This is a genomic window from Shewanella sp. 10N.286.48.B5 (genome assembly GCF_002874355.2).
Taxonomy (GTDB): domain Bacteria; phylum Pseudomonadota; class Gammaproteobacteria; order Enterobacterales; family Shewanellaceae; genus Shewanella.
On the sequence record NZ_MCVG02000001.1, the window covers coordinates 1095760 to 1211102 of the forward strand.

106 protein-coding genes, 1 pseudogene and 1 riboswitch (2 of these 108 only partly in view) are annotated in these 115343 nt (G+C 40.9%); of the genes and pseudogenes, 74 read left to right on the plus strand and 33 right to left on the minus strand.

Annotation, left to right across the window (positions count from 1 at the left end; genetic code table 11):
- The 27 genes and pseudogenes from BCU57_RS04705 to BCU57_RS04835 all read left to right on the plus strand — a co-directional run.
- On the plus strand, positions 1 to 356 hold the 3' end of the coding sequence (locus BCU57_RS04705; RefSeq protein WP_102438003.1) for a nitrate reductase. The gene continues 2449 nt to the left of window position 1, outside the view; the window shows 356 of its 2805 coding nt (coding positions 2450-2805); its start codon lies beyond the left edge, outside the window; it ends in the stop codon at positions 354 to 356.
- Positions 356 to 1213 carry a uroporphyrinogen-III C-methyltransferase gene (cobA, locus tag BCU57_RS04710; protein ID WP_102438001.1) on the plus strand — a complete coding sequence of 286 codons (858 nt, stop codon included), beginning with the start codon at positions 356 to 358 and terminating at the stop codon, positions 1211 to 1213. Before BCU57_RS04705 ends, cobA begins: the two co-directional genes overlap by 1 nt.
- Positions 1206 to 2381, plus strand: coding sequence for a glycosyl transferase (locus BCU57_RS04715; protein WP_102437999.1), 1176 nt, complete (start codon positions 1206 to 1208; stop codon positions 2379 to 2381). The genes cobA and BCU57_RS04715 overlap by 8 nt, the downstream gene beginning before the upstream one ends.
- A gap of 4 nt (positions 2382 to 2385) precedes the next feature.
- Positions 2386 to 3030 carry an ANTAR domain-containing response regulator gene (locus tag BCU57_RS04720; protein WP_102437997.1) on the plus strand — a complete coding sequence of 215 codons (645 nt, stop codon included), beginning with the start codon at positions 2386 to 2388 and terminating at the stop codon, positions 3028 to 3030.
- A gap of 398 nt (positions 3031 to 3428) precedes the next feature.
- The gene (gene nirB, locus BCU57_RS04725) at positions 3429 to 6050 is read left to right on the plus strand and encodes a nitrite reductase large subunit NirB (RefSeq protein WP_102437995.1); all 2622 of its coding nucleotides are present in this window, start codon (positions 3429 to 3431) and stop codon (positions 6048 to 6050) included.
- Positions 6047 to 6370 carry a nitrite reductase small subunit NirD gene (nirD, locus tag BCU57_RS04730; protein ID WP_102437993.1) on the plus strand — a complete coding sequence of 108 codons (324 nt, stop codon included), beginning with the start codon at positions 6047 to 6049 and terminating at the stop codon, positions 6368 to 6370. Before nirB ends, nirD begins: the two co-directional genes overlap by 4 nt.
- Before the next feature lie 13 nt (positions 6371 to 6383).
- Positions 6384 to 7850: pseudogene (locus tag BCU57_RS04735) on the plus strand (NarK family nitrate/nitrite MFS transporter).
- A 45-nt stretch (positions 7851 to 7895) separates the two neighbouring features.
- Positions 7896 to 9797: a protein kinase domain-containing protein gene (locus BCU57_RS04740; protein ID WP_413211400.1), complete on the plus strand. Its 1902-nt coding sequence runs from the start codon at positions 7896 to 7898 to the stop codon at positions 9795 to 9797.
- Positions 9798 to 9968: 171 nt separating this feature from the next.
- Positions 9969 to 10523, plus strand: a complete 555-nt coding sequence (locus BCU57_RS04745) for a curlin (protein WP_102437989.1) — start codon at positions 9969 to 9971, stop codon at positions 10521 to 10523.
- A gap of 28 nt (positions 10524 to 10551) precedes the next feature.
- Positions 10552 to 12129 (plus strand): hypothetical protein, encoded by a 1578-nt coding sequence (locus tag BCU57_RS04750; RefSeq protein ID WP_102437987.1) that lies wholly within the window; start codon positions 10552 to 10554, stop codon positions 12127 to 12129.
- A gap of 89 nt (positions 12130 to 12218) precedes the next feature.
- A complete protein-coding gene (locus tag BCU57_RS04755; RefSeq protein ID WP_102437985.1) occupies positions 12219 to 13058 on the plus strand; it encodes a hypothetical protein in 840 nt (279 codons plus the stop codon).
- Positions 13059 to 13627: 569 nt separating this feature from the next.
- A complete protein-coding gene (locus BCU57_RS04760; protein WP_157936445.1) occupies positions 13628 to 14170 on the plus strand; it encodes a curlin in 543 nt (180 codons plus the stop codon).
- Between the two features lie 20 nt (positions 14171 to 14190).
- Positions 14191 to 15786: a curlin gene (locus BCU57_RS04765; RefSeq protein ID WP_102439586.1), complete on the plus strand. Its 1596-nt coding sequence runs from the start codon at positions 14191 to 14193 to the stop codon at positions 15784 to 15786.
- Positions 15787 to 15912: 126 nt separating this feature from the next.
- A complete protein-coding gene (locus BCU57_RS04770) occupies positions 15913 to 16545 on the plus strand; it encodes a LuxR C-terminal-related transcriptional regulator (protein ID WP_102439587.1) in 633 nt (210 codons plus the stop codon).
- Positions 16542 to 17195 (plus strand): curli production assembly/transport protein CsgE, encoded by a 654-nt coding sequence (locus BCU57_RS04775; RefSeq protein WP_241901032.1) that lies wholly within the window; start codon positions 16542 to 16544, stop codon positions 17193 to 17195. The genes BCU57_RS04770 and BCU57_RS04775 overlap by 4 nt, the downstream gene beginning before the upstream one ends.
- Positions 17196 to 17210: 15 nt before the next feature.
- Complete coding sequence (locus BCU57_RS04780; RefSeq protein ID WP_102439588.1) at positions 17211 to 17618, plus strand: curli assembly protein CsgF; 408 nt, start codon at positions 17211 to 17213, stop codon at positions 17616 to 17618.
- A 2-nt stretch (positions 17619 to 17620) separates the two neighbouring features.
- Positions 17621 to 18472: a CsgG/HfaB family protein gene (locus BCU57_RS04785; protein WP_076536135.1), complete on the plus strand. Its 852-nt coding sequence runs from the start codon at positions 17621 to 17623 to the stop codon at positions 18470 to 18472.
- 581 nt (positions 18473 to 19053) lie between these two features.
- The gene (hinT, locus tag BCU57_RS04790) at positions 19054 to 19410 is read left to right on the plus strand and encodes a purine nucleoside phosphoramidase (RefSeq protein WP_102439590.1); all 357 of its coding nucleotides are present in this window, start codon (positions 19054 to 19056) and stop codon (positions 19408 to 19410) included.
- Between the two features lie 10 nt (positions 19411 to 19420).
- A complete protein-coding gene (locus BCU57_RS04795; RefSeq protein WP_102439591.1) occupies positions 19421 to 20446 on the plus strand; it encodes a PaaI family thioesterase in 1026 nt (341 codons plus the stop codon).
- An 85-nt stretch (positions 20447 to 20531) separates the two neighbouring features.
- A complete protein-coding gene (locus tag BCU57_RS04800) occupies positions 20532 to 20924 on the plus strand; it encodes a YcfL family protein (RefSeq protein WP_372001998.1) in 393 nt (130 codons plus the stop codon).
- A 158-nt stretch (positions 20925 to 21082) separates the two neighbouring features.
- A riboswitch (TPP riboswitch) is annotated at positions 21083 to 21191 on the plus strand.
- A 148-nt stretch (positions 21192 to 21339) separates the two neighbouring features.
- The gene (locus tag BCU57_RS04805; protein WP_102439593.1) at positions 21340 to 23526 is read left to right on the plus strand and encodes a TonB-dependent receptor; all 2187 of its coding nucleotides are present in this window, start codon (positions 21340 to 21342) and stop codon (positions 23524 to 23526) included.
- A 170-nt stretch (positions 23527 to 23696) separates the two neighbouring features.
- Positions 23697 to 23957, plus strand: coding sequence for a hypothetical protein (locus BCU57_RS04810; RefSeq protein WP_076536145.1), 261 nt, complete (start codon positions 23697 to 23699; stop codon positions 23955 to 23957).
- Between the two features lie 40 nt (positions 23958 to 23997).
- The gene (pnuC, locus tag BCU57_RS04815; protein WP_102439594.1) at positions 23998 to 24648 is read left to right on the plus strand and encodes a nicotinamide riboside transporter PnuC; all 651 of its coding nucleotides are present in this window, start codon (positions 23998 to 24000) and stop codon (positions 24646 to 24648) included.
- Between the two features lie 14 nt (positions 24649 to 24662).
- Complete coding sequence (locus BCU57_RS04820) at positions 24663 to 25673, plus strand: phosphotransferase (protein ID WP_102439595.1); 1011 nt, start codon at positions 24663 to 24665, stop codon at positions 25671 to 25673.
- Between the two features lie 44 nt (positions 25674 to 25717).
- A complete protein-coding gene (locus BCU57_RS04825; protein WP_102439596.1) occupies positions 25718 to 26566 on the plus strand; it encodes a DUF6279 family lipoprotein in 849 nt (282 codons plus the stop codon).
- Between the two features lie 86 nt (positions 26567 to 26652).
- Positions 26653 to 27234 (plus strand): DoxX family protein, encoded by a 582-nt coding sequence (locus BCU57_RS04830; RefSeq protein WP_413211401.1) that lies wholly within the window; start codon positions 26653 to 26655, stop codon positions 27232 to 27234.
- Positions 27235 to 27372: 138 nt separating this feature from the next.
- A complete protein-coding gene (locus BCU57_RS04835) occupies positions 27373 to 27921 on the plus strand; it encodes an NAD(P)H nitroreductase (RefSeq protein WP_102439615.1) in 549 nt (182 codons plus the stop codon).
- Positions 27922 to 28108: 187 nt separating this feature from the next.
- On the opposite strand, the gene BCU57_RS04840 is transcribed toward BCU57_RS04835, so the two are convergent.
- Entirely contained in the window at positions 28109 to 28315 is a 207-nt protein-coding gene (locus BCU57_RS04840; RefSeq protein ID WP_076536156.1) for a hypothetical protein, read from the minus strand.
- Positions 28316 to 28517: 202 nt separating this feature from the next.
- Positions 28518 to 29207: a glutathione S-transferase gene (locus BCU57_RS04845; protein ID WP_102439598.1), complete on the minus strand. Its 690-nt coding sequence runs from the start codon at positions 29205 to 29207 to the stop codon at positions 28518 to 28520.
- 290 nt (positions 29208 to 29497) lie between these two features.
- Here BCU57_RS04845 and BCU57_RS04850 point away from each other — a divergent pair, with 290 nt between their 5' ends.
- The 4 genes from BCU57_RS04850 (at position 29498) to BCU57_RS04865 (ending at position 33217) form a co-directional block, all read left to right on the plus strand.
- Entirely contained in the window at positions 29498 to 30478 is a 981-nt protein-coding gene (locus tag BCU57_RS04850; RefSeq protein ID WP_102439599.1) for a rhodanese-related sulfurtransferase, read from the plus strand.
- A gap of 249 nt (positions 30479 to 30727) precedes the next feature.
- Positions 30728 to 32092, plus strand: a complete 1365-nt coding sequence (yegD, locus tag BCU57_RS04855) for a molecular chaperone (RefSeq protein ID WP_102439600.1) — start codon at positions 30728 to 30730, stop codon at positions 32090 to 32092.
- Between the two features lie 144 nt (positions 32093 to 32236).
- Entirely contained in the window at positions 32237 to 32692 is a 456-nt protein-coding gene (locus BCU57_RS04860) for a CreA family protein (protein ID WP_102439616.1), read from the plus strand.
- 42 nt (positions 32693 to 32734) lie between these two features.
- Complete coding sequence (locus BCU57_RS04865; RefSeq protein WP_102439601.1) at positions 32735 to 33217, plus strand: zinc ribbon domain-containing protein; 483 nt, start codon at positions 32735 to 32737, stop codon at positions 33215 to 33217.
- Between the two features lie 122 nt (positions 33218 to 33339).
- Here the strand turns inward: BCU57_RS04865 and BCU57_RS04870 are convergent, their stop codons facing one another.
- Together BCU57_RS04870 and BCU57_RS04875 are read right to left on the minus strand one after the other, a co-directional pair.
- The gene (locus tag BCU57_RS04870) at positions 33340 to 34821 is read right to left on the minus strand and encodes an MFS transporter (RefSeq protein WP_102439602.1); all 1482 of its coding nucleotides are present in this window, start codon (positions 34819 to 34821) and stop codon (positions 33340 to 33342) included.
- Positions 34822 to 35219: 398 nt separating this feature from the next.
- On the minus strand, positions 35220 to 35936 hold the full coding sequence (locus BCU57_RS04875) for a YrhK family protein (protein ID WP_102439603.1): 717 nt from the start codon (positions 35934 to 35936) through the stop codon (positions 35220 to 35222).
- A gap of 328 nt (positions 35937 to 36264) precedes the next feature.
- Between BCU57_RS04875 and BCU57_RS04880 the strand changes: the two genes are divergently transcribed.
- On the plus strand, positions 36265 to 36609 hold the full coding sequence (locus BCU57_RS04880) for an alpha/beta fold hydrolase (protein ID WP_198589958.1): 345 nt from the start codon (positions 36265 to 36267) through the stop codon (positions 36607 to 36609).
- Positions 36610 to 36737: 128 nt separating this feature from the next.
- Here the strand turns inward: BCU57_RS04880 and BCU57_RS04885 are convergent, their stop codons facing one another.
- From BCU57_RS04885 to pdsR, 3 genes are all read right to left on the minus strand, one after another.
- Complete coding sequence (locus tag BCU57_RS04885) at positions 36738 to 37934, minus strand: cystathionine beta-lyase (RefSeq protein ID WP_102439604.1); 1197 nt, start codon at positions 37932 to 37934, stop codon at positions 36738 to 36740.
- 80 nt (positions 37935 to 38014) lie between these two features.
- On the minus strand, positions 38015 to 40180 hold the full coding sequence (gene pdsS / locus BCU57_RS04890; protein WP_102439605.1) for a proteobacterial dedicated sortase system histidine kinase: 2166 nt from the start codon (positions 40178 to 40180) through the stop codon (positions 38015 to 38017).
- Positions 40180 to 40872: a proteobacterial dedicated sortase system response regulator gene (gene pdsR, locus BCU57_RS04895; protein WP_102439606.1), complete on the minus strand. Its 693-nt coding sequence runs from the start codon at positions 40870 to 40872 to the stop codon at positions 40180 to 40182. Before pdsR ends, pdsS begins: the two co-directional genes overlap by 1 nt.
- Before the next feature lie 218 nt (positions 40873 to 41090).
- On the opposite strand from pdsR, the gene pdsO reads away from it, so the two are divergent.
- The 3 genes from pdsO (at position 41091) to BCU57_RS04910 (ending at position 44905) form a co-directional block, all read left to right on the plus strand.
- The gene (pdsO, locus tag BCU57_RS04900) at positions 41091 to 41900 is read left to right on the plus strand and encodes a sortase-associated OmpA-like protein PdsO (protein WP_102439607.1); all 810 of its coding nucleotides are present in this window, start codon (positions 41091 to 41093) and stop codon (positions 41898 to 41900) included.
- 81 nt (positions 41901 to 41981) lie between these two features.
- A complete protein-coding gene (locus tag BCU57_RS04905; protein ID WP_102439608.1) occupies positions 41982 to 44294 on the plus strand; it encodes a marine proteobacterial sortase target protein in 2313 nt (770 codons plus the stop codon).
- A gap of 26 nt (positions 44295 to 44320) precedes the next feature.
- On the plus strand, positions 44321 to 44905 hold the full coding sequence (locus BCU57_RS04910) for a class GN sortase (RefSeq protein WP_102439609.1): 585 nt from the start codon (positions 44321 to 44323) through the stop codon (positions 44903 to 44905).
- A gap of 48 nt (positions 44906 to 44953) precedes the next feature.
- On the opposite strand, the gene BCU57_RS04915 is transcribed toward BCU57_RS04910, so the two are convergent.
- The 3 genes from BCU57_RS04915 to BCU57_RS04925 form a co-directional block, all read right to left on the minus strand.
- Positions 44954 to 45973: a GGDEF domain-containing protein gene (locus tag BCU57_RS04915; RefSeq protein WP_102439610.1), complete on the minus strand. Its 1020-nt coding sequence runs from the start codon at positions 45971 to 45973 to the stop codon at positions 44954 to 44956.
- A 189-nt stretch (positions 45974 to 46162) separates the two neighbouring features.
- Positions 46163 to 47050: a hypothetical protein gene (locus tag BCU57_RS04920; RefSeq protein ID WP_241903554.1), complete on the minus strand. Its 888-nt coding sequence runs from the start codon at positions 47048 to 47050 to the stop codon at positions 46163 to 46165.
- Between the two features lie 317 nt (positions 47051 to 47367).
- A complete protein-coding gene (locus tag BCU57_RS04925) occupies positions 47368 to 47745 on the minus strand; it encodes a diacylglycerol kinase (protein ID WP_102439618.1) in 378 nt (125 codons plus the stop codon).
- Between the two features lie 186 nt (positions 47746 to 47931).
- Between BCU57_RS04925 and BCU57_RS04930 the strand changes: the two genes are divergently transcribed.
- Complete coding sequence (locus BCU57_RS04930; protein ID WP_102439611.1) at positions 47932 to 48846, plus strand: DNA ligase; 915 nt, start codon at positions 47932 to 47934, stop codon at positions 48844 to 48846.
- 43 nt (positions 48847 to 48889) lie between these two features.
- Positions 48890 to 49417, plus strand: a complete 528-nt coding sequence (locus BCU57_RS04935; protein WP_102439612.1) for a low molecular weight protein-tyrosine-phosphatase — start codon at positions 48890 to 48892, stop codon at positions 49415 to 49417.
- A 129-nt stretch (positions 49418 to 49546) separates the two neighbouring features.
- On the opposite strand, the gene ylqF is transcribed toward BCU57_RS04935, so the two are convergent.
- Positions 49547 to 50491: a ribosome biogenesis GTPase YlqF gene (ylqF, locus tag BCU57_RS04940; protein ID WP_076536189.1), complete on the minus strand. Its 945-nt coding sequence runs from the start codon at positions 50489 to 50491 to the stop codon at positions 49547 to 49549.
- Positions 50492 to 50621: 130 nt separating this feature from the next.
- On the minus strand, positions 50622 to 51461 hold the full coding sequence (locus BCU57_RS04945) for an isopenicillin N synthase family dioxygenase (protein WP_102439613.1): 840 nt from the start codon (positions 51459 to 51461) through the stop codon (positions 50622 to 50624).
- 183 nt (positions 51462 to 51644) lie between these two features.
- Here BCU57_RS04945 and BCU57_RS04950 point away from each other — a divergent pair, with 183 nt between their 5' ends.
- Entirely contained in the window at positions 51645 to 52559 is a 915-nt protein-coding gene (locus BCU57_RS04950; protein ID WP_102439619.1) for a bifunctional methionine sulfoxide reductase B/A protein, read from the plus strand.
- Positions 52560 to 52637: 78 nt separating this feature from the next.
- Here the strand turns inward: BCU57_RS04950 and BCU57_RS04955 are convergent, their stop codons facing one another.
- On the minus strand, positions 52638 to 54197 hold the full coding sequence (locus BCU57_RS04955; protein WP_076536194.1) for a SulP family inorganic anion transporter: 1560 nt from the start codon (positions 54195 to 54197) through the stop codon (positions 52638 to 52640).
- A 334-nt stretch (positions 54198 to 54531) separates the two neighbouring features.
- Positions 54532 to 57807, minus strand: coding sequence for a ribonuclease E (rne, locus tag BCU57_RS04960; RefSeq protein ID WP_413211402.1), 3276 nt, complete (start codon positions 57805 to 57807; stop codon positions 54532 to 54534).
- Between the two features lie 601 nt (positions 57808 to 58408).
- Between rne and rluC the strand changes: the two genes are divergently transcribed.
- Both rluC and BCU57_RS04970 read left to right on the plus strand, forming a co-directional pair.
- Positions 58409 to 59365 (plus strand): 23S rRNA pseudouridine(955/2504/2580) synthase RluC, encoded by a 957-nt coding sequence (rluC, locus tag BCU57_RS04965; RefSeq protein WP_102440288.1) that lies wholly within the window; start codon positions 58409 to 58411, stop codon positions 59363 to 59365.
- Positions 59362 to 60018 (plus strand): HAD family hydrolase, encoded by a 657-nt coding sequence (locus BCU57_RS04970; RefSeq protein ID WP_102440289.1) that lies wholly within the window; start codon positions 59362 to 59364, stop codon positions 60016 to 60018. The genes rluC and BCU57_RS04970 overlap by 4 nt, the downstream gene beginning before the upstream one ends.
- 180 nt (positions 60019 to 60198) lie before the next feature.
- On the opposite strand, the gene BCU57_RS04975 is transcribed toward BCU57_RS04970, so the two are convergent.
- Positions 60199 to 60807, minus strand: coding sequence for a Maf family protein (locus tag BCU57_RS04975; RefSeq protein ID WP_102440290.1), 609 nt, complete (start codon positions 60805 to 60807; stop codon positions 60199 to 60201).
- Between the two features lie 240 nt (positions 60808 to 61047).
- Here BCU57_RS04975 and yceD point away from each other — a divergent pair, with 240 nt between their 5' ends.
- The 7 genes from yceD to fabF all read left to right on the plus strand — a co-directional run bounded on the left by yceD (position 61048) and on the right by fabF (position 67389).
- Positions 61048 to 61572: a 23S rRNA accumulation protein YceD gene (yceD, locus tag BCU57_RS04980; protein ID WP_076536204.1), complete on the plus strand. Its 525-nt coding sequence runs from the start codon at positions 61048 to 61050 to the stop codon at positions 61570 to 61572.
- 17 nt (positions 61573 to 61589) lie between these two features.
- Complete coding sequence (gene plsX, locus BCU57_RS04985) at positions 61590 to 62804, plus strand: phosphate acyltransferase PlsX (protein WP_413211403.1); 1215 nt, start codon at positions 61590 to 61592, stop codon at positions 62802 to 62804.
- Between the two features lie 9 nt (positions 62805 to 62813).
- Complete coding sequence (locus tag BCU57_RS04990) at positions 62814 to 63773, plus strand: beta-ketoacyl-ACP synthase III (protein WP_102440291.1); 960 nt, start codon at positions 62814 to 62816, stop codon at positions 63771 to 63773.
- 106 nt (positions 63774 to 63879) lie between these two features.
- Complete coding sequence (gene fabD, locus BCU57_RS04995; RefSeq protein ID WP_102440292.1) at positions 63880 to 64806, plus strand: ACP S-malonyltransferase; 927 nt, start codon at positions 63880 to 63882, stop codon at positions 64804 to 64806.
- Between the two features lie 9 nt (positions 64807 to 64815).
- Positions 64816 to 65562, plus strand: coding sequence for a 3-oxoacyl-ACP reductase FabG (fabG, locus tag BCU57_RS05000; RefSeq protein WP_102440293.1), 747 nt, complete (start codon positions 64816 to 64818; stop codon positions 65560 to 65562).
- Positions 65563 to 65722: 160 nt separating this feature from the next.
- Entirely contained in the window at positions 65723 to 65956 is a 234-nt protein-coding gene (gene acpP, locus BCU57_RS05005) for an acyl carrier protein (protein WP_011496723.1), read from the plus strand.
- Between the two features lie 197 nt (positions 65957 to 66153).
- The gene (gene fabF, locus BCU57_RS05010) at positions 66154 to 67389 is read left to right on the plus strand and encodes a beta-ketoacyl-ACP synthase II (RefSeq protein WP_102440294.1); all 1236 of its coding nucleotides are present in this window, start codon (positions 66154 to 66156) and stop codon (positions 67387 to 67389) included.
- Positions 67390 to 67459: 70 nt separating this feature from the next.
- On the opposite strand, the gene BCU57_RS05015 is transcribed toward fabF, so the two are convergent.
- The gene (locus BCU57_RS05015) at positions 67460 to 68155 is read right to left on the minus strand and encodes a TrkA C-terminal domain-containing protein (protein ID WP_157936432.1); all 696 of its coding nucleotides are present in this window, start codon (positions 68153 to 68155) and stop codon (positions 67460 to 67462) included.
- A gap of 354 nt (positions 68156 to 68509) precedes the next feature.
- Positions 68510 to 69454, minus strand: coding sequence for a LysR family transcriptional regulator (locus tag BCU57_RS05020; protein ID WP_303409936.1), 945 nt, complete (start codon positions 69452 to 69454; stop codon positions 68510 to 68512).
- Positions 69455 to 69646: 192 nt separating this feature from the next.
- Between BCU57_RS05020 and BCU57_RS05025 the strand changes: the two genes are divergently transcribed.
- The 10 genes from BCU57_RS05025 (at position 69647) to lpxM (ending at position 81240) form a co-directional block, all read left to right on the plus strand.
- Positions 69647 to 69859 carry a DUF1656 domain-containing protein gene (locus tag BCU57_RS05025; protein WP_102437895.1) on the plus strand — a complete coding sequence of 71 codons (213 nt, stop codon included), beginning with the start codon at positions 69647 to 69649 and terminating at the stop codon, positions 69857 to 69859.
- Positions 69860 to 69872: 13 nt separating this feature from the next.
- Entirely contained in the window at positions 69873 to 70736 is an 864-nt protein-coding gene (locus BCU57_RS05030; protein WP_102437893.1) for an HlyD family secretion protein, read from the plus strand.
- Between the two features lie 22 nt (positions 70737 to 70758).
- The gene (locus BCU57_RS05035) at positions 70759 to 72150 is read left to right on the plus strand and encodes an FUSC family protein (RefSeq protein ID WP_157936431.1); all 1392 of its coding nucleotides are present in this window, start codon (positions 70759 to 70761) and stop codon (positions 72148 to 72150) included.
- Between the two features lie 379 nt (positions 72151 to 72529).
- Positions 72530 to 74224: a hypothetical protein gene (locus BCU57_RS05040; RefSeq protein WP_198589922.1), complete on the plus strand. Its 1695-nt coding sequence runs from the start codon at positions 72530 to 72532 to the stop codon at positions 74222 to 74224.
- Positions 74225 to 74463: 239 nt separating this feature from the next.
- Complete coding sequence (locus BCU57_RS05045) at positions 74464 to 74949, plus strand: acyl-CoA thioesterase (RefSeq protein ID WP_102437889.1); 486 nt, start codon at positions 74464 to 74466, stop codon at positions 74947 to 74949.
- Positions 74950 to 75066: 117 nt separating this feature from the next.
- Complete coding sequence (locus BCU57_RS05050) at positions 75067 to 75939, plus strand: NAD(P)-dependent oxidoreductase (protein WP_102437887.1); 873 nt, start codon at positions 75067 to 75069, stop codon at positions 75937 to 75939.
- Between the two features lie 497 nt (positions 75940 to 76436).
- Entirely contained in the window at positions 76437 to 77420 is a 984-nt protein-coding gene (gene pheS / locus BCU57_RS05055; protein ID WP_076536230.1) for a phenylalanine--tRNA ligase subunit alpha, read from the plus strand.
- Between the two features lie 15 nt (positions 77421 to 77435).
- Positions 77436 to 79823 carry a phenylalanine--tRNA ligase subunit beta gene (gene pheT, locus BCU57_RS05060; protein ID WP_102437885.1) on the plus strand — a complete coding sequence of 796 codons (2388 nt, stop codon included), beginning with the start codon at positions 77436 to 77438 and terminating at the stop codon, positions 79821 to 79823.
- Positions 79824 to 79827: 4 nt separating this feature from the next.
- Positions 79828 to 80127 (plus strand): integration host factor subunit alpha, encoded by a 300-nt coding sequence (gene ihfA, locus BCU57_RS05065; RefSeq protein ID WP_102437883.1) that lies wholly within the window; start codon positions 79828 to 79830, stop codon positions 80125 to 80127.
- Between the two features lie 177 nt (positions 80128 to 80304).
- Positions 80305 to 81240: a lauroyl-Kdo(2)-lipid IV(A) myristoyltransferase gene (gene lpxM, locus BCU57_RS05070; protein ID WP_102437882.1), complete on the plus strand. Its 936-nt coding sequence runs from the start codon at positions 80305 to 80307 to the stop codon at positions 81238 to 81240.
- A 96-nt stretch (positions 81241 to 81336) separates the two neighbouring features.
- Here lpxM and BCU57_RS05075 read toward each other — a convergent pair whose 3' ends face one another.
- From BCU57_RS05075 to BCU57_RS05100, 6 genes are all read right to left on the minus strand, one after another.
- Entirely contained in the window at positions 81337 to 82467 is a 1131-nt protein-coding gene (locus tag BCU57_RS05075) for a cupin domain-containing protein (protein ID WP_102437880.1), read from the minus strand.
- An 80-nt stretch (positions 82468 to 82547) separates the two neighbouring features.
- Positions 82548 to 83918 (minus strand): adenylosuccinate lyase, encoded by a 1371-nt coding sequence (purB, locus tag BCU57_RS05080; protein ID WP_102437878.1) that lies wholly within the window; start codon positions 83916 to 83918, stop codon positions 82548 to 82550.
- 55 nt (positions 83919 to 83973) lie between these two features.
- Positions 83974 to 84594, minus strand: a complete 621-nt coding sequence (hflD, locus tag BCU57_RS05085; protein ID WP_076536241.1) for a high frequency lysogenization protein HflD — start codon at positions 84592 to 84594, stop codon at positions 83974 to 83976.
- Between the two features lie 3 nt (positions 84595 to 84597).
- Positions 84598 to 85716, minus strand: a complete 1119-nt coding sequence (mnmA, locus tag BCU57_RS05090) for a tRNA 2-thiouridine(34) synthase MnmA (protein WP_102437876.1) — start codon at positions 85714 to 85716, stop codon at positions 84598 to 84600.
- A gap of 120 nt (positions 85717 to 85836) precedes the next feature.
- Entirely contained in the window at positions 85837 to 86316 is a 480-nt protein-coding gene (locus BCU57_RS05095) for an NUDIX hydrolase (RefSeq protein ID WP_413201644.1), read from the minus strand.
- Positions 86317 to 86352: 36 nt separating this feature from the next.
- The gene (locus tag BCU57_RS05100) at positions 86353 to 87006 is read right to left on the minus strand and encodes an rRNA large subunit pseudouridine synthase E (RefSeq protein WP_102437874.1); all 654 of its coding nucleotides are present in this window, start codon (positions 87004 to 87006) and stop codon (positions 86353 to 86355) included.
- Between the two features lie 282 nt (positions 87007 to 87288).
- On the opposite strand from BCU57_RS05100, the gene BCU57_RS05105 reads away from it, so the two are divergent.
- Positions 87289 to 89514 carry an NADP-dependent isocitrate dehydrogenase gene (locus tag BCU57_RS05105; protein WP_102437872.1) on the plus strand — a complete coding sequence of 742 codons (2226 nt, stop codon included), beginning with the start codon at positions 87289 to 87291 and terminating at the stop codon, positions 89512 to 89514.
- Positions 89515 to 89873: 359 nt separating this feature from the next.
- Here BCU57_RS05105 and cspD read toward each other — a convergent pair whose 3' ends face one another.
- Complete coding sequence (gene cspD, locus BCU57_RS05110) at positions 89874 to 90080, minus strand: cold shock domain-containing protein CspD (protein ID WP_055024439.1); 207 nt, start codon at positions 90078 to 90080, stop codon at positions 89874 to 89876.
- Between the two features lie 193 nt (positions 90081 to 90273).
- On the opposite strand from cspD, the gene clpS reads away from it, so the two are divergent.
- On the plus strand, positions 90274 to 90582 hold the full coding sequence (gene clpS, locus BCU57_RS05115) for an ATP-dependent Clp protease adapter ClpS (RefSeq protein WP_102437870.1): 309 nt from the start codon (positions 90274 to 90276) through the stop codon (positions 90580 to 90582).
- Positions 90583 to 90640: 58 nt separating this feature from the next.
- Entirely contained in the window at positions 90641 to 92899 is a 2259-nt protein-coding gene (gene clpA / locus BCU57_RS05120; RefSeq protein ID WP_102437868.1) for an ATP-dependent Clp protease ATP-binding subunit ClpA, read from the plus strand.
- A gap of 181 nt (positions 92900 to 93080) precedes the next feature.
- Here the strand turns inward: clpA and infA are convergent, their stop codons facing one another.
- The 3 genes from infA to aat form a co-directional block, all read right to left on the minus strand.
- Positions 93081 to 93299, minus strand: a complete 219-nt coding sequence (infA, locus tag BCU57_RS05125) for a translation initiation factor IF-1 (protein ID WP_011496276.1) — start codon at positions 93297 to 93299, stop codon at positions 93081 to 93083.
- Between the two features lie 83 nt (positions 93300 to 93382).
- Positions 93383 to 94126: an arginyltransferase gene (locus tag BCU57_RS05130; RefSeq protein ID WP_102437866.1), complete on the minus strand. Its 744-nt coding sequence runs from the start codon at positions 94124 to 94126 to the stop codon at positions 93383 to 93385.
- Positions 94086 to 94793, minus strand: a complete 708-nt coding sequence (aat, locus tag BCU57_RS05135; protein WP_102437907.1) for a leucyl/phenylalanyl-tRNA--protein transferase — start codon at positions 94791 to 94793, stop codon at positions 94086 to 94088. Before aat ends, BCU57_RS05130 begins: the two co-directional genes overlap by 41 nt.
- 53 nt (positions 94794 to 94846) lie before the next feature.
- On the opposite strand from aat, the gene BCU57_RS05140 reads away from it, so the two are divergent.
- The gene (locus BCU57_RS05140; protein WP_102437864.1) at positions 94847 to 95329 is read left to right on the plus strand and encodes a glycine zipper 2TM domain-containing protein; all 483 of its coding nucleotides are present in this window, start codon (positions 94847 to 94849) and stop codon (positions 95327 to 95329) included.
- 84 nt (positions 95330 to 95413) lie between these two features.
- On the opposite strand, the gene BCU57_RS05145 is transcribed toward BCU57_RS05140, so the two are convergent.
- Positions 95414 to 95776 carry a hypothetical protein gene (locus BCU57_RS05145; RefSeq protein ID WP_102437862.1) on the minus strand — a complete coding sequence of 121 codons (363 nt, stop codon included), beginning with the start codon at positions 95774 to 95776 and terminating at the stop codon, positions 95414 to 95416.
- Between the two features lie 196 nt (positions 95777 to 95972).
- Here BCU57_RS05145 and BCU57_RS05150 point away from each other — a divergent pair, with 196 nt between their 5' ends.
- Entirely contained in the window at positions 95973 to 96740 is a 768-nt protein-coding gene (locus tag BCU57_RS05150; RefSeq protein ID WP_102437905.1) for a Nif3-like dinuclear metal center hexameric protein, read from the plus strand.
- Between the two features lie 46 nt (positions 96741 to 96786).
- On the plus strand, positions 96787 to 98727 hold the full coding sequence (locus BCU57_RS05155; RefSeq protein ID WP_102437860.1) for a monovalent cation:proton antiporter-2 (CPA2) family protein: 1941 nt from the start codon (positions 96787 to 96789) through the stop codon (positions 98725 to 98727).
- Positions 98728 to 98807: 80 nt separating this feature from the next.
- Here BCU57_RS05155 and metG read toward each other — a convergent pair whose 3' ends face one another.
- Entirely contained in the window at positions 98808 to 100856 is a 2049-nt protein-coding gene (gene metG / locus BCU57_RS05160; RefSeq protein WP_102437858.1) for a methionine--tRNA ligase, read from the minus strand.
- A gap of 155 nt (positions 100857 to 101011) precedes the next feature.
- Between metG and apbC the strand changes: the two genes are divergently transcribed.
- The 8 genes from apbC to BCU57_RS05200 all read left to right on the plus strand — a co-directional run bounded on the left by apbC (position 101012) and on the right by BCU57_RS05200 (position 107723).
- Positions 101012 to 102127, plus strand: a complete 1116-nt coding sequence (apbC, locus tag BCU57_RS05165) for an iron-sulfur cluster carrier protein ApbC (protein ID WP_102437856.1) — start codon at positions 101012 to 101014, stop codon at positions 102125 to 102127.
- Between the two features lie 11 nt (positions 102128 to 102138).
- Positions 102139 to 102777, plus strand: a complete 639-nt coding sequence (gene udk / locus BCU57_RS05170; RefSeq protein WP_102437854.1) for a uridine kinase — start codon at positions 102139 to 102141, stop codon at positions 102775 to 102777.
- A gap of 164 nt (positions 102778 to 102941) precedes the next feature.
- Complete coding sequence (pabC, locus tag BCU57_RS05175; protein WP_102437851.1) at positions 102942 to 103757, plus strand: aminodeoxychorismate lyase; 816 nt, start codon at positions 102942 to 102944, stop codon at positions 103755 to 103757.
- Position 103758: 1 nt separating this feature from the next.
- Positions 103759 to 104769 carry an endolytic transglycosylase MltG gene (gene mltG / locus BCU57_RS05180; RefSeq protein WP_102437848.1) on the plus strand — a complete coding sequence of 337 codons (1011 nt, stop codon included), beginning with the start codon at positions 103759 to 103761 and terminating at the stop codon, positions 104767 to 104769.
- Entirely contained in the window at positions 104766 to 105395 is a 630-nt protein-coding gene (gene tmk, locus BCU57_RS05185) for a dTMP kinase (RefSeq protein ID WP_102437847.1), read from the plus strand. The genes mltG and tmk overlap by 4 nt, the downstream gene beginning before the upstream one ends.
- A 41-nt stretch (positions 105396 to 105436) precedes the next feature.
- A complete protein-coding gene (gene holB / locus BCU57_RS05190) occupies positions 105437 to 106399 on the plus strand; it encodes a DNA polymerase III subunit delta' (RefSeq protein WP_102437845.1) in 963 nt (320 codons plus the stop codon).
- Between the two features lie 9 nt (positions 106400 to 106408).
- Positions 106409 to 106735, plus strand: coding sequence for a PilZ domain-containing protein (locus BCU57_RS05195; protein WP_076536275.1), 327 nt, complete (start codon positions 106409 to 106411; stop codon positions 106733 to 106735).
- A 199-nt stretch (positions 106736 to 106934) separates the two neighbouring features.
- Positions 106935 to 107723, plus strand: coding sequence for a TatD family hydrolase (locus tag BCU57_RS05200; protein WP_102437843.1), 789 nt, complete (start codon positions 106935 to 106937; stop codon positions 107721 to 107723).
- A 299-nt stretch (positions 107724 to 108022) separates the two neighbouring features.
- Here BCU57_RS05200 and rsmF read toward each other — a convergent pair whose 3' ends face one another.
- Positions 108023 to 109453, minus strand: coding sequence for a 16S rRNA (cytosine(1407)-C(5))-methyltransferase RsmF (rsmF, locus tag BCU57_RS05205; protein WP_102437841.1), 1431 nt, complete (start codon positions 109451 to 109453; stop codon positions 108023 to 108025).
- A gap of 154 nt (positions 109454 to 109607) precedes the next feature.
- Between rsmF and BCU57_RS05210 the strand changes: the two genes are divergently transcribed.
- Positions 109608 to 110834 (plus strand): nucleoside recognition domain-containing protein, encoded by a 1227-nt coding sequence (locus BCU57_RS05210; RefSeq protein WP_102437839.1) that lies wholly within the window; start codon positions 109608 to 109610, stop codon positions 110832 to 110834.
- Positions 110835 to 110913: 79 nt separating this feature from the next.
- Here BCU57_RS05210 and BCU57_RS05215 read toward each other — a convergent pair whose 3' ends face one another.
- Genes BCU57_RS05215 through BCU57_RS05225 form a run of 3 tightly spaced genes read right to left on the minus strand, consistent with a single transcriptional unit; the run spans position 110914 to position 114791 of the window.
- Entirely contained in the window at positions 110914 to 113553 is a 2640-nt protein-coding gene (locus tag BCU57_RS05215) for an MlaD family protein (protein ID WP_102437837.1), read from the minus strand.
- Positions 113540 to 114172 (minus strand): paraquat-inducible protein A, encoded by a 633-nt coding sequence (locus BCU57_RS05220; RefSeq protein WP_102437835.1) that lies wholly within the window; start codon positions 114170 to 114172, stop codon positions 113540 to 113542. The genes BCU57_RS05215 and BCU57_RS05220 overlap by 14 nt, the downstream gene beginning before the upstream one ends.
- On the minus strand, positions 114162 to 114791 hold the full coding sequence (locus tag BCU57_RS05225; RefSeq protein ID WP_102437903.1) for a paraquat-inducible protein A: 630 nt from the start codon (positions 114789 to 114791) through the stop codon (positions 114162 to 114164). The genes BCU57_RS05220 and BCU57_RS05225 overlap by 11 nt, the downstream gene beginning before the upstream one ends.
- Positions 114792 to 114997: 206 nt before the next feature.
- On the opposite strand from BCU57_RS05225, the gene BCU57_RS05230 reads away from it, so the two are divergent.
- Entirely contained in the window at positions 114998 to 115291 is a 294-nt protein-coding gene (locus BCU57_RS05230) for a YebG family protein (protein WP_102437833.1), read from the plus strand.
- Positions 115292 to 115315: 24 nt separating this feature from the next.
- Positions 115316 to 115343, plus strand: partial view of a GAF domain-containing protein gene (locus BCU57_RS05235; RefSeq protein ID WP_102437831.1) — the 5' portion only. The gene runs 431 nt beyond the window's last position; the window shows 28 of its 459 coding nt (coding positions 1-28); it begins with the start codon at positions 115316 to 115318; the stop codon falls past the right edge of the window.

A 115343-nucleotide genomic window follows, 5' to 3' on the forward strand; every position in this document is an offset into this window, starting at 1 on the left:
AATTACATCAGCTGATTAAAGCTGGTAACAGCCCACTAATTTGCGCCTGTACCGGTGTCACACAAGCCAATATTGAATATGCCATGCTGCAAAAACTTGATAATGCAGTATTCAGTAAACGTGCTTTAGCATCTGATTTTACTAGCGCCACAGCGATTAACACTGATATCACACAAGCAGATTTTGATAAGGCGTTAGATGAAACCCAAACAGAGCTAGGCTGCGGCAGACAATGTGGTAGCTGCCACAGTGAAGTGGGTCAATGTGCCAATGATATTTGGCATATTGCTTTAGCTGAGATAACGACTGAGTTGTCAGAGCAAGAACGTAAATCAGCCCAAGAGGAGGTGGCGTAATGAGTCATACATTGAATAAGCTAATTAACTTTAATAGCGCAGCCGCTAATAATGATTTGATTTCGGGTGATGTCGAAATTGTCGGTGCAGGTTGCGGGCAATTAGATTTAATGACCATTAAAGCCGCCAGAATAGTGTCTCAAGCTGAGGCGCTGGTTTATGACAGCTTGGTCAGCAGCGATATTCTTTCATTAGTCTCTGCAGATTGTCAGCGCCACTTTGTGGGTAAACGTTGTGGTCAGCCAAGTTATAAGCAAGATGATATAAACGCTTTACTAGCAAAGCTTGCCACACAAGGACTCAAAGTTGTACGTTTAAAAGGTGGCGATCCGCATATTTTTGGGCGCGGGGCAGAAGAGTCTCTGTATCTTGCTAAATTAGGGATCGCTAGCCGATTTACCCCTGGTATTACAGCAGCTTTAGGCTGCGCCTCAACCACAGGTATTCCGCTAACGTACCGCGGCATGGCTCGTTCAGTCACGTTAGTCACTGGTACCCGCATTACAAATGATGGGCTAGATCAGGCTCCAACTCATTGGAAAGGCTTATTAGAAGCACAATCTACCTTAGTTTTTTACATGGGCAAGGAGCAAGCAGCAGCAATTTCAGCAGGACTTATGTCTGTTAAAGCTGAGGCAAACTTACCCGTGGCACTTGTCACCAATGGCGGCAGACCTAATCAGTTAATCACTTATGCCAATGTTAGCAATATGGCCAAGCAAGCGACATTAATTAAAGACAGTGGCCCAACCTTAATCATCATTGGTGAAGTGGTTGCAGTGGGTCAAGAATTAGCTGGCTTATTGTCTGATATAAAAGCCAAGCCAACAGATTTTGTGGAGGTGGCTTATGGTTGAGCAACAAACGCAAGATATGCTTAATGCCGCTGATTTTGATAGCCGTAAGCTCATCAAAGCAATGGGCAAAGGGGTTAAAGGTAGCCGCAGTTTGAATTTTGCTGAAGCCGCTTACTTGATTAAAGGTTTTGCAAGTGGTGACATTTCTACTGCGCAAATGGCGGCAGCGATGATGCTTATGCGAGTGCGAGGTGAGTCAGTTGAAGAACTTGCTGGTGTAGCGTCTGGGCTAAAGCAGTTGGTTTCTTCTCAGTGGAAAACTATTAAAGCAGATATTGATTGGCCGGTATATGCCGGTAAGCGCGAGCAGTTACCTTGGTTATTATTAGCGGCAAAAATGCTGGCTAAACAAGGTAAAACCATTGTATTACATGGAGATAGTCAATCATTACCTCATCGTCGTCATGTTGAATCATATATTGCGGCTTTAGATATTCCTAAATGTGACAACGCCGAAACCGCCGCAGAAATGTTAGCGAAAACAGGGCTGATTTACCTTAACAGCGCAGATGTTATTCCAGTATTAAATGATTGCCGCGCTTTACATCAAGAGTTGGGTTTACGAAGTTTTATTCAAATGTCTGTTCGCTGCGTTAACCCGTGTAATGCAGCATTTAGCCTACGCAGTTATTTTCATCCTGGATTAGATAAATTGCATCATCAAGTGGCAGCGCTTTTGGCAAAGGATAGCTGCCAAAGAGAAGCGGCAGATATTGCTATTTTTAAAGGTCTGCAGGGGGAGACGGAAATCAACCCTCGTGTCAGTACTCGGGTAGGTTTACTGCGTTTTAATGGCCAACATGAAGCTAACTTTGCAGAGATTGATCTGCCTACCCAACTTGAGGCATTTGTGGGGGCAAAGCTTGGTCAAGCTGATTTGTCTGCTGCTGTACTGGCGCAACTTTGGCGGGCTGAAGACATTGCTGAGGCCGATTTATCAACGGCACAATTACAGCAAGCGATAGCCAGTGTCACCGCCACGATAGCGCTGGTAAATGTGCTATGTAATAAAGGATTAGCTATTAATGATGCCTTAGAACATGCCAAAAAAGTCTGGTTTGAGCGAAATAAATATGTCATTCAAGACTCAAATGTCATGGGGTCGTCCCTTTGGCAACATATTGAAAATAACGTTATTCCGTCAACTCGTCATGCAGTAAGGAGTTAAGCATATGGTTAATTATATCTATTGTGACCCATCATTTAATAACAATGCATTGCTGACAGATTATAAAATCCAACTAAATCAGTTTCAGGCATGTGTAGAAGTAACAAGCCTCAGCCAACTAGAACAAAATGTGCTTAAAGGGAACGGATCATGTTTAATATTTCTAACCAATGAGTTACAACCCTTGCAGCAAGCATTTATTGAGCGTTTGTTATCGAATACGGCTTTACCCATTATTGTGAATGCTCAGCATTGGGATGAAAATCATCTAGCCAGTTTGTTACTTTGTGGCAGGGTGACTTTCGTACCCGAGCAGCTGTCAGCAAAACGCTTAAGCTCTTTAGTTAACCTAGCAAAAATTCGCTTTGATAATGCTTCTAATATGCTCGAAAAAGTGAAGCAATTAGATGAGAAATGTGTCGCGATGAAGCTGGTGTCAAAAGCCAAGTCGTTACTGCAATTGCAGGGTATTAGCGAAAAAGTAGCGCATGAATTGATCCAAAAACAGGCTATGAGCAAGGGGGTAACCGTAGCTGAAATGGCAAAAAGTATCATTGCAGCGGCAAAACAAATTGAAGCAAATCAAAGAGGGACGAACCGAATGCAACAATTTGGTGCGAGTGCGCCTGTGGTGACCAGTATAGCCTAGTATCTTTTTAGGCTAATATATTATTTTGTATATTTACAATGACTTACGATTTTATGTTTGTTGGCATAGTCAATGCTTAGTATTTGCTAGATCGTGTGAGCAATTAAGTTGTGTGAAGCATTAGCTGGCATTAATAAATCGCTGTGTAAATAAATAACCGTGGAAATAAAGAGTTTAGGTCAAGCGTTATCATCATGACAAACTGTAGCTTGAATCTCTAACTTCTAAATGCAATGGCGCGTGCACGTAATCGTCGTTAATCGAGACGCTATAACAGTGTAGTTTAAACAGTTTATAGTTAAAATTTGAAGGCTTTTGGCAATGGCGTCAGCTCTGTTAACCCAGAGGCTGGCGCTTTTTTGTTTTTAGGGCTTTAACAAAAATTCAAGGAGCCTTCTATGGCAAATGCAAAATCCAAGCTGGTAGTAATAGGTAATGGCATGGTGGGTCATCACTTTATCGAGCAATTATGTAGTCAAGGGTTGCAGCAGCAATTTGATATTGAAGTGTTTGGTGAAGAGCCCCGACCTGCATACGATAGGGTGCAACTGTCAAAATATTTTGAAACCGGTAGTGCCGATGAATTGATGCTAACTAGCGCTGAGGATTATCAAGATTGGGGGGTAAAGTTGCACCTTGATAGCCGAATTACCGTGCTAGATACCGCCAATAAAACCGTGACCACAGAAGCGGGCATAACGACAGCCTATGACAGTTTAGTCCTTGCAACAGGATCTTATCCATTTGTCCCACCTATTGCTGGTAACGATAGAGAAAGCTGTGTGGTGTACCGCACCATAGAAGATTTACAAGACATTGAAGCTGCGGCGAAAAAATCTAAAGTTGGCGTGGTAGTCGGTGGCGGCTTATTAGGCCTTGAAGCGGCAAATGCATTAATGGCCCTTGGCGTAACAACTCATGTTGTTGAATTTGCACCACAGTTAATGCCAGTACAATTAAATGATAAAGCGGGTGACTTACTTAAAAGTAAAATTAATGACTTAGGTGTATCAGTACATACCTCTAAAGCCACCACCGCCATTATCGATGGTGAGAGCGCACAGCACCGCATGACATTCAACGATGATAGTTTTCTTGAAACTGACATGATTGTGTTTTCTGCCGGTATTCGACCTCAAGATGCATTAGCGAGAAGCAGCGGTATGCAAATGGGTGATCGCGGCGGCATTGCAATTGATGATAACTGCTTAACCTCAGCTCCCGATGTTTATGCCATCGGTGAATGTGCATTATGGCAAAACCGCATTTTTGGCCTAGTTGCCCCAGGTTATCAAATGGCGCGAGTCGCTGTGTCGCATTTAGCGGCAGGAGTTGCTAAGGCGCCTGCGCCATCATTGGCATTTACTGGTGCGGATATGAGCACCAAACTCAAGCTATTAGGTGTTGATGTTGCCGCTATTGGTGAAAGCCGCGGTTTCGACAATGCGCAATTTGTGGAGTTATCTGACAATCAATCAGGCATATATAAAAAGCTGTGGTTAGATGAGTCGGGTCAATATCTTAAAGGCGCAGTATTAGTGGGCGATAACAGTGATTATGCCCGTTTACTGGATTTGTATTTATCGCAAGATGCAATTGAAGGCAATGCGGTTGAATTATTAATGACGGGTGATGAAACGGCGCTTGAATTAAAAGACAGCTCAATAGTTTGTTCTTGTCATCAAGTGACTAAGGCTGATATCGCCACTTCAGTGACCAAAGGCAATCATACCATTGCTGAAATCAAGACCTGCACCCGAGCCGCATCTGGCTGTGGTGGTTGCGCGCCATTGGTGAAGAAAATCATGGATGAAGCGCTCGTAGCAGAAGGGGTTGAGTGCAATACTGGCATTTGTGAGCATTTTGAACAGGATAGACAGTCTTTGTATCACTTGTGCCAAGTTGAAAACATTACTGACTTTGAGACGTTAATTACTCGCCATGGTAAACACGCTGGTACCAATGCTGGGTCGACGTTTGGTTGTGACATTTGTAAGCCCGCAGCAGGGTCAATTTTTGCTTCATTGCAGAATAAATATGTTTTAAACCAAGAGAGCAGTCATGTTCAGTTGCAAGATACTAACGATGCCTATCTTGGCAATATACAAAAAGATGGTACTTACTCTGTGGTGCCGCGAATTGCAGGTGGTGAAATTACCCCTGATGGTTTAATTGCCATTGGCGCCGTAGCCAAAGAATATGACTTGTACACCAAAATCACTGGTGGTCAGCGAATCGACTTATTTGGCGCAAAATTATCAGAGTTACCGAGTATTTGGGGCAAATTAATTGCTGCCGGGTTTGAAACCGGTCATGCCTACGGTAAATCGCTGCGTACGGTTAAATCTTGTGTGGGTAGTACTTGGTGTCGTTATGGTGTTCAAGACTCTGTGTCTACAGCCATTGATTTAGAGAACCGCTATAAAGGCTTACGTGCGCCCCATAAAATTAAGTTTGCTGTCTCGGGTTGTACTCGAGAATGCGCAGAAGCCCAAAGCAAAGATATTGGTGTTATCGCAACCGATAAAGGTTGGAACTTATATGTTGCTGGGAATGGCGGTATGCGTCCACGTCATGGTGATTTATTTGCTACCGATTTAGATACCGATACCTTAGTCAAATATATCGACAGAGTTCTGATGTTTTATATTAAAACCGCTGATAAATTACAACGCACTTCAGTGTGGATGGAGTCGCTTGAAGGTGGTTTAGCATATCTACAGTCGGTGGTGATACAAGATAGTTTAGGCCTTGCTGCAGAGCTTGATAGTCAAATGGCCAAAGTGGTCGCGGCTTATCAATGTGAGTGGAAAACCAGTCTTGAAAAACCTGAATATCTTGCCCGTTTTAATGAGTTTGTTAACCCTGATGCTCAGCCTGAAGGTGAAACACACCTGTATCATCGCGCCCGTCAGCAGCGTTTTCCTGCTATGTCGTCTACCGGTGCAGGAAACATTGCGATTAAAGAAATTGAATCAGAATTAGAATCAGAATCAGAAATTGCGGAGGAGTTGGTATGAGTTGGGTGAATGTATGTAATGAGTCAAGCTTACCTCAAGGCACGGGGATTGCGGCGTGGGTTGCAGGTAAAGCCGTCGCCATTTTTGATTTAGGTAAACACGGTTTGTTTGCCATTGATAATATCGATCCGGCGACAGGGGTAAGTTTGCTTGCTCGCGGCTTGATTTGTGACGTTGAAGGTCAGTTATGTGTGGCTTCTCCATTATATAAGCAACATTACAACTTAGTGACTGGCGTGTGTATTGAAAATGAAGCGATGGTGGCTTCACCCTATGAAATTAAAAAGGAAGCTGGCCAAGTATTGGTTTTAGCTAAATAAAAGGACGTGCAGTATGAGTTCTCAGAAATTTAATCTATTTTCGTTTTCGGGCAAGATGAAAGTCTTGCATCTGAGTTGGGTGGCATTTTTTATCACTTTTGTGGTGTGGTTTAACGCTGCACCTTTACTCAGTGTTATTGCAGACAGCTTAGGACTAACAAAGTCATAAATCAAAACCTTACTTATTTTGAATGTGGCGTTAACGATTCCTACTCGGGTTATTATCGGCATGGTGACCGACAAATACGGCCCGAGACTGACTTATTCAGTATTAATGGGGGTCTGTTCCATACCTTGTTTTATGTTTGCAGTTGCCGACTCGTTCGAGCAATTAGCCATGGCTCGGTTCCTGATTGGCTTTATTGGTGCGGGTTTTGTTATTGGTATTCGTATTGTCAGTGAATGGTTTCCTGCAAAAGAGTTAGGCACGGCCGAAGGTATTTATGGCGGTTGGGGCAACTTTGGTAGCGCAGCTGCAGCGTTTACTTTACCTGCGGTGGCCATTTACTTTGGCGGCGAAGATGGCTGGCGTTATGCCATTGGTCTTACGGGAGTTATGAGCTTCTTATTTGCTTTTGTCTATTATTTTAACGTCACAGATACTCCAAAGGACTCGACTTACTTTAAACCGAAAAAAGCGGGTGGCTTAGAGGTAACCAGTAAAGGTGATTTCGCACTGCTAATTTTCATGAAGATCCCGATGTATGCAACACTTGCTCTACTGGCATGGAAGTTATCTCCAGCAGGCGTGAGTATGCTTGAGCAACAAATGACCTATATCATTTATGCTTCATTAGTCGTCATTTTCATTTTTGATGTTTATAAAACCTATGAAGTGAATAAAGATATTTTTGTTAAAGAAGTGCCTGAGTTTGAACGTTATAAGTTTAAACAGGTGGCTGTACTTAATGTGCTTTATTTTACGACTTTTGGATCAGAACTCGCCGTAGTGTCAATGTTGCCACTGTTTTTTGCTGAGACATTTGATTTAGGGATGGCACAAGCGGGTATGGTTGCCTCTAGCTATGCCTTTATGAACTTAATGTCTCGTCCGGGCGGTGGTTGGTTAAGTGATAAGTTTGGCCGTAAGACAACATTGATGATTTTAACTGCCGGTCTAGCTGTTGGTTACTTTGCCGTCAGTCACATTGATGGTACTTGGTCATTACCTTTAGCTATTGTGGTGGTAATGGCGTGTTCATTCTTCGTTCAAGGCGGTGAAGGTGCTGTGTTTGCTGCAGTGCCACTGATTAAACGTCGATTAACAGGGCAAATAGCAGGCATGACAGGTGCTTATGGTAATGTCGGCGCGGTGTTCTTTTTAACGGTCTACTCTATGGTACCGACACCCGTGTTCTTTAATGTTATTGCTGTCAGTGCGGTGCTAGGGTTTATTACTTTATTCTTCATGACTGAACCCAAAGGCCATATCGCTGAGGTGAATGAAGAAGGTGAAGTTACCTTGATTAGCGTTAACTAGTTTATATTATTGGCTATGACTTAATATAAATAATGCTAAACGCTATTGTTACTAACCCTGAAAACACCGCTAATGAATTTAGCGGTGTTGTCGTTTTTATTAAAAGGTGGACATTGGGTGATTAATGCTAATTTTGAGTCTAAATCAGGGTCTGAACTTAAGACTGAATCTAATGTAAAGCTGCATGAAGAAAATAGAACCCAAGATCAACTGCCTATATCGGGCGTGTTGGAAGTAAAGGCGGGTCAAGTCTCAGATAAAGGCAGAAAAGCGGATAATGAAGATGCTATAGGCATTAAAATTCCTTCAGGTTTAATGTTAACCACCAAAGGTATTGTGAGTGTTATCAGCGATGGGGTTAGCGCAGCTGAAGGTGGTGCAAAAGCCTCTGCCATCAGTGTGAGTAACTTTATCGCTGATTACTATTCAACGCCTGAATCCTGGAGCGTTCAAACATCCAGTACCCGTGTTCTTACGGCGTTAAATCGGTGGTTGTATGGCTTAGGGCAAGATTATCGCGATGCCAGAAAAGGCTATGTGTGTACGTTTAGTGCATTGGTTTTCAAGTCTTGCTCGGCGCATATGCTGCATGTTGGTGACTCACGAATCTATCGTTTTCGCGATGGTGAGTTAATGAAGGTAAGTCGTGATCACAGCACTTCAGTAAATCAATTTTCCAGTTATCTTACCCGCGCTATTGGCATGGATGTAAAGTTAGATGTTGATTATAAGCAGGTTAACCTTGCTTTAGATGACATGTATTTACTGACGACGGATGGTATTCATGATGTGGTGACCGATCATGAATTGTCGAAAATGTTGATTCATCTACAGCAAAGCCACGCTGAAATTACTGACGAATTATGTGAAGCATTTTGTCAAAAAATGGTCGATAAAGCCTATCTGTTAGACAGCCAAGATAACCTCAGTGCGCAGTTAATTTCAATCTCACAGCTGCCAACTCAAGCTATTGACGATGTTTATCATAAACTCGCCAGCCGACCTTTTCCGCCGCCACTATCAGTAGGGATGAAGTTAGATGGCTATGAAGTGACGGGGATTATTCATCAAAGTCAGCGCAGCCAAGTTTATGTGGTAAAAGACAAGCAAGGTATTGAAAAGTGCATGAAAACGCCGTCGGTAAATTACATTGATGACGGGGCTTATATTGAACGTTTTATGCTTGAAAGTTGGATAGGGCACCGTATTAATAGCATTCATGTGGTTAACGTTGTCGATCATCATATGCCTAAATCAGCGCTGTACTATCTCACTGATTATTTACAAGGGTTGAGCTTAGCTGATTGGATGACGCAACATAAACGCGGCCCGGTTGAAGATGTGCTGCAGCTTTTAAAACAAGTTGAGGCGGGTATTCGCGCTTTTCATCGTAAAGAAACCCTGCATCAAGATTTAAAGCCGGACAATATTTTCATCACTCGAGAGGGGATTGTTAAAATTATCGATTTTGGTGCCTGTTACATTAAAGGTATTGCTGAAATCACCACCCCGCTTAAACGCGATACCATTCTGGGCACTGCAGATTATACTGCGCCTGAGGTCATACTGGGTTATCAATCTGATGGCCGTGCCGATTTATTCTCTTTTGCTGTTATCGCTTATGAGATGTTGGCCGGTGAACAACCCTTTAAAGGCCAATTAGGTAAATGCTTAAGCCGAAAAGATTTTGAAAAACTGGTTTATATACCTGTTTATGCAACCAATCCTATGGTGCCTGAGTGGATGGATAAAGCATTAGAAAAAGCATTATCCATAGAACCCGCTACACGTTTTGCTGATAGTAGTGAATTTTTACATGCGTTAACGACTCCTGCCTCAACCACTTCAAAAACGTCTATTCCGTTTATTCAGCGTAATCCCATTAAGTTTTGGCAAACGCTGAGCGTGACATTATTTCTTTGGTCGATGTATTTATTATTTAAATAAATGACTCAGCCAGCATTGTTTCTCATCTTTTTATCGTCCTAAAGTTTTGATTTTAACTCCTGGTAAGATTTTAATACTAGAGGATGATTCGAACAAGAAATAGTCAGCCCATACTCTTATGGTGAAGGTATTGAAAGAATAACGTCTTTCATTCTAATAAGGATATGAAGCATGGATATGCAACCGCCAATAATAACAACTCATCGAAAAAACCGCCCCAGAGCACATTCTACAATATTCGCCGCGTTACTATTTTTGGTCATGAACCTCGTGAGCCTACCGAGCTATAGTCAGCCAGATTTGAGTCACTTTAATGAGCTTTCTAGCTTCGAAAATACGACTCAAGTGAGCCAAGATGGTTTTGATCATGATTTAACACTGGATCAATCAGGTGTTGGCCACCAACTTTATGCTCAACAATTGGGCCACACTAATTCCATTCAAGTTAACCAACAAGGGTCGCAACAATATTCTGCTGTTTATCAGTCTGGTGCCAATATCGAAGCTGAAATTTTGCAGATGGGGGCCGGTAATGTGCTGGTGTCATATCAAGATGGTGACAACCTTTATGTGGATATTATGCAAACAGGCACTGCAAACGTGGCGTTGATAAAACAAAGCGGATTCGATAATTCAATTGGCATAAAACAGTATGGTTCTGGCCTTGCCGTAGGCGTGCTGCAATGGGGTAATGGGCAACATGTTGCAATAACCCAAGGGAAGTAACAAACAAAGCGTAAAAGGAAATACCACGATGAAACAAACATATATAGCGATATTGATTACAGCAACATTAGGTTTAACTAGCGCATTTGCCAGTGACAGTAATACGGCAATTGTGGATCAATGGGGCCAGGATAATGCCGTTACAGTGACCCAGCAGCTTAATAGCGAAGGTAATACAGCGATCATTGATCAAGATGGCTCATTAAATACCGCAGACATTGTCCAACAAGATACCTCGGACTCTTCAGCAACTATCATTCAAAAGGGTGATGAAAACCACGCTGAAATTTATCAGCATCATTCAACAGAAACTGCATCGGCAGTAATAAACTCCGAAGGTAACGGTAATAGCGCTGAAATCGAGCAGCAATATTATAATGGCTTTAATGCGACCGCGACGGTGAATCAACTGGGTGATAGCAATAGTGCTAAAGTCATGCAAAATAATGCCGATGGCGCGCTATCTACCATTAATCAAACGGGTAATGGCGATAATGCCGAAATAAGAAACTACGTGTCAGACTTTGCCGATGCCACCATTAATCAATCGATTGGCAGCGGTAATGATGCTTATATTAATCAAGATAATTCCGATGGCGCATCAGCCACCATAACCCAAGCGGGGATGGACAATTCAGCAGATATTTTCCAACAAACGGGTGATTTAAGTGATTCTGTCGTTGATGATACGTCTGCGATAATAACCCAAACGGGTGAGTCTAATAGTGCATATATCAGCCAAGGTGAGTTTATTGACCCAAATGCTGCGGGTAACCAAGTGGTAGGTTATCAAAGGGGTAATTCGGCAGTAATTGATCAAGATGGTTTTTTAAATCACGCTGATATTTCTCAGCAAGACGCCTCAAATACATCCGCGGTTATCACTCAACATGGCGATGAAAATAAAGCCCAAATAATACAATATCCCGCTGCAATGAATATGATTTCTGAAGTCACTCAAATGGATCAAAGTAATGACACCTGGATTTATCAAGTGGGTGAGACTAATTCGATAAAGGTCAATCAAAGTGGCTCAAGCTTAGGCATGGGTAATCGCGTTAGGGTGGAACAAGATGGTGGTAGGGACAACAATATTACTATTGAGCAAATTGGTAACTTAAACTCGGTCAGTAGTTACCAAGCTGATGGTATATCGACCACTGTGAATATTAATCAAGTGGGTGATGGTAATCAGGCTGGTACTTTACCATATGGTGGTAGTTCTGGACTTAGTGTCTTCACTATTGATCAGTATGGAAACAATAATAACGCAGGTATACACAGCTTTCAGGGCGGGGCAGAAGGAATAATTGTTCAGCAGGGCGATGACAATCACGCATTAGCATTTATATCGTCGGATCAAACCAGTATCGACATAAATCAAATAGGGGATTTGAATATCGCTGATGTTGAGTCATGGCAAGGCTCGAGCAATGATATTGATATCGCTCAAATTGGCGCAGCTCATCAAGCATATGTAGTTATTGACACCGGAGCTGGCAGTAACCATGTTGCGATTACGCAAACCGATTCAAACAATTATTCATCAGTGGTTGTAAATGGTGCCAATAACTCTGTAATCATCAACCAGGGCTCGGGATTGTAGTGTGATGGTTTATTAATGGGGCAACTCTTTTAAAGGAAGCCTCATAAATGATAAGAGAGAACTTAACACGAAAATAATGGAAAACGAGTATGAAAAAATCACCAGTAGCATTATTTATCTCAACCATATTACTGACTTTAACAAATGCACATGCCAGCGACACTAATACCGTGATAGTTGAACAAGAAGGAGGAGGCCATCTGGTTAACCTTACTCAAGAAGGCAGCGATAACCAAATAAACTTAAGTCAAAGTGGCTATTATAATACTTCGATGGTTATTCAACAGGATTATAGTAATAAGGTTGATCTGCATCAGCATAATGATGACAACGTCATTGTTATTAACCAGAAGGGGTCTAATCAAGGCTCGGGGAATAGCGCCAGAGTGCATCAATGGGGTTTGAACAACACACTATCTATTGAGCAAGATGGTAATGAGAACAAGGCCTACGTAGAATTTGATACTTTTAACAGTCTTATTACCATTTCTCAAACGGGTAACAATAATGCCGCTACTGCATTTGCCGATTATTTTGAAAAAAATACCGCAATAGTCACTCAAGAAGGGGATAACAACATAGCAATTAGCCATAGTGATTGGGGCGACAGTATCGCAGCGGTTGTACAAGAAGGTAACAGTAACTACGCGTGGGCATATGCAAATGATATATCAAACAATGTTCATATCAATCAAACTGGCGATTTTAATACTGCAAGAGGTGTGGCTGATTTAGGCGAAGAAAACGATATTGATATCGAACAAGTTGGTAATCAGCACACGGCTAATATTTATGCCGAGCAAGGTTTTTGGCATGGCATTGGCAATAATATTTTAGCCGTTTCACAAACGGATCAAGCCAATAGCGCGATGGTTAGAACTCTGGGTCATGGTAATTCAGTCAGCATTAACCAAGGAACTAGTTTGTAATTTTATTAATTATTTTAAATAAGGCGTTTCTAATATTAATAAGGATAGGGTTGTAATAATTAATCAATAATTTTTATTTTAAAATTTTGTGTTAATTGACTGTGTGAAATAATTTTTGTAAATTATAAGGTAACCATTTTACCCCCCCTTCCTTATATTATTTATCATATCCACCATAAAAAGTGCTAATAAATATCTATGCAATTCACTCCTTCGTATTTTTATCGAATTTATTAAAATCAAAACTAATAATTCTCACATTGTTTATGTCAGTATCCATATTTTTTGAATTTTAATTGCGATTTTAGCTCATACAACCTCCAAAGAAAGCACAAGATTTTCAATGTGGAGTTGGATTTAACTACATGTAATTATTAATTAATTCAATTATAAATATTGATATTTCGATTTGAGGAATAGTACTAAAGTAGGGGGGTGATGATTTTTTACCTATTAGTCTATGCAGTTTTAATACTCGAGGAGGATTCAGAATAAATATTAATCATCAATACTTTACACACTGAAAATGTGAAAGGAAATCTCCTTTCAGTATGTTAAAGGCAGAAAGCATGGACGTATTAAAAAGTAAGTATTTACATCGCTTAACTAAGATACTAGCAATTTCATTTGCCTCTGTCGTCTGTCTAGCTTCTTTTCCTACTTTCAGTCAGCCCGATTTAAGTGATTATGATGAACTTGCCAGTGGGGCTAATTTAGCTCGAGTTTCACAAGATGGCAGTGATAGTTCATTAAACTTATTTCAGTCTGGTAGCGCTAATCGTTTTCAATCTCATCAATTCGGTTTTAATAATTCAATAAATGTTAATCAGCAAGGCTCGCATCATATTGCAGGCCTTAGGCAGTCTGGCGCCAATATTGAGGCTGAAATCTTACAGGTGGGCTTTGGAAATGCAGTTGTTTCGTTGCAACACGGAGAAAATTTATACCTCGATGTGATGCAAACAGGAACTGGGAACCTAGCTTTAATTAAACAAAGTGGTTATGACAATTCGATTGAGATCCAGCAGCACGGGTCTGGTAACGCTGTAGGTGTACTTCAATGGGGAAACTCACAAGATGTTGTGATCACCCAAAGTAATTTATCAAACTAAACGTAAAGGGAAAGACAACAATGAAACATCCAAAATTAGCTTTATTAATTTCAGCGGTATTATTTGCTTCAACTAGTGCCCATGCCAGCGATGATAATAAGGCAACCGTCGACCAAGTTGGTAATGATAATTCAGTCAAGATTACGCAACAAGTTAATAGCGAGTCAAACGAAGCGACAGTTTCTCAAACTGGTAACTTGAATAAAGCAGAAGTAACTCAAGCTGACACTTCAAATACTAAAGCTTTTATTACTCAAGTCGGTAATGAAAATGAAGGGGCAATCTCTCAGCATAATTCAACTGCGACTGCATTAGCGACTATCGTTACAGAAGGTAGTTCGAATAAAGCGAATATAGTGCAGAAATATTATAATGCTCAATCTGCTGCTGCAGCTGTAAACCAAGTGGGTGACAGCAATACAGCCACCATCACTCAAGAAAATGCCGATGGCGCATCATCGACTATCAATCAGTTAGGCGATGGCGATACTGCAGAAATTAACAATTATGTTTCTGACTTTGCTGATGCCACCATTAATCAGTCTGTTGGTGCCGGTAATAATGCCTATATCGAGCAGGATAATTCAGATGGTGCTGAAGCGACCATATCGCAGGCTGGAGCAGGCAATACAGGTAGCATATTTCAGCAAACTGATACACTGACTGATGATGCTAGTGAAGATACTGTCGCGGTGATTGATCAATCTGGCGATAATAACTCAGCAGATATTGTACAAACAGGCTTATCGAATGATGCTGCAGTGATGCAAATGGGCAATGGTAACGAGGCATTTGTTACTCAATCTAATTTGAATAATATGGCAGATGTTGACCAGACCGGTGATAGTGGTTGGGCTACTGTGATGCAAAGTGGCGTTAATGCTGGTGCGACTATAGCGCAATCAGACTTTAACCAAACAGCAACCGTAACTCAGTCTGGTGACGGTCAAATGGCATTTGTTACGCAAAGTAATGCCAATAATACTGCCACGGTTACCCAAAGTGATATGAGTAACTTAGCGACAGTAAATCAAGCTGGTAACGGTGATATGGCTACTGTTGTTCAAACAGGTATTTCAAACGAAGCTGTTGTTGAACAAACGGAATATAGCGGATCAAATACAGTATCAAATACAGTATCTGTATACCAAACTGGTAATGAAAACTATGCTGGTGCAAAAACTGGATATAACGCTAATAGCACTATTACTATTACTCAAACCGGTAATAACAATACTGTGACTGATAACATTAATGCCATTAATTTTTATGGAACCGGTTTTGGCGCTGGAGTCTGGGGAAGTGATAACACAGTTAATGTGACGCAAACGGGTAATGACAATACCGCTTATGCCGAAGGTGCAACTAATGGCTCTATGGTTGATATTGTTCAGATTGGCAGCTTGAACGAAGCAATTGGAGAGTCTTGGGATGGTTCAACGAATGATCTTGATATCAGCCAAACGGGCACAGAGCACTTTGCTGATGTCTTTATCAGTGGCAGTACAAATGTTATTGCAGTAACACAAACTGATATGGGTAATAATTCGTCAGTAAACACCTTTGGTAATGGTAACTCTGTGACCATTAATCAAGGCGCAGTGATGATGCCTTAATAGTACAAAAGTATATTTAAAATAATTTAAACACTCTTTTGGCTAATAGTATAAGTCAGGTTGGCTTGCTAACCTGACTTTATTATTTTAGGACTGTTTGTTTTTCATTAACATGGAGTGATAGTGATGTTTAAAGTTATCAATTGGATGATCGTTTCTCGTTCGCAATTGCTTGTTGACCTACTTGATTGTCGTTGGCCCCAAGAGTTTTTGGTCAAGCTAGCTAAAGCAACTCCAGCAACTATGAGTACTAAATTAAATTCACATGAAATCTCTTTAGTGGTGTTTGATTTAGCTACCATAGATTTACAACAAGCTTATCAATTACAGCGTTTAATCGAACGCGAACACAGCTCGGTGAAAACGGTATTTATTAATTTCCCCAAACAAGTTGATGCAAAATTTTTGATCCACCCAGCTACAACGTTTGGTGTATTTTACAGTGATGCTGAACTTACCGCTATTAGCAGTGGATTTAACGAAATACTTAAAGGTCGCAGCATTATACCCCATGATTTACATAAATCAGTCACTGGTGATGAAGCTGACGATGATAGTGAGCATTTAACCATACGTGAAAGAGAAGTACTTCAAGCGTTACTGGCTGGCAGTACAAATTTGGATATCGCCAATCAATTGTTTGTCAGCGAGAGTACAATTAAAACTCATTTATATCGCGCTTTCAGAAAAATTGGGGTATCCAGTCGCGGTCAAGCAATAGCTTGGGCACAGACTCACATGCATGAGGTTAGAGTATGAAAAGCATCTTATTGATGTTTTTTCTGTTCATCTTTTCAAGTCATGTCATTGCCGCTGGTAATTCAGTAACAAAACCTTTAGTTACTGAATCAAGGTTATCTACAGAGTCAACACTAGATATTAAATCAACTTTAGTGACTGAACCTTCTTTAAAGCAAATCAGCACTAAAAATAAACCGCCAATAGATCAAAGCCACGCAGAAAAGCTTAAGAATGCCAAAGAGCCAACAACGTCAGCGACAGATAAGAATATTCAAAAAGCTCCCAAAACTAAGCCTATTAATATTAATGATGCCGTCCCTAAGGATGAAGCTGATTTAATTGATGGGTTAATCTTAAACCGTGCGATGACCCGACTCGGCCATCGCTTTTACCGTGAATTTGTCGCGGCATACAGAGATATTGGTGGCGAGTCTAAACATACCGGGCTCACCGTTATTGAACAAGCTACAGCAAGAAGTGGTAGCAAAATATTAATACAACAAAACAGAAAAACCGTTTTTGTGACTTTTGTGTCGCCTATTAGTCGGAATATAGATGACCAAGCCAATTATGCCGCTAAACGCGTTAACTCTGCGGTAGTTAAGCAAAATGAACAAGCCGTTTTAGGAGCGTTGTTTGACCCAGATCTCGCACCTGACGAATTCTAAGCATGGAAAGCCAAAATGAAAAAAATAACATTTACTTCAATATTGCTCATTCTTTCAGTTGATTGCTTTGCCACTCAACTTATTTATCAACCAGTAAACCCAGCCTTTGGTGGCAGCTATTTAAATGGCTCATATCTACTGGCTAATGCAGCTGCGCAAAATGACCATGAAAGTAGTGGTGGCTCAGGTTATGTGGCCCCAACAGCATTAGAACGTCTCTCAAGTTCGTTACAGTCTCGGTTGATGAGCCAACTTTTTAATGATGCCGCCAATGGGGGGGAAGGTTATCTATTAACTGATGATTTTGAAATTAATGTCGTTAATGAAGACGGCTCATTGATTGTTCATATTACCGACGTATTAACCGGTGAAACCACCATTATTGAAGTTGGCGGTATTGTTGATGACAGTGTCGGGGGTTAATAATGAAAAAATTAATTATTAGCTTGTGCCTACTATCTTTAACAGCTTGCTCATCAATTGATGAAGAATTTGAAAATATAGATGCCACTTCAAGTTTAATGCCTAAAGGTGAAACTTATTACGATCTAACCAGTTTACCTTTTCCACAAGGTGCGATGGTTGCTGCAGTATATGATTTTCGCGATCAAACAGGACAATACAAGCCCATTCCATCAAGTAACTTTTCAACGGCAGTGCCACAATCCGGTACGGCATTTTTAGCCCAGTCACTTAATGATTCAGCATGGTTTATACCCGTTGAGCGTGAAGGACTGCAAAACCTATTAACAGAACGTAAAATTTTACGGGCAGGACTTAAAGGTGATGCCAGTAAATTACCGCAACTTAATAGTGCGCAGGTATTAATGGAAGGTGGCATTGTTGCCTATGATACAAATATTAAAACGGGCGGTGCTGGAGCACGGTATTTAGGCATTGGCGCTTCAGGTCAATACCGAGTCGATAGCATTACCGTTAATTTACGCGCTGTGGATATTCGAACTGGCCGATTACTCAGTAGTGTTACCACCACCAAATCGGTGATATCAAAAGAAATTACCGCGGGTGTATTTAAGTTTATTGATGCACAAGATTTGTTAGAGGCTGAAGCGGGTTATACTTCCAATGAGCCTGTGAGTTTATGCGTAGTCGCAGCCATTGAGAGCGCTGTTGTGCATCTTATTGCCGATGGCATTTGGAAAGGGGCTTGGAGGCTAGGGGATGCCACTACAGGTTTGCAAAATACTACCTTGCAAAAGTATTGGTTAGAAGCCCATAAAGAAGCGCAAGTCAGTGCCAGAATTAAGCGTGGCTAATTATCCGTCCTGAATAAATAGCCCCTAATTAACAGTCCCTTATGTTTCAATCACGATAAAGGTGCCAATGGCGCCTTTTATGTTTTCTGGGGGTAAACTTCTAGATACACAGAAGCAGCCCTTAAGGCGATAACCACATAAGCAGCTTAGCTTTCATTATGGTTAAATTAATCCAAGCTTTCATTATGTGGTGATCAAAAAGATGCCAAAGAAGTCTAATTGCATAAGGTTTAAAGGTAACCACCAAGAAATATAGCGCTTTTTTTAGCGACTTCAATGTTAATTGCTGGGGATACTTCAAATAAATCCCCTTTAGCATTGATAACAATGATGTGATAATGCCTAGATAAACTCTAAGTAAGTGAGCGTTGCTATAGTTAATCGAGCTGTCAAAATTGGCTTGATAGAGCCAACAACATTCAACAGTGATTAATAGCAAAGTGTTAAACTTGCTTGGCTTAAGTGACAAATGCAGCAGTAGCTATTATATAGTTAAGCAAGCGCTTAGTTGGCTGCTTGATTAGCGCATTCAACAATGATTTTCACTACTTCGATTATAATAACCAAAAGGATGATCAATCATGGCTGAAGAAACCATTTTCAGTAAAATTATACGCCGAGAAATTCCTGCCGACATTTTGTTTCAGGATGAGCTCGTCACCGCTTTTCGCGATATAAACCCACAGGCACCAACACATATTCTGATTATTCCAAACCATTTGATCCCCACAGCCAATGATGTAAAAGCATCTGACGAACTGGCATTAGGGCGAATGATGACAGTTGCGGCAAAGCTGGCTGATGAAGCGGGTATTGCACAAGATGGTTACCGCTTAATCATGAACTGTAATAAACACGGTGGCCAAGAGGTTTACCATATCCATATGCATCTACTTGGCGGTAAGTCACTTGGGCCAATGCTAAGTCGGTTGGATTAATACTAATAACATGAAAATAAACAGTGATTTTTTTCCGTTAACCGGCGTAGCAAGCCGATTTGTTAATCAGCTTGCCCATTGCCGTCGATTGAATATTAGTGCGTTAGAAGCCAGTGAACATCACGTATTACTGGAGTTGCCTTATAGCCAAGATATCATTGGTGACCCAGATACTGGGGTGATACACGGCGGTGTGGTGACTACGATCATTGATACCGCATCCGGCACTTCTGTTGTATGCGCTATTTTAGAGAAGTATAAATCCTTAGAAATATCGCCAACCTTAGATTTACGGGTTGACTACATGAAACCGGCTGAGCCAAACAAACCGCTGTATGCATTTGCAGAATGTTATCGTTTGTCGGCCAATGTGGCGTTTACCCGTGCGATTGCTTATCAAGACAGTATTGATGATCCTATTGCGCATGCTGTTGGCTCATTTATGCGTATTAGTCCAGAAATGGTGGGTGAAGAGTTTAGACAAGCTTTGATGGGCTGCGCTGATGAAGCAAGTGCAGTCAATTCAGCTGCTAATAACCAGCCTGATACTCAAAGTGTTGAAGTTATGCAGGCAGGCAATGCCAGTTTAACTGTGGGCGATATTAATGTTCATGATGTGGTTAAGCGGGCCATTGATTTAAATGACTATAGTTATTTATTAGAGAAAGTCCCTTATACCCAATTTATCGGGATGAGTGTTGATCGCTTTGGTGATGAAATGGTATTTAAGCTGCCAACTAAAGATGACAACATTGGTAATCCTATTCTGCCAGCCATACATGGCGGGGTTATTGCTGGCTTTATGGAAATGTCGGCGATTGTGCAGTTAATGGTATTTATGCAAGCTAAGAAAGTGCCAAAAATTATCGATTTTTCAATTGATTATTTACGTGCGGGTTTACATCAAGATACGTTTGCTGAATGTAAAATTACTCGTCAAGGACGCCGAGTTGCTAATGTTAGCATTAATTGCTGGCAGAAAAATCGTAAGCAGCTAATTGCTACTGCGAGAGCGCATTTCTTGCTTGATCAGTAGAAGTAACACACAGTTGATGCATAGATGAGCAAGCTGTTTGACACTGAGCCGACCATTTATTTTTAATACTTAAAAAAAGGAATTAATGATGACATTAAGAGTAATAATGATATCGCTAGCGTTAATGCTATCAGCCTGTGCTAATCATACCGCGGGAGTCATGGTTAGCTCTAATAGCGAAGTGAGAGTTGATAATAATTCTTTTGCGAGTAAAGTCGCTGTTGAGCAAGTCAATGTCAGAACGCAAGCGGATTTATTGCAAGGTTCTGCATTAATCATTAGCAAGGTGTCAACGGATTTAAGGCTGCAATATAAGTTTACTTGGTTTGATGTTGGTGGCTTTACCATTGAAGATGAAGCAAGCAGCTGGAAGTCATTAAAGCTACATGGCAAACAACAAATGCAGGTTAGCGCCGTTGCCCCTAATGCCAATGCAAGCCGTTTTGAAGTATATGTAAGAGAAGCATTCTCTAACTAAGTGTATCTTTTAAAATATAAAACACGCTTAATTGCGTGTTTTTTGTTTTATAGGCTTAGCTAATCATAAAAATATCTATGTGATAATTTTTTGTACTTAAATAGTTAATAAAAAGTGCCTGTTAGTGCTGTTGCACAGATGAAGGATAGTTTATAATCCGCCGCGCCAAGGGGTGTTTATCGTGTTGATAAACTGAGATGTCTAAAGACAAACCCTTAGAACCTGATCCGGCTCATACCGGCGTAGGAATAGGCTGCATGCTTTGCCGTAAATGTTAGTCATTAACTCAGTCATAAACCAAGTCGTAAACGAAAAACGACACCAATTTAATAACTGATAATTGTAATGACAGTCATGGATGCACATAACTAATTCACTATGCTTGCCGGATCTCAAAATTATAATTTGAGGTCCTATGTCTGTAATAAAATCTAAATCGCCACTAGCGATTGCCATTCTTGCCGTTTTATCCACTTCCGTTGTCGCTCAAACAGAAAATGTTGAACGCGTGGCGCCCGCTGCTGAAAAAATGGAAGTCATAGTGGTTAACGCTGACTTTAGTAATATAGCGCTAGAAAAAGTGCCATCCAGTGTTACCGTCATCGATAGCCAACAATTGCAAGATGAAGGCGCTCAACATTTTGAAGATGTATTAAACTCTATTGCTAATTTTAACTGGTCTGGCGGCAGCTCTCGGCCAAAGTATTTCCAAATTCGTGGTGTGGGTGAGCAAGAAGAATATCAAGGCGCGCCAAATTCTTCTGTTGGCTTCATTGTTGATTATATCGATTTATCTGGGATCGGCATGGTGTCGAGCATGTACGATATACAACAGGTTGAAGTTCTTCGTGGCCCACAAGGTACACAATATGGTGCCAATGCGTTAGCGGGTCTTATATACCTTAAAAGTAACGATCCCACCGATGTGTTTGAACATGGTGCACAAGTCTCCCTTGGTGACGATGACTTACAAACCTTCTCAGGTTTTAGCTCAGGCCCAATTACCGATTCTGGTAAATTACTTTACCGGGTGTCCTTAGAGCAGCACTCACAAAATGGTTACCGCGACAATACTTACCTTGAACGTGAAGATACCAATGCCCGTGACGAATTCACCGCCCGAGCTAAATTGCGTTGGTATGCAGCAGATGATGTGCAATTGGATTTAACCTTGCTTCATGCCAATTTTGATAATGGCTATGATGCCTGGACGTTAGATAATAATGGCTTTGAAACTATTACCGATAAGCCTGGTGTTGATGCGCAAAAGACCACTGGTGCTGGCTTAAAAGCCATCTTCAGCAGTTTTGAAAAGTTCGAACTCACCTCGTTAACTTCATTTGCACAAACCGATCATCACCATAATTATGATGGCGATTGGGCCAACCCTGATTACTGGGCTTCAAAACAGTGTACCGCGTATGATGACAACTGGAATGAAGTAGGAACAGAACCTTGTGTTTATGATTACACCTGGGATAAACAGGGTGAACGTAAAACCGTGTCACAGGAACTTCGTATCAGCTCAAACGAAGCTGGCCGAATTTTTAACGATTCGACTGATTGGTTAATGGGCTTATATGGCATGAACCTTCAAGAGGATAATGACTTATATTCTGAATACAATGGCTGGCCAGATGAAGTGCTGCAATCGGAATATGAAGCGACCAACTATGCTATTTTTGCTCAAACCGATACCCAGTTTAGTAATGGTTATGTATTTTCAGCTGGGGTTCGTTTAGAGCGCCGAGAAAGTGAATATTCAGACAGTAATGGTGATAAATTCTCACCTAGCGAAAACATGTGGGGTGGTCATTTAGCGCTATTTAAACCCATAAACCAAGACCATAATACCTATCTGCGTATTGCTCGCGGTTACAAAGCGGGTGGCTTTAACATGAGTTTGCCAGCTGAATTAGCCGATAAAAAAGAGTTTGATACTGAAATCTTATATAACTACGAGTTAGGGCTCAAATCTTCGTGGTTACAAGGTCAATTAGATACCAACTTGGCATTCTTCTATATGGATCGACGCGATCAGCAAGTGGCGGCATCACAACAAGACCCTGATGATCAGCAGCGCTTCATTCTATTTACCGAAAATGCAGGTAGTGCTGAAAACTACGGCGCCGAAATCGACTTTACCTACTATGCCACCGATAACATTCAATTCTACGGTAGTGCAGGTTGGTTAGAAGCCACCTATGGTGATTATCAATACAAGGATAAATATGGCAATGTCGTAGATTTAACAGGTCGAGAGCAAGCCCATGCGCCAAAATTTACTTATAGCGCAGGCATGAGCTATGTCAGTGATTCTGGCTGGTTTATCAATTTAAATGCTAGCGGTAAAAGTGATTTTTACTACTCTGATAGTAACGAATCAAAGTCAGACGCTTATACTATTTTCAATGCTCGAGTGGGTTATGAAACACAAATGTGGTCAGCGTATTTATGGGGCCGCAACTTATTTGACGAGCAATATGGCACCAGAGGCTTCTATTTTGGTAATGAACCAGACTTAGATTGGGCCGATAAGCAATATGTACGTTTCGGCGATCCACGTCAGCTAGGTATTACCTTAAACGTCAAGTTTATGTAGCTTGACTGCAAACTATGTTAATTAAAGGGGGCTGTTAACCTGTTGGGTTACAGTTGATTTATTTAATAATAACAATACTTAACACTAAATTGCCGTCATGTTTTGAAAAGTTTTTTACCTTAAACTTTGATAGACTATGACGGTATTTTTATCACGATTAAGGAATTTCCATGAAATTGACTGCCGAAATCAGCATGTATCCATTTAATGAAAACTATTTAGACCCGATAAAGTGGTTTATTGGCCGAGTAGATAGCTACCCTAATATTGAACGTAAAACCAATGCGATGGCGACTCAGGTGTGCGGTGAATACGCAGATGTGATGGCCATGCTAGCAACCGAAATGGAAGCGGCCCATCAAAAATGGGGCAAAGCAGTATTTGTATGTAAATTTATTGGTGGCGAGCTTGATTTAAGCCACACCGAATAACCTGTAAATTCATCATAGTAATGAAATAGTAGCCAACGTTATGTTATCTGAGATCGTTCAATCAATACAAATTGCCATTACTGAAGTGTCTGTAATGACAGGCTGGGAAGCTGTTGCAGTGATTCTGGCAATTGCGTATTTGATATTAGCCATGAAAACCAATATTTGGTGTTGGGCGGCAGCCTTTGCCAGTACTGCCATATACACAGTGCTGTTTTGGAATGTGTCATTGTTGATGGAATCAGTGCTAAATGTATATTACATGGCGATGGCGATTTATGGCTTTTGGCTGTGGCGCTATGGTGCTGACAGTCGTCATCAAACTGAACTGCCAATTATTAGTTGGTCTCTAAACAAACACTTAGTGATTATTGCCGTTACTAGTGGTGTATCCTTGATTGTGGGCTACTTAATGGCCACAAATACAAGTGCTTCGTTTCCATATCTTGATGCATTAACAACCTGTTTTGCGGTGATGACTACTTATCTAGTGGCGAAAAAGGTAATAGAAAATTGGTATTACTGGATGGTGATTAATTCGCTATCAATTTACTTATACCTTCAAAAAGGTTTAATGCTAACTTCTGGTTTACTTATCCTGTATTTATTTATGGCTGTCAGCGGTTACTTTATGTGGCGTAAAAAAATGCTGCAAAATCATGCACCAGATGATGCAGCCTTAGCAAGCTAATGGCTATTTAGATAATGAGTCACTTTAACCCATGGCAATGGCTACCTGCGGATATTAAACGCCAATTACCGAATATATTAGCCGATAAGATTGAAGCAGATTGTCATGGGGTTAAAGTGTTATCTGATGGATTAAGTAACCAAAACTTCCATATAGCCTTAAGTGATAGCGATTGGGTATTACGGGTTAATCAAGATAATGCCCCGTGGTGTGAACGAGACAACGAAGTGAGCAGTTGGCGCTTGGTTGAAGCCATTAATCGGGCGCCTAAATTAATTTGGCTTAGTGATGATAAACGCTTTTACCTAAGTCAGTTTATACCTGAAAATAATCACTTATGGTCAAATTATGTCGCCGAGTTTAGTTTTTATGATAACAAGCGCCCACAGCAGTCGGTGTTTGCGGCGCTAGACCCTGTTGCTCACCTACTGGGGTTATTAACCCCGCTATCAAAATTACCTTTGCCGACGAAACAAATTACCATGACTCAGCAATGGCAAGTTTATGTAAACTCATTATCTGACTTAGGCAACTCAATTGCTGATGCAAGCGTCGCAAACAAAGGCGATGCTGATGAAACTCAGGCGTTAGTGACATGGCAGCAGCTTTATCGAAAATTAACCAGTAAATATGCCCAAATGGCTATTTGGCTTGAACAACTAGAAACCTGCGTGATTTCGCCGCAGTTCTGTCACCGAGATTTGTCGCCGTATAATTTACTGTTTGATGGTAAACAACTTAAGTGTATTGATTTTGAATATTGCGCTGCCAGTCATCCGCTGTTTGATTTAGTCGCCGTGGTGGTGACGCATCAATTAACTCAAGAGCAAGTAAAACAACTGACGGAAAAATATCTACAACATCAGCTGAATTTGACTCATGATTGTACTGACTACCTCGCTGAAATGGCTCATTGCTTTTGGCTATTTGCCGCAGCTTGGGCTTTAATGATGGCAGCTAACCAGCAATTATCTCCTCAGCAATATTTTAACTTATTCAACAAATACCTATCTTTAGTGCCATAAGGCTATTATTCTTAACTTATGCTGTTTGTAGGGGAGAATGACCGTTGAAAAAGCCATTAATTCCAATATTACTTGTTATCTTTTTAGCAGGATGTTCCACCAAATTTAGTTACTTCTTTCTCGACTGGGCCATTGAGTGGCGCGTTGATGAATATGTAGAATTAGATAAATCTCAACAAGCTCAATTTGATAAGCTGCTAGATAAGTTTTTGCTTTGGCATCAACAGCAAGAATTGGCTCGCTATAGCGAGCAGCTGCAGCAACTTTCCGACAATATTAATAAACACACGCTCACCATTGAAATTTGGGAGCAACAAGTTACTGCAGCTAAAGCCCATTGGTTTCGTGTTTTTGAATTTTTACTACCCGATTTACTACCTATTATTACTAGCTTAAGCGATCAACAAGTTAAATCTATTATTACTCAGCTTAAACTTGATAATGATGAATTAAATGCCAAGTATGCAGGAAAAAACCAACTAGAATTAGTCGCCGATGCCAACAAAAGAACCATCAATCGGGTTGATGATTGGTTAGGAAGCACCACAGCAGAACAAGAAGTGTTAATTAAAGCGTTTAATCAACAGCGTTTAGCAACCCTTGATATGTGGCTAGAGTATCGACTTGAATGGTTACGTCAGTTTGAAACTGCGCTGAGTCAACGAGATGATACAGCCTTACTTGAGCAGAGAATGCGGTTATTAATGACCCAGCCAGATGAATTAAAATCGGCAATATATCAGCAAAATGCAGATAGAAATACTCGATTATTTGGTCAGTTAATGATTGAAATTAATCACAGTTTATCCAGCAAGCAGCGCCGTCATTTAAACAAAAAAATAGTCACGTTAATTGAGGATTTACAAGATCTGTCTGACGATGTGAAGCGTTAATTTATAGCTGATGTACATAGATGAAATAAAACTTGTTATTCCAAGGTCTAATGATGTAATTATCGCAGCAAGATTAAGGAATTATCATGGTGAACCTATATCAGCAATTTTTAAGTTTATTAAGGCACATTGAAGGCATAGCACCACTGGCTTTGCGACTTTATTTAGCCCCAGTATTAATGCAAGCAGGTTATAACAAGTTATCTAATTTTAGTGACACAGCGGCTTGGTTTGGTAATCCTGATTGGGGTTTAGGTATACCTATGCCTGAAGTCATGACCGCATTAGCTGCCGGCACCGAATTATTTGGCGGAGCGCTACTGCTGATAGGCTTAGCTACACGTATAGTGGCCATCCCTATGATGGTAACCATGTTAGTTGCGGCGTTTGCGGTGCACATTAATAATGGCTGGTTGGCCATTGCTGATGCCAGTTCCTGGCTTGCTAACGATAATGTCGCCGCTTCTGCTGAAAAGCTTGCTGCGGCTAAAGCACTTTTACAGCAACATGGTAATTACGAATGGCTCACAAGCTCAGGCAACTTTGTTATTTTAAATAATGGTATTGAGTTTGCCATAACCTATTTCATCATGTTGCTTGCGCTGTTATTTATGGGCGGAGGCCGATATACCAGCGTGGATCACTTTATTGCCAAGCGTGCTAGCTAGCGATTAATAACCTCATCTAACAATTTATCATGACATGTAAAAATCCCACTTTAATGTGGGATTTTTGTTAATATTCTTGAGAGATTAATTATCGGCGTGGACATGTGTCTGCGCAATGAAAAGACAGGGATTTTGCAATTGGACGCTTCAGAATTATTACTTACTCGCCAGTCAACACCTCGTTTAACAACGCCTGCGCCGAATGAACAACAATTGGACTTCATTCTTAATGCTGCTGCCAGAGTGCCAGATCACGGGGCTTTAACGCCTTGGGAATTTATTATCGCCACTGATGCAGGGTTAGAGACCTTAGCAGAGATATTTGTTACGGCGGCTAAGTCTAAAGGGGCGGATGAAACCTTTTTAACCAAAGTGAAAGGGATGCCACACCGAGCGCCAATGGTCATTACTGTCGTCGCCAAAAGTCAGTCACATCCTAAAGTGCCATTATTAGAGCAGCAGTTAGCCGCGGGCTGCGCCACCATGGCAATGCAACAAGCAGCGTTTTCTTTAGGATTGGGCGCAGTTTGGCGTACTGGTGACTTTGCTTTTAACGCGATGGTTAATCAAGGTTTGGGTATTGCCGCTGAAGATCAAATCGTGGGCTTTTTGTATATCGGCACCCCTGCGGTTAAAGCGCCGCTTAAACCGTTAAAACCAGGCCGACAATTCGCTCGATATTTATAACCTGTTTCTATGAAGTGGGCTTATCAACTTAATTGCTGAGCTCGAGAACAGTGCTAATTATAAAGGCGATCAAAAGCGTTAATAAAAATATAGTGACTCCAGTTGTGGAATCACTATATTTAATATTTTTAAATAAAAATGTTTGAGTTACCTAGGTCGGTGACTTTGCTCGTTATAATTAAATGTCTTAGTCGCTTGGGTCTAATGCATCTAACGGCAGCAAGTTCTGATATAAGTAATAGCCTAACGGGCCTAAAAATAGGCTTATTGTTCCCCATAGATAACGTTTAACGTTATCTATCTTTGCTGCTGTGTTAATCGCGCGGTAGCAAAACATAATATGCAATACGATTAACAGTGGTATGAGCACAAGCACCAAATCCATTTGTTCCATGTCTACATCCTTGGTCACTGCATGAGAGGATTACCTAAGCTTAATCCTATTTTGGAGATTAGCTGCTTAATCACTATAAAATCCATCTTATAGTTGACTTAACATAGCGCATTTACAGTACTTTTATCAATCATATATATGAATAACTATACAAAAGATTGATCTGTTGTTGCTAATATAAGCAGTTAGTAATATATCGACGCTATTTGAGGTAATGTTGCTGGGTTAAATCATCTAACCAGAGAGAGTGTTTTTTCATAACCATTTTAAATAAATCACTTTCTAGATGGATTTTGAGCCATTGTTTTACATTTTTATATGGGCTTTGCTGGAACCAGAGCTTATTAACATGTGCAAATTGTCTTACAAACGGAAAAATAGCGTAGTCAGCCATCGAGGGTGAGTCTGACAGCAGTTGTTTATTATCAGACAGCTTTTCTTCTAAAATTTCAATGAATTCACAGGCTTTAATGCGGTAATACTCTTCAGGATACTCAAGGTGTCTATCAGCATACTTGTATTTGTCTAGCCAAGGTTTAAATTGAAAATCATTCAATTCAATCAGATCAATTGCTGCTTTATCGGTTATAGAGCAGACTAAGCTTACATAAGCACTGTTGCATAAATATTCAGTATCAGCACAAGAATAATGACTTAATACATACTTGAAGATATCAATGCTTTCGTCTAATACTTTAGGACGATTAATTTGCGGATCATTCAGTACTAATACTGGTACTGTGCCTTTTGGCGACAGCTTTAGCATTTCTGCAGGTTTATTACGTAACTCAATTTCTCTTAATTCAGGATTTAACGAACTTAAATGCAAGCCTATACGCGCTCTCATCGCATAAGGGCAGCGCCTGAAGGTATAAAGAATAGCGGAAGACATATATAACTAGACCTTGTTATCGTGAAGTAAACAATGAGTGAGCTTATTCTATGTTTTTTATCTGTGGGTGTGTGAACTTTTTGCTTAGGTTGTCGGTTGGTTTTGCGGGTTTGTTGAAACATATGTGTTTACTGACACGAACTGAAGACGCTGCATTACGCCTAGCTATGGTTGTGTGATTAAGTTACAATTTCGCGCCATAATTTGAGGTTGATCACTCTTTTGTGCTTATTTGTCCTTAATCGTTATTAATTGCACTGGAAATTAAGTTCCAGCTAGCGGAGATATTCATGTCACAAGTTGTCGTTTGCGCGTTATATAAGTTTGTTGCTTTACCGCATTTTGAATCAATAAAAGCGCCATTATTAGCCCATATGGAGCAACAAGAAATTAAAGGCACTTTATTACTGGCCAGTGAAGGTATTAACGGCACAGTAGCAGGCTCGCAACAAAGTATTGATAGCCTGTTAGCCTGGTTGGCGTCACAAGATGGCTTAAATGAAATTGTGTATAAATTATCCTTTGACGACAACATGCCATTTTACCGCACCAAAGTGAAACTCAAGAAAGAAATTGTCACTATGGGGGTTGAAGGGATTGATCCAAGGGAAGTGGTAGGGACATACGTTAAACCAAAAGATTGGAACAAACTGATCTCAGATCCTGAGGTGTTATTAGTCGATACCCGTAACGATTATGAAGTACAAATCGGCACCTTCAAAAATGCAGTTAACCCTGTAACTGAAACCTTCAGAGAGTTTCCTCAATACGTCAAAGAAAACCTCGATCCAACTAAGCACAAAAAAGTCGCCATGTTCTGTACCGGTGGCATTCGCTGTGAAAAATCCACCGCTTACCTTAAAGAGCAGGGTTTTGATGAGGTGTATCACCTTGAAGGCGGGATTTTAAAATACCTTGAAGAAGTGAACCAAGAGCAAAGCCTGTGGCAAGGTGAGTGTTTTGTATTTGATAATCGGGTGGCGGTAAATCATGATTTAGATAAAGGTATTTACGATCAATGTAATGCTTGCCGCATGCCAATCACACAAGAAGAAATGCAGACCCCAGCTTTTGTTCAAGGCGTCAGTTGTCCACACTGTATCGATAAAATTTCAGATGAGCAGCGTCAACGTTTTATTGAACGTGAAAGACAGGTTCAACTGGCTAAACAGCGTGGCGAAGCCCATATAGGTAGTGACGTTAAACAAGTTATTCAGCAAAGACGTCAACATAAAGAAAGCGTGAAGCTAGCCCAAAATGAAGCTAAATAATTAGAGTCACTAAAGGTCGATTAAGCCAGTTTGATGAAAGCATCCATTGTCATGTGGGTGCTTTTTTGTATTGATTTTAGCTTTTTGAGGCCGATGTTATTTTTACTGTGCCTAAACAAGTCATTATTATAAATGAAACAGGTTGCTGGATTTAGCAGCGAAAGATTTGTTATTGCTAAAGTGAATAACAAATCTTAATCAGCTTATGTTATTTTTAGCATTGATCTAGAAATATAAAGTTGGAAGTTAATGTTTATTGGTTTTGATTACGGCAGTGCAAACTGCTCAGTGGGTATCGAGCAAGATGGTCAGGTGACACTTATTCCGATTAATGGTGATAGTTGTTTCTTATCTTCAACCTTATATGCCATGGATAGAGAACTTATCGCTGAAGCTGTTTATCACCGCATTGCGGATGAGTTAAAACCACAATATGGTCACTTGCGTTCATCGCAATTAAGCCGCGCCAGACAAGTCCGCCATGAGTTGGATATTTACCCAGACGAGCAAGTGGTATTTGTTGGTCCAGAAGCAATTGAAGCCTATTTGGAATTACCCGATGAAGGTTTTTACGTCCGGTCACCAAAATCATTTTTAGGCGCTAGTGGTTTAAGGGTCGATCAAGTGGCGTTATTTGAAGATATTGTCACCTTAATGATGCTTGAAGTGATGTCTCGGGCTAAAGCAGTAATTAAAGAGCCGATCACCAAAGCTGTCATTGGCCGACCTGTTAACTTTCAAGGTGTTGGCGGTGAGGAAAGTAATCAGCAAGCACAAGCTATTTTAGAAACAGCGGCTAAAAGAGCAGGCTTTGAACAAGTAAGCTTTTTATTTGAACCTATGGCTGCTGCGATGGATTATGAAGCGTCAATGACGTCCCACAAAACCGTACTAGTGGTTGATGTTGGCGGCGGCACCACCGATTGCTCTATGGTAAAAATGGGCCCAGAGTTACAACATAAAACCGATCGTAGTGATGATGTGCTTGGCCATAGTGGTCAGCGTGTTGGCGGTAACGATCTTGATATTGCCGTTGCCATGAACTGTTTTATGCCGCATTTAGGCCTAGGCTCTACATTAAAAAATAACCTTACAGTACCGCGACAACCATTTTGGAATGGCGTTGCTGTTAATGACATTAGTGCTCAGCGAGAATTTGGCTCTATTGCGACGGCTAAATTAATTGACGAACTCATTAAAGATGCCGAGCAACCAGCGCTTCTTAAACGACTTAAATCATTACGCTTGCATCAAATGAGCTATCAATTTGTTCGTCAAGCAGAGCAGTGCAAAATTGGCCTGTCACAGCAGACAGATTTTGATACAGATTTATCCTTTATTGAAGCGAACTTTGAGATTAATGTCTTACAGGATGCCTTTGAAGCTGCAGTTCAGCAACCTGTTAGCAAATTAATCACTATTATGAAGCAAGCTGTTGAGTCAGCAAGCGCCGAGCCTGATGTGGTTTATGTCACTGGCGGCACCGCAAAAAGTCCGGTGATCCACCAATGTATTTCAAGCCAATTTAGTGAAGCAGAAATTATTGTCGGCGACCATTTTGGCAGTGTAACCAGTGGTTTAGTGCGTTGGGCGGGTAAAGTTTTTCAGCACTAATTTTTTTAGCTGTGATTTAACTGTAAGCATTTAAGCATAAGCCAGTTACAACAGGTGTTATTAATCGTGTTGTAGCCAGTAAGGATAAACATCAATATGGTTCGAGCAATGATTCAAAACACGCCGGTAAATAAAATAACTGCAATGGCATTAGTGCTAGGGACTAGCTTATTAACCATGAGTTGCAGTGACGATGTTGGCAAGGTGAGTTTAGGGATGTTTACCACCAAAGACATTAAACTTAATAAGATGGTTGACCCACTAGTACCTGGGGTAACTTGTCATGTTGCCAGTATCGAAGCGGATTTAAGCTTTTCAGATCCATCCGATTCATCTATTTCATGTCGTCAAACCGGTGAAATTACCTCGCAAATGATCGACGCTATTGATAAGTCGGCATCAGGTGAGATTGTATTTAAAAAGTCTAAAAGTATTTTCTTTAAAACCATGAAAATCAGACGTATTTTAGATGCAGAAAATCAAACTCTGATGTATGTGTCTTATTCGACCAAGGAAACATCGGGTAGTTACAAACACAGCTTATCGACGGTGCCATTATGGGGCACTAAAGCTTATCAACAGCCACAAGCGGCGTACTAGTTTTTAAGCTAACTCACACGATTATTAGCATGAGGAGGGTAAATGGATTGTCCTTATTGTAAACAACAGCTTCATGTTGACGCACTAAAGTGTTGCCATTGCTTAGAATATCTATCTGATCATATTTGTCCAGATTGCCACAGTAGCTTGCCTAAAGATGCTGTGGTGTGCCGCCATTGTCATTATCGATTCAGCCAAATTTCAATCAGTGCGACTGAATTAACCATGGCATTTAAAGCCGAATTATTGGCATCGGTTTTATTTCGATTTAGATTGTTACCCCAAGAAATCGAAACTGATGTGGATAAAATTTGCATCAATGCACCGGGGCTATTTCGTTTGTGGAATAACACCGATGAAGTCCCGTGGAATAAAGTTGCCGGATTTAATTATCGCAGCGGCATTATTTGGGACCGCATCGAAATTGAAACCCGCGGTCAAAAGCCCAGTGTCATTTTGGGCTTGTCAAAGCACAATAGTGAGCAGTTACGAAAATTACTGCAATCTATTGTTAATGCTAATTAATTTTCTACTCGTCACATTATTATTAAGCGTGTTCAGATAATAATGTGACGGGGTTAAAGTGAAAATTGACAAGCCTCTCCATCCATAAGCAATGTTTTAAATTGCCGCTAAAAATGCATCCTTTAAACTGTCGTCTCTACTTCAGGGTGATTTACAGCATCATGTTGCTCTGCTCTACGTAGCATTAGCGCAATCACTTTAGAACATACTAAAGCCACTGCGACCATCACTACGGCCATGATAGTTAACATTTGAAAATAGTCACCATACATGTTTTGGGCGATGTCTTGGGTCAAGACTTGTCCTTTTTCAAGGGCAATATGAGTTGATAGCACTGCGCCCACAATCCCACTTAAAGCGATTGCCACTGAAAATAGGCTAACAGAAAAGTTTTCAATATGTGCGGGGGCAACAGACAAAATAAATGCCACTACCATTGAGCCGACAATCACTTCAGCAAGCGCTTGAAAAAAGTGCACTGCAAAAAAGACTTCAGGTCTAATGGTGACATCTGGGCCGATGTTTGAGATGAAATAGGTTAATATCCCAAATGCGATAGCTGTCATCACAAACGCCACCGACACCTTGGTTGCAGTCGACAGGTTAATGCCTTTTTTCTCTAAGGCAGAAAAAGCCATGGCGACCACAGGACCGCCAACCATACACCAGAGTGGGTTCATCGCCATTGCCGCTTCTGGTTGCAGTGGAATAAAGCCAAACAAATTGCCGCTCAGGGTATTAATGGCAACAATGTTCATTGATGTCATCATTTGTCCGTAATACACGAAAAAGCAGGTCGTTAAAAAAGTGGCAATTAAAATGGTGCCCATTCTAAGTTTTTCTGCGTGACCTACCTGAAACATCAAAGCAATGAAGTAACCAATTGCCATTAAGCCAATGGCATAAACGATATTTTGTCCAATTTCCATATTTGAGAACATGAAAAACACTAGGCCAACCATGGCGAAAGAAATAACAGCAAAGCCAAACCAGGCTTTAATTGATAGTGATTTTTGATCGATAGGTTTTCCTAAAGCTGAAAAAGGCTTTTTGAGCACCACAAGAACGACTAGGGCAACAGCTGCCAATATGGCAGAAAGCATGAAACCGCCAGTAAAACCAATATAAAGAATTAACATCGGGAACAAATACTGCCCAGCAAAGGCGCCAATATTATTGACCGAGTAATTGATTGGGAAACCTTGTTCAAACTCTTTTTGAGAGTTAAATGTTCTTCTATAAAGGCTTGGGTAAGATGGCGACATTAACCCGCGGCCATAACTAGCGAGTGCTATACCAGCCATTGCGGTAGGGACATGTAATGAGGATGCGCCCACGACCAGTAGAATATAACCGGTAACAAATGCAGCATAACTAATGGTGAGTGAGCGATAAGCACCGAGTAATTTATCGGCTATAAAACCGCCTGCAATAGCAAATAATGGCCCGATAGCGGCGAATGCGCCGACAACCATCATGGTCTCGGATTCACCGTAATTGAGTTCTTCTAGAAAAAAGCGCGTAAGGCTGACGAGCACGCCATAAAAAGATAAGCCAAAAAGCATTTGGCAGACCATCATCGACTTGTTGAGTTTATTCCACATTTTTTAGGCCCTGATATTTGTATGTCGCTAACGAAAATTGCCCACGAGCACTGTGACTCATGAGAGAAAGGTCGTTGTTCACACCTTGATTGCAGCAAGGGAATTGAGGGAAATTAGCAATTGTTTGATGAACTTCTGAATCGCTTATGTAGGACGCGATCCTACAAAAAGGGCTAAGGATTTTGATGCTGACGATCCAAAGTGATTGGCTTAAAATAGCGTATAGGTTGATTAATTCAGCAGTGACGCCATGGGGGCATTATAAAACAGTCACATAAGCTATTTTCATTGAGATATTTACTGACGATAAATCAGCTTGATGCCATAAAGCCGCACAGCACAGAGCACCTAGGGTATTGAAGCAAGCTTAGATATTTGTTTGATTAAATTATTAGGCTTTACACGTCTGGATGATTTTTCAGCGCATTTTGAACCAGTAAGTAGGCGCGCCAGTAATTAAATATGCCGCCTAATAAAAATAGGATACTGCCCAGCATATATTGCCAAGCAAGAAAGTTGAGAATAAGCAGGTGATCATTTGGCGATTCAAAAGCCCACAGATAAGGGATAGAGGCCATACCATAGAGAACTGAGCCGACAATAAAGGTGATTGCTGTTAGGTTCATCAATTGCAGTAATTGCACCGATTCAGCCTTGATAATCAGTAACACATTGGCTGCAGCGCCAAGCACAAACAATGTGCTGCCAATGATAAACAACCAAGTGCCGAGGATCAGATCATCAACCGCAGGGAAATAAGATATTCGGCCAAAAACAAAACATAGGGTACCCAGCAGATAACTGATACCTGCAAAATATTCTAATTTTAAATCAATCCCGTGGGATAGCTGGCTTTTCCAATGTCGCCTGATCTCAGCCATATCGTGAACATTAACCGCTAAGTAAATCAGTGAAGCGGCAAGAAAAAACCAACCGCCAATATGGGCATATTCAGCCCGACTTGGGAAAAAAAAGAAACTGCCAATAACAAAAAGAATACCGCCGACTTTATAAGCAATTGCGTTGATGGTTTCCCAGCGAAATTGTGCTCTAAGTTCTTTCTTATTTGCAGTTAAATTAAGAATACGTCGACGATTTGAAAATATATGCGGCATGTAAGTTTTGTCTCGGTTCTGGGGGGAAGAGGTTTCTTAAGTTAGTTTTGCTCATAATCTACAAGTACATCAATAAATGTGTTTTACTGACGTTTGTTTAACCTAGGTGCCTAAGCGTCTAAATTAACACTTCGATTTAAAAATTCTGCTACAACTGCCAAAGGATGATAAACCACAGCTGTGAATAAGTGAAATATTCAACTCCACATCAGCCTAATTATAATCGCTAGTTACATTTATTGTTAAAACGAGTTGTCGCGACAAGAGTTGGCGGTTTGGATACAAGAAACCCTTGATAAATGGATAAAACTGGATTGATGTTCGTATTATGCACAATCAAGGTGTCCTAGCAGAGGATGATTGGCACTTAATCGCTTGGAGTAATGCCTTAACTTATAGTCCAATATTTTCAGAAAATATAGTAGATAAATTTTCGCAAATTAGTAGTGAAACCTTTCTAATCATCGGCACTAGGGATAGAACAGGCCCTGGCCGAGGTTGGTTAAAAAAAGGTGTTAATAGAAAACTTGGAGATGACCAAAACCTTGGCAAACAAGCTCAGGTAATGATTAAAGGTTCAAGCCTTTTTGAGTTGGAAGGTTTAGGTCACATGCCACAATATGAAGATTATGATGCTTTTCATGCGGCATTTACTCAGGTGATTGATGAATAGTTTACTTTGTTAATTAGGGTGACTTATCTATTTTAGCCATTCAAAACATTAAAAAGGCCGAACATATTACACTGTTCGGCCTTTTTATTATCGATTATTTGTGTTGTTGATAAGCTCTAAATCAGGGCTTAGCGCTTAGATTCAACCTCGTTATAACGCTCAAATGCTGCGGTTAAGTCGGCTATAAGATCATCGGGATCTTCAAGGCCAATATGTAGGCGAATAAGCGGCTTGCTGGTGTCCCATGTGGTGGCAGTTCTAATTTTATCAATGCCAAAGACACCGAGAATTAAACTTTCATAACCACCCCAAGAAAAGCCCATTTTGAAGTGACGCATGTTTTCTACAAAAGCGGTCACAGAGGCTAAGTTGCCTTGTTTGAGTACGAATGAGAATAAGCCATTACCGCCACTGAAATCTCGCTGGTAAAACTCATGGCCCGGACAAGTTTCAAACCCAGGGTGGCGCAGGTGGTCTACTTCAGGTCTGGAGGCTAACCAATTAGCGACCTTTAAGGCATTTTTGTCATGTTGGGCCATTCTGACGCCTAAGGTGCGTAAACCTCTTGCGGCAAGATAAACATCATCTGGTGAAGTAGTTTGACCCATGATGTAACTGTTTTCACGCAGTTGTTCCCAGCAGGCTTCATTAGCGGTTGCTGTGCCCATCATCACATCAGAGTGACCAACAATGTATTTAGTGGCAGCTTGAATTGAAATATCAACGCCCATCTCAAATGGACGACAATTGATAGGCGAAGCCCAAGTGTTATCGAGCATGACGACCATATCATGTTCGTGTGCGATACGACTTAAAGTGGGAACATCTTGAATTTCCATGGTGATAGAGCCTGGTGATTCAAGGAATAACACCTTAGTGTTGGGTTTAATCAGCGCTTTAATCCCTTCACCAATTAACGGATCGTAATAGGTGGTTTCAATGCCAAAGCCAGCTAACAGCTTATTACATAAATCGCGGGTGGGTTCGTAAGCATTATCAACCATTAATAAATGGTCACCACTTTTTAAAAATGACAGTAACGCGCTGCTTATTGCTCCCGCACCTGACGGATACAAGGCGGTACCTACGCCACCTTCAAGTTCACTGATGGCTTGCTGAAATGAAAAATGCGTTGGGGTGCCACGGCGACCATAAAACATTTCGCCATTGGTTTTATTTTTAATGGCAAAACGCATGTCATCCATGGTGTCAAACACTACGGTTGAGGCGCGAAACACCGGTGGGTTAATAATCCCTTTGGTGTATTTTTTGTCTCTGCCGACACTGACGATTTGCGTGGCTAATTTGTCTTGCTGATTGCTCATAGATTCATTCCCAACTGGCACAACGGATGTTATGAATTATTGTTTTAGCCATCCTAACATCTATACGGCTAAAATAAAGGTTATTTTGAGTCTGCTAAGGGGAATATCAGCACGAACTTAACCCCACTGCCATCGGCTAGATTCTCAGCCTTAATGCTGCCTTGGTGAAACTCAGTCACTAATCTTGCAATGTACAAACCTAGCCCTAGATGCGGCTTGGCTTGCACGCCTTGTGGACGTATTGACACCATAGATTCAAAGATTTGCGCTGTCATGTCTGCAGGCAATAATGGCCCTTGGTTAGCCAGTTCGATAATCGCAGTTTTAGCGGTGCGTTTAAGTGTCAGCCTAATAGGATCATCAGTACTGAACTCAATGGCGTTATTAATCAGTTTATCCATCAGCTGCGCTATGTATTCAGGTACACCGAACATGATCATTGGGCCATCATCAATGTCTAGGGTAAATTGAGTTTCAGGGTAGGTATATTGATAACCTTGCATGCAGCCGCTAATGACTTCTGTTAAAGAAAACTGGCTTTGCTCTGCATGGGATAAACTGGCTTCTAAGCGGGTTGCTTCACTTAAGTTGTTTAAGATTAAATGCAAACGGCTGACACCTTCTTGAGCGCGAGCGACGTATTTTTCACTGCCAGGCTCAAGTTGTTGCAAGCTTAAATGCTCAAGGGATGAACGCACTACGGCAACTGGGGTACGTAGTTCGTGTGACAGCCTCGATGACATGTTCTCTAAGTAGTGGGTGTATTGACCTAAACGGCCAACAATATTGGCAAAGCTGCGAGATAAATCGCCAATTTCATCACGGGTTTTAGAGGGGACAATTTGTTGTCTCACTCGGCCTTGGCTATCGATAGCTTGTTCAGATTGATCTCTGAGTTTGCGAATGCGGCTTGAAATGCTGGATGCAAAGATAAACAGCGCCAAGGTGCCCATACTCATGATGGTTAAAATCACATTAAACAGTTTTTCTAGCGCGCGGTTACGCAGGGTACGAATTCCGTGGGTGGTTTCTTCAGCAATGACGGCGCCCATAACTTTATCATCAATCCAGATAGGACTGGCCGCGGCTAATACCACAGCTTTACTGTCAGGGGTTAAGCGCCAGGTTGAGCCTTGTTTTCCATTAAGGGCTTGTTGAATATGGCTGCCACTTAACTCGGTTGAGTCTTGCAATGAATCGACAAAATCCTGCGGCGGTTTAGTGAGGATTTTATAATATAGCGGCAATAGGTAATCAGTTTTAAATTGCCCCCAAATGCTAGGCTCACGGGTGTCATCTAAGCTTGATGACCAAAGATTATTGCTGGCGCGAATGTCACCCGATTTAGCTAATACCCGGCCATGATTATCAACCACCCAAATACGCGAGCTGTTATGACTCATACCTTTGATGATGTTTTCAATTTCAGGTGATGGCACTAACACTGTGCCTAAATGCGCCACAGAATCAATAGCTGAGGTACCGATAATAGTATTCACTGTACGGGTTTGGCTGTCATCAACATTGTAAATGGCGAACCCGAGTTTACTGCCTAGCATATTTAGCGGCATTCTAAATTCAATGTTATAACCTCTATCGGTGGCAAGCCATTGTCCTTGAATGCGAATTTCTGGTGTTACGGGCATTGATTGAGTTGGATCTTGTGGCAGCTCAAAGGCACTTAACCAACCGTCTTGAGTGTTGGCGACAATATAACGCTTAAATTGGCCATCAGGTGTTTGAGTGGCAATCACTAAATGATCGTTTTTATCTACCCGTAAGCTATTTTTACTACGATAGACCAGATGCTTATCGGCAACCTCAAAAAATCCATATAAATAGCCGGCGTATTTACCCACCATGTGACTAAAGTGAATATCAACGACTTGGTTTTCATTACGATTAAAAATCACGTGATCAGTGCCATAATTGATCACTCTATGCTGATATTGCTGCCAATCAGTCAGTTTACCATCAAGTTGAATTGGCCCCGAAAGTGGATAGGCGTATAAGTCGCGGCCTTTTTCAACCTGACTTAAAAAACTGGCTTGGTGATTAAACAGTTTCGGGCGTTCATGCAATGCGGTGGCTAAGGCTTGAGTGGTGCCCACCAAGGTTTTTTCTTGGCCATGGCGCAGGTATTTTTCCATTTCCCACACGTATTCATAGCCAAGCCAAGGTAAGCACAGCAAAAATAGCGATAAGATAACGACTTTAGCGCGAAGCCCTATGGGAATATTAAACATTAACTGACACTGTCCCAGCGGTAACCCATGCCATACACGGTATCGATGCAATTAAAGTCTTTATCTGCGCTTAAAAACTTTTTACGAATACGTTTAACGTGGGAGGTAATGGTACTGTCATCGACAAATATTTTAGCTTCTTGCATTAAGTCTTGGCGACTTCGCACATGACCTGGATGTTTTGCCATCGCGTGCACCATCCAAAACTCTGTCACGGTCAACTCTATAGGTTGCTGCTGCCAGTACACCTGAATACGGTTGCCATCAATGGTGAGCTTGCCGTGTTCAATCAGGTTATCTTCAACGATGGCTGCGCCAATCAGTTCTGAGCGTCTAAATAAAGCGGCAATACGAGCAATTAAGTGCGGAAAGCTGACATCTTTTGATAGGTAATCATCAGCGCCTAATCTAAGGCCGCAAACGGTATCAAAGTCACTGTCTCGGGCGGTTAAAAAGATAATCGGTAAACTGCTAGACATAGATCGCAGCGACTGACATAAGGTAAAGCCGCCATCTATTTCGGTCTCAAGGCCAATATCAATAATGGCTAGGTCAGGTAAACGGGCATTAAAAGCCAACATGGCAGCAGGGCGGTTGGCATAACCCTGCACGCTATAGCCTTGTTGTTGCAGTAACTCTTTATAGTTTTCTCTAATGGCTACTTCATCTTCTACAATCGCAATTCTTTTCATATCACCATCTTTGTTTTGTCTTATATGGCTGACTATACATTATTTTTATGGCCAAAAAAGCGCTCCCTAGCAATTGCCATATTGTTGCCACATTTCATCGCTACATTGCCACTTTTACGCCCCTTAATTGCCATTTCAATGCTGTTTAATAGTTTCATCGAATGAGCAAACGCACTTCATTCAAATTTAATTATTAATCTGAAATAAAGGACAACACCATGAAAAAGCAATTAATCGCCATCGCAATCATCAGCAGTTTATCGATCGCCAACATCACTCACTTACACGCAGAAGAAATGAAACCAGCGATTGATTCAACCATTGATTCAAGTGATGTTTTAGCACAAACACCAGAAAGAGAGCACACAGAAGAGTTAGTCGGCTTGTCATCTGGGGCCATATTAGGCGCTGTGGTAGGCGGACCTGTTGGCGCCATCGTTGGCAGCTTTGTTGGGGTACTTATTGGTAAGACTGTGGGTGATGATTCTGAGATTGAAACTCAAAATGAGTTACTCGCCAAGCAACAACAGGCACTCGAGCTGCAAACTTATGAACTTACGGCGCTACATGAAAAGCAACAGTCTTTGGCGGAGGTCAATGATGAATATATACAAGTGCAGACGCAATTAGCCGATTTGCGCCATGCTCAAGAGCAAAAAATGCAAGAGCTGGCCATCGGGCTAAATGTGCAATTCAAAACCGGCTCAGCGACTATCGAGCCTCATTTTGAACAACAACTCGATGATGTTGCTTATGTGATGGCATTATCACCAGATTTGATGTTGGATTTAACCGGTTACGCTGACCGCCGCGGTGACAGTAAATTTAACCAAGCACTATCAGAGCAGCGTTTAATAGCAGTGACCAAGTATTTGGCTAATCAAGGCATAGCTGATGAACGCTTACATGCCAAAGCCTATGGCGCGACAGCGCCTTTACATGAGCAACAAAATTTTGAAAACGACTTTTTTGATCGCCGCGTGACTTTAAAAATTATCCCTGTGGGTGAAGCTTTAGCCGCTAATTAATATGACGAAAATTCAGTGTAAACCTTGGACTGGTGAGAATGCTGGTTTTGAGGTTTACGCTAATTTCATGGAGAGAAAACAATGAATATTAGTGTTAATCGTCATAGGGTGCATTACCTTTGCTCGAGCTTAATTTTACTGGGTTTAGTGATTTTGAATGTGCTATTTCCAGTATATGCAATGCCAACAAGTAAAGCAGATGGGCGCTCTGCTGAGATAACCCTGGGCGTGCTTGAATATATACAAGAGGGTGAAATCCACTATAGCTTGCCTTTATCCACCGATGTGTCAATGAAAGTATCTGGCTGGGTTAATCGCGTTAAGGTTAAGCAAACCTTTACCAATAACACCCAAGGCTTTATAAACGGTAAGTATCATTTTCCGTTATCCCACAATGGAGCGGTGGATCAAATGCGGTTAGTCATTGGCGAGCGTATTATTGAAGGCGAAGTACAACCAAAATTACAAGCCAAAGCCACCTTTGAAAAAGCCAAAGCTGCAGGTAAACGTGCCAGTTTAGTGAGTCAGCAAAGGGTGAATATTTTTACCACAGAAGTGGCGAATTTAGCCCCTAACGAGACTTTAACTGTTGAGATAAGTTATCAAGAAAAACTTAATTATAAAGAGGGTCAGTTTAGTTTACGGTTTCCAATGACCATTACGCCGCGTTATTCGCCAACAGCTTTATCAGAGCAAGTTTTAGTCGGTAATAGTGCTAGCAGTCAGAGTTCTAGTGAAAGTCCTAGTCGGCAACAGCGCCATAACCATTTGGGCATATTTGATTCTATTGCTGAAATGCTACCTGAGATGCTAACCGGCTTTAATTTGAATAACTTTGCAGAAGGGGCTGTAACTGATGATGCCTCTTCGGATTCTGCTGGTAATATCATGGTTAATATTAATGTCGAATTAAATACAGGTTTTGAACTTGGTGCGGTAACCAGTCCGTATCATAAAATTAAAGCAGCGCCAGTGGTTGGCAAGCAACAATGGATGGTAGAACTTGATCGCGCTGTGGTCGCCAATCAAGATTTTGTTTTGAATTGGAAGCCTGTTGATGCAGCTAAATCGCATGCTGCAAATCATGCTGAAGTTGCGTTGCCGCTGCCATCAATGTTCATTCAACAAGGATTAACTCATCAATCAGCTGAACTTAGGTCAGCTAAAAATAGTATCAACAATCAAGATTATTACGGCTTAGTGATGTTAACGCCGCCACAAGTTAAAACGTATAACGGGGTCACTCCTCGGGAGTTAATCTTGGTTATTGATACCTCTGGCTCTATGGAAGGGGACTCTATAGTGCAGGCCAAACAGGCTTTACTGTCTGCGCTTGCAGGTTTAAGAACGAAAGATAAGTTTAATATTATTGGATTTAATCATCAGTTAACAAAACTATCTGCATCATCTTTGAAAGTTAACAGCCGTAATATTGCTAAAGCCAATCAATTTGTCCAAGGATTACAAGCCAATGGCGGCACTGAAATTAGCATGGCGCTTTCTGCCTCTTTGCTAATTCAAGATCAAAGCAATCAAATCGGGAGTGAAAACGCGCTACGTCAGGTGATATTTATTACAGACGGCGCGGTGGCTAACGAGCAAGGTTTATTTAAGCAAATAGAAGCCGGCTTAGGTCAAAGTCGATTATTCACTGTCGGGATAGGCTCGGCCCCGAATACGCACTTTATGGCGCGCGCAGCCATGTTTGGCCGTGGCATTTACACCTACATTGGTAAAACGGCTGAGGTAAAACAAAAAATCGAAGGGTTACTGCAAAAGATTGAGCAACCAGTGGCAACAGATGTAAAAGTCACTTATCAAGACGGCACAATTCCTGATCATTGGCCTGCAAGAATCCCTGATTTATATACTGATGAACCAATCTTAGTCAGCTTTAAATCTCCGGCATACAATCAGCAAGATATTGTTATATCAGGCGAGACTCAGGGCGAATATTGGCAACTACAGATACCTAATCCACACCAGACTCGTCATTTAGATAATTCAGACATTGAGGCCCCAGGGTTAGATCTTATCTGGGCTAATGCGCAAATCAATGCCATTGAAGCCACCCAAACTAGGGCGAACAGTGAAAGAATAAAACAGCAAGTTAAAGCATTAGGAATGAAGTATCACCTGGTGACCTCACAAACAAGTCTAGTGGCGGTCGATAAAACCCCAGTTAATTTTACCCCTGAATTTAACGCTGATTATCAAGTTAAGCCACATTTACCAAAGGGATTACAAAAAACCGGTGTCTTACCGCAAACAGCAACATCGAGCCGTTTGAATATACTCATTGGATTAAGCTTTTTATTGATTGCGCTTTTGCATGGACTTTGGCTTAAGCAGTGTCTTCCTGGTCAGCGGTTAACCATACCTAAGCATAAATAAGGAGCGCTGCGTTGATAAGTTTAAAAATGCTCATCCCTGGTTGTTTAGCCGTCTTAGGAGTCAGTTTTTTATCACATGGAGCCTATATGCAAGTTAAAGCGAATTTTGCGCAATATTTAATTGAGCAAGCATGGAATAAAACCTTGCAAGACCAAACACCCTATAAGCCTTGGAGCTGGGCTGATACGCATCCAGTTGGCAAGTTAATGCTTTATGCAGATAAAGAAACAGATGTTTATCCTGTAGGGGATCCTATGTTTGTGCTAGCGGGGGCTTCGGGCCGAAATTTGGCGTTTGGCCCAAGCTTGATGCTTAAAGGTGCAGGGGTTGGAGAGGTTGGTAATACAATCATTGCTGGCCACAGAGACACCCATTTTTCACACTTAAAAAATGTTAAAAAAGGCGACATCGTAGAATTAGAAACCGCAATTGGGCAAATACAAAGTTACTTAATAACCGGCATCGATATAGTACATGAAACGCAAACAGAGATACTCGATATGACGGCGGATAATCAGCTAACATTGATAACCTGTTACCCGTTTGAAGACTTGTCTGCAAGCAGTGATTACCGTTACGTGGTAACGGCAAAACAAGTAAATCACAGTTAGTTGTTTTAATTGGACGGTTTAATTTAACTCGCTACTTAATCGCTTTAACTATATAGGCATGACTCTATTACGCCCTAATCTTTTTGCTTGATATAACAACTGGTCAGCAGCCTCAATTAGCTGACTAGTTGTTTGATTTTCTTGCCACTGCACCACACCAAATGACGCATTGACATTATCAATTCGAGTGTCACTGCGCCTGTCTTTGACCCTGAGTTTTTCAATGGAGCGTCTCATGGCTTCGGCTAATTGTCTGGCGATCCTTAATTGGCTATTTGGGACGATAATGGCAAACTCTTCACCGCCAAAACGGTATAACTTTACCCCTTCTCGACAAGATTCCTGTAGCCGTTTGGCTACCACTCTAAGTACTAAGTCCCCAAGCTGGTGGCCATAAGTATCATTAAATAGTTTAAAGTTATCAATGTCAGCCATAATCAAGCAGCAGCCTTGGGGCGATTGTGCAATAACCGCATTAATATCGTCATTAAAGGCGCGACGATTTAACGTTTCGGTGAGTGCATCATACAAAACATCTTTTTCTGTTTTAGCCAGCTTTTGTTTTAAAATATTAATCTCGGACTGCGCTTTATTGAGTTGTTCAGTAAAACTCTTGCTACTTGATTGAATACGCGAAGATTCTTTAACCATACTGCGCACCACAGTGACCAATTGTTCCAGTGAAAAATCTTGGTTTTCAAACTCAGTTAATTTACGGACATTTTTTTGTATTTGAGATTGAAAAGTACGGGTGTCATGATGGGTATCTTTGATTGATTGAGATAACTCGCACACCATAGCATCAAGATTTTGACGCATAGTTCTGACATCTAACTCAACAGGATCGGCGATATGTTCTCGATACAGTAACTCACTTGAAACGGGTGAATATTGTTGATTTAGCTTAATATTTTCATCAAGTGCCAGATTTAGCTTAGGATTGGTTTCGCTAACATAGGCATACCAAAGTGCATAATTGGTTGGTGTTGTTGGAATGCTGTGTTTTAGCATTAAAGGTACGGCTTTTTTTAGATGAAGCGCGGCCGTTTTCAATAAATCGTTAGACATTCAATCCCTCAACAAAATAGGTAATAAAGCGAATGAACCAATTAGGTTTATCAATGATAATATAACAATTAATTAATGTGATAGATATTTTGTTAGTAAGTTTTTTGATAAACAGGCAAACCTTAAATAAAGTTTGCCCGTTTATTGATTGAAGATAAGATATTTTGCCGTGATTAAAAATGTAGTTGTTTAAAAGCGGTAGGACACTGCAAACATAGGGCCGGTGAAACCATAGTTTATGTTGTAATCTAGGGTACGATATTCTTCATCTAAAATACTTCTAGATTGTTCAATATCAACATCGACATCATAATAGTTATACGCCAGTGCTAATTGCCAGTTATCGCTAATTTTTGCCTGCACGCCAGCCCTGATGTCGACTAACGAACCTTTAAAATTATCATATTTGATCGCAAAATATTGAACATGGGCGCCAAATGTCCAACCAGGATAAAATTCATAGTTACCATATAAGCCGATATTAGGCAGAGGCGCAGTGATTGCGTTATCAACAACTTTTGGAGTAAAGGTCGTCGTATCACACAAACTATTGGGGTTACTGTGACCTTCACATAAACTAATATTGCCTTCGAAAATGGTTTCAACAAACATGGTGTGAATACCAATCGATGCGCCGACAAAATATTGTTCACCTTGCCAAATATCATAACCATAACCTAAACGGAGGATATCGATATTTAACGTGGTGGAAATAGTGGCACTACCATCAATAAGGTAATTCTGATCATTATCGCCAAATTCAGGGATTTCAATATCAAACCCCAGTTGTGGGGTTTCAGCATCTCGATGTAGAGATTTCCAATCAAGGTAAATATTATGACGGTCTTTGAAGTGATAGCGGAATTCGAAAAAAGGTAGAAATTGATCTTCTGTTAAAAGTAAGTCGTCTTCAAAATCAAGCAAATAGTAATTACCTGTATCTCTGGCACTTTTAACTAACATGGTGGAATCTGTATTGGCATAAAAAGCCCCGAGAGTAAATTTATACTCGTCAGCAGACACACTGTTAGATATACATAGGGCTGTCAATAGACCGATAGGGACTCGCTTTAACATTATTTCTCCGCACTCTATGGGGCTCATTTGGGGTAATAAATGAGGGTCGTGCATTATTATTTTTTTAGTTTTACTAGGCTAATATCTTAGCGCTGAAATATATTAGCATTATGTAAGCAAATGTGAAGTTTTTGTTGCTAAAGCGGTGGTTTTTTTGATCTAGTACAGGTTAACAAGCGTATTGGGCTAAAAACAAACGAAAGTCGCATTAAACCAGCTTGTTTAATGCGCATTTATAACCATACCTGATAATAACTACATCGTAGAGGGGCGCAGAATTGCTGTGGCTGATTGACAAGATTAAAAAGTAAAAGAGACTAATTCAGCACATAGGCATTAATCAAAATACATGCCCAAGTGATCCCACATAAGGCTAGGCTCATAAATACTGCTGCAGAGGCAGTATCTTTGGCTTGGCCACTTAAGGGATGAATTTCATCACTAATGCGATCCACTACAGCTTCAATTGCAGAGTTAACTAATTCGGTGATCAGAACAATAAATAAAGTCATGATTAACAGCAACTTTTCAATAAGGCTGACATCGACCATAATAGCCACTGGCAGTAAAATCCCCGCTAAAATCAGTTCTTGTCTGAATGCTGCTTCGTTAACCCATGCACTTTTAAGCCCTTTAAATGAAAAACCTGTCGCACGTAAGACACGTTTTAATCCATGATTGTTTTCAGGTTTCATATTGGCTGACTTAGTCCCTAAATGGTTTGGTGGATGATGGTCCAATTGATGACAAAAGTAGCCAAACATTGGCTAACTTATGGCAGTTTATTGATCATGCACTAAAATTGCTAATCAATTTGTTTAATTATTAGTTTACTTTTACGGCAACAGGATGTTGTTCCAAATACCAGCAAGGATGCAGCTATGTCTATTTTTTTATCAAAAACTATTGCTACGCCAGTGTCAGCTCTGTCGTTGATAGTAATTATATTGGCTGATTTTATAAGGCGTAATATATCAATCATCATGACAGTATTGAGTCTCTTTGTGCCCCCCATATTGGTTGCTGCAGATAAGCCAGCAATCCAACTTGCTACCAAAATCACTGAAGGAATTGATATTAATCAATATTATGTCAGTGAAAAGTTAGATGGTGTACGTGGTTATTGGACTGGGGACAAAATGCTTTCACGTTCAGGTCGAGAGTTCATTTTACCGCAATGGTTCGTGGCAGATTTTCCCAAGCAGGTTTTAGAAGGGGAGTTATGGCTAGGAAGAGCAAGCTTTGAAGCCATGTCAGGGCTTGCACGAAAAAATATCCCAGACAGTGAAATGTGGCGGCAAGTGAAGTTTATGCTGTTTGACTTACCTGAACATGGGGGCATGTTTCGTGACAGATACATAGCACTGCAACAGCTGGCCAAGCAGTCTAAATATCTGCAAGTCATACCCCAAGAAACGATAACCTCTGACACCATGCTGTATAAAAAACTGGATTTAGTCGTGAGTGCCCAAGGTGAAGGGCTAATGCTTCATCGCAAGCAAGCTTTTTATAAAGTAGGTCGCAGCCAAGATATTATGAAATTAAAACCCAAATATGATGCTGAAGCCATTGTTATTAAGCATATTGAAGGCAAGGGGAAATATACCGGTATGCTAGGGGCAATAGTTGTCAGCATGCCCGATGGGCTTGAGTTTAAAATCGGTAGCGGCTTTAGCGATGAACAAAGGCGTAAGCCGCCCCAAATAGGCGCAACGATAACTTATCAGTACTTAGGTCTAACCAAAAATGGTGTGCCACGATTCGCTCATTTTTTAAGAGAAAGACCTAAAATGTGATAGACATAAAAACAATTTTTAATACGCTGAAAAAGGAACTTATGTGAATACAATTAACTCGGTACTATTCGTATGCCTAGGTAACATCTGCCGCTCACCTAGCGCTGAAGCTGTGTTTCGTAGTAAAGCGGCTGAATATGGCTTAGTCATCGAGATTGCCTCTGCTGGCACCTTAGCTTACCACCAAGGTAATGCGCCCGATTCGCGCGCGATTAAAGCGGGCAATGCCAGAGGCTTAGACTTTTCAGGCATGTATGCAAGGCAAATCGCTCAGGCTGATTTTGAAAAATTTGATTTAATACTGGCTGCAGATATTTTTAACTTAAAGGACTTGCAGGCAATATGCCCGCAAGAACATCAACATAAGCTTAAATTAATGCTTAGTTATATGAGTGACGATATAGCTGATTTTGATGAACTGAGTATGGATAAGTTTTCCCTTGAGCAAGTGAATCATGCCAAGGAAGTTCCTGACCCTTACTATGGCGGCGCTAATGGTTTTGAAACGGTTTTGGACTTACTGGAGTCTAGCCTTGATAATTTAGCAAAGCAGATAGCGAAAAACCGTTAATATTATCTATACATATTCGCTCTTTAACGGGTAAAAACAATAAAGGCTTAGCATTGCTGCTAAGCCTTTATTTTAAATATGTCGTTTATCAAACACATTGCAGATAAGCTGGATGTTTTTGTTAAAGCCTTATTCGCCTTGGTGACGTTTACCTGATCGTTTCAGATTTTCTTGCTCTAATTTCTGCTGCTTAATAGCTTCTTTTTCAGCCAACACTCTAGCGACTTCTTCTTTCTCGATTTCGGCCATTTCAGGGGTTTCAAGGGTAAGTAGCCCTGTTTTGCCAGAGCGGAATTCATGTAACAGTAATTCTGATGCTTTATGTAAATCGATACGGCCACCAGGTCTTAGTGCTCCGCGCTTACGGCCAATTTCTTCAAGTAATTCAATGTCGGTTTCTGGCAATGATTTAAGCTTATAACGCTCACAAATTTCTTGTGGGTAAGCTTTTAAGAAATATTCAGCAGCAAACATGGCAACGTCTTCATATTCCATTGCGGTGTCTTTAATTGCACCAGTAACAGCAAGGCGGTAGCTACTGGCTTCGTTATCTACTTTAGGCCATAAAATACCCGGCGTATCTGATAGTACGATGCCATTTCGTAAATTAATTCGTTGTTGACGTTTAGTTACAGCTGGCTCATTACCGGTTTTAGCAATGGTTCTACCTGCAAGTGTATTAATGATGGTAGATTTACCAACGTTAGGGATCCCCATGATCATGGTACGAATATCTTTTTCGATTTTGTCTCTGGCAGGTACCAGTTTGCGGCAGATATCAGGAATGTTTTTGACCTGACCAGGTTGTAGTGTGGTGATAGCAGTGGCTTTTACGCCTTGTTCCTGCTCAAGGTACTCAATCCAACGCGCCGTGACTTTTGGATCTGCTAAGTCAGACTTGTTCAGTAGTTTGATACATGGCTTATCGCCCCTTAGCTTAGAAACCATTGGGTTTTCACTACTGTAAGGAATACGGGCATCAAGCACCTCAATAACAAGATCGACTTGAGGCATTGCCTCTTCAATCTCTTTACGAGCTTTATGCATGTGACCTGGATACCATTGAATTGCCATGATTTTGCCTTTTATAAATCTACTACTAACAAAGGGGGCATATTCTACCTTGTTATGAGTAAAAATGATAAAAAAAAGCGCCTATTGGCGCTTTAATATCATTAACGATGTCACTAAATAAGCAGTAGGGTTAAATAACCCCAAGCTCACGCAGTCTTTCCATTAAGTAGCTGTCAGCGGTGTGACGCTCTGACAATACTACTTCTGGATTTGGGTGTAAGAATAGTGGTAATGAAATTCTTGATTTAGTTTTATCACTGCCTTGAGGGTTAATCACCCGATGTGACGTTGAAGGGTAGTAACCTGCTGATGCCTCTTGTAGCATATCACCGATATTGATAATGATATTACCAAAGTCACTGGGTACATCAACCCAGTTACCTTCTTTGGTTTTAACTTGTAGTCCTGGCTCATTGGCAGCAGGTAGTACAGTAATAAGGTTTATGTCCTCATGTGCAGCAGCTCTGATAGCGCCTAACTCTTCATCGCCAAGCATTGGCGGGTAGTGCAGTACTCTTAATAATGTCTTCTGACTATTTTCAATCATTTGTGGTAATGGCATTGAGAATTTGTCAGCAATATCCTTAGGTGCGTACTCTTCAATCCAGCCGAGTAACTCTGCTGCTAGCGCGTTGGCATGTGCATAATAGGCTAAGATATTTTGTTTTAACGATTCAGGAATACGGCCCCAAGGATAAACGTGAAAATATTCTTTGATATCTTTTACGCTATGGCCTTTAGCGGTTTCTGAAATTGAAGCAGGGAAAAATCCATCTTGGGTTTCTGGTTTAAATAGATAATCATTTTTTTGTTCAGATTGAAAAAAGGCATACCACTCTTGATAAATTTTTTCGACCAGTTCTTGACTGACTGGGTGGTTAGAAAGAACGCCAAACCCGGTTTCTCTTAATGAAGCGACAAACTGTTGTGGACAATCTTTTGCGCGGTAATCAATTGTTTCTAGTTTCATATTTTTCTTCTATTGTTTTTATTTGACCCAGCGCGATTCTAACCTTGGTCACACTTTGTCGCAATTTTTTGATGCGAAATATGTCTTGGTCAGTCGAAATAGTGATCTTTATTGTGCATACTGCCATAGTTGTAATACTTGCAGTACAGTAAGCCTAACCAAATAGAAGTAGAGATGGAACTCATGAAGCAGTTAACGGAATTTGAAAAGTATGTCATTGAGCAAAAAGGGACTGAACAACCTTTTAGCGGTGAGTATGTAAATCATGATACCCCAGGTTTGTATTTATGTAAAAAATGCTTAGCACCTTTGTATAAAAGTGAACATAAATTCAATGCTCATTGTGGTTGGCCTGCTTTTGATGATGAAATTCCAGGTGCTGTGGATCGAACCCCTGATGAAGATGGTCATAGAATCGAAATCACCTGCCGAAAATGTGACGGCCACCTAGGGCATATATTTGAAGGCGAAATGTTAACCGCTAAAAATATCCGTCACTGTGTCAATTCTGTTTCGATGATATTTCAAACGGCAGATGAATTACAAAAAGTAAATAGTAATCAGTTTGCTACTTTTGGCGCGGGCTGTTTTTGGTGCATTGAAGCGGTATTTAATGAGTTAAAGGGAGTGATTGAGGTAACGCCAGGCTACAGTGGCGGTAGTGGTAGCGATGCAAATTATATGGCGGTATGTTCTGGTGATACTGGACATGCTGAAGTTATATTGGTGGAATTTGATCCTAGTATCATTAGTTACCAAAGCTTACTGGCGGTTTTCTTTGCCATTCACAATCCCACCACCTTAAATCAGCAGGGTAATGATAAAGGTCCGCAATACCGTTCAGTTATTTTTACTCATTCAACAGAGCAGGTTGATCAAGCGACCATCGCTATTAGTAAACTAATTCAGCAAGCCATTTGGCCTAAACCTATAGTGACCGAAGTTGCCATGTTCGAAGCTTTTTATCCTGCAGAAAGTGTTCACGAAAATTATTATGCTAATAATGCTGAGCAGCCATATTGTGAGTTAATTATTAAACCAAAATTTGAAATGGCGATGAAACGATTTGAGCAGTTGTTAAAGGACACTGATAAATAATGACTAGCTAAGGTTAGTTTACATCGGCAACAAAAAAGGCGAACTGAGTTCGCCTTTTTTAATGTGTAAACCTAACGATTAAGAGTCTAATGCGTCGTCAGCCACTTTGTAATGGGGATCTTCAATCACATTGACCTCGACTAACGCTCTAGCTTTATGGAGTAAATCTTTACAATCACCGCTCAAATGGCGCAAGTGTAACTTCTTACCGGCAGCAAGATAACGCTCTGCTAAGGTGTCAATTGCATCGAGGGCAGAATGATCTGCAACCCGTGAGTTTTGGAAGTCTACGATAATGTCTTCAGGATCATTCTCTGCGTCAAACAGCTCTAAGAAATTAGATACCGAACCAAAAAATAACGGTCCATTTAATTTGTAAACTTTCCAACCGTTGGCATCAATATTGGTTTCAACATTAATATGTTTGGCATGCTCCCAAGCAAAGACTAATGCAGACACAATAACGCCGACAAATACTGCGAAGGCTAAATCTGTGAACACGGTTACCGTTGTTACTAACACAATGACAAACGCATCATGCTTAGGCACTTTGCCCATGACTTTGAAACTGGCCCATTCAAAGGTACCTAAAACGACAATGAACATAACCCCAACTAATGCAGCTAACGGAATTATTTCAATAAAGGCTGCACCAAATAAGATAAATGCCAATAAAGCGAGTGCTGCAGTGATCCCTGATAATCGTCCACGACCGCCAGAGTTGATGTTAATCATCGATTGTCCAATCATCGCACAGCCACCCATAGCGCCGAAAAAGCCACTGGTAATATTACCAACACCTTGACCAACACATTCTTTGTTACCTTTACCACGGCTGTTAGTCATTTCATCAATAACGGTTAGCGTCAGCAATGATTCAATCAAGCCTACAGCAGCAAGAATACAGGCATAAGGCAGAATGATATAAAGCGTTTCTAGCGTGAATGGGACACTTGGGATAGCAAAGCTTGGCAGGCTACCAGCAATTGTTGCTTGTTCATCGCCGCTCATGGTTTTTAAGAAATCGAGTACATTGCGAGTATCTAAATCTAAGCCTACAACCAATGCCGTTACCGTTAAAATAGCCACCAATGAAGAAGGGATAGCAGTGGTTATTTTGGGTAAGAAGTGAATGATCGCCATAGTTAGTGCCACTAAAGCTAACATAATCATTAGGGGCTCTTGTGCAAGCCATACCATGTTGCCAGCAGCATCTTTTACTTTAAATTGGCCTAATTGTGCAAGGAAAATCACAATGGCTAAGCCATTCACAAAACCTATCATCACAGGATAAGGAACAATACGGATAAATTTACCCAGTTTAAAAATACCGGCAGAAATTTGTATTATCCCTGCCAGTACTACTGCGGCAAATAGGTATTGAACACCATGTTCAACCACCAGTGATACCATAACAACAGCCATCGCGCCGGTAGCGCCAGAAATCATCCCAGGACGGCCACCAATAACAGCAGTAATTAGCCCCATGATGAAGGCTGCGTAAAGTCCTACCATAGGCTCAACTTGTGCGACAAAAGCAAAAGCAACGGCTTCAGGAATAAGCGCGAGTGCAACGGTTAAACCAGATAATATATCTGCTTTGCCGCTACTGGTTTTATGACGTAGTAGATCGAACATTTAACCTCTGAAATCTATTGATGTGTTTGATAATAAAAGTGTGAGCATGTTAACAAAAATGACAAACCTTCTAAACCTGAAATTAAACTTAATTTGTGCTAATTCGTATCGTTAGGGTTTTAGAGAGAATTTTTAAGAGGATAAGCTAAGCTAGAAAATTTCGTTGGTAACACAAAAACTACATCATAACTGAGGTTTTATTATCGGGATTAATATCAAGGCTTGGTAATGGCTGGTAGTTTGGACAGAAAGCTAAGCTTTTTAGTAAAAGTGAAGCAAAAAAAACCACGCTAAGAAGCGTGGTTTTTTTACTCTCAAAGGTGAGTGCTAGTGATTATGCTTTAGACATATCAGCTGAAGCACTATTGGCCACTTTTGACTTAACGCTATTGGCTTCAGTTTGCGAAGCTTGATACTCGCGGCCTTTTGGCACAGCTTGCTGAGTACGAACCTCTGTTACTGGCTTAGTCGTATCTGACATGACCATAGAGCCGAAGCGGCTAGCGACAGGTGCTTTTTTAACAGCTGGTTCAGCTTTAACTTCGGTTGGTGCGACAGTTGTTGGTGCGACTGCGGCTTTACGTTGTATTGCAACAGGCTTAGTCATAGGTGCAGATGCAACCGTTTTAACTTCAACTTTAGCTGTTTCAGGTTTAACTTCAACCGCTGGCGTTTCAGTTTTCACTTCAACCGCTGGCGTTTCAGTTTTCACTTCAACCGCTGGCGTTTCAGTTTTTACTTCAACTGCTGGCGTTTCAGTTTTAACTTCAACCGCTGGCGTTTCAGTTTTCACTTCAACTGCTGGCGTTTCAGTTTTTACTTCAACTGCTGGCGTTTCAGTTTTTACTTCAACTGCTGGCGTTTCAGTTTTCACTTCAACTGCTGGGGTTTCAGTTTTAACTTCAACCGCTGGGGTTTCAGTTTTAACTTCAACCGCTGGCGTTTCAATTTTAACTTCTACTGCAGGTGTTTCGGCTTTAACTTCGACAGCTGGCGTTTCTACAGTAGGTGCAGCTTTAGCTTCGTTAGCTTGCTCTGCATCAAGTTGTTTTTCTAGCTCATCAACAGATGTAAATACAGCAGGGCTTGACGAGGTATCATCTTCATCACGACGACGACGTTGACCCGCTGCACGAAGGTGGCGAGGGCTACGACGGCTACGGCGCTGTCCTTCACGCTTGTCATCAGCATCTTCATTTACGGTTTCAGAAGCATCTTGAGTTGCAGTGATTTCTTCTGCAGATGTTGTGTTAGCAACAGCGGTTTCAGTAACAGGCGCCTGAACCGGTGCTTGCGCTTCAACTGGCGTTTCAGCTTCTACTTTAATGTCAGTTTCAGTGCTAACGTCTTTAGTCACTGGAACAGTAGCCTTAGCTTCAGATTTAGCTGAATCATTTTTAGTGATAACTTCAGCGTCTTTTCTTGGGCGGCGAGTACGGGCAGGTTTTGAATCCTGTTTGGTCTCTGGCTTAGCTTTAGGTTCAACTGCAACTTCAACCTGTGAAGTGGTGGTTTCCGCTAATTTAGCTTCGTTTTGCTCATTTTCAATTCGCACTTTACGACGCATGTTACGACGTTGACGACGCTCTCTCGCTGCTTCTTGCTTAGGCGATTTCTCAGCATCTTGACGTGGCTTTTCTGTCTTCGCTTTTGGCTCTGCTTTAGTTGGACGCTTATCAAGTTGTTCTTTATTAGCTACATCTCTGTCCGACTTTTTATTGCGCGCTTTATTATCACGACCTTTATTATCAGCGTCGTTGCGAGTATTACGGCGGTTGTCATTTCGAGAATCGTTACGACGACTGTCATTACGAGAGTCGTTACGACGATTACGACGGTTGTTTTGTGCTTCTTTACGGTTCTTATCAGCAGATTTAGTTTCAGTTTTAACTGGCTCTGGTGAGGCGAATAAACCACTAATAGCAGCAACAATTTTTGAGAAGAACCCAGGCTCTGCAGGCGCAGCCGGTTTGGCTACTGCAGCAGGTTTAGCTGCAGTTGTAGCTGCTGGCGCCGCTTTAGGGGTACCGAAGCCTTTAATTGCTGGCTGTTGTGCTTCCGCGCGCTCTAATTTGCGAGGCTCGTAAAGTTTTGCAGCAGGCTTTTCAACACGCTTGTAGCTTGACTCAACCACTTCATCATCGCTTCTGAGGCGTGATACGCGGTAATCTGGTGTGGTCATATGTGCATCTGGGATGACATAAACTTCAACTTTATGGCGCTCTTCAGTAATACGAATTGCTTTACGCTTTTCATTTAACAAGAAGGCCGCTACATCGACAGGCACTACTGCTTCTATTTGAGTGGTGTTTTCTTTAATTGCTTCTTCTTCCATTAAGCGAAGAATAGAAAGCGCTAAAGACTCAGTGCTACGAATCGTACCTTGACCGTGACAGCGAGGACATAAATGGCCAGCTGATTCACCAAGAGAAGGACGAAGACGTTGACGAGACATTTCCATCAGGCCGAAGCGTGAGATGCGACCGAGTTGAACACGGGCACGATCTAAATGAACCGCATCACGCATTCTATTTTCAACTTCACGTTGGTGTCTAACAGGGGTCATATCGATGAAATCGATAACCACTAAACCGCCTAAGTCACGAAGACGTAATTGACGGGCAATTTCATCAGCAGCTTCTAGGTTAGTGTTTAATGCTGTTTCTTCGATATCACCGCCTTTGGTTGCGCGTGCAGAGTTAATATCGATAGAGGTCAACGCTTCAGTTGGGTCAATAACGATTGAACCACCTGAAGGCAAACGTACTTCACGTTGGAAAGCCGACTCGATTTGAGATTCAATTTGGAAGTGAGTAAATAACGGCACTTCTGATTCATAACGCTTAACGCGCTCAACAAAATCTGGTCGAACTAAACCTATGTGCTGTTTAGCTTCTTCAAAAATGCGCGGGTGGTCGATTAGAATTTCACCGACATCACGGCGTAAGTAGTCACGTATTGCGCGAACAATAACGTTACTCTCTTGGTGAATTAAGAAAGGTGCAGGTTTGGTTTGCGCGGCCTCTTGAATTGCATCCCAGTGATGTTGTAAAACTTTCAAGTCCCACTTTAATTCAGCAGCATCTTTACCAACACCTGCAGTTCGAACGATTAAGCCCATACCGTTTGGCACTGATAACTCAGACATTGCCGCTTTAAGTTCAGTACGCTCATCACCTTCAATGCGACGAGAAATACCGCCAGCACGTGGGTTATTAGGCATAAGTACTAAGTAAGAACCTGCAAGACTGATAAAGGTTGTTAGCGCAGCGCCTTTATTACCGCGTTCTTCTTTATCAATTTGAACGATAACTTCTTGACCTTCAGATACCACTTCTTTGATATTTGGACGGCCTTGGAAAGAGTAACCTTTAGGGAAGTATTCGCGAGCAATTTCTTTTAGCGGTAAGAAACCATGGCGATCAGCACCATAGTCAACAAAAGCAGCTTCTAAAGAAGGTTCTACGCGGGTGATAGTACCTTTATAGATATTTGATTTTTTTTGTTCATGGCCTGGGCTTTCGATGTCCAGATCATACAATTGTTGCCCATCAACTAGGGCAACACGCAACTCTTCAGACTGAGTTGCATTAATTAACATACGTTTCATGATGACTTAATTCTTCTAATAAGGTCATCAAACAAAGTAAATTCGCTGCATTACGGGCCTAAAATGGTTATGCACAAAGCCTCGCGGCTGGTTTTTAGGCAAGTTAGGTGCGCATTACTGTAAGACGCATCGCTGCGTGTCGCATCCTATTTATGGCTTATTTTTTAATAATTACAAAAACAAGGAATTGGTTGTTCATTATCAACCAACCCCATAAATTTAATATTTCTTCCGATAATGCCCAAGTCGAATTGGTTTGTTTGATAACAAGCTAAAATTTGTTCGAATTTGGGATGGTATTTTTCAGGAAAACTTTTAAAATAAAGATGACACCGACGGTTTAATTGTAAAAACGAATTATTTCGTTTTGTGATGTTTACAATTTGCAAATCAATGACTTGCTACCAGTCTTGTTCATGAATTCTACTGAAAAAACACCGTAATAAATTGAGTTTGTGAACATTTTATCCACTGTTTATCCTCAATCACAGCGCAAATATAGCAATAATCAATTTAGACAGCAATCAAAACTCTCATTCTTATTGTCCCATCAGGTAGAAACTTAGGTTACAATACGCGCCGTAATAACTTAAGGCGCATCATGAATACAGAAACTCCCACAAAAGTTCAATTGGTCACTATTGATGAAGACCATTTCGAACAACGCATTGACAATTTTCTTCTCACCAAATTGAAAGGTGTACCTAAAAGCATGATTTACCGAATCGTGCGTAAAGGTGAGGTGAGGGTTAATAAAAAAAGAGTGAAGCCAGAATACAAGCTTCAACTTGAAGATGTTGTTCGTATTCCGCCAGTTAGAATTGCGGAAAAAGACAACCGCACAGCGCCGTCTGCAAAACTGTCTAAAGTAAGCCAGTTAGAAAGCAGAATCATTCATGAAGATAATCATCTTATCGTGCTGAACAAACCTGCAGGTATCGCAGTTCATGGTGGTAGCGGTGTCGATTACGGTGTGATTGAAGGATTACGTTCTTTAAGGCCACAGCAAAAATTTTTAGAGCTAGTACATCGTTTAGATAAAGACACCTCTGGCGTGTTGCTTATTGCCAAAAAGCGCAGTGCACTTAAGCATTTGCATGAGCAACTTAGAAACAAAACGATGCAAAAGGATTACCTTGCATTAGTTAGAGGTGATTGGCTGGCAAAAGACAAAGTGGTTAAAGTGCCTTTGCTAAAAATTACCTTAAAATCCGGCGAACGTATTGTTCGTGCCAATCAAGAAGGTAAACCTTCTGAAACACGTTACAAAATTATGCAGCGTTACCAAGGATGTACCTTAGTCAAAGCCAGTCCAGTGACAGGTCGAACTCACCAAATTCGCGTGCATTGTCAATATGCCGGCCATGCTATTGCGTGTGACGACAAATACAGTGAGCAAAAATTTGACGATTCTATGCGGGCTAAAGGTTTAAATCGTTTGTTCTTGCATGCTGCAGAGCTTAAATTTAAACATCCTGACAATGATGAAGTCACCACAGTCAAAGCGCCACTTGATGATGTTTTGTTAGCCACTTTAGATAAATTGACTCGTGCATGAAGCTAAATAATATAAAGCAGTACCAATTAGTGATTTTTGATTGGGATGGCACCTTAATGGATTCAGTCGGTAAAATTGTCGATTGTATGCAAAGCGTGGCGCAATCATTAGCACTTGATATTCCCTCTGAGCAAGCGGTTAGGGATATCATTGGCTTGTCTTTATTACCTGCGTTAGAAAAATTATTTCCTCATCATGGGAATAAGTACGATGAATTAATCGCAGGTTATAAACACTATTACCTTAATGTTAATCTAACACCATCGCCTTTGTTTGACGGCATAGAGCATTTACTTGCACAACTCAAAACCGCTGGTTACACCTTGGCAATTGCCACTGGTAAAAGGCGGGCGGGCTTAGACCGAATGTTGGCTGAAACTGGTTTAGGGCAATATTTTGTCGCAACTCGCTCAGCCGATGAAGCGCATTCGAAACCGCATCCATCGATGATTTTATCTTTGCTCGAAGAGTTAAATATTAACGCGGATCAAGCGGTGATGATCGGTGATTCAAAACTTGATATTGCGATGGCGAACAATGCTAAGGTAAACAGTATTGCGGTCACCTATGGCGCCCATAGCCTAGAGGATCTGTTAACTGAAGGGCCCACAGCCACAGTTAATCAGCCGAAAGATATTTTATTACATATATAAGCAGAGCCATAATACGCTTTGCTTACTTTTGTAATTCATAAAGCCGATGTTAACCGCATCGGCTTTTTTGTGAGCCAATTACCAGTTGAACTGACAGCTAGCCAAAGCGGCATTGTGCAAGCTAAAGACGGTCTTGTTGAAAATTTAGCATTGTGTAAATATTTTTTAGCATCAAAAAGTTTATAGCACGTTTATATTATGGCGCTTTAATAGCTCGATTAAGCGGATTAATGGCAGACCAATGAGGGTATTAGGGTCATCTCCCTCAAGGCGTTCAAATAAAGCAATACCCAGTCCTTCAGATTTAAAACTACCTGCGCAATATAAAGGCTGCTCTAAATCAACATAACGCTCAATTTCTGCAGTCGTTAATTTTTTAAAGTGCACAGTGAAGGGTTCTACAATGCTATAAGCTTGCTGTGTGACATTATGGATAACACTTAAGCCAGTATAAAAGGTAATAGATTGACCTGAGGCTTGCTTAAGTTGTTTAACTGCGTTTTGTTTGTTTAGTGGTTTACCAATGATTTGCCCATTAATGACGGCCACTTGATCAGAGCCGATGATCACAGCAGGAATATGCGCTTGCTGACAGCTCGTTTGATTAAATAACTCAACACCAGCTTGTGCTTTTAATTGCGCTAAACGCAAAACTAATTGCTGCGCTGTTTCATCTTTAAGCGGCGTTTCATTGGTTTTTGGGCTGACACATTCAAACGGCAGTTGTAATTTTTCTAATAACGCTTTGCGATAAATAGAGGTGGAAGCTAGGATGATTTTAGTGTTCATGGCTCACTATTCGGGGAATTAGACAATTACTTCTATAATACGATAAAAAAGCGACTGAATGGAGTAATTTTAGTCGGATCGCGCTTGTGATCGCGGGCTGTGACAGGTAAAATTTCGCTTCGATCCATTTTAATGTTGGTGTTTAAGTAATGAGTCTATTTTGTTTGGTTAAGTCATTAACCACAATTTGGATAAATTTTCTTTGACTCTAGCGTTTTCAAACTATAATATGCGCGCCTTATGCAAACAGTAAAGATACCAGTATCAATTGATCCTATTCGAACTGCAGCCAGTGGTCTTCGTTATGAAGGCATAGTGCCTGGGGTTCAAAATAAGCGATTAAATGAATTATGTGCTGGCGATTGTTCCGATGTGACAGTGTCGTTAGAATGTGGCGTCGATATTCAGGGGATAGTCTACCTTCGCGGGAAGGCTGTGACGGAGCTCACTCTGCTATGTCAACGTTGTATGACACCATATACCACAAAGGTTACGGTCGACTTCAGCTTTGGTCTTTGTAAGACCCAAGATGAAATCGATGAGCTCCCGGATGCGTATGAGCCGATTGAGTGCAATGAAATTGGTGAGGTTCGTCTACATCAATTGGTTGAAGATGAATTGATAATCGCTATGCCAATTATTCCTATGCATCAGAATGATGATTGCAATTTAGGAACGAGCGACGTAGTTGTAGGCGAGATTGACCCCTCTCATGAGGAGCGTCCAAATCCGTTTGCAGTGTTAGAAAAACTGAAGAGCAAGTAATCTAGGAGACAGGTCAAATGGCTGTACAACAGAATAAAAAATCACGTTCAAAGCGCGGCATGCGCCGTTCACACGATGCATTGAGCACAGCTCAATTATCTGTAGACGCTACTAGCGGTGAATTACATCTACGTCACAATGTGACTGCTGATGGTTTTTACCGCGGTAAAAAAGGTTATCAACAAGTAATTGTTGCTAATCTTATGACGAATCTGACGCTCGCGTTAGATGTGATGGGGGGCGATCATGGCCCCCTCGTCACAGTGCCTGCAGCCTTGCAGGCACTGAAATTTAACCCTCAATTATCAATTTATCTAGTCGGTAATCAAGCCGAAATAGACCCATATCTAATTGATATTGAAACGGCTATTCAAGCAAGAATTCAAATTATCCATACCACTGAAGTCATCACTATGTGTGATCGACCAATTCATGCTATCCGTTCTAAAAAACAAAGTTCAATGCGCTTAGCATTAGAATTAGTTAAAGATGGTAAGGCTCAGGCCTGTGTGAGTGCGGGTAATACTGGCGCGTTAATGGCGCTATCAAAGATCTTATTAAAAACCTTGCCCGGTGTAGATAGACCTGCATTAGTCAGTTGTTTACCTGCTATGACAGGTAAACCAGTCTATTTACTCGATCTGGGTGCTAACGTTTCTTGCGATTCTGAAACCTTGTTTCAGTTTGCTGTCATGGGCTCGGTGTTATGTGAAGTTGTGCATAAACGCTCTAGACCAAAAATTGCGTTACTTAACGTCGGTATTGAAGACGTTAAAGGTAACGATCAAGTCCAACAAGCAGCTCAGCACCTGATACACACTTCTCAAGTCAATTACGATGGCTTTATTGAAGGTGATGAGATATTTACCGGCAAAGTCGATGTTATCGTCTGTGACGGCTTTGTTGGCAACATTACATTAAAAACATCTGAAGGTATTGCTAAGTTATTAGTTCATCAATTAAAACATGGATTAACTCAAGGCTTTTTCGTTCGTTTGTTATCAAAATTCCTCGCTCCACGTATCCAAGCTGTACTGAGTAAGATGAACCCCGACCACTACAATGGTGCAAGTCTGATAGGATTGCGCGGAATAGTAGTAAAAAGTCACGGAAATGCTGATGAAGCCGCTTATTTACAAGCAATCAATTTAGCTGCAACGGAAGCAAAACGTCGTTTACCGGAAATGATTAAAGATCGTCTGGAGACGATTCTTTTAGACATCAATAGCTGATCTCATAATATGTATACAAAAATTCTCGGAACTGGTAGTTATCTGCCGGTGCAAGTTCGTAGTAACCACGATCTAGAAAAAATGGTCGACACCTCTGACCAATGGATTGTGGAACGTACGGGTATTTCAGAGCGACGCATCGCTGCTGAATATGAATCTGTGACTACCATGGGTTATCAAGCTGCGCTGAAAGCCTTAGAAATGGCAGGTGTTGAAGCAAGCGAATTAGATATGATTGTCTGTGGTACAACCAGTGCCAATAATGCATTTCCAGCTGCGGCTTGCGAAATACAAAAATTATTAGGCATTCATACTATTCCTGCATTTGATATTGCTGCCGCATGTTCAGGCTTTGTTTATGCATTGTCGGTTGCAGATCAATTTATTAAAACCGGTGCCGCTAAGAAAATATTGGTGGTGGGCGCTGACGTGTTGTCACGCCTGTGCGATCCTGAAGATCGCAGTACCATCATATTATTTGGTGATGGTGCTGGCGCTGCGGTTATTGGCGCCAGTGAGCAACCGGGTATTATTTCAACCCATATTTATGCCGATGGCCGCCAGGGGGATTTGCTAAAGTGCACATTCCCGCCTCGGGCCAGCGAAACATCAGAAGCTGTGAGCTTTATGACCATGAAGGGCAATGATGTCTTTAAGTTTGCGGTGACGCAATTATCCCATGTGGTGACAGAAACCCTGCGAATTAATAATATCGACAAGTCTGAAATTGATTGGTTAGTACCACATCAAGCCAACTTTAGAATTATTAAAGCGACCGCCAAAAAGTTAGATATGAGTTTAGATAAAGTGGTATTAACGCTGGCAAAGCACGGTAATACTTCAGCAGCTTCTGTGCCTATCGCGTTAGATGAGGCAGTAAGAGATGGCCGTATTAAACGCGGACAGCTTATTTTACTTGAAGCATTTGGCGGTGGATTTGCTTGGGGCAGTGCGCTAGTTAGATTCTAGATATCATTGATAAATAGCAGTAGGATATAACGCGATTAATTTATATTTTACAGCTAGCAAAAAATAAAAAGTTGTTTTTCAAAAACGAATAAAGGTAATAATTATAATGGAAAATATAGCGTTTGTTTTTCCAGGTCAAGGCTCGCAATCAGTTGGTATGCTTGCTGATTTAGCAGCTGATTACCCTGTAGTAACTGAGACATTTGCTCAGGCGAGTGCCGTATTAGGTTACGACTTATGGGCATTGGTGCAAGATGGACCTGCTGAAACTCTAAATGAAACAGATAAAACTCAGCCTGCATTATTAACCGCAAGTGTGGCTATCTGGCGCGTTATCGAAGCAAGTGGCACGATTAAACCTGCTGTTTTAGCAGGCCATAGTTTAGGTGAGTATTCAGCATTAGTGTGTGCTGGCATTATTGCCTTTGAAGATGCGGTAAAATTAGTTGAATTGCGCGGTCAATTAATGCAGCAAGCAGTACCAGCAGGTACCGGTGCTATGTACGCCATTATTGGTTTAGATAATGATGCAATTGCTAAGGCATGTGAAGAGTCAGCAAATGGCGCTGTTGTTAGCCCTGTGAATTTTAATAGTCCTGGCCAAGTAGTTATTGCGGGTGAAAAAGAAGCCACAGAAAGAGCCGCTGGCGCATGTAAAGCTGCTGGCGCTAAAATGGCAGTTGCTTTACCTGTGAGTGTGCCGTCACATTGTGCATTAATGAAACCTGCAGCTGATAAACTGGCACTTGCATTAGAGAATATCAAGTTTAACTCGCCGGTTATTTCTGTGATTAATAACGTTGATGTAGCAAGCCCTAATGATGCAGCTGCAATTAAAGATGCGCTAGTTCGCCAATTATATTGCCCGGTACGTTGGAGTGAGACAGTTGAGTTAATGGCAAGTCAGGGGATTACTGATTTAGCTGAAATTGGCCCTGGTAAAGTATTAACTGGGTTATCAAAAAGAATTAATAAGTCATTAAAAGGGCAAGCAATTAATAATGCAGCCACTTTATCAGCTTTAATCCAATAAGGAATATTCATGAGCATTAGCTTTGATTTAACAGGTAAAGTCGCGTTAGTTACTGGCGCAAGTCGTGGTATTGGCCGTGCCATCAGTGAAACACTGGTTGAAGCAGGCGCTACCGTGATCGGCACTGCAACCAGTGAAAAAGGTGCCGCTGCAATTCAAGATTACCTTGGTGATAACGGCTTTGGTTTAGTATTAAATGTGACTGATAGTGAATCAGTTACACAATTATTCAGCCAGATAAAAGAAAAAGCCGGTGATGTTGATATCTTAGTAAACAATGCTGGTATCACACGTGATAATTTATTAATGCGCATGAAAGATGATGAGTGGCATGATATTCTTGACACTAATTTGACATCACTGTTTAGATTATCCAAGCCGGTTATGCGGTCTATGATGAAAAAGCGCAGCGGCCGTATTATTAATATTGGCTCTGTGGTCGGAACCATGGGTAATGCCGGGCAAGTAAACTACTCAGCAGCTAAAGCTGGTTTGATTGGATTTACAAAATCTCTTGCAAGAGAGGTTGCATCTCGTCAAATTACCGTTAATGCTGTTGCCCCTGGATTTATCCAAACAGACATGACAGATGAGCTTAATGAAGAGCAGCAAAAAGCTTTCATGGTGCAAGTTCCAATGGCTCGACTCGGTCAGGCGCAAGAGATTGCCAATGCGGTATTGTTTCTAGCTTCTGACTCTGCAGCTTACATCACTGGTGAAACTTTGCATGTAAACGGCGGAATGTACATGGTCTAAGGACCATAATTGATAACGACTTTTATTGAATCTCGTTTGATATCAAAGTATGATAATTTTCGTGGTTAGACCACGAAAACTAAGCTTGCAATGTCAGCTGGATCGAATAAACTACTCTCAATCTTACGCAAGTGTGTAATTTGAATAGGAAAGAAAACTAATGAGCAACATCGAAGAACGTGTAAAGAAAATCATTATTGAGCAACTTGGCGTTAAGGAAGAAGACGTTAAATCAGCTGCATCATTCGTAGACGATTTAGGTGCAGATTCTCTGGACACTGTTGAATTGGTTATGGCTCTAGAAGAAGAGTTTGACACTGAGATCCCTGATGAAGAAGCTGAAAAGATCACTACTGTTCAAGCAGCGATCGATTACGTTTCAAAAAATCAGTAATCCCTGATTCACTAAAACAGGTGGCATTTATGCCGCCTGTTTTTGTTTGTGGCGTCGAATAAATGTCGACTTAACTCTCTATAAAAGTGAGTTAACCCATCATTTCTTATCATCCGTTTGATCTTTTTCCTTTGATTGGTGGTGGGTTAACAGAATATCTCTTGGCGAATGCCTAATAAAATACAAAGGTGAATGCTGTGTCTAAACGTCGTGTGGTAATTACAGGTTTAGGACTAGTTACTCCAGTGGGTAACGATGTCGAATCTTCTTGGCAATCTTTATTAGCTGGTAAAAGTGGTATTGCACCTATTACCAAATTTGATGCAACTGAATTTAGTACTCGTTTCAGTGGCTCGGTAAAAGACTTCGATGTTGAGCAATATATGTCTCGCAAAGATGCCCGTAAAATGGATTTATTTATCCAATACGGCATGGCTGCAGGTATACAAGCAATGACAGACTCAGGTCTTGATATGGAACAAGAAAATCCAGCGCGAGTTGGCACAGCGATTGGTGCTGGTATGGGCGGAATGCCATTAATTGAGCAAAATCATGCAGCATTGCTTAAAGGTGGCCCTCGAAAAGTGTCGCCATTTTTTGTTCCTAGCACCATTATTAATATGATTTCTGGTCATTTATCTATTAAGTATGGCATGACTGGGCCAAACTTTGCAGTGACAACAGCTTGTACAACGGGTGTGCATAATATTGGTTTTGCAGCGCGTACGATTGCCTACGGTGACGCCGACGTTATGGTTGCTGGCGGCGCTGAAGATGTTACTTGTCCGTTAGCTGTTGCTGGTTTTGGCAGCGCCAAAGCCTTGTCAACTCGTAATGACGATCCAACCGCTGCAAGCCGCCCATGGGATAAAGACCGTGATGGTTTTGTTATCGGTGATGGCGCAGGTGTGTTGGTGATGGAAGAGTATGAGCATGCTAAGGCGCGCGGCGCTAAAATTTATGCAGAGCTTGTTGGCTTTGGTATGAGTGGCGATGCTTTTCATATGACATCACCACCAAGTGATGGTGCGGGCGCTGCTGCAGCAATGGTTAATGCCATTAATGATGCGCAAATTGCCAATGAAGAGGTTGGTTATATCAATGCCCATGGCACTTCGACTCCAGCAGGTGATAAAGCTGAAGCGGCTGCGGTTAAGTCGGTGTTTGGCGACCATGCTTATGATTTACTTGTAAGTTCTACTAAATCTATGACCGGACATTTATTAGGTGCAGCGGGCTCAGTTGAAGCAATTATTACAATCTTAGCGTTGCGGGATCAAATTGTACCGCCTACCATTAATTTGGATAACCCAGATGAAGGTTGTGACTTAGATTTTGTACCGCACGTAGCCAAACCCCATAGTTTTGATTATGCATTGTGTAACTCATTTGGCTTTGGTGGCACTAATGGTTCACTTTTATTTAAAAAGTAACGTGATTAAAATGTAATAAAAAGGCAGTCACTTTAAAAGTGACTGCCTTTTTATTTAAATTAATTAAAGCTTACAGTTTTATTAGTCGCTGCTGTACTCGCTCAATGTCGTTACTCTTACCCACTAATTGAATATGATCGCCTTCTTCAGTTATCAGATCAGGAGTAATCAACATATCAAATTTATTTCTGGCAAGTGCTGTAATACATACTGAACTGTCGGTATTGGCATTCAGCATTTTTTTAATCGCTTTTAGTGACAGACCAACTAAGTGGTTAGGCTTAATCACGTATTCAAATGTCGTTTCAATAATGTTGCTATCATCAATAGCGATTTCAGTACCAATGATATTATCATCATAATAATAAAGTGCATTATTAGGTCCGGTAATGGTCACAATATCACCTGCTGCAATCATATCAGGCTGTTGTTTATCAAGGTTTTGGCTTAAGGTTAATTCAAAACTCACATCAATTGCTGCCTCATTAAGTTGTAACAAGGTTTTATCGACGACCGTACTATCGTTATTTACTTCAAATGAGCGAGAAACAATATTTTTAGTGGTATTGATATTTTTTGGCTTAAATGGATCCATTAACAAGAGTTTACTCTCTGTATATTTAGAGCCAGATAAAAAACCAATGATATAGATAAATATACCCAATAGCAGTACACCAAGTTCTGGCTCTAAATGGAGATGAAGCAGTGTGATGGTGATGCAACCACCGATAAAACTAGCCAGAATACCAAACACAACTCTGTGCATGCTAATTAAGCCGATTAAAAAACCTATTACTAATGTTAAAACAAAAGTGATGTATGGGTTGGAATGAAATAAATTTTCAATTGTTTCCATAATTATGACTACTTTATTTTGGAGCGATTTATGCCAACAATACTCATTACTGTATATATTAATTACATAGTAGGGATATTCACCCTTGGTAAAATATCACCAACGATAATCAATACAGTGTGGTGTTATGCAGTCATAATAAAGTGCAGTCAGTTTTATAGACAATCTCATTTGAAGGATGAAACCCTGCATTGAAGTTGCTGAAGATAACTAAAGGGATGAAAGCCTCTTAATGCAGAGGCTACTAATACAAATATGATGCTATTATTTGGATCTAACTCTATTTATATAGTTAGCTATGGCTGATGTGATAGACTTTTTGGCCGGCATAACTTGTTTTGAGTGTGGGTTCCATAGTGATATAGGTACTTGTAATGCGTCTTGTATTTGTTCTATTTCTATCGGTATAAGATCGTGTGCAGTATATTCCATGGAATTGATTAACAATGGGAAAATGCTCCACCCAAGACCTTCTTCAACCATTTTAATGATGAGAGTCAGTTGATCTACCACTTCATAATTGGAGGAGACAATGATTTTTTTACTCATATCATCATCAAGCATGGATTTTAAGATAAACTGACGGCTAGTCTTCATTTTAGCCAAGGTTGCTTCAGAGTTTAGTGTTGCTAGGTCAGCGTCTTTGTTGGTGAAAGCGGCAAATGACATGTTACATAAAAAAGTATGATCGATGCTGTTTAGCACTTTGCTTTCGTATACATTCACAATTCCAAAATGAATACTGCCGTCTTGTATTCCCACTTTAATATCATTTTTGGTTCTGACGAGGAAGTTAACTTTTAATGATGGGCTGTCAATTAGCAGTTGTTTTCTAATCTCAGATATCACTTGTTGCGGTATAAAACTGCAATACCCAATTGTAATTGAATTAAGCTCACCAAATGCCAAGCTCATGGCCACTTGGTCAAAGGTTTTGGATTGCTCAATAGCCTGTTTGGCATAGTTATAAAGTAGTACTGCATCTTCAGTCGGTTCAACGGTTCTACCGATCCGTTCAAACAGGGTAATGGCTAATTGATCTTCAAGGTTATTAATGACTTGGCCAATAGTTGTACGATGTTTGTCCAGTTTCACCGCTGCTTTACTGAAAGCTTTCTGCTCATAGACAGTTACAAAGGCAAGAAGTTGTTCCAAACTAAAGTTCATAGTTGTCTCTTCAAATAATAAAAAATGCGATGTGGTATGCATTTGGGGTTATACCGTCACTTAAATCACAATTTATCACACATAAAAACAATTGTTTATAGATTTCGATGGGTGAGATCCATCATAGATGATTACAAGATTTTCTCTGCCGCCATTAAAATATATGCATAAATGAGTAAGAAGACATTAAGTCAATGTTTTTTAAATAGTTAATATTATTTAGGTGATAGGCGTATGAGCATAATGCCCCATGAAGTGGTAATCGGTGATGTGTATTTTCCGCCATTATTACTGGTTGCCGCTATGGCATATATATTAACCGGCGTAGTTACCGCTATTGGTACTAAAATTGGTTTACATAAATATGTCGCAGCTCCGGCCATAGTTGAATTGTCTATGGTTATTCTTTTTATCGGCTTAATTAGCCAATTTATTTCCATATTTTAAGTAGGTAACGCCAATGTTTAAACGTTATTTTATTACCCTGTTGCTGATGGCGGCGGCAATAGGTGTTTTGTATAGTCAGTATCAAACTTACACTGATAATCCTTGGACAAGAGACGGTCAAGTCAGAGCCTATGTTATCCAAGTAACCCCACGAGTGACAGGTCAAATTGTAAAAGTTAATGTCATTGATAATAGTCATGTACAAAAAGGTGATGTGCTTTTTGAGATTGACGCTAGCCTATACCAAACCAGTTTACAAAAAGCGGTAGCAACTGAAAAGCAATCACAAGCATTAGTTCGTAAGGCTCAGAACGAGTCTAGTCGTGCTATTGAATTAGAAAAGCTAACCCCTGGTGCTCAGTCAGTGTTAACCCTTAATAATCTACAAAATGCAGTTGAAACCGCACAAGCGAACTTGTTAATGGCAAAAGCCCAAGTGGCAGAAGCTAAATTAAATCTAGCTTACACTAAAATTACTGCACCAACAGATGGCTATATTACTAATTTGAATTATCGAGTAGGCTCACAAGTCGTTGCTAATTCGCCTGTTGTTGCTTTGATTGATGAAAACAGCTTTTGGATTGACGGTTTTTTTAAAGAAACTGATTTAAAAGATGTGGCTATTGATAATAAAGCCCAAGTTACATTAATGATGCATGACCAAGTCACTTTAGAAGGTAAAGTACAAAGTATTGGTTACGGCATTTCGAAAACTGATGGCAGTACCGGCAATTCGTTACTACCTAATGTGAACCCGAATTTCGAGTGGATCCGCTTAGCGCAACGCATTCCAGTTAAGATAAAACTTGATAAGTTACCTGAAGATATTCAGCTGCGAGTTGGTATGACGGCATCGGTAAAAATTCTGAAGCATTAAATTTTATAGAGTGAGAATGTGTATGCTCAGTTTACCCGTAAAGGAAGCGATAAAAGTTTCTGTCTCTGTCGGTATAGCAATTGCCTTAGCATTGTTTTTTCAATGGGAAAAACCGTATTGGGCTGCTATTACCGTTATTGCCATTGCTTCAAATGAAACTCTTGGGCATGGCTTACACAAAGGTAAAAACCGCCTTATAGGTACAGTTTGCGGCATTAGTGTGGCGTTATTTCTGGTGAGCTTTTTTGCCCAGACTCCGATGTTATTCATTGGTTGTTTACTGTTGCTTTTGGCTGTTAGCGTGTGGTTTGCTGATAATTTGCGTTATGGTTATGCATTTACCATGGGCTTTACTGTGTGCACTATTGTTGCGGTAATGGGAGGCTTTAATGGTGAAGCTTCATTTGATATTGCGGTTTTACGAATACAAGATAATTTACTTGGAGTGCTAGTTTATTCAATTGTTTATCGTTTTATTTGGCCTTTAAACACTGAATCTTTATTCTTTAGCAGCGTTGACTCTGCGTTAAATGCTTTTCATAAAATAGATAACGCGCTTAACGAGGCTGTAAAAAGTGCTCATCATGATAATATTCAAGACTTATTAGTCGATGCACAATTACTGATTGATAAATTAAGTGACTTGATCAGTATGCCATTGAGTTCCAGTTATAAACTTCAACATGAAAAAGATAAATGGACTGTCATAGTCGATGGTTTTTCTCACGTTCTGCAGCATAGCAAATCCACCATCAAGTTGTTATCCAGTGATAAACCCAATGATGATAAGTTGCAACAGTTAGGTTATTTTTCCCAAGAAATTAAAATGCTTGATAATGCCATTAATGGCGAAAAGTTAGATGTTGAAATTTTAGCTAACTACTGGAAGCAAGAGAGCATAAAGCCCCAAAACTCGAAAGAGGCTGTAAAAGAAAATTTATTGAAAGTGAGAATTAACAGAGTTATAAAGGCGGTTGCAATAGCCTCAACTTGTTATGGCGCATGGATATATTTTGCCTTACCTGGTGGTATTTTTATCCCTATGTTTGGTTCAATTTTTGCCAATATAACAGTCAGTTTACCATTTCCTTTAATGAAGCAGGTGATATTATCTGCACTGCTATGGGGAGTGTTTTTTTTACTGCAATATATTTTTATAATGCCCGCATTTACAGAGCTTTGGCAGTTAGTTGGTTTTTATATGATTAACGTTTTCCTCATTTGGGGACTTTTTCCAAAGCCTGCAATGATGCTAGTGCGTATGCTAGGTGGCAATTTACTTATGGTAATGACTATGAGTGCATTACATTTAACGCCTAGTTATGACATTAATACGCCATTGCTGATACTGGTCATATTAATGATTACCGTGATTGTTGCACGTTTCTATAATCAATTATTTATGCTCAAATAAGAGAAATAAGATTTCCTCATGACGCTCAATACAGCATTGAGCGTCATTAATAGCCTCGAATTTACATTCTTTTATATATAATTCCAGTTTAACCCCCTAATCCTTCTATTGGTTTTGATCCGTTTTTATTTTATCTACTTAGGTAATTTTGATGCTGATTTACTGTTTATCTAAGTAGTGGTTTTTATTCATGTAGGGTTTAATCCATCAATAGCGATTAAATACTTAATAAATAAACACATATAATATTCCCATTGAACGGAAAAAGCGCGTTAGCCAATAACGTTTGCTGAACTTGCATTATGTTTTTCCGAAATTTGAATCAGGAAATGATTCGATAACTTATTTGCCATAGATTGGCTTTCAAAGGGTACTATTAATGAATCAAACGCTATTTTGTTCACTTAATCATTTTTCTACTTCTCGCTGTATTCTAAAAGCAATACCAATAGCCATATTGTTAACACTCTCAAACGTAAGTTATGCGCAGGAAAGTATTTTTGTTGAAGATAAAAACAACAAACAACTCATTAATTCAGCGGAGCAAAATGTTTTTCAACAATACGGCGTTTCAGAAGATATTTTGAAATTAGGCTTAAGCTCGCTGTCACTAGGTGATCAGCAAGTTGAGCGTGTGGTTAGAACCTTGGAAGTCGGCGATAAGGTAAAAAGTTCAGATGTGTTTTTGGTTCAAAGTACAGATACTCGCGGTAATATTGATCTGAGAATTAAATATGACCAATCTAAATTAGATGATAATGAGGATGTCATAAAAACTATCGAACAAATAACTAAAACAGAATATCGCTTGAAAAATTACATGGAAAGTTATGATAAGTCTTCCGTCGTTGTTGATGAGATATCTGCCAATGAAATAGAAATAAGCTTTAATTACTCTAAATATGGTTTACCGCAAGATATTGCTTATTTTCGTTTTATGCGGGTTAAGCTTACTGTAGTAAATGGTGTTGCAACCAAAATGGTCATGACCAATTCAAAACCATTTGATTTTGATGCGTTTAGTGTCGAACATTATCGTCAAGAAGTTGATTTAATGACACTGGTTAACGGACACACAGCCATTGCAAATAAAGTGATTCACGCTACTGGTAAAAAAGGTAACAAAGAAGCAAGTTATCACGCAACTATCAAGCCCGTGGCATTTTATGATGATGAACATGGTGCATTAGTTTTTGATGAAGCGTCATTAAAAATGGTTTCTGATCCGCGCATTCGTGAGGAAAAGGTCGATTTAGATAGACTCTTTCCGTTAATGAGTGATTTAGTTCGCCAGCAAGGTATTGATGTGCCACTGCCATTTGGTTTTTCGGTCGCTTATCGAAATCAAGATATGGATTTTGGTTTTGATAGTTTTAATATTATGGGGGTAGATTTGGATGAATGGTTTGATCCATCGAGCTCAGTTGGCACTGTTAATGCTGAAAGTTATTCATTCAGAGCTGATGTCAATATTTTACCGTTTTGGAATATATATGCTTTAGTGGGCAAGGTGAATGTGGATGCAGTCGTTGATGCCCAATATACTGGAAAACTTAAAGATGTGTTTGAAGATAAGCTCGGGGTTATCGGTGGCAGTTTGGCATGCAGTTTATTAGAAAGTCAGGGCGCTGATTTATGCTCACCAGGAAGAGTCGAAGTGCCGCTACATTTAGAATATGATCTGGCAGGTTTGGGGACAACGCTTTCTGTCGGTTATAAAGAATTTTTTGCATCTGTTACTGCAACTTACTCTAAAACTCGTCTTGATGGCCAGGATTGGGGAGATGGTATTGTGACTATCCAGCCAATGCTTGGTTATCAATTCCTTGAGTCGCGAGCACAAATTTTTATCGGCGCAGAATATCAAGGCCTTAAGCCTTCGATGACTGGTAATTTAGGCGATATATTGGGAACCGGTGAAGACTTTACTTTTGATGTGGGTGTAGGGTTAGAACAATGGGCTTATTTAGTGGGTTTTAATAAACAGATAGGTCGTCATTTAAATTTGACAGGGCTGTACAATAAAGGTGAAACAAGAAGTTCATTTACTTTAAATTTAGGTTATCGTTTTTGATGTATTCAGTGGTAATTCAAGAGCCACCCATTAGCTAACCCTTTATAGTGTCAGTTTTAGTAAGCACAACTTTTTTAAGTTGTGCTTTTTTGTTTTTTGAAACTCAGCAGTATTTTTTTGAACTACCAAATAGCAATTAAGTACTCTTTCATCAAATATTTTCATTTAGGCATAATTTTTACTCATTTCTTTGATTAATTATCGTAAACTGACATTAATTAGCTGAATTAGGAGTCGTTATGGCCGGATTAGAAAGAGAAATTACCTTAAGGTTTTTAGCTGAACCTGCAGATGTGAACTTTGGCGGCAAAGTGCATGGTGGCGCGGTGATGAAATGGATTGATTTAGCTGCATATGCTGGTGCTGCAGGTTGGAGTGGTAAATATTGCATTACCGCTTATGCTGGTGGTATTCGTTTTGTAAAGCCTATCCATGTGGGCAATATTGTTGAAGTAAGCGCCAAAGTTATTTATACCGGCACATCGTCCATGCATTTTGGTATAGCGGTTAAAGCGGGTGACCCTAAAGAGCCTGAACGTCATCTTACTACCCATTGTATCGTGATTATGGTCGCAGTTGATGATGATGGTAAACCTACATCAGTACCTGAGTGGGTCCCCCAAACAGATGATGATATTCGTTTGAGGGATTCAGCATTACGTTTAATGGATATGCGCAAAAAAATTGGCTCTGAAATGGAAGCCCATGTAAAACCGGCTTTATAATCAATGTATTAGCCAAAATTCAATCGCTTACTCATAAAGCCTGACTCGTTTTGGCTTGTAGCACAATCAACACTATTTTTAATAAACAACCACAATAATAATGAACGAAGGAATGATATGGCTAAAGTAGCATTTATCGGCTTGGGCGTGATGGGATACCCAATGGCAGGGCATTTGGCTAACCAAGGGCATCAAGTTACGGTTTATAATCGCACCACAGCAAAAGCGCAGCAATGGGCAGCGCAATATTCTGGTGAGTTAGCATTGACCCCAAAACTTGCGGCAGTAGAGCAAGATATCGTGTTTACTTGTGTGGGTAATGATGACGATCTTCGCCAAGTGGTTTTAGGGGAAGATGGCATTGTTCATGGGATAAAAGCTGGTGCAATTTTGGTCGATCACACCACCGCATCTGCCGATGTTGCTCGTGAACTGGCAGCCGTGCTTGCTAAGCAAGAGGTTGAGTTTCTAGATGCGCCCGTATCAGGTGGTCAAGCCGGTGCTGAAAATGGCGTGTTAACTGTGATGATGGGCGGAAAAGAAGCCGTTTTTAACCAAGTAAAACCGGTCATTGAGGCCTATAGTCGCTGCGCAGAATTATTAGGGGAGGTTGGCGCGGGCCAGTTAACCAAAATGGTCAATCAAATCTGTATCGCAGGAGTGGTGCAAGGGCTTGCCGAAGGGTTACACTTTGCTAAAAGTGCAGGTCTTGATGGTTTAAAAGTGGTTGAGGTGATCAGCAAGGGCGCAGCTCAAAGCTGGCAAATGGAAAATCGTTATCAAACCATGTGGCAAGGTGAGTATGACTTTGGCTTTGCCATTGACTGGATGCGTAAAGATTTAGCTATTGCTTTAGATGAAGGGCGTCGTAATGGTAGCCAGTTACCAGTTACTGCCTTAGTGGATCAATTTTATTCTGAAGTACAAGCCATGAAAGGTAACCGCTGGGATACTTCAAGTTTGTTAGCGCGTTTAGAAAAAAACCGCTAGACGCTCTCAATGGTGATAACTTATTAGCCATTGCACAATTTTGTCGTTTAAGTTGCGAATTTAGTTTGTTGGTAACATAAAAGCTCGCTGGTATTTAACATTGCCAGTGAGCTTTTTTGTTATCGTATTAGCCCTTGGTATTTGTAAAAAATTCAATAATTTACTATCACTTGTTGTAATAATGTTCATTGGTTCTCAAGGTGATTGATTAGCTTATAAGCATTTGCTGCTCATAAATGGCGCTTAAGTTAATAGGTCGTTAATTTGTATTAAATTATACTATCGAAAATATAAATTCGATTTAATTTAAATGCCGCATTTTACTCAATAAAATCGTAATAAATGCTAGTAAATTAAGCTTAGCTAACGTAAAATTCCAGCTTTTGTTTTACCCCCATGCTTTAGGCATAAAGTTGACTTTGTGCCTAGACTACTATGTCGCCTGATAATCAGGCGCCCAATAGCATTTGATATGCAAAAATGCAGTGGATGAGAAAATGCAGCAGTTAACAGAGATCGTAGAACAAGCCTTAGAAGTAATAGGTAAGGCCAGTGATCTAAAGACACTGGATGATATCCGTGTCGACTACCTTGGTAAGAAAGGTAAGATCACTGACATGATGAAAATGATGGGTAGCTTAAGTCCAGCAGAGAAACCTGCCTTTGGACAAGCAGTCAACCAAGCTAAGCAAGCGGTACAGAAGCAACTTTCTGAGCGTATTGAAGGCTTAAAGGCTGCTGAATTAGAAGCGCAACTTATCGCAGATAAAATCGATGTAACCTTACCAGGTCGTACGCTTGAAATGGGCGGTTTACACCCAGTAACACGTACGATTGAACGTATTGAAACTTTCTTTGGCGAGCTTGGTTTTACCACTAAGCATGGTCCTGAAATCGAAGATGACTTTCATAACTTCGATGCATTGAATATTTCTGAGCATCATCCAGCTCGTGCTGATCATGACACCTTTTATTTCAATCCAAAAGTGATGTTGCGTACGCAAACTTCAGGGGTACAAATTCGTACCATGGAGCATGAAAAGCCACCTTTACGTATCATTTCTCCAGGTCGTGTTTATCGTAACGACTACGATCAAACTCACACGCCAATGTTCCACCAAGTGGAAGGTTTGTTAGTTGATGAAAAAGTTAACTTTGCAGAGCTGAAAGGCATTTTGCATGACTTCTTACGTAACTTTTTCGAAGAAGATTTAGAAGTGCGATTCCGTCCATCTTACTTCCCGTTTACTGAGCCTTCAGCTGAAGTTGATGTTATGGGTAAAAACGGTAAGTGGCTTGAAGTATTAGGTTGCGGCATGGTGCACCCTAATGTCCTTCGCAGTGTCGGTATCGACCCAGAAAAATACTCTGGTTTTGCTTTTGGTATGGGTGTTGAGCGTTTGACTATGCTGCGCTACGGTGTTAACGACTTACGTGCCTTCTTTGAAAACGATTTACGTTTTCTTAAGCAATTCAAATAACGGAGCAATATAAAGATGAAATTCAGTGAATCTTGGCTTCGTGAATGGGTTAGCCCATCTGTAAGCCGTGAAGAATTATCACACCAAATCACAATGGCCGGTCTTGAAGTTGACGGTATTGATGCCGTTGCAGCCGAATTTAGCGGTGTGATTGTTGGTGAAGTGGTTGAGTGTGGTCAGCATCCAGATGCTGACAAATTACGCGTAACTAAAATTAATGTTGGCGGCGATGAGTTAATTGATATCGTCTGCGGTGCACCAAACTGCCGTTTAGGCTTAAAAGTTGCTGTGGCAATGGTGGGCGCTGTGTTACCTGGCGATTTTAAAATTAAAAAAGCCAAACTGCGCGGTCAGCCATCATTTGGTATGTTGTGTTCATACGGCGAAATCGGTATTGATATCGACAGCGACGGTATTATTGAATTACCTGCAGATGCGCCGATTGGTAAAGATATCCGTGAATATCTTCAACTAAACGATGCCATCATCGACGTTGATTTAACCGCTAACCGTGCAGATTGTTTAGGTATGGCAGGCTTAGCGCGCGAAGTTGGTGTATTAAACCGTCAAGCGGTTGCTGAGCCGACGTGGGATCCTGTTACTGCAACTATCGATGATAAAGTTGAAATTAACGTTATTGCAGCAGATGCCTGTCCTCGTTATTTAGGCCGTGTGGTTAAGAATGTAAACTTAGCGGCAGCAACGCCTTTATGGATGCAAGAGAAGTTACGTCGTAGCGGAATTCGCTCAATCGATCCCATTGTAGATATTACTAACTACGTATTGATTGAATATGGTCAGCCAATGCATGCGTTTGATTTAGCAGCCTTAAATGGTGCTATTCAAGTGCGTTTAAGCGACGGCGTTGAAAAGCTTACTTTACTTGACGGTAACGAAATTACAGTACCAAGTGACACCCTAGTGATTGCTGACGATAAAGCAGCCGTTGCCTTAGCGGGTGTATTTGGCGGTGAAGCGTCAGGCGTAACTGCAAAGACCCAAGATATTTTATTAGAGTGCGCATTCTTTGCGCCTTTAGCCATTATGGGTAAATCGCGTCGCTTAGGCTTACACACAGATGCATCACACCGTTTTGAACGTGGTGTAGACCCAGAGCTTCAACATAAAGTGATGGACCGAGCTACGCGCTTAGTACTTGATATTTGTGGTGGTGAAGCAGGTCCTGTTGCTGAAGCAGTGTCTGAAGCGCATTTACCTAAGCCGGCTCAAATCACTTTGCGTCGCAGCAAGTTAGACAAAATTCTAGGTCATCATATTCCTGATACTGATGTAACAGAAATTCTTGAGCGTCTTGGATTTACTGTTGCAGTAACTGCTGACGCTTGGAATGTGACCACGGCAACATATCGTTTTGATATGGCCATTGAAGAAGATTTAATCGAAGAGGTTGCCCGTATTTATGGATATAACAATATCCCAAATATTGCACCTGTTGCTTCATTAAGTATGTCTGATCACAAAGAAGCGAATATTCCATTAAGCAAAGTGCGCAGTGTATTAGTGGCGCGCGGTTTCCAAGAGGCGGTGACCTATAGCTTTGTTGATCCTAAGTTACAAAACATTGTTCATCCAAATGAGCCTGCAATGATTTTACCGAATCCTATTTCGGTTGAAATGTCAGCGATGCGTTTATCGATGTTCACCGGTTTGTTAACTTCTGTTGGTTATAACCAAAGTCGTCAACAAGGTCGCGTACGTTTATTTGAAACCGGTTTACGCTTTGTTCCTGATGCCAAAGCAGATTCTGGTGTTAGACAAGAAGCGATGATTGGTGCAGTAATTTCTGGTGTTCAAAATGATGAACATTGGTCAATGGAATCTAAAACTGTCGACTTCTTTGATTTAAAAGGCGATTTAGAATCAATAATCGGCTTGACAGTTTCGACTTCTGAATTTACTTTTAGAAGTGCAACACATTCAGCTCTTCATCCAGGGCAATGTGCTGAAATATTGAGAAATAATCGAGTCATTGGTGTTATAGGTGCTATCCATCCGAGTTTGGAGAAGCCTTTTGGCCTTAATGGCAAAACAATTGTTTTTGAGTTAGAACTGGACGCTTTACTGCAAGCCAGTTTGCCGCTAGCCCAGGCTGTATCTAAGTTTCCTGCTAATCGACGTGATATTGCAGTCGTTGTAGACGAAGAAGTTTCTGCAACTAATGTTATGGATTTGATAAGAAAAGTTGGCGAAAATCAGTTGGTTGGCTTAAACTTGTTCGATGTATACCGGGGTAAAGGTGTTGACGCTGGCAAAAAGAGCCTTGCAATCGCACTTACATTACAAGACATTACTCGTACACTTGAAGAAAAAGACATCACTGAAACTGTTGATTCAGTTGTCTCGGCACTTAAGAGCGAGTTCAACGCATTGTTGAGGGATTAAAAGTATGGCACTTACCAAAGCCGAAATGGCAGAACATCTTTTCGAAACACTTGGCATGAATAAACGTGTAGCCAAAGAGATGGTTGAGTCTTTCTTTGAAGAGATTAGAGAAGCACTTGAAAGTGGTGAGCAGGTCAAGTTATCTGGCTTTGGAAACTTTGATTTGCGCGATAAAAACCAAAGACCGGGAAGGAACCCAAAAACTGGTGAAGATATTCCTATTTCAGCTCGCCGTGTAGTGACGTTCCGTCCGGGACAAAAACTCAAAACACGTGTTGAAGAAGCAAATGCTGAAAAGAAGTAGTTTCACTGTTTAATAAAAAAGCCACTCATTGAGTGGCTTTTTTATTTTAACAAATTAAGCAAGATTCAAAGTAGCAATTTTACAATATTCAGATGTTGTCCCGCTGATAAATTGGTATTATGGCCAATTCCTTAGGCTCTTTGTTTCACTGTGTTAATGTAATCTTTGAGGTTTCTTTTGGCTAGACAAGCAAAACATTTCGATCGTCGCTTTACCCTATCTTTATTGCACCCGAAATATTGGGGTACATGGCTAGCCATTATGGTGTTATTTATGTTTGGGGTGATGCCTGCTTGGTTGCGAGATCCTATAGCGCGACTATTAGCCAAGCTGGTACTGTCTTATGCGAAAAAACCCATCAATATTGCGCGTATCAATATTCAAACATGTTTTCCTGAGAAGTCAGCGACTGAGGTGGATGAGTTAATTAACGCCAACGTCGATATGTTTGTTTTAACCTTGGTATCTCAAGCTGAATTATTAATTCGCTCAGATGCGCATCTAAGGCGTCGAGTCAGTATTACAGGTTTTGAACATGTGCAAGCCGCGCGTGATGCTGGCCAGCCGATTATTTTTATCATGCCCCATGTATGGCCGATTGATTATGCCGGGCTGCGTTTAAATATCGAACTGCCTATGGTTACCATGGCCAAAGCTCATAATAACGGCTTATTCAATTGGTTTAGTAATCGACTACGCAGTAGTAAGAATGGCCGCGTTTACATGCGAGAGGCGGGCATACGCGCGCTAATCACTGAATTAAAGCAAGATAATAGCTTCTTTTATTTACCAGATGAAGATTTAGGTCCTGAGCAAAGTGTATTTGCTCCATTGCTGGCAACAGAAAAAGCCACCTTACCGGTAGTAGGGCGTTTAGCGCAAGCAGGTAAGGCGCAGGTTTTACCGGTAAAAATTGGTTACGACAAAGCAGCTTACCAGTTTAAGTTGACCGTGATGCCGCAAGTTAAGCCTGAAGATATGCAAGGTAAGGATAACGAAGCCATTGCTTTAAATAAAATGGTTGAGCAAGTTATTCAAGCTTACCCTGAGCAATATATGTGGTTTTTGAAATTCCTTAAAACCCGTCCAGAAGGGCAAGCAAAAATCTATTAATTTGAATAACTAATAAACCAAAAAAGCACTCGATGAGTGCTTTTTTTTGGTTAAAGGAAAATTAGTGTGGCGCTAAGATGTCACTTTAATTAACGGTTACTCTGAAAAGTAATACCAACCTTGATTGATAAGCTGGGTTAATACCGTCATGACTTGCTGATCATTGAGCCAGTTTTGAAGCTGCGATTGAGTGAGTAGGTGATTATTGGCGATCTCGGCGATGATGTCTTGTTCAATCCCTGCGGCGCAAACCACTTCACCATTGATATACAACTGCACTTGGGTATCAGCCTCTAGGCTTAATACCTTTAAGCCGCCAATACGTTGCATGTTAGCGCCATCTTCAATGGCTTCCTTAACATCTGTTGTTGAAATTGGCGCTTCAAAGGGATTGATATCGAGTTCAAAACGATTTTGGCTGAGTAACTTACCTAGCATAGTTTGGTATTGGGCAGGATCAGTTGCTAATTGAGCCAGTAAATCCATGATCCCTTGCTGCTGAGTTTGACTGACTAGGCCATGGCTTGCAGCTTCTTCGCTAGAGGTAAATCTATGTTGGCCAGCACTGTTATCAATCAGCGAATCAGCCAACTCAGTTAATAATTCTTGCTGACTTGGCGCTCTAAAACCAATAGAATAACTCATTGCAAGACTTAAGGTTTCACCGCAATGAGGGTAGCCTGGCGGAATATATAACATATCGCCTTTGCTGAGCACCACATCAATAATGGGTTCAAAGTCATCGACTAATGGACTTGATGGATCTCCACCACGGCATTGATGTTCGCCATTATGGCCCACTTTCCAGCGGCGTTCCCCTTCTCCTTGGATCAAGAACACATCATAATTATCAATATGTGGCCCAATGCCGCCTTGTGGGGTGGCAAACGATACCATTAAGTCATCAAAACGCCAATCAGGTAAAAATCTGAATGCTTCAACCAGTGGTTGAGACTCCGGATACCAATGGTTTACCGCTTGCACAAGTAACTGCCATTTGTCATCGCCATGTTCGTCATAGTCTTCAAACGGCCCTTGAATCACTTTCCAGTCATCGGTTTCAGTTTTAACGATGCGAGAAGAGATATCTTCTTCCATGGCTAGGCCTGCAAGTTCATCGGCCGATATTGGATCTTCAAATGCCTTAAAGGCATTTTTGATGACTATAGGTTTTTGTTGCCAATATTTACTGATGAACTCAGCAGTATCAAAATTTAATGTATACATAGTATTAAAAAAGGCGGCAATCCTTATGGAACTGCCGCCTATCCTTATTCAACAATCAATAGTTGTTATTGAGTGGAAGATTATTTTAACTCGTCAACAAATGCTTCAGCACGACCAATGTAGTTGGCTGGCGTCATTGTTTTAAGTTCAGCTTTAACGTTATCAGGTAACTCTAGACCATCGATAAAGACTGCAAGTTGATCGCCGTCGATACGCTTACCACGGGTTAACTCTTTTAATTTCTCGTATGGCTTTTCAATGCCGTAGCGACGCATCACTGTTTGTACTGGCTCTGCTAATACTTCCCAGTTTTTATCTAACTCAGCGCGAAGGTTTGCTTCATTCACTTCAAGCTTGCTGATGCCTTTCATTGTTGCTTGATAAGCAATTAATGAATGCGCCATACCAACACCTAAGTTACGCAATACTGTTGAGTCAGTTAAATCTCGCTGCCATCTTGATACAGGAAGCTTTGCGGCTAAATGCTGCATTAACGCGTTAGCAATACCTAAGTTACCTTCAGAATTTTCAAAATCAATTGGGTTAACTTTGTGCGGCATGGTTGATGAACCAATCTCGCCAGCGATAGTGCGTTGCTTGAAGTGACCTAATGCAATGTAGCCCCAAATGTCACGATCGAAATCGATTAAGATGGTGTTGAAACGGGCAATAGCATCAAATAACTCAGCGATGTAATCATGGGGCTCAATTTGAGTGGTGTATGCGTTCCAGTTAATACCTAAACTTGTCACAAAGCGTTGTGACAGCTCATGCCAGTTAACTTCTGGGTAAGCAGAAAGGTGAGCATTGTAGTTACCCACAGCGCCATTGATTTTACCCATGATTTCTACTGCATTGATTTGGTCTAGTTGGCGTTCTAAACGAACGGCAACGTTAGCCATTTCTTTACCCAGCGTAGAAGGCGAAGCCGGTTGACCATGTGTACGTGACATCAATGGTACTGATTTGTTGTCTCTTGCTAATTGCTTAAGCGCATTGACAATTTCTAGACACTGAGGCGCTAATACTAATTCACGTGCTTCTTTAAGCATTAATGCGTGAGATAAGTTATTAATATCTTCAGAAGTACAAGCAAAATGTACGAATTCGTCGATTGCAACTAATTCAGCGTTATCTGCAATTTGTTCTTTGATGAAATACTCAACCGCTTTAACGTCATGGTTAGTGGTTCTTTCAATCGTTTTAACGCGCAAAGCGTCTTCTTCACTGAAGTTATCCTTAATGCTATCTAGTAACGCTAATGCGTCTTCACTAAATGGCGGAACTTCTTCAATCTCTGGGCAACTTGAAAGTAGTTTTAACCAGTTAATTTCAACTTGTACACGGTATTTTGTTAAACCGAATTCGCTGAAAATACCTCGTAGAGAGGTGGTTTTACTACCGTAACGACCGTCTATCGGCGAGATAGCTGTCAGTGCAGAAAGATCCATTTGAAGCTCCTTGATGAACTTTTATTGTAAGTTGGAATATTTGTAGGGTGAATCGTTAATTATTTTTACGGCTACTGATAGCGGTATCCACAATGGCTTTACGGGCAAAAACTAAGTGACGGCGTTTGCCTCCCAGTTGTCGCCATAAAACGGCACTGCGCATCGCTGCTAGCAATAAAGCACGAATTTTTTGTTGTACTTGCGGTTGTTGTAAATAAGCTGGATTCCCAGAAATTTGCAATTTAGGTCCCAGTTCACTGATGGTATCACTGTAAATACTGGCAAGACTGGCGATGATTTGTTCATCAGTAATCGCAAAATGGTGTAGTTGTCGATGCACTTGGTTGATGCGTTCAGCTAACATGCCTAAGCCATTTGCTGAGCGAGCCAGTTTGCGCTCCAGTGCTAACATACCAACAAGGTAGCGGGTGGTTTCCACATCCTTGCTATTACCATCACCCAATTGGTTTTCAATGAGCTGATAACCTTTATTAAGTGCTTGCTTATCGGTATAGATATCACTAATAGAATCAGGATCTGTGACCATGATGGTGTTCAGACTTGCAGCAAGTGCGCTTTCATCTGAATCACCATGACGAGCAATATGTTGTACTTGAGCAATAGCTTGTAATATTCCGGCAAACGCCATAGTGCGTTCAAATAAGACTTGGCTCACAGACTATCCTCTAATTAAACAATCAATGATTCCGCCGCCAAGGCAGACTTCACCATCATAAAATACTGCAGATTGCCCCGGCGTTACCGCAGCAACGGGTTCATCAAAAATAACCCTTAAGTTACTGTCATCATCATAAGTCACAGTGCAGTGCACATCTTGCTGACGATAACGAGTTTTAACGGTAATTTTTGTTGGTGCGCTTGGGCCTTTGCGGTCAACCCAATGTAATTGATTGACCAACATGCCAGTAGACATTAACCGTGGATGCTTACCACCTTGGGCCACAACGAGCACATTGCGGGTTAAATCTTTATCAACCACATACCAAGGATCATCGTTACTATTTTTCAAGCCACCAATACCCAGACCTTTACGCTGGCCTAGTGTGTGGTACATCAATCCTTGGTGGGTACCAATCACTTCACCTTCATCAGCGGTTTCAATATCACCAGGCTGAGCAGGTAAGTAGGTTGCTAAAAAGTCAGTAAACTTGCGCTCACCGATAAAGCAGATGCCAGTACTGTCTTTTTTATCATGGGTGATTAAGCCCATTTCTTTGGCGATATCACGAACTTGGTGTTTTTCTAATTCGCCCACAGGGAATAAACTTTTAGCCACTTGCTCATGACTAAGGGTATAGAGGAAATAACTTTGATCTTTATTGCCATCAACACCACGTAACATTTGAGTTCCGTCTGCACTGTCATAACGGCGAACGTAGTGGCCCATAGCAATATAGTCAGCATCAAGAATTTCGTCAGCGAATTCTAAAAATGCTTTGAATTTGATTTCTTTGTTACAGATGATATCGGGATTTGGGGTACGACCTGCTTTATATTCCGCTAAGAAATACTCGAAAACATTGTCCCAATACTCTGCCGCAAAGTTAACTGTATGAAGTTTAATGCCTAATTTATCACAGACGGACTGGGCATCTTTTAAGTCTTCAGAAGCCGCACAATACTCATCGGTATCATCTTCTTCCCAGTTCTTCATGAACAATCCTTCTACTTGGTAGCCTTGCTGCATAAGCAAATACGCAGAAACAGAAGAATCTACACCGCCGGACATGCCAACGATGACTTTTTTACCATTTGGATTGGGAGTACTTAATGTCATAAAACCTAGAAACCATGAGTGTTTGGGTAGTTAGAGATCATAATGTGGTCGCCGTTAGTGCATTTCAAGTGCGCTGACAAATGAACCTATAAATCTCCAAAATGTGCGGCGCATATTCTATCATGCATTATTGGTTGCGGCTATGATCTGCAGTTCACTATTAATCAGTGATAATGGGCTGTGGGGTTTATGTAAATAGTCTTCAATAGATTTGAGTACTAATGGGCTGCGAAGTTGATTTTGACGGGCTTTTACCTGTTCTATAGTTAACCAATGGCAGGCACTAATAGCAGGATCTATTGGGGTGCATTCAACGCATTTGTTTACTTGTGCGCAAAAAGTAAATCGCATAAAAGACAATGCGTTTGATGCACTAAATTGGTAGATGCAAACGAGTGCCGAAATAGTAATATTTAATCCGGTTTCTTCTTTTACTTCCCGAATGCAGGCATCAATGATGGTTTCATTGGCTTCTAAATGCCCTGCAGGTTGGTTAAAGCGCACTTCACCATCAATAATTTCTTCAACTAATAAAAATTTATTATCACAATGGATAACACAAGCAACAGTGGTATTGGGTTTATAACGTGGTTTCACCATGACTTATCCTATTGCCTAAAAATCTTGTGTGACAGATTAACTTTCTTGTTTGTGGACTTTATATTCACCACAATTAATGTCATCTAAACTCCATTGACCTATTTTATAGCGAATTAATCTTAAAGTAGGGTGGCCGATATGCGCGGTCATGCGTCTCACTTGTCGGTTTCTGCCTTCACAAATTTGAATTTCTAACCAGGTTGTTGGAATAGACTTTCGCTCACGCACTGGCGGGGTTCGCTCCCAAACCGCAGGTTCATCGATTACTTTTGCTTTTGCTGGCAAGGTCATGCCATCTTTTAGTTCAACCCCTTGGCAGAGTGCTTTTATTGACGCTGCATCTGGCTCACCTTCAACTTGAGCCCAATAAGTCTTAAAGGTTTTCTTTTTCGGCTGGGTCAATTTCGCCTGCAGTTTACCGTCATTAGTGAGTAGCAATAAGCCTTCACTGTCTCTATCTAAACGTCCTGCAGCATAAACGTCTTTTACTGGAATAAAATCTTTTAAGGTTTGGCGACCAGATTCATCGGTAAATTGACATAAAACATCAAAAGGTTTGTTAAACAACACAATTACGGGATCGGATACTGGCTTAGCTACTGGGCGTTTAAAGCCTTTTTTCATTTGGCGAGTTGATGTTGGGGATGCAAATTTATTACTGAAACGTTTTGGTTTGCCATTGACTGACATATAAAAGCCTTTAATGATGAAATTGATTCATTTTGTATAGTTTACTCGGCATTGGGCCTTAGTGGAATTTGAATCTTGCACATAATGGTCTATGATGTTGGCCTAAAAATGTGATCTGTACCCGTTTTTAAAAAACAAGCAGCCACTATTTATTTTTCAAATTTCATATGGATTTGTGCCGCAAAATTACACTTTAACAATAGATTAAAGGTCTTTTTAGGTAGATACTTATTACAATAATAATTTATAAAAACTATTTATTTCAATAATGTAGGAAAAAGCATGAAAGATAATTCTCCAACGATCATTTATACTGAAACTGATGAAGCCCCCGCATTAGCTACGCTGTCATTACTCCCTATCATCCGCACATTTACCAATGCTGCAGGTGTAAAAGTCGAGACTAGAGATATATCTTTATCTGGCCGTATTATTGCTAACTTTCCTGAAAAGTTAACTGCAGAGCAAAAAATTGCTGATGCACTCACTGAGTTAGGCCTAATGGCAAATACGCCTGAAGCTAATATTATCAAGTTACCTAACATCAGTGCGTCAATTCCACAGTTAAAAGCCTGTATCGCTGAACTTCAAGCGAAAGGTTACGATATACCAAACTACCCAGATGAGCCATCGACTGATGCAGAGCGTGAATCTCAGTCACGTTATGACAAGATTAAAGGCAGTGCAGTAAACCCGGTATTGCGTGAAGGTAACTCTGATCGCCGCGCGCCAACATCGGTAAAAAATTACGCTAAGAAAAACCCGCATTCAATGGGTAAATGGGCAAGTGATTCAGCATCACACGTTGCGCATATGAATGAAGGTGATTTTTACGGTAGTGAGCAATCAGTCACCCTGACTGATGCTGATACTGTAGATATCGTGCTAACCCAAGCAGATGGCCAAAAAGTAGCTTTGAAAACGGGCTTATCTTTATTAGCCGGTGAAGTAATTGATACCGCAGTAATGAGCAACAAAGCTTTAGTTGCCTTTTACGAGCGAGAAATCGAAGCGGCTAAATCTGAAGATGTACTATTGTCATTGCACCTTAAAGCAACAATGATGAAAGTATCAGACCCGATTTTATTTGGTCACGCTGTAAAAGTTTTCTTTAAAGAGGTTTTTGACAAGCACCAAGTGCTGTTTGATGAATTAGGCGTTGATGTTAACAATGGTTTTGGTGATGTATACGCAAAAATTGCCACATTACCAGAAGCCCAGCGCGCAGAAATCGAGGCTGATATTGCTGCGGTTTATGCTAAACGTCCAGCATTGGCGATGGTTGATTCAGATAAAGGCATCACTAACTTACACGTACCAAGTGATATTATTATTGATGCATCTATGCCTGCAGCTATTCGTTCTTCAGGTAAAATGTGGGGCCCAGATGGCCAACTTAAAGACACCAAAGCAATGATCCCTGATCGTTGTTATGCCGGTGTGTATCAAGAAACAATTGCATTTTGTAAAACCAATGGCGCATTTAACCCAACCACAATGGGCAGTGTGCCAAACGTCGGTTTGATGGCTCAAAAAGCCGAAGAATACGGTAGTCATGATAAAACATTTGAAATTGCACAAGCAGGTGTTGTTAACGTTGTTAACCGTGCTGGCAAGGTGTTGATGACGCATAATGTTGAAGTTGGTGACATTTTCAGAATGTGCCAGGTAAAAGATGCACCAATCCGCGATTGGGTTAAGTTAGCAGTTCGACGTTCACGTTTAAGTGCCACGCCTGCAATTTTCTGGTTAGACAGTAAGCGTGCTCATGACGCTCAATTAATCACTAAAGTTGAAGCTTATCTTCAAGATCATGATACTGACGGCTTGGATATACAAATTCTTGCACCAGTAGAAGCAACTCGAGTGACACTCGCTCGCGTTAAACAAGGTTTAGATACTATTTCTGTAACGGGTAACGTACTGCGTGATTACCTGACTGATCTATTCCCAATTCTTGAATTAGGCACTAGTGCTAAAATGCTATCAATTGTGCCGTTAATGAATGGCGGTGGCTTATTTGAAACAGGCGCGGGTGGTAGTGCACCTAAGCATGTTCAACAAGTTGAGAAAGAAGGCCATTTACGCTGGGATTCACTGGGTGAATTTTTGGCATTAGCGGCTTCTTTAGAGCATTTAAGCCAAACAGCAAATAACCCTAAAGCACAGGTGCTAGCGGATACGTTAGATATTGCTATCGGCCAATTCCTTGATAGCAATAAATCACCTTCACGTCGTGTTGGTGAGCTTGATAACCGTGGTAGTCACTTTTATTTAGCCATGTATTGGGCTCAAGCTGTCTCAGTGCAAACTGTTGATACGGAATTAGCTGCGCAGTTTACTGAACTTGCTGAGTCGCTAACATCTAACGAAGCGGCAATTGTGGCGGAATTGAATGCATCACAAGGCCCTGCTGTTGATTTAGGTGGTTACTACCGTTTAGACGCAGCAAAAGCTGAAGCTGCCATGCGTCCAAGTGCATTACTAAATCAATTTATTACACATTAAGCGTTTTTTTGTGGCTAAATTGAAGGCATAAAATTGATGCCGTAAAGCAGAGGGCTTGCTCTCTGCTTTTTTGTGCCTGTTTGCCGCCATAGCCAGTTCGACTGATTTTAATCGCACTCAGTTAATGGGATAAGCTTTCAAGGCTTGAATACTGAAACTAGGCTCAGTGAGATTTAGCCTCTGTCAGCAAATTTGTTAACGCCGGAGGTTGAAGTTGCTTAAGTTAAGATGAATTGAACCTCAGTTTTATTTACGATTAGGTGTTTTTTTGGGCAAACAGTTTAATATTTACTTTTTATTTGCCCAATAAAAAAGGCAGAGATTAAAATCTCTGCCTTTTTGATTTATAGTTTCACCGACTATTTTGTTGGTGAAATGGCTGAAGCATGCATGCCCTTTGGGCCCTGCTCAGTTTCGAAATCGACAGGCTGACCCGCTTTTAGCGTTCTGTAGCCTTCCATTTCAATAGTTGAATAATGTGCAAAAACATCTTCGCCACCCTGATCTGGGCATATAAACCCGAATCCTTTGGCGTTGTTGAACCATTTAACAGTTCCGCTTGCCATACTTCCACTTCCTTCTGTTGCCTACTTACCAGTAAGATAGTAAAACTTATTAAGAGCGGTCTACATGTGCCGCCTGCAAACAGAATGAAATTTGTACGAAAAGATGTCAAGTAAAAATTAACAAAATGACAACATTTAATTAATTTAATAATATCAATTGGTCTTGTACCAAACTAGAGGCTAGTATTAACACATGGGTAGATTAGGCAGCGTAGAGCACACTAAAGAGCGTGTTGAATCGGAGCTACAACCACCTTCAATGTATAAGGTCGTGTTAAATAACGATGATTACACACCGATGGATTTTGTTATTGAAGTGCTTCAACGCTTTTTTAACAAGGATGAACAGCAAGCCACAGACATCATGTTGGCTATCCATCACCAAGGTAAAGGAATATGTGGTGTTTTTTCATTTGGGATCGCTGAAACCAAAGTCTTACAAGTAAATCAATTTGCCAGAGAAAACGAACATCCGTTGCTGTGTACATTAGAAGCCGCATAGTGAACTTGCTGTTCACAACCGGTAACTCTGCAGTATTTGAGTATTTTTAGGGGGTGCTATGCTAAACAAAGATCTTGAAGTCACCTTGAATCTCGCTTTTCAACAAGCTCGAGATTCACGTCATGAATATATGACAGTAGAACATTTATTATTAGCATTAATTAATAACCCATCGGCTAAAGAAGCACTATTAGCCTGTGGTGCAGATCTGTCTCGTTTACACGAGGAAGTATCTAACTTCATCCAACAAACAACCCCATTAATCGCTGACACCACAGAAGAACGTGAAACTCAGCCTACCTTAGGCTTTCAACGTGTGCTTCAGCGTGCAGTATTTCATGTGCAGTCATCAGGTCGTAATGAAGTGACAGGTGCCAATGTCTTAGTTGCTATTTTTAGTGAGCAAGAGTCTCAGGCTGTATATTTACTGCGTCGCTGCGAAATAACGCGTTTAGATGTGGTTAACTATATCTCCCACGGTTTACCAAAAGACGATAGTGACGAAGAGATAAATAACCCAGAAGCCAGCGAAGAAGGCACTGAAGCCGGTGAAGATAGAAGTTTATTGGCTCAATTTGCTACAGACTTAAATCAATTATCTAAAGATGGGGTCATAGACCCACTCATTGGCCGTGATGATGAAGTTGAGCGTGCGATTCAAACCTTATGTCGTCGTCGTAAAAATAACCCATTATTGGTCGGTGAGGCTGGTGTGGGTAAAACAGCCATTGCTGAAGGTTTAGCCTACCGTATCGTTAATGAGCAAGTACCTGATGTTATCAAAGATGCTACTGTGTATTCGTTAGATTTAGGCTCATTACTCGCTGGCACTAAATACCGTGGTGATTTTGAAAAACGCTTTAAAGGGCTATTAAAAGAGCTGGCCAAAAATGAACATGCGATTTTATTTATTGATGAAATTCATACCATCATTGGTGCAGGTGCCGCTTCAGGTGGGGTAATGGATGCCTCAAATCTGTTAAAACCTTTGTTATCCAACGGCTCACTTCGATGTATGGGCTCAACCACATTCCAGGAATACCAAAGTATTTTTGAGAAAGACAGGGCTTTAGCCCGTCGTTTCCAAAAAATTGATATTAACGAACCTTCGGTTGCTGAAACCACTAAGATTTTACTGGGACTTAAATCAAAGTATGAAGAACATCATGGGGTTCGTTACACTCAGGCTGCAATCAGTTCTGCGGCCAGCTTGTCAGCTAAGCACATTAATGACCGTCACTTGCCTGACAAGGCCATTGATGTGATTGATGAGGCGGGCGCTAGAATGGTGATGCTGCCAGCTAGCAAACGTAAAAAAACCATCGGTCAGCCAGAAATTGAAGCCATTATTGCCAAAATAGCACGTATTCCTGAGAAGTCCGTATCGTCTACTGACAAAGATTTACTTAAGAACCTTGAACGTAACCTTAAGATGTTGGTATTCGGGCAGGACAAAGCCATTGAGGGCCTTAGCTCTGCCATACGTTTATCTCGAAGCGGCTTAGGTGCAGAGAAAAAGCCTGTGGGCAGTTTCTTATTTGCCGGCCCTACTGGGGTGGGTAAAACCGAGGTGACTAATCAGTTGGCATCATGTTTAAACATGAAGCTTATCCGTTTTGATATGTCTGAGTATACCGAAAGACATACGGTTTCACGTTTAATTGGTTCACCACCCGGTTATGTCGGTTACGAGCAAGGCGGTTTACTTACTGATGCCGTAATTAAAAACCCGCATTGTGTGGTGCTGCTAGATGAAATCGAAAAAGCTCACCCTGACATTTATAATTTGCTGTTGCAAGTCATGGATCACGGTACCTTAACCGATAATAACGGTCGCAAAGCAGACTTTAGAAATGTGACCTTGGTGATGACCACCAATGCTGGCGTTCAAGAGTCTATCCGTACTTCAATAGGCTTTAAGCAACAAGACAACAGCCTTAATGCGATGTCAGAAATTAATAAAGTGTTTTCACCAGAGTTTCGAAATCGTTTAGATTCGATTATTTGGTTTAATCATCTTGATATGACCATTATTGCTAAGGTTGTCGATAAGTTCCTTATTGAGCTGCAAGCGCAGTTAGATGAGAAGCGTGTCACCCTCGAGGTCACTGATGAAGCGCGCACTTTATTAGCTGAAAAGGGTTACGATAAAAATATGGGCGCTCGCCCGATGAGCCGTGTTGTTACTGAGTTAATCAAACGACCATTGGCTGATGAAATCTTATTTGGCAAGCTTGAAGCTGGTGGAATAGCAAAAGTTGATGTCAAAGATAATGAGCTGGTGATCAGTTGCGAATGTGAAGAGAAAGTCTCTTAAACCTTGTTAATTATTTGGCTCAAATAAAAATGGCTATCTGTTTTCAGATAGCCATTTTTTCTTGACGTTAATCGCCTAATTACTATTACTAAAAATTACTGCTAATTCTTAGTATTTGCCAGGATAGCTAGCAAATAAAAAACCCGACATTAAAGCCGGGTTTTTAATATATGAGGCAGGATTAACGTGCGCGGAAGACGATACGACCTTTACTTAAATCGTAAGGAGTCAACTGAACAGTGACTTTATCACCCGTTAAAATACGGATGTAGTTTTTGCGCATCTTGCCAGAAATGTGTGCTATCACTACATGACCATTTTCAAGTTCTACGCGGAACATTGTATTTGGCAAGGTCTCAAGGATAGTGCCCTGCATTTCAATGTTGTCTTCTTTCGCCATTAATTGGTTACCTTTATGCCTTCAAATATAAAAAATTCGCCGTATCATGCCGTAAAAAGCGCGAGCTGTAAAGGCTTGAAACACTAAAGCATAGGTTCTTTTTCAATATGTTGCCATCCTTGAGCTGTTAAGATTTGATAAGGACGATATAAACGCTTGTAATTCATTTTACGATTTTCATCAATTTGGTAGCCTAAATAAAGAAATTGCTTATGTTTTTGCTGCGCGAGCTGGCATTGCAATAAAATCATATATGACCCTAACGAACGTTTTGCATATTCGGGGTCAAAATAACTGTAAATTGCCGACATTGAATGCGTCATCATATCGGTTACAGCAACGCCAATGAGCTTTTGTTGGTCATAAACTTCAATGAAGGTATCAGGTAGCCACTGGCAAGCAAGAAAGTCGTTAAACTGGCTCTCAGAGGGAGGATACATAGGACCATCAAAATGGCGACCAATAATATATTGTTCATATAATTGATAATGTGCCGCCGTACGCTCGTGCGTAACTTTCCAGGTTAAATCTTGATTATTCTTTAAGGTTCTTTTTTGTCTTTTGGATACCTTAAACTGGCCAACATCCACTCGAATGGACTGACAAGCCTGACAGCTAGGACATCTGGGTTTGTAAATTGAACTGCCATTACGTCTAAAACCCATTCCTAACAATTGTTCGAATAAGTTTGCGTCAAGTTCAGACTCTTGAATAACAAGTAATTGCTCTTGTAAACCGTCAATATAATTACAATCAAACGGCTGGGTTAGGCCAACGCTAATGCTTCTAGAACTCAAAATAGACCTCTTGTTGTAACCAAGTATCATCGTTAATAACTTGATTTCGTAATTGTTTTAGTTGAGCTAAAAATGCTTTTCTGGGAACGTCTACGGCGCCTAAATTGGCTAGGTGAGGGTTCATAATTTGTGCATCAATGAGTTTAAAACCCTTGTCGAATAAATGCTGGTTGAGCATAGCAAAGGCCGCTTTTGAGGCATTAGATTGACGATGAAACATTGACTCGCCACAAAACACGCTTCCCACTGCAATGCCGTATAAGCCGCCAACTAGCTCATCATTATCCCACACTTCAATTGAATGTGCTTTTCCCAGTTTATGCAGCTGTATATAGGCCTGCTGGATGTCAGATGAAATCCAAGTGCCTTGCTGTGTGAGCCTAGGTTGTGAGCAAGCATGGATAACCTCAGTGAAGGCTTTATTAATACTAAAGCGCCATGGACTTTTTTTGAGCAGCTTTAACATACTTTTATTTACTGCATGTCGCTTGGGGATAAAAATGGCTCTAGGATCTGGTGACCACCAAAGGATGGGGTCGTGTTCATTAAACCAAGGGAATATGCCTTGATAGTAGGCTTCCACAAGGCGTTGCGGGCTTAAATCACCACCAACAGCTAGTAAACCATTGGGATCTGACAATGCTTGTTGTGGATCAGGAAACAAAGGCAGTTTATTTAAATAGGACAGTGAGTTCACAATTGAGTATATTAATGAGTAGACCTTATGCATACGTTAGCGGAATTTTGCCTATGTTGAAACTCACAAACTGTTCTCGAGCACTTTTTAGTGCGATTTTGTTTATCTTAATCTCAGTGCCAGCAAGTGCGGCCTACGACCGAAATCAAGCTGTCCCAGTAGAAAAGGTTGTCTACGGCCAAGTTGAATCAATTAAACATGTCACTCAAACCCAGTTGGTGGAAGATCGAAATGTTGGCTGGAAAACATTTGGCGGCGCCTTGGTGGGCGGCGTTATTGGCCATCAATTTGGTGGTGGCTCAGGCCAAGATGTTGCAACTGTGCTTGGTGCGTTAGTGGGCGGCGCTGCTGCAAATCAGTATGGAAACACGACCAGAACATTAGAATATAAACTCATTGAAATGATGATAAACCTTGATGATGGTAGCCAAGTGATGGTGATTCAAGATCAAGATCCTGGCATGGCATTTAACGCAGGTGACGAAGTGAGGGTGGTTTATCTAAAAGGCTATGTCAGAGTTGATTTAGCCATGTAAGTCTGGATGTAATTTACACAATAAAAAAGGACACAATAAAAAAGGAGCCTAAGCTCCTTTTTTATTGTGTAAACGCACCTGAAACTAGAAACCGCGAGGTAAGGTACTTTTACCTGCCGCAGCTAGTTTTTCACGCCATAATTCTTTTGGCGTTTTACCACCAGAAGTTGACGTTGCTGGTGTACTTGCAACTTTAACAGCAGGCTTTTTAGCAACTGCTTTTTTTGCGACAACTGCTTTAACCGGCTTATCTGCTACAGGCGCAACAGCGGTTTGACCTTGTGTGGCTTCAAGGTGCATTTTCTCAAGTTCGCTAAAGCGTATCGACTTGCCGCCATCAATTTTGTACCAACTGCCTTTCTGTTCAATTTCAACAGATTTACCAGTTTGATTTTCAAGAGCCGCGGTTAATTCAGCGATAAGCGCTTCTTTTGTCAAGTTTGACATTTTGAGACCTATTTTTATTTATTGAATAGTTTATTTAATGTGTTCAACATCCCGTGGGCTAATTTTAATGTTTAATGTACTTAAAAGTCCAATTTATGCAAAAATCGCTCAGCTATTAGCCAATCTTAACAAGGGTTTTTCAATAAGTATTGGTCTGCGTTACACTATTACTATCAATAAATTTAGGGTTAGTTTTATGTCATTAACGTCTGTATCTCGCCAACAATTGTCTAAATATCTCAATGATTTTCTGAATGTGAATCAGTTTAAAGATTACGCTCCCAATGGGCTGCAAGTGCAGGGCACTGAACACATCAGCACGATTGTGACTGGCGTTACCGCTTGCCAAGCATTAATCGATCAAGCTGCAGCATTAAATGCAGACGCGATTTTAGTGCACCATGGTTTTTTTTGGAAAAATGAACCCGAAGTGCTTACTGGTATGAAATACCAAAGAATAAAATCACTAATGACCCACGATATGAATTTATTCGGCTATCATTTACCTTTAGATGCACATCAAACACTGGGTAATAATGCTGAATTAGCTAAAGAATTAGGTATTGTCGATGTTGAGGTGTGTACCGATATACCGCAAAATTTACTATGGCAGGGGAAATTTCCTCAGCCATTAACTGTTGCACAAGTTAATGCATTATTAACAGAGAAGCTTAATCGAGTGCCATTACACATTGGTGACGAGACTGAGGTTATTTCATCTATTGCTTGGTGTACTGGCGGGGCGCAGGATTATATTGATCATGCTGCAGGCTTGAACGTTGACGCCTTTATCAGTGGTGAAGTGTCAGAAAGGACCTTTCATTGCGCTATGGAGCAAGGGATCCATTACTTTGCCGCCGGTCATCATGCTACAGAGCAATTTGGTATAAAAGCTTTAGGTGAACATTTAGCCAATGAATTTGGTTTAACCCATCACTATATTGATATTGTGAACCCTGTGTAATGTTTGTCACCTGAGCGCAAAATAACTACAGATAAGGAATAAATGGATGACTGAGTATTTTTTACAAGCGTTTATATATTTATCAGCTGCAGTTATCGCCGTACCATTGGCTCAGCGTTTAGGGCTTGGCTCAGTGCTTGGCTATTTAATTGCCGGACTGGTCATTGGTCCCATCATCGGCCTTGTTGGCAGTGAAACCAGCACCATTCAGCATTTTGCTGAATTTGGTGTAGTGATGATGTTATTTCTGGTGGGCTTAGAGTTAGAGCCTAAAATGCTGTGGTCCATGCGGCATCGTCTTATTGGCATGGGCGGCTTACAAGTTGGCTTGTCAGTGGGCGGTGTGATGGCCATTGCGATGTTATTTGATATTCAATGGTCAATCGCATTAACCATAGGTTTGATTTTTTCATTGTCTTCAACAGCAATTGTATTGCAGACCTTTAATGAAAAAGGCTTAATTAAAACGCCTGCCGGTCGAAATGCATTCTCAGTGCTTCTGTTTCAAGATATTGCCGTGATCCCCATGTTGGCGTTAATCCCATTGCTAGCGTTACCTGAATTAGTCGCAGTGACACAAACAGCGGTGTCTGAGGCAGCAGCCCATCATGAAGAGTTATCCTTGGTGGCTGAACTCTCCAGTGGTGTGTATGCCATCGTTTTAGTGCTCTCAATCGCTTTTGTTATTTTTGGCGGCCATTATTTAACTCGACCCATTTTTAAATTTGTTGCAGATTCTGGTGTCAGAGAGATTTCAACTGCTGCGGCATTATTGTTAGTTATTGGCATTGCGGCATTAATGAGTTTGGTTGAGGTTTCACCTGCTTTAGGCACATTTTTAGCAGGTGTGGTACTGGCTAATAGTGAGTTTAAGCATGAACTTGAGGCGAATATTGCGCCGTTTAAAGGTTTATTACTGGGGCTATTTTTCATTACCGTGGGGGCGGGGATTGATTTTGACATCTTATGGCAATATCTAGGAGCCATTTTAGCCATTACTTTTGGGGTGATGTTTTTAAAGGCATTGGTGTTATTTATATTGTCTTTTATATTCCGAATTACAGGTAGTGATAGGTGGCTGTTTACCCTAAGTCTCGCTCAAGCGGGTGAATTCGGTTTTGTGTTATTGAGCTTTAGCCAACAAAATGATGTATTACCCATTCATATCGCCCAGCCATTATCTATTGTGGTTGCCTTGTCGATGTTTTTGACTCCAGGCTTATTCATCTTCTATGAAAAGTTTATTGTGCCCAAATATGAAAAGAACTCAAACGAGCGGGAACAAGATACGGTTGATGAGCAAGGTGTGGTGATCATTGCCGGTATCGGTCGTTTTGGTCAAATAGTCAATCGATTACTGTTATCTAACGGGGTGAAAACGGTTGTACTAGACCGTCAGGCATCCCAAGTGGATACATTGAGAAAAATCAAAACCAAAGCCTTTTATGGTGATGCCACCAGGCCTGATTTATTAGAAACAGCAGGTGTTGCCAACGCTGCCGCCTTTGTAATTGCCATTGATGATCAGCAAAGTAGTATTGAGTTGGTTAAGTACCTTAAACATAAATACCCACAGCTTAAAGTCATCAGCCGTGCTTTTGACCGTGGTCATGGGCACTTATTGCGAGAAGCTGGCGCAGATTTTGTCGAGTCAGAAACCTTCCACTCCGCCCTGAAAGTTGGTGCGGCGTCGATGCGGGCAATGGGATTTTCTGATGAGTTAGTCAGTCAGCAAAAGCTAACATATCAAAGAGTTGAAAAAGAAGCGGCAGATGCCTTATATAAAGAATGGTTGAAGCGACCTGAAGGTGAACGCTATGGCAATGATTTCATCAGTCTGTTTATGCTTTACGAAGAGCGAATGAAGCAAGCCATTGAAGCAGATACAGAGGCTTATAATAGCCGTAACTTTGCCAAAGAGGCGCCTTGTGATAGCTCTGATGATTGTCAAAATCCAAGTCAAAAACCATCTCAAAGTCCAGTATAAATCTCAGCCTAAAATCTGAGTGCTAGTGCCATAAAAAAGGCCATCTTTCGATGGCCTTACTATTCAAGCTTTGTTGCTAATTACATGACTCGCATGCCAGGTTTCGCGCCTGCATGAGGTTCTAAAATCCAGATATCTTTTCCACCAGGGCCGGCGGCTAATACCATGCCTTCAGATTCACCGAACTTCATTGTACGTGGTGCAAGGTTGGCAACCATCACAGTGTGTTTGCCAATCAAATCTTCTGGTGCGTAAGCAGATTTAATGCCTGCAAAAACCTGCTTGGTTTCGCCGCCTAAATCTAACTCTAAACGGAGTAGTTTATTGGCTTTTTCAATATGCTCAGCTTTTGAAATAAGCGCGATACGCAAATCAACTTTGGCAAAATCATCAAAAGTAATTTCAGGGCTTAGGGGCTCTTTCTCAAGCTCAGTTTGAGTAGCTTCCGGCGCAGCATCAGTCACTTTACTTGCAGTTACTTGTAAGTTTTCAGTTGATGCCTCAATGATAGCTTCAATGCTTTTCATTTCAATGCGCTGCATTAATGCTTTAAACTTAGCAATTTCATGGCCAGCTAGATCTACAGCTAAATTATCCCATGTTAATGGCGTCTGTAAGAAAGCTTCAACATTGTCAGCTAGCTTAGGTAGTACCGGTTTAAGGTAAGTGACTAAGATGCGGAACAAGTTAAGTGCATTGCTACACACTTGATGGGCTTCATCTTGCTTGTCTTCTTGCTTGATTAACTGCCAAGGCGCGGCATCAGCAACATAGGCATTTGCCATGTCAGCTAAAGCCATAATTTCGCGCATCGCTTTACCAAACTCACGAGTCTCATATAAATCAGCAATGATATCCTGTTTAGCTAAAAAGGCCTCAGTCAAAGTCATATCGTTGATTTTAGCTAACTTGCCGTCAAAACGTTTACTGATAAAACCAGCGGTACGTGAGGCTAAGTTCACTAATTTACCAACTAGATCAGAGTTCACTCGCTGTGCGAAGTCTTCTAGATTTAAATCTAAGTCATCAACACGGCTGTTTAATTTCGCCGCGTAGTAATAGCGAAGATACTCAGGATCTAAATTATCTAAATAAGTACGCGCTTTAATAAACGTGCCTTTTGACTTAGACATTTTGGCACCATTTACCGTAACATAACCATGTGCATAAACAGCAGTAGGTTTACGAATACCCGCGCCATCTAGCACTGCAGGCCAAAATAAACCGTGGAAGTTGACAATATCTTTACCAATGAAGTGATAAAGCTCTGTTGTAGAGTCTTTTTTCCAAAATTCGTCAAAATCAAGGTCACCACGTTTATCACATAAGTTTTTAAACGAGCCCATGTAACCGATAGGTGCGTCTAACCATACGTAGAAAAATTTACCTGGTTGCTCTGGTATTTCAAAACCAAAATAAGGCGCATCACGGGAAATATCCCATTGCTGCAGACCTTGTTCGAACCATTCTCTTAGCTTGTTGGCGATTTCAGGTTGTAGTGAACCTGATGCAAGCCATTCACTTAACATGGTTTCAAATGCAGGTAAGTCAAAGAAGAAATGTTCACTGTCCTTCATTACTGGCGTAGCACCTGACACGACCGAGTAAGGATTGATTAAATCTGTGGTGCTATAAGTCGCACCACAGTTATCGCAGTTATCACCATATTGATCTTCACTCTTACATTTCGGGCAAGTGCCTTTGACAAAGCGGTCTGGTAAAAACATTTCTTTTTCAGGATCGAATAATTGAGAAATGGTTTTGGTTTTAATGTAACCACCATCACGCAACTTCAGATAAATATCGCTGGCAAGCTCACAGTTTTCTTTACAGTGCGTGCTATGGAAGTTATCAAAGTTGATATTGAAATCAGCGAAATCTTGTTCATGTTCTTTTTGAACTTGAGCAATCATTTCTTCTGGTGTAATACCCAGTTGTTGGGCTTTCAGCATGATTGGGGTGCCATGGGCATCATCTGCACAAATATAGTGACATTCATGTCCACGAAGTTTTTGGTAACGAGACCAAATATCAGTTTGAATATACTCAAGCATATGACCTAAATGGATAGGACCATTTGCATATGGGAGGGCACTTGTCACCAGAATTTTACGTTGTGAATTTGTCATTTTGTCTCAACAATCGATTACACCAAATATATGTTGATGATACTAACCGATCAAAGTGATTATTTCATCAAACAACAACAAAATGGGCTAAATTTGCGCTCATTTTTCTTGAATTCTGGTACACTTGAACAAATTTATCGCTGGGAGTTCTGCTTTTGTCTACTTCGCATACAGATTATCAATTAAGTGCTGACCTATTAGGTCCCGTGTTGAGTATTTTAGATGCATATCAAGATCCATATTTAGCCGAAGGGCTTGTATCTGCAGGTTGTGTCACTAAGCTTTCAATTGAAGGCAAACGTTTATCACTTGGGTTAGTTTATCCATACCCATGTATGACGCAATATCGTGATACTGTCATGGATGTGACTAAAAAATTAGCCGTACTTGATGCTATTGATGAAGTAGAGTGCGAAATTGATTTTCAGCCAAGAGTATTTTCTGCGGTTAGCTCTGTAGCGCCATTGCCAAATATTAAGCAAGTCATTGCTGTGGCTTCAGGTAAAGGCGGCGTGGGTAAATCAACCACGGCAGTTAACCTTGCATTAGCTTTAAAAGCAGAAGGTGCTGAAGTGGGCATCTTAGATGCTGACATTTACGGTCCTTCAATTCCTATGATGCTGGGTTTACAAGGTTTTAAACCGACTTCACCTGACGGGAAAATGATGACCGCAGCCAGTGCTCATGGCATTACTGCCCAATCAATCGGCTTTATGTTAGGTGATGGCGAAGCTGCAGTATGGCGTGGCCCAATGGCGGCCGGTGCTTTAAATCAGTTATTAACTGAAACCCAGTGGCCAGAACTTGATTATTTGGTTATCGATTTACCACCTGGAACCGGTGATATCCAATTAACCCTTTCGCAAAAATTTCCTGTGAGTGGCACGGTTGTGGTGACTACACCGCAAGATATTGCCCTTGAAGATGCGAAAAAAGGCATTACCATGTTCCAAAAAGTGGATATCCCAGTGTTAGGGATTATTGAGAACATGAGTTTTCATTTATGTCCAGAATGTGGCCATAAAGAACACCCATTTGGTACTCATGGTGGCAGTAAAATTGCCGAGCGTTATGAAGTACCGTTATTAGGTGCTTTGCCGCTTAATATCAACATTCGTGAATCAATGGATGAAGGTAACCCTGCAGTTGTGAGTCAGCCTGATTCTGAAGTGGCAGGGGTTTATCGTGAGATCGCTCGTAAAGTTGGGGCTCAACTAGCCAAACAACAAAGTAAAAAGACAGTATCAATTAGTATTTCAGACGACGAGTAAGGTTTTAAATAATGAATTCTCCGCAATGTGTCATTATCGGTATCGCGGGTGCGTCAGCATCAGGTAAAAGTTTAATTGCTCAAACTATTTTTGAAGAGTTAAAGCGTGATTTAGGTACCGACCAAATTGGCGTAATCAATGAAGATGCCTATTATCGCGACCAGAGCCATTTATCAATGGAAGATCGTGTTAAAACCAATTATGACCACCCTAAAGCATTAGATCATCAGTTGTTGGCTGAGCATCTAAAACAGCTAAAACGAGGCGAGTCGGTTGATATTCCTTGCTACAGCTATAAGGAACATACTCGTATTGGCAAGACCTTAGATATGCAACCTAAAAAGGTGATTATTTTAGAAGGTATCTTATTATTAACGGATCCTAAACTGCGTGAATTAATGGATGCCAGTGTATTTATGGATACGCCGTTAGATATCTGTTTTTTACGTCGTCTATCACGTGATGTTGCTGAGCGCGGGCGTACCATGGAATCTGTGATTTCTCAGTATAAAGCGACCGTTAGGCCGATGTTTTTACAATTTATTGAGCCATCTAAGCAACATGCTGACATTATCGTGCCTCGTGGTGGTAAAAACCGTATTGCAACCGATATTCTTAAAGCAAGAATACAGCATTTATTGGCACGCTAGATATTAGCACGCTTAATATAGCCGTGTTTTGCGGATTAAAATTGTATTAAGATAAAATGATGACACAGAAAGGCTCCTACAAATGGGGCCATTCTTTTGTGTAAAACCGCTTGAATCGACATGCTAATATCAAGCTGGCAGTCAGATAACACTCAGGAACGAGAATGGCATCAGTATTTGTTAATGGATTACCACAACAGCAAATTAACCCACTGGATAGAGGTTTAGCCTACGGTGATGGTGCATTTGCCACCATGCGTGTGTTACAGGGTAAGGTGTTATTCATTGATGAACATATTGAGCGATTGCAGCAAGCATGTTTGCGTTTGGGCTTTGCATTACAAAATCAACTTGAGTTAATAAATCAGCTTGAGCAGCACGGCCAGGTTTTAAACCAAGGCTGTATCAAAATACTCATTAGCCGCGGTGTAGGTGGTCGAGGTTACAGTGCCCCAGACATTGTGGAGCAAACAAGCGTCATTTCCTTACATGATATTCCCGCTCACTATCAGCAATGGCAACTGCAGGGGATCAGTTTATCTTTAGCGGCGATTAGCTTAGCGCGCCAACCAATACTTGCTGGGATGAAACACCTTAATCGGCTTGAGCAAGTGCTGATAAAGCAAAACCTATTACCACAAGGTTGCGATGACTGGCTGGTACTTGACACCGATGGCAATGTGGTTGAATCATCAATGGCCAATGTCTTTATTGTAGAAGGCCAAAATGTTTATACCCCAGCAATCAGCCACAGCGGTGTATCAGGGGTGATGCGACAACAAGTTATTATCGCGTTATTAGAAAACAACATTAACGTTTACGCTGAACCAATCAGCTTATCCAGGCTTAAGCAAGCAGATCATGTTTTTATCAGCAACAGCCTGTTGGGCGTTGTTAATATTAATCATCTTGATGATAACCAATATTCCAGCTGGCCTATGAGCCATAACTTAATTAAACAGTTACAATTATCACTCTAATATGAAAAAAATACTGACCGTTTTACTCGCATTTTTGATGACCCTAACCACAGTGGCTTGCATTGTCGGTTACTGGGGATATCAACAGATAATTGCTTATCCCAATCAGACTCTCACCGTCGATGCGCCTGTTGAGTTAACTATTTCACAGGGCATGAATGTCACCAAGCTTGCTAAAGATTTAGAGCATAAACAATGGCTAACAGATAGCTGGAAATTAAAATATCTGGTTAAGCTTAAACCTGAATATGCCCATATCAAAACAGGCTTATATCAAATTGAGCCGGGTGACAGCTTGGCCTCTTTACTGAATAAGATTAATTCGGGTGACCAAATCAGCTTTTCAGTAACGTTAATCGAAGGCAAGACCATTAAGGAATGGCAACAAGTGTTGGCCACATCACCGCATCTAACTTTTGATGAGCAAGTGTTCAATCGAGTGTTATTGAAAAATGGTGACGATTCAAATTTACCAGAAGGTAAGTTTTTCCCTGAGACCTATCAATATCATGCAGGCGATAGTTTAGAGTCGGTGCTGCAACGCAGTTATACATTAATGCAAACCACTTTAGAGGCTGCGTGGCAACAGCGCGATAAAGATCTTAAACTAAAAACACCCTATGAGTTATTGATCATTGCTTCAATCATCGAAAAAGAAACAGGCAAGCCAGAAGAGCGCGATTGGGTCGCTGCAGTATTTAATAATCGCTTAAAATTAGGCATGCGTCTTCAAACAGATCCGACCGTTATTTATGGCATGGGCGATCGCTACCAAGGTAATATCACTCGCAGTGATTTACGAGAACACACGGCATTTAATACTTATCGTATAAATGGTTTACCGCCAACACCGATTGCAGCGCCAAGTAAAGCTGCTTTGTTTGCAGCAGCAAAACCTGCTGAAGTCGATTATTTATACTTTGTCTCAAGAAATGATGGCAGCCATGTTTTTTCAAAGACACTTGCACAACATAACCGTGCAGTTAACGAATATCAGAGAAATAGAAAATGAGTAAAAACAACGCTAAATTCATTACAATTGAAGGATTAGAAGGCGCGGGTAAGTCCAGCGCAGTTGAATTAGTAAAGCAAATTATTACTGACCATTGTCATCAAGCGCCAATATGCACCCGTGAGCCAGGCGGTACGCCATTAGCAGAAAAAATTAGAGATTTAGTCAAAATTGCTGATGATAGTGATCCACTGTGTGATGAGGCTGAATGTTTACTGTTTTACGCAGCCCGTACTCAGTTAATTTCAAATGTCATTAAGCCCGCTTTAGCCAACGGAACTTGGGTATTAGGCGATAGACATAACCTCTCGTCGTTAGCTTACCAAGGCGGCGGTAGAGGATTAATGCCATTAGTAAAATCCATTAGTGATGCTTGTTTACAGGGCTTCAAGCCCGATTTAACCCTTTATTTAGATATTGAACCGCAATTAGGCTTAGCCCGCGCAGCCAAACGTGGTGAGTTAGATCGCATCGAGCAACAAGAATTGGATTTCTTTATTCGTGCTCGAGAAACCTTTTTAGCGTTTGCTGCTGAAGATAGCTCAATTTTAGTTATTGATGCTAGTAAACCCATTGATCAAGTCCATGAACAGATCCGAGTCGCATTAGCAGCGAATCTTGTGTAATGGTAATGACCTTGATTAAAACAGCGTAAAGTGAGTCATTGATGCAAGCTTTTGGATTAAATCAGTTGCCCTGGTTAGATGAACCGTTTCAGCGATTCTTAAATGAGTTAGCAAACGGGCATAGTGCTCACGCACAACTGTTAACCATAGATACCGGTCTAGGAGGGTATTTATTTGCTCATGAAATGGCCCATGCCGCCATGTGCCAAAACTTAACCCCTGTTGGGGCATGCGGTCAATGTAAAAGCTGTCTGTTATTTAAAGCGGGAACACACCCTGATTGTCATGTGATTAAAGCTGATGGCAATCAAATCAAGGTCGATCAAATTCGCGACTTATGTCAAAAATTAACGGTCACAGCCCAGCAAGGCGGTCAACGTGTCGCCATTATTCAAAACTGCGAGCAATTTAATTTAGCGTCAGCCAATGCGTTATTAAAAACCTTAGAAGAGCCGGGTAATAATATTTTAATTATTTTACAAACAGACGTGCCTTCAAGATTGTTAGCAACCATTAAAAGTCGCTGCCAGAATGTGGCCTTTAATGCCCCTGATAGACGCCAAGTATTAGCTTGGCTGTCTTCCCATCAATTATTACCACAACCTCCTTATGGCGAGAAAGCCCATGATGTGACTTGGTGTTTAAGTATGATTGGTGGGCCGTTGAAATTAGCTGAAAGCCTAGGTAATCAACATTACCAACAACTACTGCAATATCGAGTCGATTGGGCAAACAGTATTAAATCAGGACATTTGACTGGCAGTTTAATTAAGTTATCAGAGCAACAAATTATTGATGCACTTAATGTTTTATATTTGTACTTAAGGCAATATGTGTTAAAAAGTAAAGAGCTCGACGCATTAGCTGCGAGTAACATCATTGGTTTCTCATCGAAAGTCGCGCAAATGTGCCAAAAATTAGCGACGATGGCGAGTATAAACGCGCCTGCATTATGTCAAGACTACATTCTTGAATTTAGACAACTTATTCATTACAGACAATAGAATTACACTATGACCGATCTTGTTGTAAATTTTGATACTCTGCACCAGTTGTACAGAGCATATATGCCATTCATTAAACCTGCGGGTTTGTTTATTTCGACCACAGAAAGCCACTTTCTAGGTCAGGAGTTATCCATAGCTTATAAGTTGCCAGGTACTTCACAAATGGCTGATTTTCAAGGTGTGGTGGTGTGGATTAATCCACTTGGTGCATCAGGCGGCCGACCTGCGGGTATTGGCGTAAAAATAAAAACCGATCCTGAAAGTCATAAACATCATATTGAAAAGCTGCTTTCTACTCAGTTATCTTCAAGTGACATGACTTGTACCATGTAATAGTTAAACAAGGGTACTGTAAAGGTTCTTCCTCTATCATAGGTTTTATTTGGCTAATACAATTAAGTTAAACAAAAAATGTCAAAACCAAATCTAACCTTTGATTAAACTGTGGTAACTGCTGATATGAAAATCAGCTTGAAAGATAATCCTCCCCTAGGTATTCTTGCTGGCTTGTTTAAGCCTTTAAAGAATCATCATGTTAATCGACTCTCACTGTCATCTAGACCGCTTAAAATCCGCGCCAGATCAAGCTAGTTTGCACGCTATTGTAGATGCTGCAAAATCTCGCGGGGTTGAATATCTTCTTTGTGTTAATGTTCGCCAGCAAGGTTTTGAAGCCATGCGCGATAAAATGGCCGACTTTGATAATATATTCTTATCATCAGGGGTGCATCCACTTGACGTTAAAGACGGTCTCAATGTCAGTGAAATTAAGCAATTTGCCACTGATAAAAAAGTCGTGGCAATTGGTGAAACCGGCCTTGATTATTTTTATGCCCCTGAAACGAAAGTATTGCAGCAACAATGCTTTGAACAACAAATAGCCTTAGCCGTAGAGGTGAATAAGCCGCTGATTGTTCACACTCGTGATGCCCGCGAAGATACTATTAACATGTTAAAAGCTGGCTACGCAGACAAAGTGGGTGGGGTATTGCATTGTTTTACAGAAAACTGGGAAATGGCCAAAGCAGCGATTGATTTAGGTTTTTATATCTCGGTGTCAGGTATTGTCACTTTTAAAAATGCCGGTGAACTTCGTAGCGTGATCCGTAAAGTACCTAAAGACAGGCTACTGGTTGAAACTGACTCACCGTATTTAGCGCCAGTACCGCACAGAGGGCAAGAAAACCAACCAGCTTTTGTGCGAGATGTTGCTGAGTTTGTTGCCGAGTTACGGGGTGAGAAATATATCGATTTAGCCGAATATACCACGGAGAACTTTTTTAACTTGTTCAAAGAGGCTGCAATATTAGCCAAGCGTTAACTTACGCTTTTGTGGTAAATTTTGATATTAAGTTTAGGCTGAATTTTAGGCAAAAAGAGACCCAAAACTATCCAATTGTTCTGGGTCTAGGGGAACGGCTCTTTTAGAAAAGAGCCTTGCGCTACTGTCGAAAACCAATTTCACTAAAAATCTTACTTCTCAGTATAGACCCGTTAATCATACTTTGCCTAAAAATCGCGCAACCGGTCAGTGTTTTATGCCGCAATAGCTTAACAACTAGCGCCTACTGATAATTGTTAAACGATAAAAGTCGCTGAATTATCGGCAATAAAGTGTATCTACTCTATTTTATCTTTTACCAATTCTCTTGGTAAATTATTTTTCAATCTATGGCCTAAATGCTTTACCACCCCTAATGGACTGTGGTGATGAGTGACAATCATTTCGCCCTTTGGGGTTAAGTCTAAATCGCTAAAGCTATCAGTGGCGATATCACGGCCCATTAAAAAGTCTTTCGCTTGTTGAGCATCAAGTTCGATAATTTTATCGTCTGAGCTGATATAGCGCCTAAGGCAGATAATGGCTTCATGTTTCACCTTAAAGCCTTTTTTCATCACATCGGCCAATTTGACCCCAATGCGTTGATAACGCATTAAACCGGTGAAATCGTTAAATTCAGCTGGAAATAACCAATACTCATCATCACGGATCATCACCGTATGATCTGCAGGTAAAGTGAGATTAAAGGTGGTGCTAAAGTATTGTTCAATGGCGGATACTTGTTTGGCATTCGCAACAGAAAACGGGAAGTTACGCTGAGGCTTAGGCTGCTTTTTAATTCGTTCAACAGATGCGGTTTTAGCAATTTTAGCGACGAAGAAACCTTCGCTATCATAAATTTGTGGCCAAACGTGTAAAAAACCTTCTTGGGTACAGGCTTGTTCTGCGCCAGGGAATAAATCAGTTAGAGGAATAAATTCAACCGCATCGGCATAGGTTTGTTTTAAAAATTGACAAATTTGCTGATTTTCAAGCTGACTTAAGGTGCAAGTGGAATAAACCAATGTGCCACCGGGCTTTAAGGCTAAAAAGGCGGATTGGATCAGCTGTTTTTGAGTCTCGGCAATATCAACAACATCATCTAATTGCCAGTTTTTAAGCGCATTAACGTCTTTTCTAACCGTACCTTCGCCACCGCATGGTGCATCGAGCAACACAGCATCAAACTTTTCAAATAAATACTCCCCAAAGACTTTGCCATCAAAATGGGTGAGGGCACATTGCTTTACGCCCATTCTAAGCACGTTGGCGTGCAAAATTTTAACGCGACTGGCAGAGTACTCATTAGCAATTAATAAGCCTTGATTATCCATTAAGGCGGCTAACTGAGTCGTTTTTGAGCCAGGCGCTGAGGCGACATCGAGGATCAGTTTACTGTGGTTATCATTTTGTAGCAGCGCAACAGGTGGCAACATCGAACTGGCTTCTTGGATATAAAATAAGCCTTGAATATGCTCAATCATATTACCAATTTGCACATCATCGCTGACTGAAACCCAAAACCCTTCAGCGCACCAAGGGATAGCTTCAAACTGCCAGCCATTATCAGTCATTATTTGGGTAAATTGCGCCACGGAAATCTTTAAAGTATTTACTCTGATTGATTTACGTAAAGGACGATTACAGGCAGCAATAAAGTCGTCCATATTAAGATGTGCGGGGAGTTCTGTAGCAATATGGGTTAAGTATTGCGGATTTATTTGAGCCATAGTAAAAATATCGATAAAACAACTGTGTAATAATGCGATAGATTATATCATGCATTTTCACGGTGTCGCTCACCCTGTTAAAGAAAGCGCAACCAACACATTCGCTAACAGATGATGTTGAAAACTACAGCTGTGAAAAATAACGGAGTATTCAGTGCTAAATAGAGTTTGGTTGTTTTTTTTCTTAACGGCAGCAATCGCCATAATCGTGCAATTGTTTAATGGCCATGTTGAGGTATTAGGGGAGTCGGTTAAAGCTATTTTTAGTAGCGCTAAGTTAGCTGCTGAAATATCCATTGGCTTAATTGGTGTATTAGCGCTATGGATGGGGCTGATGCAAGTGGGTGAGAAAGCCGGTGTGGTTACGGTATTTGCTAAACTATTTGAGCCGTTATTATCAAAGTTAATGCCAGAGGTGCCAAGGGGGCATAAAGCTTACGGCAGTATCACCATGAATCTCACCGCAAACATGTTAGGCCTAGACAATGCAGCTACGCCGCTTGGTCTTAAAGCGATGCAAGACTTACAAAGCCTAAACCCAAATAAAGACGTGGCGACCAATGCGCAGATCTTGTTTTTAGTGCTCAATACTTCCTCAGTCACTTTAGTGCCAGTGACGGTATTTTTGTATCGAGCTCAGCAAGGTGCAGTCAATCCAGCAGATGTGTTTTTACCTATTCTATTAACCACAGTGGCATCAACCTTAGTGGGTTTATCTGTCGTGGCAATTGTTCAGCGTATTTCTTTAATCAATAGTGTGGTGCTGGCTTATGGCGCAACTTTGTTTAGTATATTAATTGCGGGTGTGTTTTATTTATTAACCCTATCTGCTGAAGCCATTGGAACATTATCGACTGTATTAGGTAATGGCATATTATTAGCCTTAATTATGAGTTTTATCCTGATTGCTGGTTACCGCAAAGTCGCCATTTATGATGAGTTTGTCGAAGGGGCCAAAAGCGGTTTTTCCCAAGCAATAATGTTAATTCCATATTTGTTGGCAATGTTACTCGCCATTGGATTATTGCGCTCATCGGGCGCCCTTGACTTTGCCCTTCAAGGCATAGCAGGCCTAGTGAGCTTGTTGGGGTTTGACAGCCGTTTTGTCGATGCCATGCCTACGGCGTTAATGAAACCATTTAGTGGTTCAGGGGCAAGGGCGATGATGTTAGAAACGATGGAGCATCATGGGGTAGACTCTTTTGCGGGTCGTTTATCGGCGATTTTTCAAGGAAGCACAGAAACCACCTTTTATGTACTTGCGGTGTACTTTGGCTCTGTCGGTATTCGAAATAGCCGCCATGCATTGGGCTGTGGCTTAGCGGCAGACGTCGGCGGAATAATGGCTGCCATCGCCGTTTGTTATTGGTTTTATGGCTAAGCACAACAGCTATTAAACGAGCAATAAAAAATCGGCAAATGCCGATTTTTTTATAGGATGTTATCTACGCGCAGAAAGGTTATAAAGGCTTCACTTGTTCAGGTTTCCATTTACGCCATTCGGCTTTCATTTTGTTATGCAGGGTAAATCTTTCATCGAGAGCTAATTGATTCGTTTTATCCGTTACTTCCTCGGTCACGACTGAAATGCCACCTGAAAGCAGCGTTTCAAGAGAGCCTGTTTCAATTTGAGCGCCAGAGAAAATACCCACTTCAAGTTTTATACCTGATGCATCCCAAAACTGACTTGTTTGATTCACTAAGTGGGCATATTGTTTTTCAATGTGTGAATACATTAATACTTGGTTGCCATTGTAAGATAATGAGTAACCATCCACTTGCCCAATAGCAATACCTCTGAAGAAAATTGGGGTGCCAATTTTTATCGAACCAAGCTGACTATCAACTAGGGTCACTTTTAATGCATCTTCATCGATATCCGCATCGTAACGCGCAGCTAGGAGACCATCAAACTGTGTTGCTTGTCGTTCTGACGTGCCAGGTAACACGCCAATGTAAGGGCCGGTTATCAAGGTTTCTGGCGCTTTAATACCCACTAATGAAATTTGTGCATCGACGACAAAAAATTCACTGTCTTCTTTGGTGAAATGTTGTGCGTATTCACCATAAAGATAAGCACTCACGGTTAAGTTGGCTAAGTCTTGATTGAGTTTAACCTGTTGGATCACACCCACTTGATGGCCTTGATAACGAATCGCTGCTTTTGCAGCTACTTTGGCATCAGCTGGTAGTGATAGTGTTATGGCTTTGGCCTGTTTTAGGGCCAGCTCTTTAGAATCATATAAACGAGTTTGATTGCCTTGTTGGTTTTCTGGCAACAAACCTAGGCTAATACTGCCTTTTAAGGCGCCTTCTAATGGAGCGATATCAACATCAATGCCAGATAAACTTGCATTGATACTGGCGGCATCATTTCGCCAAAATACGCTGTTACTTCGAACCAAGTTAGTAAACCTTTTTTGAATGGCCACCGTGATTGAAAACTTATCAGTTTGACTGTTCCAATTTACTTCTGAGACAGAGCCAATACGCATTTTTTTGTAATAAACCGGTGAGCCATGAGCTAAACCTGCGCCATCAATACTGTCTAGCGCCAAGGTACTCATTGATGATTTATTCAAGGCCGTTAAGGCTTGATCAGCAGATTGATATAACGAAAATTTTGCTTGAGGTTTAACTACAGCCTTAGCTTTACCTGGCACCAAAGATACAGCGCCAGCAAGCAGGGTATTAATATCTCGGGTTTTGACCTTTACGCCATCTAAGGAGGCATCTATGGCAAGCGCCGATTCAGACACAAAATAACTGTCCACAGTGAGTAATGATGAATATTCAGGCTGAATGTCCACTGAGTATTCAACACGGCTAAAGTCATCAGATAATTTTACTTGGCTAATCTCACCAATAGGCATTTGTTTGTAACGCACCTCAGCCCCAGCGTTTAAACCACTGTGTTCATCAGACGTTAATTTGATGGTCAACTGGCTAGCTTGCATAAGGTCCGGTGCTTGAGATTGTAATTGATACTCTTGTGGCAGCGCGTTGTCGCTCACTCCAGGTAGTACATTGACTACACTACCAGTGATCAACCTTGCAGCGTGCTTAACGCCCTCTAAAGAAATATCAGCACCTGCAATCCAAAATTGGGTATCTGCGTTTAATAAGTGTTGGTATTGACTATCAAACTTAGCTAAAAACTTCACGCCGTTTTCAGTTAGTTGGGTTTGATGAATCTTACCCACATCAATGCCGCGATAAACTAACGTTGAGCCTTGATTAATCTCATCAGCATTATCGGCTAGCAGAGTGAATTCGATGCCTTTGACAGCACTTTGTTCATCAGGGTAAAGCACAAAGTTGTCACCATTTTGCGCCGCGGCAGAATTAGCGACTGAATTAAAACTAATTCCGCCAGCGAGCAGCGATGCCAAGCTTTCGGTATTGACTTTAATGCCCGACATAGACGCATCAATTTTTAGACCTGACACGTTCCAGAACTGGGACTCTTGTGTCACTAAATGGGCGTACTGTTGCTCGATAAACGTGCTGATATTAATGGTACCGCTGTCAATTAAGCGATAGTTTACAACTTTCCCTACAGGTATTTGACGGTAAAACACCATTGAGCCGATATCCAGTGAGCCTAATTTTGAGGTGGTCAGCGTAATAAGCACCCCATTAGTATCAGGAAGCATAGTTGGCGCATCTTTTAAGGCGACAAATTCAGATGCTGAGCTGCCATCACCGGGTTGAACGGCAATATAATTGCCTGAAAACAAGGTATCTAAACCTTCAATACCAGTGATACTGGCTTTAGGCGTGACCAACCAGAACTTGGAATTTTTATTGAGAAATGGTTCAGAGCGATAATCCATAATAATTTTGACATTAACGCCAGACAATTCATTGTCGATACTGATATCTGTCACCTTACCAACGGTCAAACCTTGGTATTTGACTAAGGTTTTACCGATATCGATACCAACGGCATTAGGGAAGTGCACAATAATCTCGATACCTGATTCTTTGATGCTTTTTACACCAAGCCAAGCGCCAAGGGCCAAGGCAACAATCGGTAATAACCAAATCGGCGAGAATAATTTCTTTTTAACAACTTTTGGTGATTCAATTTGTGTCATTGTTTTTTTCCAAGCGATCCCAAAGTAAACGAGTATCTAATACCTTTGCTGCTAACTGAGTCAGTAAAATGACTAACGCAAATGCGGTTGCTGCAGGTGCGGGTTTAGCATCAAGTAATTGCCCCATATTAACGACGGCGACAGTTAACGCAATAACAAATAAATCCAGCATCGACCATCTGCCAATCCATTCAATAATATGAAAGCCTATCATGAGTTTCTTTTTAGAAACTGGCAGATTAAAGCTAATAGCGATTAAGTAAATCGCTAAGCCTATAATTTTTAGCCAAGGCACCAATATACTGGCAGTAAAGACAATAATGGCAATAGGGATCATGTCAGAGTGAACCAAATGCACAATACCAGTAAATATGGTGTCATAGGTGACTTTGCCCTGATTGGTGAGCACAGTGATTGGGTAGATATTAGCTGGGATCAGCAAAATGGCTGCGGTAATCAATAACGCCCAACTTTGCTGTAAACTGGCATGATTACGTGTTTGGATTTTAGAATCACAGCGACTACAACGGTCACGACTGATGTTATTGATTTTTCGACAAACAGTGCATAAACAAAAACCGATTTGTATTCCTTGCCGCGCAGGAGTGTTAGCGCTCATAAGCCATTCCCCACATATGTTCTAAATTATATTCCCGTTGTAAAAATAAGATAACTAAAAACAGCATACAAAAACAGAAGGTGCCCATGCCTAAATAAATATCTGAGAAGTCAGACAAGTTAAACGCAGCTACTAAAAATGAAATGACGTAAATTTCAAGCATAGTAAGTTGCGATAAGGTCGCATGGTTTTTAAGCAGTGCGCGATATGTCTTTTGCCAAAAACAGGAGTGCAATTTAAGTTTAACTATGGTGACTTGTAATAAAATCGATAAAATTAATAATCCCGGGGCAATGACCGCTGCCGCCATCACAGCGATGCCAACTATCCAATAACCTTGCAGCCACACCGTCACAGCCGTTTCAAAAACTGTTGTTGTTCGCACACTGCCTAAAAAGTTGATTTCTATGATGGGTAAAAAGTTAGCCGGAATATAAAATAATAATGCCGCGATACACAAGGCAAGCATGCCATTGATTGAGCAGTAAGGAACGTCATAAAGTGCCGTATGGCAGCGAGGGCATAACGCGCGAACATTAGACGGTAAGGCGCGCTTTTGAACGGCTAAGTCACAGGAGCGGCATAATATAATGGTGTTCGGGTCAAGACTTTTCGGCATAGATAAAGGAAAACCGTCCATGTAGTGAAATATTAATGAGCAATAAAATAATAAAAAACGCTTTGTTTTGATTAAAAACACAGTGGAAATATTATTTATCAAGTTACAATAAAACCTAATAATACCAGAATAATCAGAATACTTGCATCAGAAGTTAGTTCTATGACACTCTATGCACTGTATATAAAAACAGTAAGAGGTTAATCATGGCTGTAATAACAAAGTTTGTCGTGGTAAGAGAAGGGGTTGAGAAGATGACGTTTACATCTAAGAAAGAAGCTGACGCCTACGACAAAATGCTCGACATTGCGGATAACTTAGTGCCTTTTATTTCTGGCGCTGAGCTGGAAATAGAGGAAAATAGTGTCGAAAAACTTGCTTTTTATCTTGCATCTAACAAGGATGAACTTGCAAATTTATTAAAAGGGATCGTAAAGCCTAAAGCGGCTACACCCAAAACAGCAAACAAAAAAGCCACTAAAAAAGCGGCTGCAGAATAATAAAAACCTCACTTAGGATGGAAAATGAAAGCTGAGTTTTATGACACATTAA

Coding starts and splice junctions, on each gene's coding strand:
- cobA (WP_102438001.1), top strand. CDS start 356: ATGAGTCATACATTGAATAAGCTAATTAACTTTAATAGCGCAGCCGCT.
- BCU57_RS04715 (WP_102437999.1), top strand. CDS start 1,206: ATGGTTGAGCAACAAACGCAAGATATGCTTAATGCCGCTGATTTTGAT.
- BCU57_RS04720 (WP_102437997.1), top strand. CDS start 2,386: ATGGTTAATTATATCTATTGTGACCCATCATTTAATAACAATGCATTG.
- nirB (WP_102437995.1), top strand. CDS start 3,429: ATGGCAAATGCAAAATCCAAGCTGGTAGTAATAGGTAATGGCATGGTG.
- nirD (WP_102437993.1), top strand. CDS start 6,047: ATGAGTTGGGTGAATGTATGTAATGAGTCAAGCTTACCTCAAGGCACG.
- BCU57_RS04745 (WP_102437989.1), top strand. CDS start 9,969: ATGGATATGCAACCGCCAATAATAACAACTCATCGAAAAAACCGCCCC.
- BCU57_RS04750 (WP_102437987.1), top strand. CDS start 10,552: ATGAAACAAACATATATAGCGATATTGATTACAGCAACATTAGGTTTA.
- BCU57_RS04755 (WP_102437985.1), top strand. CDS start 12,219: ATGAAAAAATCACCAGTAGCATTATTTATCTCAACCATATTACTGACT.
- BCU57_RS04760 (WP_157936445.1), top strand. CDS start 13,628: ATGGACGTATTAAAAAGTAAGTATTTACATCGCTTAACTAAGATACTA.
- BCU57_RS04765 (WP_102439586.1), top strand. CDS start 14,191: ATGAAACATCCAAAATTAGCTTTATTAATTTCAGCGGTATTATTTGCT.
- BCU57_RS04770 (WP_102439587.1), top strand. CDS start 15,913: ATGTTTAAAGTTATCAATTGGATGATCGTTTCTCGTTCGCAATTGCTT.
- BCU57_RS04775 (WP_241901032.1), top strand. CDS start 16,542: ATGAAAAGCATCTTATTGATGTTTTTTCTGTTCATCTTTTCAAGTCAT.
- BCU57_RS04780 (WP_102439588.1), top strand. CDS start 17,211: ATGAAAAAAATAACATTTACTTCAATATTGCTCATTCTTTCAGTTGAT.
- BCU57_RS04785 (WP_076536135.1), top strand. CDS start 17,621: ATGAAAAAATTAATTATTAGCTTGTGCCTACTATCTTTAACAGCTTGC.
- hinT (WP_102439590.1), top strand. CDS start 19,054: ATGGCTGAAGAAACCATTTTCAGTAAAATTATACGCCGAGAAATTCCT.
- BCU57_RS04795 (WP_102439591.1), top strand. CDS start 19,421: ATGAAAATAAACAGTGATTTTTTTCCGTTAACCGGCGTAGCAAGCCGA.
- BCU57_RS04800 (WP_372001998.1), top strand. CDS start 20,532: ATGATGACATTAAGAGTAATAATGATATCGCTAGCGTTAATGCTATCA.
- BCU57_RS04805 (WP_102439593.1), top strand. CDS start 21,340: ATGTCTGTAATAAAATCTAAATCGCCACTAGCGATTGCCATTCTTGCC.
- BCU57_RS04810 (WP_076536145.1), top strand. CDS start 23,697: ATGAAATTGACTGCCGAAATCAGCATGTATCCATTTAATGAAAACTAT.
- pnuC (WP_102439594.1), top strand. CDS start 23,998: ATGTTATCTGAGATCGTTCAATCAATACAAATTGCCATTACTGAAGTG.
- BCU57_RS04820 (WP_102439595.1), top strand. CDS start 24,663: ATGAGTCACTTTAACCCATGGCAATGGCTACCTGCGGATATTAAACGC.
- BCU57_RS04830 (WP_413211401.1), top strand. CDS start 26,653: ATGGTGAACCTATATCAGCAATTTTTAAGTTTATTAAGGCACATTGAA.
- BCU57_RS04840 (WP_076536156.1), bottom strand. CDS start 28,315: ATGGAACAAATGGATTTGGTGCTTGTGCTCATACCACTGTTAATCGTA.
- BCU57_RS04845 (WP_102439598.1), bottom strand. CDS start 29,207: ATGTCTTCCGCTATTCTTTATACCTTCAGGCGCTGCCCTTATGCGATG.
- BCU57_RS04850 (WP_102439599.1), top strand. CDS start 29,498: ATGTCACAAGTTGTCGTTTGCGCGTTATATAAGTTTGTTGCTTTACCG.
- yegD (WP_102439600.1), top strand. CDS start 30,728: ATGTTTATTGGTTTTGATTACGGCAGTGCAAACTGCTCAGTGGGTATC.
- BCU57_RS04860 (WP_102439616.1), top strand. CDS start 32,237: ATGGCATTAGTGCTAGGGACTAGCTTATTAACCATGAGTTGCAGTGAC.
- BCU57_RS04865 (WP_102439601.1), top strand. CDS start 32,735: ATGGATTGTCCTTATTGTAAACAACAGCTTCATGTTGACGCACTAAAG.
- BCU57_RS04870 (WP_102439602.1), bottom strand. CDS start 34,821: ATGTGGAATAAACTCAACAAGTCGATGATGGTCTGCCAAATGCTTTTT.
- BCU57_RS04875 (WP_102439603.1), bottom strand. CDS start 35,936: ATGCCGCATATATTTTCAAATCGTCGACGTATTCTTAATTTAACTGCA.
- BCU57_RS04880 (WP_198589958.1), top strand. CDS start 36,265: ATGCACAATCAAGGTGTCCTAGCAGAGGATGATTGGCACTTAATCGCT.
- BCU57_RS04885 (WP_102439604.1), bottom strand. CDS start 37,934: ATGAGCAATCAGCAAGACAAATTAGCCACGCAAATCGTCAGTGTCGGC.
- pdsS (WP_102439605.1), bottom strand. CDS start 40,180: ATGTTTAATATTCCCATAGGGCTTCGCGCTAAAGTCGTTATCTTATCG.
- pdsR (WP_102439606.1), bottom strand. CDS start 40,872: ATGAAAAGAATTGCGATTGTAGAAGATGAAGTAGCCATTAGAGAAAAC.
- pdsO (WP_102439607.1), top strand. CDS start 41,091: ATGAAAAAGCAATTAATCGCCATCGCAATCATCAGCAGTTTATCGATC.
- BCU57_RS04905 (WP_102439608.1), top strand. CDS start 41,982: ATGAATATTAGTGTTAATCGTCATAGGGTGCATTACCTTTGCTCGAGC.
- BCU57_RS04910 (WP_102439609.1), top strand. CDS start 44,321: ATGCTCATCCCTGGTTGTTTAGCCGTCTTAGGAGTCAGTTTTTTATCA.
- BCU57_RS04915 (WP_102439610.1), bottom strand. CDS start 45,973: ATGTCTAACGATTTATTGAAAACGGCCGCGCTTCATCTAAAAAAAGCC.
- BCU57_RS04920 (WP_241903554.1), bottom strand. CDS start 47,050: ATGTTAAAGCGAGTCCCTATCGGTCTATTGACAGCCCTATGTATATCT.
- BCU57_RS04925 (WP_102439618.1), bottom strand. CDS start 47,745: ATGAAACCTGAAAACAATCATGGATTAAAACGTGTCTTACGTGCGACA.
- BCU57_RS04930 (WP_102439611.1), top strand. CDS start 47,932: ATGTCTATTTTTTTATCAAAAACTATTGCTACGCCAGTGTCAGCTCTG.
- ylqF (WP_076536189.1), bottom strand. CDS start 50,491: ATGGCAATTCAATGGTATCCAGGTCACATGCATAAAGCTCGTAAAGAG.
- BCU57_RS04945 (WP_102439613.1), bottom strand. CDS start 51,461: ATGAAACTAGAAACAATTGATTACCGCGCAAAAGATTGTCCACAACAG.
- BCU57_RS04950 (WP_102439619.1), top strand. CDS start 51,645: ATGAAGCAGTTAACGGAATTTGAAAAGTATGTCATTGAGCAAAAAGGG.
- BCU57_RS04955 (WP_076536194.1), bottom strand. CDS start 54,197: ATGTTCGATCTACTACGTCATAAAACCAGTAGCGGCAAAGCAGATATA.
- rne (WP_413211402.1), bottom strand. CDS start 57,807: ATGAAACGTATGTTAATTAATGCAACTCAGTCTGAAGAGTTGCGTGTT.
- rluC (WP_102440288.1), top strand. CDS start 58,409: ATGAATACAGAAACTCCCACAAAAGTTCAATTGGTCACTATTGATGAA.
- BCU57_RS04970 (WP_102440289.1), top strand. CDS start 59,362: ATGAAGCTAAATAATATAAAGCAGTACCAATTAGTGATTTTTGATTGG.
- BCU57_RS04975 (WP_102440290.1), bottom strand. CDS start 60,807: ATGAACACTAAAATCATCCTAGCTTCCACCTCTATTTATCGCAAAGCG.
- yceD (WP_076536204.1), top strand. CDS start 61,048: ATGCAAACAGTAAAGATACCAGTATCAATTGATCCTATTCGAACTGCA.
- plsX (WP_413211403.1), top strand. CDS start 61,590: ATGGCTGTACAACAGAATAAAAAATCACGTTCAAAGCGCGGCATGCGC.
- BCU57_RS04990 (WP_102440291.1), top strand. CDS start 62,814: ATGTATACAAAAATTCTCGGAACTGGTAGTTATCTGCCGGTGCAAGTT.
- fabD (WP_102440292.1), top strand. CDS start 63,880: ATGGAAAATATAGCGTTTGTTTTTCCAGGTCAAGGCTCGCAATCAGTT.
- fabG (WP_102440293.1), top strand. CDS start 64,816: ATGAGCATTAGCTTTGATTTAACAGGTAAAGTCGCGTTAGTTACTGGC.
- acpP (WP_011496723.1), top strand. CDS start 65,723: ATGAGCAACATCGAAGAACGTGTAAAGAAAATCATTATTGAGCAACTT.
- BCU57_RS05015 (WP_157936432.1), bottom strand. CDS start 68,155: ATGCACAGAGTTGTGTTTGGTATTCTGGCTAGTTTTATCGGTGGTTGC.
- BCU57_RS05020 (WP_303409936.1), bottom strand. CDS start 69,454: ATGCATACCACATCGCATTTTTTATTATTTGAAGAGACAACTATGAAC.
- BCU57_RS05025 (WP_102437895.1), top strand. CDS start 69,647: ATGAGCATAATGCCCCATGAAGTGGTAATCGGTGATGTGTATTTTCCG.
- BCU57_RS05030 (WP_102437893.1), top strand. CDS start 69,873: ATGTTTAAACGTTATTTTATTACCCTGTTGCTGATGGCGGCGGCAATA.
- BCU57_RS05035 (WP_157936431.1), top strand. CDS start 70,759: ATGCTCAGTTTACCCGTAAAGGAAGCGATAAAAGTTTCTGTCTCTGTC.
- BCU57_RS05040 (WP_198589922.1), top strand. CDS start 72,530: ATGAATCAAACGCTATTTTGTTCACTTAATCATTTTTCTACTTCTCGC.
- BCU57_RS05045 (WP_102437889.1), top strand. CDS start 74,464: ATGGCCGGATTAGAAAGAGAAATTACCTTAAGGTTTTTAGCTGAACCT.
- BCU57_RS05050 (WP_102437887.1), top strand. CDS start 75,067: ATGGCTAAAGTAGCATTTATCGGCTTGGGCGTGATGGGATACCCAATG.
- pheS (WP_076536230.1), top strand. CDS start 76,437: ATGCAGCAGTTAACAGAGATCGTAGAACAAGCCTTAGAAGTAATAGGT.
- pheT (WP_102437885.1), top strand. CDS start 77,436: ATGAAATTCAGTGAATCTTGGCTTCGTGAATGGGTTAGCCCATCTGTA.
- ihfA (WP_102437883.1), top strand. CDS start 79,828: ATGGCACTTACCAAAGCCGAAATGGCAGAACATCTTTTCGAAACACTT.
- BCU57_RS05075 (WP_102437880.1), bottom strand. CDS start 82,467: ATGTATACATTAAATTTTGATACTGCTGAGTTCATCAGTAAATATTGG.
- purB (WP_102437878.1), bottom strand. CDS start 83,918: ATGGATCTTTCTGCACTGACAGCTATCTCGCCGATAGACGGTCGTTAC.
- mnmA (WP_102437876.1), bottom strand. CDS start 85,716: ATGACATTAAGTACTCCCAATCCAAATGGTAAAAAAGTCATCGTTGGC.
- BCU57_RS05095 (WP_413201644.1), bottom strand. CDS start 86,316: ATGGTGAAACCACGTTATAAACCCAATACCACTGTTGCTTGTGTTATC.
- BCU57_RS05100 (WP_102437874.1), bottom strand. CDS start 87,006: ATGTCAGTCAATGGCAAACCAAAACGTTTCAGTAATAAATTTGCATCC.
- BCU57_RS05105 (WP_102437872.1), top strand. CDS start 87,289: ATGAAAGATAATTCTCCAACGATCATTTATACTGAAACTGATGAAGCC.
- cspD (WP_055024439.1), bottom strand. CDS start 90,080: ATGGCAAGCGGAACTGTTAAATGGTTCAACAACGCCAAAGGATTCGGG.
- clpS (WP_102437870.1), top strand. CDS start 90,274: ATGGGTAGATTAGGCAGCGTAGAGCACACTAAAGAGCGTGTTGAATCG.
- clpA (WP_102437868.1), top strand. CDS start 90,641: ATGCTAAACAAAGATCTTGAAGTCACCTTGAATCTCGCTTTTCAACAA.
- infA (WP_011496276.1), bottom strand. CDS start 93,299: ATGGCGAAAGAAGACAACATTGAAATGCAGGGCACTATCCTTGAGACC.
- BCU57_RS05130 (WP_102437866.1), bottom strand. CDS start 94,126: ATGATACTTGGTTACAACAAGAGGTCTATTTTGAGTTCTAGAAGCATT.
- BCU57_RS05140 (WP_102437864.1), top strand. CDS start 94,847: ATGTTGAAACTCACAAACTGTTCTCGAGCACTTTTTAGTGCGATTTTG.
- BCU57_RS05145 (WP_102437862.1), bottom strand. CDS start 95,776: ATGTCAAACTTGACAAAAGAAGCGCTTATCGCTGAATTAACCGCGGCT.
- BCU57_RS05150 (WP_102437905.1), top strand. CDS start 95,973: ATGTCATTAACGTCTGTATCTCGCCAACAATTGTCTAAATATCTCAAT.
- BCU57_RS05155 (WP_102437860.1), top strand. CDS start 96,787: ATGACTGAGTATTTTTTACAAGCGTTTATATATTTATCAGCTGCAGTT.
- metG (WP_102437858.1), bottom strand. CDS start 100,856: ATGACAAATTCACAACGTAAAATTCTGGTGACAAGTGCCCTCCCATAT.
- udk (WP_102437854.1), top strand. CDS start 102,139: ATGAATTCTCCGCAATGTGTCATTATCGGTATCGCGGGTGCGTCAGCA.
- pabC (WP_102437851.1), top strand. CDS start 102,942: ATGGCATCAGTATTTGTTAATGGATTACCACAACAGCAAATTAACCCA.
- mltG (WP_102437848.1), top strand. CDS start 103,759: ATGAAAAAAATACTGACCGTTTTACTCGCATTTTTGATGACCCTAACC.
- tmk (WP_102437847.1), top strand. CDS start 104,766: ATGAGTAAAAACAACGCTAAATTCATTACAATTGAAGGATTAGAAGGC.
- holB (WP_102437845.1), top strand. CDS start 105,437: ATGCAAGCTTTTGGATTAAATCAGTTGCCCTGGTTAGATGAACCGTTT.
- BCU57_RS05195 (WP_076536275.1), top strand. CDS start 106,409: ATGACCGATCTTGTTGTAAATTTTGATACTCTGCACCAGTTGTACAGA.
- BCU57_RS05200 (WP_102437843.1), top strand. CDS start 106,935: ATGTTAATCGACTCTCACTGTCATCTAGACCGCTTAAAATCCGCGCCA.
- rsmF (WP_102437841.1), bottom strand. CDS start 109,453: ATGGCTCAAATAAATCCGCAATACTTAACCCATATTGCTACAGAACTC.
- BCU57_RS05215 (WP_102437837.1), bottom strand. CDS start 113,553: ATGACACAAATTGAATCACCAAAAGTTGTTAAAAAGAAATTATTCTCG.
- BCU57_RS05220 (WP_102437835.1), bottom strand. CDS start 114,172: ATGAGCGCTAACACTCCTGCGCGGCAAGGAATACAAATCGGTTTTTGT.
- BCU57_RS05225 (WP_102437903.1), bottom strand. CDS start 114,791: ATGCCGAAAAGTCTTGACCCGAACACCATTATATTATGCCGCTCCTGT.
- BCU57_RS05230 (WP_102437833.1), top strand. CDS start 114,998: ATGGCTGTAATAACAAAGTTTGTCGTGGTAAGAGAAGGGGTTGAGAAG.